Source organism: Puniceibacterium sediminis, assembly GCF_900188035.1.
Taxonomy (GTDB): domain Bacteria; phylum Pseudomonadota; class Alphaproteobacteria; order Rhodobacterales; family Rhodobacteraceae; genus Puniceibacterium; species Puniceibacterium sediminis.
This window is the reverse complement of record NZ_FZNN01000010.1, coordinates 57,672-164,608: the sequence shown is the minus strand read 5'-3', so window position 1 is coordinate 164,608 and position 106,937 is coordinate 57,672. Positions and strand designations below refer to the sequence as shown.

At 61.1% G+C, this 106,937-nt stretch carries 113 protein-coding genes, 1 other RNA gene and 1 pseudogene (1 of these 115 only partly in view); 69 read left to right on the top strand and 46 right to left on the bottom strand.

From position 1 onward, the window contains the following. The first annotated feature begins 199 nt into the window (after positions 1-199). From CHB75_RS21670 to CHB75_RS22095, 3 genes are all read left to right on the top strand, one after another. The gene (locus CHB75_RS21670) at positions 200-349 is read left to right on the top strand and encodes a hypothetical protein (protein WP_176439127.1); all 150 of its coding nucleotides are present in this window, start codon (positions 200-202) and stop codon (positions 347-349) included. A 368-nt stretch (positions 350-717) separates the two neighbouring features. Next, the gene (locus CHB75_RS22100) at positions 718-864 is read left to right on the top strand and encodes a hypothetical protein (protein WP_245840948.1); all 147 of its coding nucleotides are present in this window, start codon (positions 718-720) and stop codon (positions 862-864) included. Positions 865-876: 12 nt separating this feature from the next. Continuing rightward, positions 877-1,275 carry an ABC transporter substrate-binding protein gene (locus CHB75_RS22095; protein WP_245840946.1) on the top strand — a complete coding sequence of 133 codons (399 nt, stop codon included), beginning with the start codon at positions 877-879 and terminating at the stop codon, positions 1,273-1,275. 44 nt (positions 1,276-1,319) lie between these two features. Here CHB75_RS22095 and CHB75_RS22090 read toward each other — a convergent pair whose 3' ends face one another. Then, complete coding sequence (locus tag CHB75_RS22090; protein ID WP_245840945.1) at positions 1,320-1,583, bottom strand: hypothetical protein; 264 nt, start codon at positions 1,581-1,583, stop codon at positions 1,320-1,322. A gap of 185 nt (positions 1,584-1,768) precedes the next feature. Between CHB75_RS22090 and CHB75_RS22085 the strand changes: the two genes are divergently transcribed. From CHB75_RS22085 to CHB75_RS21860, 12 genes are all read left to right on the top strand, one after another. After that, positions 1,769-2,068 carry a periplasmic substrate-binding domain-containing protein gene (locus tag CHB75_RS22085; RefSeq protein WP_245840943.1) on the top strand — a complete coding sequence of 100 codons (300 nt, stop codon included), beginning with the start codon at positions 1,769-1,771 and terminating at the stop codon, positions 2,066-2,068. Between the two features lie 123 nt (positions 2,069-2,191). Next, on the top strand, positions 2,192-3,040 hold the full coding sequence (locus CHB75_RS12490) for an ABC transporter permease (protein WP_245840941.1): 849 nt from the start codon (positions 2,192-2,194) through the stop codon (positions 3,038-3,040). Positions 3,041-3,118: 78 nt separating this feature from the next. Further along, positions 3,119-3,574 carry a hypothetical protein gene (locus tag CHB75_RS22080; protein WP_245840939.1) on the top strand — a complete coding sequence of 152 codons (456 nt, stop codon included), beginning with the start codon at positions 3,119-3,121 and terminating at the stop codon, positions 3,572-3,574. Continuing rightward, entirely contained in the window at positions 3,565-3,780 is a 216-nt protein-coding gene (locus tag CHB75_RS22075) for a hypothetical protein (protein ID WP_141135106.1), read from the top strand. The genes CHB75_RS22080 and CHB75_RS22075 overlap by 10 nt, the downstream gene beginning before the upstream one ends. A gap of 164 nt (positions 3,781-3,944) precedes the next feature. Continuing rightward, positions 3,945-4,241, top strand: coding sequence for an ABC transporter ATP-binding protein (locus CHB75_RS22070; RefSeq protein ID WP_141135105.1), 297 nt, complete (start codon positions 3,945-3,947; stop codon positions 4,239-4,241). Position 4,242: 1 nt separating this feature from the next. Next, positions 4,243-5,214 (top strand): 2-hydroxyacid dehydrogenase, encoded by a 972-nt coding sequence (locus tag CHB75_RS12480; protein WP_089270927.1) that lies wholly within the window; start codon positions 4,243-4,245, stop codon positions 5,212-5,214. A gap of 1 nt (position 5,215) precedes the next feature. Next, complete coding sequence (locus CHB75_RS12475) at positions 5,216-6,247, top strand: DUF475 domain-containing protein (protein ID WP_089270925.1); 1,032 nt, start codon at positions 5,216-5,218, stop codon at positions 6,245-6,247. A 242-nt stretch (positions 6,248-6,489) separates the two neighbouring features. Next, entirely contained in the window at positions 6,490-7,392 is a 903-nt protein-coding gene (locus CHB75_RS12470; protein WP_089270923.1) for a 5-dehydro-4-deoxyglucarate dehydratase, read from the top strand. A 15-nt stretch (positions 7,393-7,407) separates the two neighbouring features. Further along, positions 7,408-8,430 carry a four-carbon acid sugar kinase family protein gene (locus CHB75_RS12465; RefSeq protein WP_089270921.1) on the top strand — a complete coding sequence of 341 codons (1,023 nt, stop codon included), beginning with the start codon at positions 7,408-7,410 and terminating at the stop codon, positions 8,428-8,430. A gap of 78 nt (positions 8,431-8,508) precedes the next feature. Continuing rightward, positions 8,509-8,817 (top strand): FadR/GntR family transcriptional regulator, encoded by a 309-nt coding sequence (locus CHB75_RS22490; protein WP_425439499.1) that lies wholly within the window; start codon positions 8,509-8,511, stop codon positions 8,815-8,817. 48 nt (positions 8,818-8,865) lie between these two features. Continuing rightward, a complete protein-coding gene (locus CHB75_RS22065) occupies positions 8,866-9,198 on the top strand; it encodes an FCD domain-containing protein (protein ID WP_245840937.1) in 333 nt (110 codons plus the stop codon). Positions 9,199-9,366: 168 nt separating this feature from the next. Next, positions 9,367-10,095 carry an exo-alpha-sialidase gene (locus tag CHB75_RS21860; protein ID WP_217898785.1) on the top strand — a complete coding sequence of 243 codons (729 nt, stop codon included), beginning with the start codon at positions 9,367-9,369 and terminating at the stop codon, positions 10,093-10,095. Positions 10,096-10,514: 419 nt separating this feature from the next. On the opposite strand, the gene CHB75_RS22060 is transcribed toward CHB75_RS21860, so the two are convergent. From CHB75_RS22060 to CHB75_RS22055, 4 genes are all read right to left on the bottom strand, one after another. After that, positions 10,515-10,778 carry a 4-hydroxythreonine-4-phosphate dehydrogenase PdxA gene (locus CHB75_RS22060; RefSeq protein ID WP_245840935.1) on the bottom strand — a complete coding sequence of 88 codons (264 nt, stop codon included), beginning with the start codon at positions 10,776-10,778 and terminating at the stop codon, positions 10,515-10,517. Beyond that, entirely contained in the window at positions 10,669-11,319 is a 651-nt protein-coding gene (locus CHB75_RS12450; protein ID WP_245840933.1) for a 4-hydroxythreonine-4-phosphate dehydrogenase PdxA, read from the bottom strand. The genes CHB75_RS22060 and CHB75_RS12450 overlap by 110 nt, the downstream gene beginning before the upstream one ends. A gap of 175 nt (positions 11,320-11,494) precedes the next feature. After that, positions 11,495-12,052 (bottom strand): dihydrodipicolinate synthase family protein, encoded by a 558-nt coding sequence (locus tag CHB75_RS12445; RefSeq protein ID WP_245840932.1) that lies wholly within the window; start codon positions 12,050-12,052, stop codon positions 11,495-11,497. Next, entirely contained in the window at positions 12,049-12,297 is a 249-nt protein-coding gene (locus CHB75_RS22055; RefSeq protein ID WP_245840930.1) for a hypothetical protein, read from the bottom strand. Before CHB75_RS22055 ends, CHB75_RS12445 begins: the two co-directional genes overlap by 4 nt. Here CHB75_RS22055 and CHB75_RS22360 point away from each other — a divergent pair. Both CHB75_RS22360 and CHB75_RS12440 read left to right on the top strand, forming a co-directional pair. Further along, positions 12,277-12,546, top strand: coding sequence for an iron-containing alcohol dehydrogenase (locus CHB75_RS22360; RefSeq protein WP_281253212.1), 270 nt, complete (start codon positions 12,277-12,279; stop codon positions 12,544-12,546). The genes CHB75_RS22055 and CHB75_RS22360 overlap by 21 nt on opposite strands. Then, positions 12,461-12,985: a dehydroquinate synthase/iron-containing alcohol dehydrogenase family protein gene (locus CHB75_RS12440; protein WP_281253211.1), complete on the top strand. Its 525-nt coding sequence runs from the start codon at positions 12,461-12,463 to the stop codon at positions 12,983-12,985. Before CHB75_RS22360 ends, CHB75_RS12440 begins: the two co-directional genes overlap by 86 nt. A 52-nt stretch (positions 12,986-13,037) precedes the next feature. Here CHB75_RS12440 and CHB75_RS12435 read toward each other — a convergent pair whose 3' ends face one another. Together CHB75_RS12435 and CHB75_RS12430 are read right to left on the bottom strand one after the other, a co-directional pair. Next, on the bottom strand, positions 13,038-13,880 hold the full coding sequence (locus CHB75_RS12435) for a sugar phosphate isomerase/epimerase family protein (protein WP_089270919.1): 843 nt from the start codon (positions 13,878-13,880) through the stop codon (positions 13,038-13,040). After that, on the bottom strand, positions 13,877-14,860 hold the full coding sequence (locus CHB75_RS12430) for a fatty acid desaturase (RefSeq protein ID WP_089270917.1): 984 nt from the start codon (positions 14,858-14,860) through the stop codon (positions 13,877-13,879). The genes CHB75_RS12435 and CHB75_RS12430 overlap by 4 nt, the downstream gene beginning before the upstream one ends. Positions 14,861-14,962: 102 nt before the next feature. Between CHB75_RS12430 and CHB75_RS12425 the strand changes: the two genes are divergently transcribed. After that, positions 14,963-15,862, top strand: coding sequence for a LysR substrate-binding domain-containing protein (locus CHB75_RS12425; protein WP_176439126.1), 900 nt, complete (start codon positions 14,963-14,965; stop codon positions 15,860-15,862). A gap of 65 nt (positions 15,863-15,927) precedes the next feature. Here CHB75_RS12425 and CHB75_RS12420 read toward each other — a convergent pair whose 3' ends face one another. From CHB75_RS12420 to CHB75_RS12395, 6 genes are all read right to left on the bottom strand, one after another. Further along, a complete protein-coding gene (locus CHB75_RS12420) occupies positions 15,928-16,836 on the bottom strand; it encodes an NAD(P)-dependent oxidoreductase (protein ID WP_089270913.1) in 909 nt (302 codons plus the stop codon). Then, complete coding sequence (locus CHB75_RS12415) at positions 16,833-18,458, bottom strand: ABC transporter ATP-binding protein (protein ID WP_089270911.1); 1,626 nt, start codon at positions 18,456-18,458, stop codon at positions 16,833-16,835. Before CHB75_RS12415 ends, CHB75_RS12420 begins: the two co-directional genes overlap by 4 nt. After that, positions 18,455-19,291, bottom strand: coding sequence for an ABC transporter permease (locus CHB75_RS12410; RefSeq protein ID WP_089270909.1), 837 nt, complete (start codon positions 19,289-19,291; stop codon positions 18,455-18,457). Before CHB75_RS12410 ends, CHB75_RS12415 begins: the two co-directional genes overlap by 4 nt. Beyond that, positions 19,288-20,265 carry an ABC transporter permease gene (locus CHB75_RS12405; RefSeq protein ID WP_089270907.1) on the bottom strand — a complete coding sequence of 326 codons (978 nt, stop codon included), beginning with the start codon at positions 20,263-20,265 and terminating at the stop codon, positions 19,288-19,290. The genes CHB75_RS12410 and CHB75_RS12405 overlap by 4 nt, the downstream gene beginning before the upstream one ends. Positions 20,266-20,367: 102 nt before the next feature. Then, complete coding sequence (locus CHB75_RS12400; RefSeq protein WP_089270905.1) at positions 20,368-21,915, bottom strand: ABC transporter substrate-binding protein; 1,548 nt, start codon at positions 21,913-21,915, stop codon at positions 20,368-20,370. A 55-nt stretch (positions 21,916-21,970) separates the two neighbouring features. Beyond that, the gene (locus CHB75_RS12395; RefSeq protein WP_089270903.1) at positions 21,971-22,738 is read right to left on the bottom strand and encodes a class II aldolase/adducin family protein; all 768 of its coding nucleotides are present in this window, start codon (positions 22,736-22,738) and stop codon (positions 21,971-21,973) included. 135 nt (positions 22,739-22,873) lie between these two features. On the opposite strand from CHB75_RS12395, the gene CHB75_RS12390 reads away from it, so the two are divergent. Genes CHB75_RS12390 through CHB75_RS12380 form a run of 3 tightly spaced genes read left to right on the top strand, consistent with a single transcriptional unit; the run spans position 22,874 to position 26,019 of the window. Next, positions 22,874-23,590, top strand: coding sequence for a GntR family transcriptional regulator (locus CHB75_RS12390; protein ID WP_245840929.1), 717 nt, complete (start codon positions 22,874-22,876; stop codon positions 23,588-23,590). Next, positions 23,587-24,621, top strand: coding sequence for a histone deacetylase family protein (locus CHB75_RS12385; RefSeq protein ID WP_089270901.1), 1,035 nt, complete (start codon positions 23,587-23,589; stop codon positions 24,619-24,621). The genes CHB75_RS12390 and CHB75_RS12385 overlap by 4 nt, the downstream gene beginning before the upstream one ends. Before the next feature lie 15 nt (positions 24,622-24,636). Beyond that, positions 24,637-26,019, top strand: a complete 1,383-nt coding sequence (locus tag CHB75_RS12380; RefSeq protein ID WP_089270899.1) for an aspartate aminotransferase family protein — start codon at positions 24,637-24,639, stop codon at positions 26,017-26,019. A gap of 83 nt (positions 26,020-26,102) precedes the next feature. Here the strand turns inward: CHB75_RS12380 and rhaI are convergent, their stop codons facing one another. Beyond that, positions 26,103-27,377: an L-rhamnose catabolism isomerase gene (gene rhaI / locus CHB75_RS12375; protein WP_089270897.1), complete on the bottom strand. Its 1,275-nt coding sequence runs from the start codon at positions 27,375-27,377 to the stop codon at positions 26,103-26,105. A 23-nt stretch (positions 27,378-27,400) separates the two neighbouring features. Next, positions 27,401-29,503: a bifunctional rhamnulose-1-phosphate aldolase/short-chain dehydrogenase gene (locus CHB75_RS12370; RefSeq protein WP_089270895.1), complete on the bottom strand. Its 2,103-nt coding sequence runs from the start codon at positions 29,501-29,503 to the stop codon at positions 27,401-27,403. A gap of 188 nt (positions 29,504-29,691) precedes the next feature. Here CHB75_RS12370 and CHB75_RS12365 point away from each other — a divergent pair, with 188 nt between their 5' ends. From CHB75_RS12365 to CHB75_RS12335, 7 genes are all read left to right on the top strand, one after another. Next, positions 29,692-30,495, top strand: coding sequence for a DeoR/GlpR family DNA-binding transcription regulator (locus CHB75_RS12365; protein ID WP_089270893.1), 804 nt, complete (start codon positions 29,692-29,694; stop codon positions 30,493-30,495). A 74-nt stretch (positions 30,496-30,569) separates the two neighbouring features. After that, on the top strand, positions 30,570-31,565 hold the full coding sequence (rhaS, locus tag CHB75_RS12360; RefSeq protein WP_089270891.1) for a rhamnose ABC transporter substrate-binding protein: 996 nt from the start codon (positions 30,570-30,572) through the stop codon (positions 31,563-31,565). Positions 31,566-31,622: 57 nt separating this feature from the next. Further along, entirely contained in the window at positions 31,623-33,170 is a 1,548-nt protein-coding gene (locus CHB75_RS12355) for a sugar ABC transporter ATP-binding protein (RefSeq protein WP_089270963.1), read from the top strand. Beyond that, entirely contained in the window at positions 33,167-34,150 is a 984-nt protein-coding gene (locus tag CHB75_RS12350; RefSeq protein ID WP_089270889.1) for an ABC transporter permease, read from the top strand. Before CHB75_RS12355 ends, CHB75_RS12350 begins: the two co-directional genes overlap by 4 nt. Continuing rightward, positions 34,147-35,151, top strand: coding sequence for an ABC transporter permease (locus tag CHB75_RS12345; RefSeq protein ID WP_089270887.1), 1,005 nt, complete (start codon positions 34,147-34,149; stop codon positions 35,149-35,151). The genes CHB75_RS12350 and CHB75_RS12345 overlap by 4 nt, the downstream gene beginning before the upstream one ends. After that, entirely contained in the window at positions 35,151-35,465 is a 315-nt protein-coding gene (rhaM, locus tag CHB75_RS12340; RefSeq protein WP_089270885.1) for an L-rhamnose mutarotase, read from the top strand. Before CHB75_RS12345 ends, rhaM begins: the two co-directional genes overlap by 1 nt. Beyond that, positions 35,462-36,832: an FGGY-family carbohydrate kinase gene (locus CHB75_RS12335; RefSeq protein ID WP_089270883.1), complete on the top strand. Its 1,371-nt coding sequence runs from the start codon at positions 35,462-35,464 to the stop codon at positions 36,830-36,832. Before rhaM ends, CHB75_RS12335 begins: the two co-directional genes overlap by 4 nt. On the opposite strand, the gene CHB75_RS12330 is transcribed toward CHB75_RS12335, so the two are convergent. Then, positions 36,825-37,274: a substrate-binding domain-containing protein gene (locus tag CHB75_RS12330; RefSeq protein ID WP_089270881.1), complete on the bottom strand. Its 450-nt coding sequence runs from the start codon at positions 37,272-37,274 to the stop codon at positions 36,825-36,827. The two genes, CHB75_RS12335 and CHB75_RS12330, sit on opposite strands and share 8 nt — an antisense overlap. Before the next feature lie 199 nt (positions 37,275-37,473). On the opposite strand from CHB75_RS12330, the gene CHB75_RS12325 reads away from it, so the two are divergent. Together CHB75_RS12325 and CHB75_RS22050 are read left to right on the top strand one after the other, a co-directional pair. After that, positions 37,474-37,974, top strand: coding sequence for a gluconokinase (locus tag CHB75_RS12325; RefSeq protein WP_217898784.1), 501 nt, complete (start codon positions 37,474-37,476; stop codon positions 37,972-37,974). Between the two features lie 368 nt (positions 37,975-38,342). Beyond that, positions 38,343-38,675, top strand: a pseudogene (locus CHB75_RS22050) (TRAP transporter large permease subunit); the annotation flags it as partial. A 340-nt stretch (positions 38,676-39,015) separates the two neighbouring features. On the opposite strand, the gene CHB75_RS12315 reads toward CHB75_RS22050, so the two are convergent. The 7 genes from CHB75_RS12315 to CHB75_RS12285 form a co-directional block, all read right to left on the bottom strand. Beyond that, positions 39,016-39,648, bottom strand: a complete 633-nt coding sequence (locus CHB75_RS12315) for a class I SAM-dependent methyltransferase (protein ID WP_089270877.1) — start codon at positions 39,646-39,648, stop codon at positions 39,016-39,018. A gap of 9 nt (positions 39,649-39,657) precedes the next feature. After that, the gene (gene pssA, locus CHB75_RS12310; RefSeq protein WP_089270875.1) at positions 39,658-40,404 is read right to left on the bottom strand and encodes a CDP-diacylglycerol--serine O-phosphatidyltransferase; all 747 of its coding nucleotides are present in this window, start codon (positions 40,402-40,404) and stop codon (positions 39,658-39,660) included. Positions 40,405-40,407: 3 nt separating this feature from the next. Continuing rightward, on the bottom strand, positions 40,408-41,100 hold the full coding sequence (locus CHB75_RS12305; protein ID WP_089270873.1) for a phosphatidylserine decarboxylase: 693 nt from the start codon (positions 41,098-41,100) through the stop codon (positions 40,408-40,410). 234 nt (positions 41,101-41,334) lie between these two features. Continuing rightward, positions 41,335-43,983, bottom strand: coding sequence for a methyl-accepting chemotaxis protein (locus tag CHB75_RS12300; protein ID WP_089270871.1), 2,649 nt, complete (start codon positions 43,981-43,983; stop codon positions 41,335-41,337). 75 nt (positions 43,984-44,058) lie between these two features. Next, positions 44,059-45,201, bottom strand: a complete 1,143-nt coding sequence (locus tag CHB75_RS12295) for an ABC transporter substrate-binding protein (protein ID WP_089270869.1) — start codon at positions 45,199-45,201, stop codon at positions 44,059-44,061. Positions 45,202-45,368: 167 nt separating this feature from the next. After that, positions 45,369-46,484, bottom strand: coding sequence for a THUMP domain-containing class I SAM-dependent RNA methyltransferase (locus CHB75_RS12290; RefSeq protein WP_089270867.1), 1,116 nt, complete (start codon positions 46,482-46,484; stop codon positions 45,369-45,371). 51 nt (positions 46,485-46,535) lie between these two features. Then, positions 46,536-47,720, bottom strand: a complete 1,185-nt coding sequence (locus CHB75_RS12285; RefSeq protein WP_089270865.1) for a cytochrome P450 — start codon at positions 47,718-47,720, stop codon at positions 46,536-46,538. A gap of 136 nt (positions 47,721-47,856) precedes the next feature. On the opposite strand from CHB75_RS12285, the gene CHB75_RS12280 reads away from it, so the two are divergent. The 4 genes from CHB75_RS12280 (at position 47,857) to CHB75_RS12265 (ending at position 51,689) form a co-directional block, all read left to right on the top strand. Further along, positions 47,857-48,660: a GntR family transcriptional regulator gene (locus CHB75_RS12280; RefSeq protein ID WP_089270863.1), complete on the top strand. Its 804-nt coding sequence runs from the start codon at positions 47,857-47,859 to the stop codon at positions 48,658-48,660. 117 nt (positions 48,661-48,777) lie between these two features. Next, the gene (locus CHB75_RS12275; RefSeq protein ID WP_089270861.1) at positions 48,778-49,821 is read left to right on the top strand and encodes a TRAP transporter substrate-binding protein; all 1,044 of its coding nucleotides are present in this window, start codon (positions 48,778-48,780) and stop codon (positions 49,819-49,821) included. Further along, positions 49,822-50,334 carry a TRAP transporter small permease gene (locus CHB75_RS12270; RefSeq protein ID WP_245840928.1) on the top strand — a complete coding sequence of 171 codons (513 nt, stop codon included), beginning with the start codon at positions 49,822-49,824 and terminating at the stop codon, positions 50,332-50,334. Continuing rightward, positions 50,334-51,689, top strand: a complete 1,356-nt coding sequence (locus CHB75_RS12265) for a TRAP transporter large permease (protein WP_089270859.1) — start codon at positions 50,334-50,336, stop codon at positions 51,687-51,689. Before CHB75_RS12270 ends, CHB75_RS12265 begins: the two co-directional genes overlap by 1 nt. Here CHB75_RS12265 and CHB75_RS12260 read toward each other — a convergent pair. The 5 genes from CHB75_RS12260 to bhcA all read right to left on the bottom strand — a co-directional run bounded on the left by CHB75_RS12260 (position 51,686) and on the right by bhcA (position 57,158). After that, positions 51,686-52,660 (bottom strand): type I glyceraldehyde-3-phosphate dehydrogenase, encoded by a 975-nt coding sequence (locus tag CHB75_RS12260; RefSeq protein ID WP_089270857.1) that lies wholly within the window; start codon positions 52,658-52,660, stop codon positions 51,686-51,688. The two genes, CHB75_RS12265 and CHB75_RS12260, sit on opposite strands and share 4 nt — an antisense overlap. Before the next feature lie 15 nt (positions 52,661-52,675). Beyond that, positions 52,676-53,641, bottom strand: a complete 966-nt coding sequence (gene bhcD, locus CHB75_RS12255; protein ID WP_089270855.1) for an iminosuccinate reductase BhcD — start codon at positions 53,639-53,641, stop codon at positions 52,676-52,678. 137 nt (positions 53,642-53,778) lie between these two features. Beyond that, positions 53,779-54,942, bottom strand: coding sequence for a 3-hydroxy-D-aspartate aldolase BhcC (gene bhcC, locus CHB75_RS12250; RefSeq protein ID WP_089270853.1), 1,164 nt, complete (start codon positions 54,940-54,942; stop codon positions 53,779-53,781). A 63-nt stretch (positions 54,943-55,005) separates the two neighbouring features. Next, positions 55,006-55,971, bottom strand: coding sequence for a beta-hydroxyaspartate dehydratase BhcB (gene bhcB, locus CHB75_RS12245; RefSeq protein ID WP_089270851.1), 966 nt, complete (start codon positions 55,969-55,971; stop codon positions 55,006-55,008). Further along, entirely contained in the window at positions 55,968-57,158 is a 1,191-nt protein-coding gene (gene bhcA / locus CHB75_RS12240; RefSeq protein ID WP_089270849.1) for an L-aspartate--glyoxylate aminotransferase BhcA, read from the bottom strand. Before bhcA ends, bhcB begins: the two co-directional genes overlap by 4 nt. A gap of 168 nt (positions 57,159-57,326) precedes the next feature. On the opposite strand from bhcA, the gene bhcR reads away from it, so the two are divergent. Continuing rightward, on the top strand, positions 57,327-58,163 hold the full coding sequence (bhcR, locus tag CHB75_RS12235) for an HTH-type transcriptional regulator BhcR (RefSeq protein ID WP_089270959.1): 837 nt from the start codon (positions 57,327-57,329) through the stop codon (positions 58,161-58,163). Here the strand turns inward: bhcR and CHB75_RS12230 are convergent. Next, complete coding sequence (locus CHB75_RS12230) at positions 58,155-58,607, bottom strand: GNAT family N-acetyltransferase (RefSeq protein ID WP_089270957.1); 453 nt, start codon at positions 58,605-58,607, stop codon at positions 58,155-58,157. The genes bhcR and CHB75_RS12230 overlap by 9 nt on opposite strands. 121 nt (positions 58,608-58,728) lie before the next feature. Beyond that, entirely contained in the window at positions 58,729-59,595 is an 867-nt protein-coding gene (gene metF / locus CHB75_RS12225) for a methylenetetrahydrofolate reductase [NAD(P)H] (RefSeq protein ID WP_089270847.1), read from the bottom strand. Between the two features lie 94 nt (positions 59,596-59,689). Between metF and CHB75_RS12220 the strand changes: the two genes are divergently transcribed. Next, complete coding sequence (locus tag CHB75_RS12220; RefSeq protein ID WP_089270845.1) at positions 59,690-60,595, top strand: LysR family transcriptional regulator; 906 nt, start codon at positions 59,690-59,692, stop codon at positions 60,593-60,595. Between the two features lie 69 nt (positions 60,596-60,664). On the opposite strand, the gene CHB75_RS12215 is transcribed toward CHB75_RS12220, so the two are convergent. Then, positions 60,665-60,871, bottom strand: coding sequence for a cold-shock protein (locus CHB75_RS12215; RefSeq protein WP_089270843.1), 207 nt, complete (start codon positions 60,869-60,871; stop codon positions 60,665-60,667). Positions 60,872-61,098: 227 nt separating this feature from the next. On the opposite strand from CHB75_RS12215, the gene CHB75_RS12210 reads away from it, so the two are divergent. Then, positions 61,099-61,419, top strand: a complete 321-nt coding sequence (locus tag CHB75_RS12210) for an ArsC/Spx/MgsR family protein (RefSeq protein WP_089270841.1) — start codon at positions 61,099-61,101, stop codon at positions 61,417-61,419. Position 61,420: 1 nt separating this feature from the next. After that, a complete protein-coding gene (locus CHB75_RS12205) occupies positions 61,421-61,789 on the top strand; it encodes a hypothetical protein (protein WP_089270839.1) in 369 nt (122 codons plus the stop codon). Between the two features lie 77 nt (positions 61,790-61,866). Here CHB75_RS12205 and CHB75_RS12200 read toward each other — a convergent pair whose 3' ends face one another. From CHB75_RS12200 to thrS, 5 genes are all read right to left on the bottom strand, one after another. Beyond that, positions 61,867-62,439 carry a DoxX family protein gene (locus CHB75_RS12200; RefSeq protein WP_089270837.1) on the bottom strand — a complete coding sequence of 191 codons (573 nt, stop codon included), beginning with the start codon at positions 62,437-62,439 and terminating at the stop codon, positions 61,867-61,869. Positions 62,440-62,452: 13 nt separating this feature from the next. Next, entirely contained in the window at positions 62,453-63,190 is a 738-nt protein-coding gene (locus CHB75_RS12195; protein WP_089270835.1) for an HvfC/BufC N-terminal domain-containing protein, read from the bottom strand. Beyond that, the gene (gene bufB / locus CHB75_RS12190; RefSeq protein ID WP_089270833.1) at positions 63,187-64,041 is read right to left on the bottom strand and encodes an MNIO family bufferin maturase; all 855 of its coding nucleotides are present in this window, start codon (positions 64,039-64,041) and stop codon (positions 63,187-63,189) included. Before bufB ends, CHB75_RS12195 begins: the two co-directional genes overlap by 4 nt. Before the next feature lie 103 nt (positions 64,042-64,144). Continuing rightward, positions 64,145-64,450: a BufA1 family periplasmic bufferin-type metallophore gene (locus tag CHB75_RS12185; RefSeq protein ID WP_089270831.1), complete on the bottom strand. Its 306-nt coding sequence runs from the start codon at positions 64,448-64,450 to the stop codon at positions 64,145-64,147. Positions 64,451-64,980: 530 nt separating this feature from the next. Continuing rightward, positions 64,981-66,930 carry a threonine--tRNA ligase gene (gene thrS, locus CHB75_RS12180; RefSeq protein ID WP_089270829.1) on the bottom strand — a complete coding sequence of 650 codons (1,950 nt, stop codon included), beginning with the start codon at positions 66,928-66,930 and terminating at the stop codon, positions 64,981-64,983. A 212-nt stretch (positions 66,931-67,142) separates the two neighbouring features. On the opposite strand from thrS, the gene CHB75_RS12175 reads away from it, so the two are divergent. From CHB75_RS12175 to rpmG, 6 genes are all read left to right on the top strand, one after another. Continuing rightward, positions 67,143-67,886 carry an alpha/beta fold hydrolase gene (locus CHB75_RS12175; protein ID WP_089270827.1) on the top strand — a complete coding sequence of 248 codons (744 nt, stop codon included), beginning with the start codon at positions 67,143-67,145 and terminating at the stop codon, positions 67,884-67,886. 63 nt (positions 67,887-67,949) lie between these two features. Beyond that, positions 67,950-68,375, top strand: coding sequence for a VOC family protein (locus tag CHB75_RS12170; RefSeq protein ID WP_089270825.1), 426 nt, complete (start codon positions 67,950-67,952; stop codon positions 68,373-68,375). Positions 68,376-68,551: 176 nt separating this feature from the next. After that, positions 68,552-69,160 (top strand): hypothetical protein, encoded by a 609-nt coding sequence (locus CHB75_RS12165; RefSeq protein WP_089270823.1) that lies wholly within the window; start codon positions 68,552-68,554, stop codon positions 69,158-69,160. 122 nt (positions 69,161-69,282) lie between these two features. Further along, positions 69,283-70,245 carry a nuclear transport factor 2 family protein gene (locus tag CHB75_RS12160; protein ID WP_089270821.1) on the top strand — a complete coding sequence of 321 codons (963 nt, stop codon included), beginning with the start codon at positions 69,283-69,285 and terminating at the stop codon, positions 70,243-70,245. A gap of 539 nt (positions 70,246-70,784) precedes the next feature. Continuing rightward, positions 70,785-71,230, top strand: an RNA gene (rnpB, locus tag CHB75_RS12155) — RNase P RNA component class A. Between the two features lie 100 nt (positions 71,231-71,330). Further along, a complete protein-coding gene (gene rpmG / locus CHB75_RS12150) occupies positions 71,331-71,498 on the top strand; it encodes a 50S ribosomal protein L33 (protein ID WP_089270819.1) in 168 nt (55 codons plus the stop codon). Positions 71,499-71,907: 409 nt separating this feature from the next. Here rpmG and CHB75_RS12145 read toward each other — a convergent pair whose 3' ends face one another. Together CHB75_RS12145 and CHB75_RS12140 are read right to left on the bottom strand one after the other, a co-directional pair. Further along, positions 71,908-72,648 carry a Bax inhibitor-1/YccA family protein gene (locus CHB75_RS12145; RefSeq protein ID WP_089270817.1) on the bottom strand — a complete coding sequence of 247 codons (741 nt, stop codon included), beginning with the start codon at positions 72,646-72,648 and terminating at the stop codon, positions 71,908-71,910. Positions 72,649-72,857: 209 nt separating this feature from the next. After that, positions 72,858-73,070, bottom strand: coding sequence for a DUF1127 domain-containing protein (locus tag CHB75_RS12140; protein ID WP_089270815.1), 213 nt, complete (start codon positions 73,068-73,070; stop codon positions 72,858-72,860). A 124-nt stretch (positions 73,071-73,194) separates the two neighbouring features. On the opposite strand from CHB75_RS12140, the gene CHB75_RS12135 reads away from it, so the two are divergent. Continuing rightward, a complete protein-coding gene (locus CHB75_RS12135) occupies positions 73,195-74,037 on the top strand; it encodes a LysR family transcriptional regulator (protein WP_089270813.1) in 843 nt (280 codons plus the stop codon). Between the two features lie 179 nt (positions 74,038-74,216). Here CHB75_RS12135 and CHB75_RS12130 read toward each other — a convergent pair whose 3' ends face one another. Continuing rightward, positions 74,217-75,179, bottom strand: coding sequence for an NADPH:quinone oxidoreductase family protein (locus tag CHB75_RS12130; protein WP_089270811.1), 963 nt, complete (start codon positions 75,177-75,179; stop codon positions 74,217-74,219). 297 nt (positions 75,180-75,476) lie between these two features. Here CHB75_RS12130 and CHB75_RS12125 point away from each other — a divergent pair, with 297 nt between their 5' ends. The 4 genes from CHB75_RS12125 to CHB75_RS12110 all read left to right on the top strand — a co-directional run bounded on the left by CHB75_RS12125 (position 75,477) and on the right by CHB75_RS12110 (position 78,598). After that, positions 75,477-75,848, top strand: coding sequence for a helix-turn-helix domain-containing protein (locus CHB75_RS12125; protein ID WP_089270809.1), 372 nt, complete (start codon positions 75,477-75,479; stop codon positions 75,846-75,848). Positions 75,849-75,900: 52 nt separating this feature from the next. Then, the gene (locus CHB75_RS12120) at positions 75,901-76,701 is read left to right on the top strand and encodes an inositol monophosphatase family protein (protein ID WP_089270807.1); all 801 of its coding nucleotides are present in this window, start codon (positions 75,901-75,903) and stop codon (positions 76,699-76,701) included. A 117-nt stretch (positions 76,702-76,818) separates the two neighbouring features. Next, entirely contained in the window at positions 76,819-78,159 is a 1,341-nt protein-coding gene (locus tag CHB75_RS12115) for an 8-oxoguanine deaminase (RefSeq protein ID WP_089270805.1), read from the top strand. A gap of 22 nt (positions 78,160-78,181) precedes the next feature. After that, a complete protein-coding gene (locus tag CHB75_RS12110; RefSeq protein WP_245840927.1) occupies positions 78,182-78,598 on the top strand; it encodes a CAP domain-containing protein in 417 nt (138 codons plus the stop codon). A 53-nt stretch (positions 78,599-78,651) separates the two neighbouring features. Here the strand turns inward: CHB75_RS12110 and guaD are convergent, their stop codons facing one another. Next, on the bottom strand, positions 78,652-79,947 hold the full coding sequence (guaD, locus tag CHB75_RS12105) for a guanine deaminase (RefSeq protein WP_089270804.1): 1,296 nt from the start codon (positions 79,945-79,947) through the stop codon (positions 78,652-78,654). Positions 79,948-80,083: 136 nt separating this feature from the next. Here guaD and mgtE point away from each other — a divergent pair, with 136 nt between their 5' ends. The 5 genes from mgtE to CHB75_RS12080 all read left to right on the top strand — a co-directional run bounded on the left by mgtE (position 80,084) and on the right by CHB75_RS12080 (position 85,678). Next, entirely contained in the window at positions 80,084-81,475 is a 1,392-nt protein-coding gene (mgtE, locus tag CHB75_RS12100; RefSeq protein WP_089270803.1) for a magnesium transporter, read from the top strand. Then, positions 81,472-82,035 carry a 5-formyltetrahydrofolate cyclo-ligase gene (locus CHB75_RS12095; protein ID WP_089270802.1) on the top strand — a complete coding sequence of 188 codons (564 nt, stop codon included), beginning with the start codon at positions 81,472-81,474 and terminating at the stop codon, positions 82,033-82,035. Before mgtE ends, CHB75_RS12095 begins: the two co-directional genes overlap by 4 nt. 93 nt (positions 82,036-82,128) lie before the next feature. Then, positions 82,129-82,941: a TIGR00282 family metallophosphoesterase gene (locus CHB75_RS12090; protein WP_089270801.1), complete on the top strand. Its 813-nt coding sequence runs from the start codon at positions 82,129-82,131 to the stop codon at positions 82,939-82,941. Further along, positions 82,938-83,903, top strand: coding sequence for a DMT family transporter (locus tag CHB75_RS12085; RefSeq protein WP_089270800.1), 966 nt, complete (start codon positions 82,938-82,940; stop codon positions 83,901-83,903). The genes CHB75_RS12090 and CHB75_RS12085 overlap by 4 nt, the downstream gene beginning before the upstream one ends. Then, positions 83,885-85,678 (top strand): SLC13 family permease, encoded by a 1,794-nt coding sequence (locus CHB75_RS12080; protein WP_089270799.1) that lies wholly within the window; start codon positions 83,885-83,887, stop codon positions 85,676-85,678. The genes CHB75_RS12085 and CHB75_RS12080 overlap by 19 nt, the downstream gene beginning before the upstream one ends. On the opposite strand, the gene CHB75_RS12075 is transcribed toward CHB75_RS12080, so the two are convergent. Then, positions 85,669-86,403 carry a glutamine amidotransferase gene (locus CHB75_RS12075; RefSeq protein ID WP_089270798.1) on the bottom strand — a complete coding sequence of 245 codons (735 nt, stop codon included), beginning with the start codon at positions 86,401-86,403 and terminating at the stop codon, positions 85,669-85,671. The genes CHB75_RS12080 and CHB75_RS12075 overlap by 10 nt on opposite strands. Positions 86,404-86,519: 116 nt before the next feature. Here CHB75_RS12075 and CHB75_RS12070 point away from each other — a divergent pair, with 116 nt between their 5' ends. From CHB75_RS12070 to CHB75_RS12015, 13 genes are all read left to right on the top strand, one after another. Next, positions 86,520-87,260, top strand: a complete 741-nt coding sequence (locus CHB75_RS12070; protein WP_089270797.1) for a YebC/PmpR family DNA-binding transcriptional regulator — start codon at positions 86,520-86,522, stop codon at positions 87,258-87,260. A 76-nt stretch (positions 87,261-87,336) separates the two neighbouring features. Beyond that, on the top strand, positions 87,337-87,468 hold the full coding sequence (locus tag CHB75_RS22355; RefSeq protein ID WP_281253210.1) for a hypothetical protein: 132 nt from the start codon (positions 87,337-87,339) through the stop codon (positions 87,466-87,468). A 25-nt stretch (positions 87,469-87,493) separates the two neighbouring features. Continuing rightward, a complete protein-coding gene (locus CHB75_RS12065; RefSeq protein ID WP_089270796.1) occupies positions 87,494-89,797 on the top strand; it encodes a tetratricopeptide repeat protein in 2,304 nt (767 codons plus the stop codon). Between the two features lie 55 nt (positions 89,798-89,852). Next, complete coding sequence (locus CHB75_RS12060) at positions 89,853-90,452, top strand: LysE/ArgO family amino acid transporter (RefSeq protein WP_245840926.1); 600 nt, start codon at positions 89,853-89,855, stop codon at positions 90,450-90,452. Between the two features lie 80 nt (positions 90,453-90,532). Further along, the gene (locus CHB75_RS12055) at positions 90,533-91,459 is read left to right on the top strand and encodes a DMT family transporter (RefSeq protein WP_245840925.1); all 927 of its coding nucleotides are present in this window, start codon (positions 90,533-90,535) and stop codon (positions 91,457-91,459) included. Between the two features lie 154 nt (positions 91,460-91,613). Beyond that, a complete protein-coding gene (gene betI, locus CHB75_RS12050) occupies positions 91,614-92,189 on the top strand; it encodes a choline-binding transcriptional repressor BetI (protein WP_089270794.1) in 576 nt (191 codons plus the stop codon). Continuing rightward, the gene (gene betC, locus CHB75_RS12045; protein ID WP_089270793.1) at positions 92,186-93,691 is read left to right on the top strand and encodes a choline-sulfatase; all 1,506 of its coding nucleotides are present in this window, start codon (positions 92,186-92,188) and stop codon (positions 93,689-93,691) included. Before betI ends, betC begins: the two co-directional genes overlap by 4 nt. 55 nt (positions 93,692-93,746) lie before the next feature. Further along, entirely contained in the window at positions 93,747-95,204 is a 1,458-nt protein-coding gene (gene betB / locus CHB75_RS12040) for a betaine-aldehyde dehydrogenase (RefSeq protein ID WP_089270792.1), read from the top strand. Then, positions 95,201-95,464 carry a DUF6552 family protein gene (locus tag CHB75_RS12035; RefSeq protein WP_245840924.1) on the top strand — a complete coding sequence of 88 codons (264 nt, stop codon included), beginning with the start codon at positions 95,201-95,203 and terminating at the stop codon, positions 95,462-95,464. Before betB ends, CHB75_RS12035 begins: the two co-directional genes overlap by 4 nt. Positions 95,465-95,483: 19 nt before the next feature. After that, positions 95,484-97,124 (top strand): choline dehydrogenase, encoded by a 1,641-nt coding sequence (gene betA / locus CHB75_RS12030; protein WP_089270950.1) that lies wholly within the window; start codon positions 95,484-95,486, stop codon positions 97,122-97,124. A gap of 54 nt (positions 97,125-97,178) precedes the next feature. Beyond that, entirely contained in the window at positions 97,179-97,835 is a 657-nt protein-coding gene (locus tag CHB75_RS12025) for a thermonuclease family protein (RefSeq protein ID WP_089270791.1), read from the top strand. A gap of 261 nt (positions 97,836-98,096) precedes the next feature. Beyond that, positions 98,097-98,366 carry a DksA/TraR family C4-type zinc finger protein gene (locus CHB75_RS12020; protein ID WP_089270790.1) on the top strand — a complete coding sequence of 90 codons (270 nt, stop codon included), beginning with the start codon at positions 98,097-98,099 and terminating at the stop codon, positions 98,364-98,366. A 131-nt stretch (positions 98,367-98,497) separates the two neighbouring features. Further along, positions 98,498-98,758, top strand: a complete 261-nt coding sequence (locus CHB75_RS12015) for a hypothetical protein (protein ID WP_089270789.1) — start codon at positions 98,498-98,500, stop codon at positions 98,756-98,758. A gap of 124 nt (positions 98,759-98,882) precedes the next feature. Here the strand turns inward: CHB75_RS12015 and CHB75_RS12010 are convergent, their stop codons facing one another. From CHB75_RS12010 to CHB75_RS11990, 5 genes are all read right to left on the bottom strand, one after another. Further along, positions 98,883-100,703, bottom strand: a complete 1,821-nt coding sequence (locus tag CHB75_RS12010; protein WP_089270788.1) for a M3 family oligoendopeptidase — start codon at positions 100,701-100,703, stop codon at positions 98,883-98,885. An 88-nt stretch (positions 100,704-100,791) separates the two neighbouring features. After that, a complete protein-coding gene (locus CHB75_RS12005; protein ID WP_089270787.1) occupies positions 100,792-102,384 on the bottom strand; it encodes an ATP-dependent DNA ligase in 1,593 nt (530 codons plus the stop codon). Beyond that, positions 102,381-103,397, bottom strand: a complete 1,017-nt coding sequence (locus tag CHB75_RS12000) for a ligase-associated DNA damage response exonuclease (protein ID WP_089270786.1) — start codon at positions 103,395-103,397, stop codon at positions 102,381-102,383. The genes CHB75_RS12005 and CHB75_RS12000 overlap by 4 nt, the downstream gene beginning before the upstream one ends. Positions 103,398-103,547: 150 nt before the next feature. After that, positions 103,548-104,519: an alpha/beta fold hydrolase gene (locus tag CHB75_RS11995; RefSeq protein WP_089270785.1), complete on the bottom strand. Its 972-nt coding sequence runs from the start codon at positions 104,517-104,519 to the stop codon at positions 103,548-103,550. 12 nt (positions 104,520-104,531) lie between these two features. After that, complete coding sequence (locus CHB75_RS11990) at positions 104,532-104,822, bottom strand: SCP2 sterol-binding domain-containing protein (protein WP_089270784.1); 291 nt, start codon at positions 104,820-104,822, stop codon at positions 104,532-104,534. 88 nt (positions 104,823-104,910) lie between these two features. Here CHB75_RS11990 and CHB75_RS11985 point away from each other — a divergent pair, with 88 nt between their 5' ends. Both CHB75_RS11985 and CHB75_RS11980 read left to right on the top strand, forming a co-directional pair. After that, positions 104,911-105,465: a tetratricopeptide repeat protein gene (locus tag CHB75_RS11985; RefSeq protein ID WP_089270948.1), complete on the top strand. Its 555-nt coding sequence runs from the start codon at positions 104,911-104,913 to the stop codon at positions 105,463-105,465. Positions 105,466-105,517: 52 nt separating this feature from the next. Then, on the top strand, positions 105,518-106,937 hold the beginning of the coding sequence (locus CHB75_RS11980; RefSeq protein ID WP_089270783.1) for a helicase-related protein. Its footprint extends 1,604 nt past the window's final position; the window shows 1,420 of its 3,024 coding nt (coding positions 1-1,420); the start codon lies at positions 105,518-105,520; its stop codon lies off the right edge, out of view.

The window sequence follows — 106,937 nt, the reverse complement described above, 5'->3', positions numbered from 1 at the left end:
CCAACTCTTACTCAACTGCGCGAGCGAAGCTTGCGATCACTGTATTGCAGCTCTGACGGCGTGCGTTGTCGTGGCGCTCCCGTGACGAACTTGTCTCACAATGCCTCCTTCCAGGCCTGAGAAATGATCGCACCATCAAACCATGCGATCAAACACCTAGAAGTGGCGCCGCTTTTCCGGCCCGGTATCGGAGTGTGTCATGCAAGAGCGCCGGGCGCTGGTGGCTTTCGGCAGTGCGCCGGACGGTGTGATCGTGCGCTTGGTGGCCGGAGACGTCCATCCCTTTTTCGTCGGCTTACACTTGTCGCGCTCGCCGGATGGCTGGCTTTTGCCGAGCTTCCGCGCGTGACCACCTGGGTCGGGGCATCGTCCATTTTTGCCGCCATCGTCTTGATGACGGCAAGTGCCCGCCGGTCGCGGGTGCCGTCAATTGGATGATACCAGAGGAGGGCTGACTGATACCGAAATTGGATCAAACAGCGTTTATTCGCTATAGATCGGCATTAAAAACCACATCACACTGCTTTTTGATCCGCAGGATCCGGAGGAGACGCATCGGATCAAAGCGACCTTCGGCAAAGGGTGGTGGCCGCCGGGGACACTTATATACCAAGTATGTTTTTTGGATTAAATACAACGAACTACTGAAATGACCTGCTATGTGGGGTTGCCCTGTTTGCCTATGTGGGACCAGCTGTTGCTGCCGATACCGACGTCATGATAGCACTCAATGAGGAGCTTGAGGTGGTCGAACCCTGCATGGCGTCGCAATCCAACATCGGTCGCGTAGTACTTGAGAATATCTCGGAAACCCTCACTGAGGTGAACAGTGAAAACGGTGAACTGATGCCGCACCTGGCCTAAAGCTGGGAAGACGTGGGCGATGGCACATGGCGGTTCCACCTGCGCGATGGGGTGTCATTCTCTGACTTCTCCACGTTGGATGCGGGCGATATCGTTCACACCATCGAACGCGCGCTGTCGCGCTACCTGACCTGCGAGATCGGCGCCAAGTATTTCGGCGGAATGACCCTCACGCCGACGGTGGTGCATGACCTGACCATCGATATCAAATCCCAACCGGCCCAACCGAACCTGCCGCTGCTGATGCCCACCCTGACGGTGGTGCCTGCCGAAACCCCGATCGAATTAACCCGCGAACCCGTCGGCACGGGCCCTTGTGTCTTGTCAGAATGGAATGTGGGCCAGTCGATTGTCCTAGATCACCGTGACGATTACTGGGGCGCACAGCCCGCTGTCACCAAGGCGACCTAGCTGCTCGGCTCGGACGATGCCACCAATCCGAAGACGGACTTTTCCTATCCCAACTCGGAAACCACGACCTGCGCAACGACAGCAGTCTCGTTCCGCTGAATGACGTGCGGGTCCGTCGCGCCCTGAACATGGCCGTTGACCGCGAAGCCTTCCTTGGGACGCTGATCCCCGCGGATGCGCAGATCGCCACGCACATGACCGTGCCGTCGACACTGGGGGCAGGTGTCGCACTGGAAGTTCCAGCATAAGATCCTGACGGTTCCAAGGCGCTGCTGGAAGAGGCAAAAGCCGACGGCGTAGCCGTTCATACCGAGATCCTGCTTTTGGGCCCTCTTGGTAACTTTCCGAACGTGACCGAAGTCATGGAGGCCCTGCAGCAGATCCTGGGCGATGCAGGATTCAACACCAAGTTGTAGATGGTCGAAGTGGCGAGTGGATCAAATATCACTCCAAGCCTTTCGCGGCGGACGACACCCCGGCGCTTGTCGCGGCGATGCACGATAACAATCGCGGCGATCCGATGTTTTCGATGTATTTCAAATACGCCTGCGATGGCCTTCAGTCGGGCATCTGTGATGAGGAATTGGACGCCGACATCGCAGCCGCCACAGGTACGGCGGGTGACCTACGGGGCGCTGCCTGGGAAAAGGCCTTGGCCCGTGCCCATGACATCTCGGCTGATGTTCTGCTGTTCCACCTGGTTGGCGTCAGACGCGTCTCGAAACGGCTCGACTTTAAGCCGACCATTGCGACGAACTCGGAACTGCAGCTGTCGCAGATCAAGTTCAAGTAACGCATACGGGGCGGCGGACACACCGCCGCCCCGAGCACGTCCCAGAGGGCCCCCGCCATGAGGACATTCCTTGCCAAACGCGCCGTATCCAGCGCCATTTAGCTGTTCCAGCTGGTCATCGCCGTGTTCTTCCTGGCGCGCCTGACCGGTGATCCGACCGACCTGTACCTGCCGGTCGATGCCTCGGTTGAGGCGCGCGAGAATTTCCGCCAGATCCATAGTTTGAACGACCCGCTGATTGTGCAGTTTGGTGATTACATGGTCGACCTCGTGCAGCTTGATTTCGGTGACTCCATCCGCCGTGCGCGGCACGCACTAGAAGTCGTGACCGAGGCATTCGTCTGGACACTGCAACTGGCCGCGATCACCATGATCGGCGTGACTTTCGCAGCAATCACTCTTGGGTCTCTGGCTGCGTTCCGCGTCGGCGGACCGTTCGACCGGGTGGCGACGTTCTTTTCGCTCATCGGTGCTTCGGCCCCGGATTTCTGGGTCGCCATCGTCACCATCGTGGTCTTTGTCGTCGGCTTCGGATGGTTGCCTACCTCTGGCACCGGCACTGTCTGGCACTGGATCCTGCCGGTTTCGGTGCTGTTCATCCGCCCCTTCGGCCTGATCCTTCAGGTCGTGCGCGGATCGACGATCAACGCTCTGTCGTCGGCTTTTGTGAAAACCGCGCGCGCCAAGGGCGTCGCCCCACGCGCCACTATCTTTGTACATGCTCTGCGCAACGCGATGCTGCCTGTCATCACCGTGATCGGAGATCAGGCCGCCGGGATGCTGAACGGTGCAGTGGTGGTCGAAACGATCTTTGGCTTTCCCGGCGTCGGCAAACTGATGATCGATTCGATGCTGCAGCGTGAGTTTGCTGTTGTGCTGGCCTCGATCATGGTCACGGCCTTCGCCATCTTCCTCATGAACATCCTGATCGACCTGGCCTATGCCGTGCTCAATCCGCGGATCCGGTATTGAAATGACCATGGCAGAACAGCGCATTCACTCCCCCGACAAGCCCGAAACCGGGCGCCCACGGGGAACATTGAAACTGCTTTGGGCGGACAAACCGCGACCGTTGCCGCCGTGTTCCTTCTGATCATCGTTCTCTGTGCCGTCTTCGGGCCAATGCTGCTGGAACAGGAGTCGAGCCGTCAGAACCTGCGCGGGCGCAACGCGCCGCCCTTTGATCTGGCCAGGGGGTGGCTGCTGGTTCTAGGCGGCGATCAGTTGGGCCGACCGCTGCTGGCGGTGATCGTGCTCTACATGCTTGACCGATCGGTCGGGAACATCATCCTTGTCCTCGCGATCACCGGCATCCCGGCGTGCCTGCGGACAACCCGCGCCGAGGTGCTCCAGGTCCGCGACCTGTCTGTCACCTTTCACACTGCGCGCGGCCCGGTTCAGGCCGTCAAAAACGTCAGCTGGTCGATCAACAAGGGCGAAGTGCTTGCCATCCTTGGGGAATCCGGGTCTGGAAATCCGTCTCGGCGTCGGCCGTCATGGATCTGATCGTCTGCCCCCCAGGCGAGATCACCACCGGGCAGATATTCTATCGCGGCAAGGATCTGCTGACGATGGGGCGGGCGGAGCGGCGGCACATCAATGGCAAGAAGATCGCGATGATCTTTCAGGATCCACTGAGCCACCTGAACCCGGCCTACAAGGTCGGCTGGCAGATCGAAGAGCAATGGGCATCCACGGCACCACCCGCGTAGAGGCGCGGGCTGAAACTCTGCGGCTGCTTGCCAAGGTTGGCATTCCCTAACCGGCGGCAGCGGCGCACAAATACCCGCATCAGTTTTCGGGCGGGCAGCGTCAGCGCACCGCCATCGCCCGCACCCTTGCGCTCGAACCCCGGATCATTGTCTGTGACGAGGCAGTGTCGGCGCTGGACGTACAGGTTCAAGCGCAGGTCATCGACCTTTTGGATCGGCTCAAGGGGGAATTCGGGCTGAGTTACATCTTTATCGCCCACGATCTGCCGGTCGTGCGCGATTTTGCTGACCGGGTTGTCGTCATGCAGTCGGGGCGTATTGTAGAACAGGGCGCAACACGCCAGATATTCGAAGCCCCCCGCGAGGCTTATACCAATGGGCTGCTCGCGGGCTCACTCGAACCCGATCCCCAAGTACAGGCCCGCCGCCGCGAGGCAAGGCTGGCCCAGGAGTTTCTTTGATATGACCAGACCCGATGTGATGATGCTTTGCTCGCAGCGACCCGATGCGATGCAACAGTTGGAGGAGAGATACACGCTCCACCGCTATGACCTTGCCGAAGACAAAGATGCTTTCGTCGCCGAATTCGGTCCCAGATGTCGTGCTATCGCAACCAATGGTCATGCACCTGTCACCCGCCCGATCGTCGAGGCGATGCCCGATCTGCGGTTGGTGTCCTGCTCTTCGGCGGGGTTCGACGGCTTTGATGTTGCGGCGATGGCCGAACACGGTGTCACGCTTACCAACACCTCTCAGGCCTTGTGCGACGATGTTGCCGACACCGCGATCATGCTGCTGCTTGCCGCCCGGCGGGGCCTTGTACCAGCCGAAGCCTACGTGCGTTCCGGCGACTGGGCTCGTAAAGGGGCGTTTCCTCTCCAGCGTTCGCTGAAGGGCGGCAAGCTGGGCATCGTCGGCATGGGCACCATCGGTCAGGCCATAGCCGAACGTGCCAAGGCGATGGGCCAGCAGGTTACCTACTGGAATCGGCGTCCCAAGGATCTGCACTGGGATTATCAGTCAGATCTGATCCAGCTGGCCCGCGATAGTGACGCGCTGGTGGTCATCGTCGCTGGCGGAGAGAGTACCCGGAGCCTGATCGACACAAAGGTCATGGAGGCGCTTGGTCCCACCGGCCTTCTTATCAACGTTGCCCGTGGATCAGTCGTGGATGAGGAGGCGCTGATTGCCTGTCTGTCGGACGGGCGGTTGGGATCGGCGGCGCTTGATGTCTATGCCTCTGAACCCGATGCCGACCCGCGCTTGACGTCGTTGCCCAATGTCACGCTTTATCCGCACCATGCCTCTGGCACGGTCGAGACGCGTGACGCGATGGCTCAACTTCTGGTTGATAACCTTGGTGCGTTTTTCGCTGGTCAACCGCTGCTGAGTCCGGTGGATCTGACTGGTTACCTACCGACGGTACAGGCCTGACATGCTGAAATATTTTGGATGGGCCTACGGTGTAACTGTGGTCGGGCTGGCGTTGGCCTTCTGGGTGGGCTGGGCCTATACCAGCACGCTTTCGGGCGCGCTCGGGTTCCTTATGATAGGCGCTATCCTCGCGGTGCTGGAAATCTCGCTCTCATTCGACAACGCCATCGTCAACGCCAACAAACTGGACAAGATGACACCGGTATGGCGCCATCGGTTCCTCACCTGGGGCATCGTGATCGCGGTCTTCGGAATGCGCATCCTGTTCCCGCTTCTGGTGGTCGTGGTGGCGGCACATATCAATCCTGTTGAGGCTATCCGCCTTGCCGCGACGCAACCCGCCCGCTACGCCGAGATCATCAACGATGCGCATCTTTCCATCGCCGCCTTTGGCGGGGCCTTTCTGATGATGGTTTCGCTCAGCTGGTTCGTCGATGCCGAGAAAGAGATCGACTGGATAAAGGGTCTGGAAAAGGCCATGCGCAAATGCGGCGCCTTTCGCGGGATCGAGATTGCCATTGTGCTATTGCTGGTTCTCATCTTCTCGATGATCCTGCCCGATGCTGAGACGGGCACCTTCCTCTTCGCCGCCGTCTTTGGCATCGTCACCTTCCTCGCGGTCGAGATACTGGGCCATGTCCTCGACAGTTCCGCCACCACGGGCCAAGTGGCGCGTGGCGGTCTGGGTGCGTTCCTCTATCTGGAGGTCCTCGACGCTTCGTTCAGCTTTGACGGTGTCATCGGGGCTTTTGCGCTGACACAGAACCTGTTCCTGATCGCCATCGGGTTGGGCATCGGCGCGATGTACGTGCGTTCCATGACCATCATGCTGGTAGAACGCAAAACGCTGGCCGAGTTCCGATACCTTGAGCACGGGGCTTTCTGGTCGATCCTGATCCTGTCGCTGATCATGTTCGCGCAGACCCTTTTCCACGTGCCAGAGGTCATCACCGGACTGCTGGGCGCGGGATTCATCGGGTTGTCGCTGATGTCCTCGCTGCGCCACAATCGCCAATGCAGAGCAGCGGAGTGAGGCAGTGGGGCACATGCCATGCTGCGGACTGCTTGCGGGTGCCAGATCAGGCAACGGCCAGTGTCAAAACCGTAACCCCACCCGGCAGAGGCCGCAAATCCACCGCCCAATGCCTGCATGATCTAATTCTAGGAGGTGGCAAGACTGCCGCCTCCCTGATCTCGCCCATGCCGGTGCCGTCACCGGCCAGCCCCTTATCATCTGCGGCGGTGTCTCTCTGACCCGTCCCCAAGGAGACGAGCATGCTCGACAACCAAGACCTTCAGGCCCGGATCCGCACAGGCCTGCTGTCCTTCCCTGTCACCCCTTTTGACGATGCGGGGGATTTCGCCGCCGATGCCTTCGGCGCGCATCTCGAATGGCTCTCGGACTACCCCGTTGCGGGGCTGATTGTGGCGGGCGGCACGGGCGAGCTTTTCTCGCTTAGCCCTTCCGAAGTCTTCGAAGTCGTGCGCGCCGCCAAAGCCGCACAGCCCGGCCAGCCGATCATTTCGGGGTGCGGATACGGCACCCGTATGGCCTGCGAAATGGCCCGGGGGATCGAGGCAGCGGGCGGCGACGGTATTCTCCTACTGCCGCACTACCTGATAGGGGCGCCTCAGGACGGGATCGAGGCGCATGTCCGAGCCGTCTGCGAGTCCACGAAAATGGCTGTCATCGTCTACAACCGCGGGCAAACCCGCGTCAGTGCCGAGACCCTGATGCGCCTTGCCGACGATTGCCCGAACCTGATCGGCTTCAAGGACGGCACCGGCGACATCGAAACTGTGCGCCGCGTCACGCTGACCCTGGGTGAGCGGCTAAGCTATATTGGCGGAATGCCCACGCATGAGCTTTTTGCACAGGCATATCGTGGGGCAGGGATGCCGACCTATTCGTCGGCCGTCTTCAACTTTGTGCCCGGCACAGCGCTGGAATTTCATCGGGCGTTCAGTGTGGGTGATGACGCCACTTGCGAAATACTGCTCAAGAATTTCTACTATCCTTTTGCAAAGATCCGTGATCGTAAGACAGGCTACGCTGTCTCGGCGATCAAGGCCGGCGTAAGGTTGCGCGGCTTCGCGGCTGGCCCAGTGCGGACACCGCTGATGGATCTGACCGGCGAAGAGGTTGAGATGATGCAAGACCTGATGCGCGGCCGTTGATAAGGAGGAGAGCCGATGACCCGGGTGCTGATTCTCGCCGGTGACCTGACAGGTGCGCTCGACAGTGCAGCAGCATTTGCCGCGCGCGGGTCGGTCGTGCGTGTCGGGACAGGGCCGGGGCATCTTGCGCAGGCTTTGGCTGACCCGTCGGTGGCGGTCGTCTCGGTCGCGACGTCGACGCGCGAAATGGACAGCGCGTCGGCAGTTCGTGTCATCCGCGCCATGAGCGAAGCGATACAACGTTTCGACGGGTTGCTGTTTATGAAGGTCGACAGTCGTCTCAAGGGCAACATTGCGTCTGAACTGGCTGACCTGTCCGAACTCCGTCCCGGTCCCGTGCTGGCGTGCCCGGCCATTCCAAGGCTGGGCCGGGTGGTCATCGAAGGTGCTGTCACCGGCGTCGGAGTTGATGCTCCGATCCCCATCGCGCCAAAGCTTGGCAAGGATGCGACCATCATCGATGCCGAAAGCGATGCGGATCTGGACGCGGCACTGCCTGCGAACCTCGGCGGGATTCTCTACCTGGGTGCTGCGGGTCTCGCTGAGGCGCTGGCCCGCCGCCTTGTACCAAGCCCTGTCGCCCGTCCCGCCATTGCGCTGGAGTCGCCGCTTCTTATGGCAATTGGATCGCGCAATCCCATCACCCTCGAACAGGTCGCCGCGCTTGATCTGCCGCCCGTCTGCGCTCCGGGTGGCCGTGTCCCGACACTCGACAAGCGTCAGGTTCAACTGATCCAGATCACTCAAGGGACGGTGAAGGGGCACGCTCCTGAAGTCGGCAGCGTCTTTGCGCGCAGACTGGCGTTGGAAATGCGGCGCTCCATGCCTTCGACCCTCTTTGTCTGCGGTGGCGAGACGGCGGCCGCGCTGCTGCACCGGTTGGACATTGGCCTGCTGGATCACTTGGGTGAGGTGCTGTCCGGCGTCCCCATTGCGCGCTGCCCTGACAGTGGCCTGACCGTGATCACCAAGTCCGGCGGGTTCGGCGACGCGTCTCTGCTGAAACGACTGGTCAACATATTTGCAAAGCCCGGTTAAAGCGGCATTTCACGGTAGTACCATTTTCAAAGGGGAGACGCGCCATGAAAGAGGAAAAGGCCAGGCCGCGCACGTCGCTTGCCGACCGCGTCTATCATACCCTGCTCACCCGTATCTCGAACGGGGAACATTCGACGAACCAGAAACTGCCCCCCCGAAAATGCCCCGTCCCGGGAACTAGGTGTTTCACGTCCGGTTCTGCGCGCCGCTCTTTACCGACCGCGCGAAGAAGGTCTGATCTTTTCGCGTCAAGGGGTCGGCAGTTATGTGCGCATTCCCGTGAATGCACCCGTCGGCTTTGCTTGGGTTGAAACTCTGGCTGACATACAACGGTGCTACGAATTCGCGGAAACTTTTGAGACAAAAGCGGCACGTCTGGCCGCGTAACGGCACAATGCAATCGCCCTTGCCGAAATTGCCAAGGCGCTGGACCTGATGCGCGATGCGGCCGGATCGATGACCCACCGCGAGGATGCGGATTTCGCCTTTCACCTTGCGATCACCAAGGCGGCCAATAACCAGTATTTTGAAGCGACCCTTCGTGCCCTGCGGGAACATATCTATGTCGGCATGAAGCTGCACGGACAGTCTTTAATGAGCGATGGAGCCAAAGGCTTGCAGGGCTTATTCAATGAACACTGCGCCATCCACGCCGCCATCGCGGCGCGCGATCCGGAAAAGTCATCGGCGCTGATGTTGGCCCATCTCGAGCATTCGCGCGACAGGCTGTTCGGCGGTGGGTTTATTGATCTGCGGATGCCGGAATAGCAACTGCATTACAGGATGACAAATTGTTTGATCAATTTAACGGGCTTGGCATAACTTTCCTGACGATAAGGGGGTAATTGCATGCGCGTTGATGAGATCGAACAAGCCATGACAGGGCGGTTGCCCGAAGTTTAGGCGGGACGGACAGAAGCCTACCTGCCGTCGCCAATGATCCAGAACCACGCCGCCTTTCTGCACGAATGCGAAGATGGGGTGATCAACTGTGCCTGGTTCGGCGGTTCGCTTGAAGGCAAGTCTGACATTGCCATCCGTGCATCTGTGTTTCTCCCGGGGGGCGGGGAATGGGGGGCTGTGGCGACACTTAGCCATGACCCGGATCACTCGGAACAGAATCCGGTTCTGTCCGCTGCACCCGATGGCAGGCTTTTGCTTTTGCACACCTCGCAGCCTGCCGGAAATCAGGACGAATGGCGTATCCGCATGGCCAAAGTGAACCGCGATGGCACCAAACTATCGGCAGAGGCGGGAAAATATCTCGACCTGTCCCGTGGATGCTTTATCCGCGCACCGTTACAGGTTCTGGGCGATGCTCGATGGCTCTTGCCTATCTTTCGCTGCGTGCAGCGCCCCAGTCAGAAATGGACGGGAAGCCAGAACGTCGCGGCCATCGGAGGGTCAAAAGGCTACGGTAATATATGGGCTTATGAAGAGATTTCGGGGTGCGTCGGGTCGGTTCACATGTGCCCGGTCGCGCTGGATGGATCGCTGGCCGCTTTTTACCGCCGTCGTCAGGCAGATCACGTCCACCGCTCTGAAAGCGTTGATGGCGGTTTGATCTGGACTGCGCGCGCAGCGACGGATGTGCCCAACAACAATTCATCAGTTGCGGCGATCCGTCTCGCGAGTGGCGAGATCGCGATGATATGTACCCTGTGAATGCCGCGATGTCCGACGCCCGCCGCGCGTCCCTTTATGATGAGTTGGGCGAGGACGACACTCGGCCAGACGCCGATCCAGCGGGAGGGGGCTTGCCTGTCTGGGGCGTGCTGCGCGCTCCTGTCGCACTATGTCTGTCGGCGGATGGCGGCAGAACTTTTCCAGAGCGGTTTCTGATCGAAGACGGAGTCGGCGCCTGTCTCAGCAATAACTCGGTTGACGGGCAAAACCGTGAACTTTCATATCCTTGGCTGATCGAAGCGCGGGATGGCTGTCTTCACCTTGCCTACACCTACCACCGCCGCGCGATCAAACATGTCCGGCTCGATACCGGTTGGCGAGGCAGGCTGGAAAAGTTGGAAAACCTATGCCGGTTGTTCGGACGCAATGCTTCGCCCGGACGGATGCGGCGATCCCGCTCAAAACCGCTCGGCGCGCAACTTCCCGGCATAAACCAGCGAGGACAGTATGTTGACGTGGTTCGCCCGACCCATACCCGCGATATCGAAGGCTGTGCCATGATCCACCGAAGAACGGTCGATCGGCAAGCCGAGCGAGACAGTCACAGCGGTATCAAACGCGATCAGCTTGTTCGGAATATGCCCTTGATCGTGATACTGGGCCACGACCAGATCGAAATCCCCACGGTTGGCCCGATAGTAATCCGTATCCGCCGATTGCACCGACTCCGTCTATCCCTTCGGCCGGGGCCATTTTTGCGCCCGGGAGGACCTGTAGGTCATCCTCACGTCCGAACAGCCCGTTTTCCCCGCAGTGTAGGCGTGATTCCGGCCACGGCGATACGCGGGTTTGCCACACCCATGCGCTGGAACGGCCGATGGCCGACGTGGATCGTCTCGGCCACCCTCTGGGGCGTGGCGTGGGTGAGGCGTCCTTCAGGGAAACATGTGTTGAGACATGGATGACGTTCAGCGTATCGGAGTCCAGCAGCATCCAGGATGCGAAACATCCCGTCAGATGTGCGAGCATCCCCGTGTGCCCGTCATAATGGTGTCCGGCAGAATTCAGCGCTTCCTTGTTGATCGGGGCGGTTACGATCCCCGCGGCCTTTCCGCCCGTAGACATCTTCAGCGCAGTGTCGATAAAGCGGAAACAGCCCTCGCCGCAGGCGTCGGACAGCACACCGAACCGGCCAGGAAGCCCGTCGACCGGTACGTGCACAACCCGAAGGGCACCCGGCCCATCGCCCAGTGTCAAATCCACGCCTGCGGCTGCTATCGCGCGCGCCAGGGTGTCGGCATCGCCGATCACCGCGTAGCCGGAGCGGGCCTCGGGCGGAAGCGAGGCTATGGCCTTGACTGTGACCTCAGCCCCGACACCTCACGGATCCCCCATGGTGAGGACAATGAGTTTGCTTTTCATGGCTTTATCCTTGGTTTCAGGTCAGGCTGTGTTTTTCCAGGATGGCGGCATCCTGTGCGGCATCGGGCATCAGTGCAGGCTGACGTGACAGGCCAACAGATGGATCCATCATGTAAAGCGCGCGTTTCACCATGGCAGGGGGGAACCCCAGTGCATAAAGATCCTTGCGCAACCCGGCGAATACCAACTGGGCTACATCGGCGACGGCAGTATCGCCTTTGTTTAAACCATCCATGATCGCGGCAAGCACCTGAGGTGCAACGTTGCCCAACCCCGAGATCACACCGGCGCAGCCCTGTTGCAGACTCCAGTGGACCAGATGATCCGGGGCGCAGTAGACCACAGATCCGCCGACCTCTTCGGCGACCCTGAGATACTCTGATACCGTTTCAGTCGAACCGCCAGAATCCTTGATGCCTGCGATGTTGAGGTGTTGGGCCAGTACACGGGCGGTTTCAGGGTCGATGTGGTTCTGAGTGCGCGCCGGGCAGCCCGCGTTGACGATCACCTTCACCTGGCCTGCGACCTCGTGCACCACCTCCTCAGGCAGTTGGATCTTTTCCCCATGTGTCACGCGGAAAAGTCCCCGTTGGTCCCTTCGCACATGATGTTGTTTCCAGCGGCGACTTGCCAACGAACCTGCGCACGAATGGCAGCGTAGTTCATGGTCTCGTCTTCGTTGAACCAAGTGACGACGGCGACATAGGCGGATCGGGTCATCGAGCAGTTCGGCACTGGGGCCGCGCGGATCTGATCATTGGCTTCGGCGGCGGTTCGGCCTTGGATCTGGCCAAGCTTGTGGCCGTGATGGTCGGGCATGATTTGCCTCTGTCCGAGATCAGCGGCCCACACCGTGCACCGCCGCACGGCGTCGGTCTGGTGCAGTTCCCCACCACCGCAGGCACCGGCTCCGAGGTCGCCACGCGGGCGTTGATCACCGATCCCGTAAGCCGGTCAAAGATTGCATACCGAAAGCCGTCACATGCTTTCCGATCTGGTGATCATCGACGCCTACGCCCTACAGGGGATCGAACTGGTCGGGCGCTATCTGAAACGCGCTGTGGATGACGGCGCGGATACCGAGGCGCGGGCCGGGCTTTCGCTTGTGGCCTTCTATGGCGGGATCTGTTTGGGGCCGGTGTTCACCACTGCCGATCATGCCATCGCCTATCCGCTGGGCACACGTCACAAGCTGCCGCACGGGATCGCGAACGCGCTGATCTTTCCACATGTTCTGGCGGTGAATGCCGGGGCGACGGCGTCCAAGACCGCTCAGGTCTGTGCGGCGCTTGGGTTCCAGTCGGGTGACCAGGAAACGATTCTATCGGGCGCGCGCAGTTTTTGTGAAGCCTTGGGCCTCGACATGCGGCTGCGCGCCCATAATGTGCCCGAGGATGATCTGGTGCACATGGCGCAGGATGCCCACGCCATACGCCGTCTGCTTGACTGGAATCCGGTGGATCTATCGGTCGAGGATATCGAAGAAATCTACCGCGCTGCTTACTGAGACCTGCTTGGACGCTGGCAGGGATCAGGTACGGTGCGCAGCGGCCAGCAATTTAACTGTCACCGCCAAGCTCGGCCCAAATTTCTTCGGCCACGCTCTTCAGCACCAATGCTTCGTCCCAGCGGTTCGACATCTCGCGCCCGTCCGGGCCGGTCATCGCATATTCCGGTGGCCCAAGTTCGCATAGGAACACCATATCACCAGTCTGATTGCGGGTGCGCCAGTCGGCAAAGCCTTCTTCCCAGAGCGAATGGAACAGCGCGACCCACGGCGCATGCTGGGGAAAGTCAATCTGCAGCTGGATCTGCTGACGGCCTGAAACGCGGCCCTGAAAACTATCAGATCGCGCCAGACAGCGCGACAGTAATCCACGCTCCCACGCCGCTAGCGGCAGTTTGAATTCACGGTCTACAAGGTAGTGCGAAAGATCCGCCGCCAGCCGCATTTCTGGGATGGCATCCAGCAGCGAGAGGGTGGAAAAGAGGTCGTTGGTGATGCAGTTTCGATGGGTTTCGAACTGCACCGGCATGCCGATCTGGTCAGACATCTCGATCCACTTGCGGATCACCGGGATCGCTCCTTCGACCGTCAGGGGAAAGACCTGGCCGACCACGTTGACGTAGGGCGATCCGAAATCCTTGGCCATGATCAGCGTTTCGCGAAGCGACTCGACCGACCGGGGAAAGGCCACGATCAGTGGTGTCAGACCCTCACGCTCCAGATACGGGCGGACCTCATGCGCGATGGCTACATCCGCAGCGCCAAGGTCGATGGCAAGTCCGGCATAACCCGCATCCGCCACCATCCCCGCCACGCGGTCCAGCGGCAATTTCTCCCCGGTGGCGTCGTGAGGCTGCATTGACCAGAGCGACTGAAAGACGCGTAGCCGCCTCATGCCGCTTCGACCCGGGTGGTCCGACCATCGCCGCGCGGTACGATCCAGACCTCATCATATGGGTATTCATCTTCGGAACGTGCGCTCAGCTTGCGGATCACCTCGATCTGGAACTCGAACCAACCCATCTGATGTGGCTTTGCCCCGGATTCGCGCATCGCGGCGTCCAGTTGCCACAGCTGCCAGAAGGGCACGCTGGGAAAAGTGTGGTGCGCCGTGTGATAGGGCATCTGCCAGCAAAGCCAGCGCATCAGCGCATTGGTGCGTGTCGAGCGGGTGTTTTCAAGGATGTCGTCCTTGTGGCTTAACCCCAGATGCTCAATCGTGTTCTGCAGCTGGTGCACCGGCTTCATCACCACCATCGGCGCGAGCCACAGCATCACCGCCGCCCAACTGCCCGTCCACAAGGATATGACAGCGATCAGCGCATAAAGGGCCGCGTGAATGCGCGCCTCGCGGATCACCAGCGCATTTTCTGAGGGGCGGATATAGGGTTCGATCACCACGCCGCGGCAGAACCGGAGGATCCGTGTCACCCGTGTCTGCCAGTAGGTCAGCCCCCAGAACCACAGCAGGTAAGACTGTAGAGTATAGGGTTCGCGGATCAGTTCGCCGTCCTTTTCCCAGTTCTGCGTGTGCTGGTGATGCGCCCAGTGCTGGATCTTGTCGAAGTCGCGCGGATAGATCAGCAGGAACCCGAATATCCGCCCGAAAAGCACGTTGATGCCCTTGGTTGCGAAGACCGTGCCGTGGCTCAGCTCGTGTTGGCCCGCGTAAAGGAAATTGATCAGCACCCCGTGTGCCATGAATAACGGCACCGCCCAAAAACTGCCCCATGTGGCCCAAAGCAGGCTCCCCGTGATGGCAATCGCACCCAGATGGCTGCTCAGTTGCAGCGTACCGCGCAAATCCGAACGCTGCATCAGGGTGCGGAGGCGATCAGGCGCGATCAGACGACGACGGGAGAAGGCAGCATCCATGAGAATCCTCGCAGTAGGGGTTTCGGGCAGGGTGCGCGTCAAATAAAGTGATGTAAAATGCGAATATCTCATCGCTTTGATGAGGCAGGTTTCAGGAACATCATGCCCACGCTGCCCAGACATGTCCCGCTTAACGCATTGCAAGGCTTTGAGGCCGCAGCGCGTCACCTCAATATGCGCCGTGCGGGCGAAGAGTTGCACATCACCCAAAGCGCGATCAGCCATCAGGTCCGCGCGATTGAGGCAGCCCTTGGCCAGCCATTGTTCGAGGCGAACCGGCGCAAACTGGTCCTAACTGCGCAGGGCAAGCGTCTGCACGACACGGTGCGCCGGGCGTTGGACGATATCGCCGCGACAACCCTGCAACTGGGCGAGGATGCATTTTCCGCCAGCCTTTCCGTTGCGGCCCCTCGGGCCTTTGCCGCGCAATGGCTGGTGCCGCGCTTGCCGAGGTTCCTCGATCTTTTCCCGGACCTGACCCTGAAGCTGAGCAGCCTTCCTGCGGAGATCGCAACGGGGCTGCCACGGGTCGATGCGGCGGTCGTGTTCAATCAGGTCGACTTTCCGGGGATGCAGGTCGAAACACTGGTCGCTCTTGAGATGTTTCCGGTCTGTGCGCCGTCCCTGACGGCGGGGGTGGACACAATGTCCCCGGGCCATCTGCGTAATGTGACCCTCATTCACGAGGATGGCGGGACAATCTGGGCGCGCTGGTTTGCCGCCATGGGGGCCGAGCAGGTCTCGGCGCGCCGCCACGTCTATGCGTCCAACACGCAGGATGCCCTGGCTCTGGCGCGGGGTGGGGCGGGGTTTGCGATCGACGATGGTTTCTTGGGTGGCGGCTCTGTTGCCACGGGGGCTTTGGTCCGTCCCTTTGGGGCAAGCGCCTTTCCCTTTGGCCAATATGCGCTTGTCACCCAGCCGCACGACCGTTTGTCCCCAGCGACGCTGGCCTTTCGCGACTGGCTGCGCCGAGAGATTTCGGGTGGAGGGCAAGTCTGAATTTTAGGCACGTAAAGCAAGAGAGATCAGCCCCAGACCAAGGCTGGCTTTGTTCCGGGGCAGGTTCAGCCCATAGCGGAGAGATGTTTCACCACATTGGCCGCGACCGCAGTTGGTTCTGCCTCACTTGCCGTGTGAGGGGTCACAAAAATCTTGGGGTGCGACCAGAACGGATGACCCGGGAGCAAAGGTTCGGGTGCAAACACGTCCAAAGATGCCCCAGAAAGCTGCCCTGAATCCAGAGCGGCGAGCAGGGCAGCATCATCCAGTTGTCGACCACGACCCAGATGGATAAACGCGGCCCCGTTGGGCAGGGCGCTGAACAGGTCCGCATCGAAGAGGCCCTTGGTCGCGGGTGTCATCGGCAGCACGTTCACCAGAATATCCGTGCGCGCAAGAAAATCCGAACGATCCGCATCCACGAAATGCACCATTCCGGCCTCTGGCTCTGCTGGCATGCTGCGCGACAGGGTGGCCACGGAATATCCCAAGGCCGCCGCACCGCGTGCCACTGCGCGGCCCATGAAGCCAAAGCCCATCACACCGACGCGGACCTTTGCAGGAGAGCGGCCCGAGTTCGGACGGTTCCAGATTTCGTGCGTCTGGTCCTCCAAGTATTGCCGCATCTTGCGGTGATGCCAAATGATGTGAAACGCGGCAAAGCCTGCCATCTGCGCCGCCTGATCCGGATCCTCGACCCGGAACACCGGCACGTCCTTGGGCCGCGACGGGCAGGCCATGATCGCATCCATACCGGCAGCGATGGAAAAGATGCCGCGCAGGTTGGGGTAGGGGGTAAAGGCGTCCTTTGGCGGTGCCCAGCTCAGTACGAAATCAACAGATTCAGGGTTTGTCACCTCTTCGGGTGTCAAAAGCGTGATCTGGGGCGCAACGTCGGCAAATACGGCACCATATAAATCGCGCAGGTCCAGAACCCGGCAGGCCAGAACGCCGGTCCACTGCTTCTGGCTCATGCGATGGCGTCCTCTTTATCGACGGCCCATCCGGCCCCGGGAACCGCAGCCAGCAATTCACGGGTGTAGGCCTCTTTCGGGGCGTGAAACACCTCGCGCACCGGGCCGACTTCGACCAGTCGCCCGTGTTGCATCACAGCAATACGGTCACAGACCTGCGCTGCGACGCGAAGATCATGGGTGATGAACAGGATCGACAGACCCATCTTGCGCCGCAGATCCGCCAGTAATTCCAGAACCTGCGCCTGAATTGACACATCCAGCGCCGAGACAGCCTCGTCTGCGATAATCAGTTCGGGGTCCATCGCCAGGGCACGGGCAATGCCGATGCGCTGCCGTTGCCCGCCAGAGAATTCGTGCGGGAACCGCGTCGCGGCATCCGCGCCCAACCCGACAATCTCGAGTAGTTCTAGCGCTCGTTTATGTGCCTGCCTTTTCGGTACGCCCTTGGCGATCGGCCCGTCGGAAAGTGAGCGCACGATGCGGTGGCGGGGATTGAGCGAGGCATAGGGGTCCTGAAACACCATCTGCACGCGATGCCGCTGCTTGCGCAATTCACGTTCGTCCAGTGCGGCAAGGTCTACGCCGCCGATCAGGACCTTACCCGAATCCGGCGTCACCAGACGCACAACCGCCCGGCCAAGAGTGGATTTCCCGGACCCGGATTCACCGACCAACCCCAGGACTTCGCCCTTGGCGATGGTGAGCGAGACGTCATTCACCGCGCGCACTTCGCGTGCTGCACGAAAGGGACCGCCGCCAGTGCGATAGATCTTGTTCAGGTGCTGAATTTCAAGCGCGGGGGCTGTGTTGACGGTCGCCAGATCCGGCACGGTTCCAGTTGGGATCGCGTCCAGCAGGGCGCGGGTGTATTCATGCTGCGGCGCCTCAAGTACGCGCTTGGCCACACCCGCCTCAACAATGCGGCCATGGCGCATGACGATCACCCTGTCGGCAATCTCGGCCACGACGCCAAAGTCATGGGTGATGAACATCACTGCCATGCCGTGCTTGTCACGAAGAGCAAGGATCAGTCGCAGGATCTGTGCCTGGGTGGTCACATCCAGCGCCGTTGTCGGCTCGTCCGCAATCAGGATTTCCGGCTCAAGTGCCAGTGCCATGGCGATCATGGCACGCTGCCGCTGCCCGCCGGAGAGTTGAAAGGGATAGGCGCGGATGATCTTTTCCGGGTCGGGCAGGCCGACCTCCTTGACCAACGCCAGCGCGCGGGCGCGGCGTTCGGATTTACTGTACAGGTTGTGGGCGGCAAAGACCTCGGAAATCTGGTCGCCGATCCGCATCAGCGGATTAAGCGCCGTCATCGGCTCCTGAAAGATCATGCCGATCCGCGCGCCGCGCAGCGCCTGTTTCTGTACTTCGCTCAGGGTCAGCACGTCGGTGCCGTCAAACACCGCCCGCCCGTTGCCCACGGTCACGCCGTCCGGCAGCAGACCCATCAGCGCATTGGCGGTCATGGATTTGCCCGACCCGCTTTCGCCGACGACACACAGGACTTCGCCCTTGTTTAGGTCAAAGCTGACCTCCTCGACAGCGTGCGGCCGGTCCGCGCCTGCAGGTAGGTCAATGGTGAGCTGCTCAATCGAAAGGATGGGATCGCTCATGTGCGGCCCTTCTTCAGGTGCGGGTTGAAGGCGTCGTTCAGCCCTTCGCCGATCAGGTTCAGCGCAAGCACGGTCAGCAGGATCGCAAGGCCCGGAAAAAACGACAGCCACCAGGCCGAACGGATCACAGTCCGCGCCGCGCCGATCATGTAGCCCCATGACATGATGTTGGGATCGCCCAGTCCAAGGAACGACAGCGAGGATTCCAGCAGGATCGCGGTCGCCACCATAAGCGACGCCATGACGATGATCGGCGAAACCGCGTTGGGCAGCACCTCACTGACCAGAATGCGGATGTTGGACAGCCCCGCCAGATGCGCCGCCTCGACAAATTCGCGGCGTTTGAGCGACATGACCTCTGCCCGTACGAGTCTTGCCACGGGGGGCCAACTGACGATTGCGATGGCAAGGGTGATCGATCCCAGCGTGGGCTGCAGGATCGCGACTAGCACGATGGCGAGGGCAAAGTTCGGGATGGTCTGGAAAAACTCGGTGAAACGCATGGCACCTTCGTCCACGTAACCGCCATAAAAGCCCGCCAGCGCGCCCAAGGGGACGCCGATAAGCAGGGCCATCACAGTGGACACGAGGCCGACGAGGAGTGACACCCGCGCACCATGCACGAGGCCCGCAGCGACGTTGCGCCCCAGCGTGTCCGTGCCCAAAGGCAGCGCTTCGTTCGTGAAGGGAACAAGGAAGGGACGCTGCACCATCTTCCAGGGGCCACCGGGATAGATGACGGGGGCGAGAATGGCGATGGTGACAACGGCGAGCAGGATGATCAGCCCGATCACGGCGCCGCGGTTGGTCGCAAAGCGTTTCCAGAAACTCATGTCTTGGCTCCGATCCGCGGGTCGACGATGCGGTAGACGATGTCGGTCAGGATGTTGAACACGATCACCATGGCGGCGGACACGAGGAACACCCCGAGGATCGTGTTGTAGTCGCGCGCCTCAAGGCTTTCGAACATCAGACGTCCGATGCCGGGCCAGGCAAAGACCGTTTCGGTCAGGACCGCGCCGCCGATCAACTGGCCCGCTTGCAGACCGGCCAGCGTGACGACCGGCAGCAGCGCGTTGCGCAGGATATGGCGGCGGCGGATGACGGGGCCGGACAGGCCCTTGGCCCGCGCGGTTTTCACAAAATCCATCTGGCTGACCTCAAGCATCGAGGCGCGCGTCATGCGCATGTAGACGGCCATGAAAAACAGCCCCAGCGTCATCGCCGGCAGGATCAGATGTTGCAGGATGTCCCATGCGCGGGCAAGGCCGGTGTAGCCGCTGCCAACGGTCTCATAGCCAAAACCAGGCAGCCAGCCCAGCTGGACCGAGAACACCAGAACCGCCATCAAAGCGGCCCAGTAGAGAGGCGTGGCGTAGAACAGCAGCGCCAGCGTGGTCAGCAGGCTGTCGGATGCCTTGCCCACCCGTGCGGCGGCGGCAACACCGAAGGCGATGCCAAGCGAAAGCGAGATGATGAAGGACGACAGCGTGAGCAGTAGGGTCGCGGGCAGGCGGCTCGCGATCAGGTCGTAGACCGGCATGCCCTGACGAAAGGAATACCCAAGGTCCAGCGTCAGAACGTTCTTCACGTAGGACCAGAGCTGGACGCAAAGCGGCTGATCCAGACCAAAGCGTTCACGCAGCTGGGCGATGAACAGCGGATCCGCAGCACCGGCCTCACCGGCCAGAACCGCGGCGGGGTCGCCGGGGGCAGCATGGATCAGAAAAAAGTTCAGAACGGCAATGGTCAGCAGCGTAATCGCAGCCTTGATAAGCCGTCCGAGGATGGTGGTTAGCAGGGACATCTGTTGGGGGAATCCTCAATGACGTCAGGCGTTTAGCGTACGATATTCTATCGTCGCATGAAGGGTAGGGCACCAGGAGATCCGGTGCCCTGCAAGGATCGCTTACTGTTTGATCCAAGCGTCGCGCAGGCCGTCCGATATACCGGTGCCGGTGGTCACGAGGTCCTGCACATTGCAGTTGTAGATTGTCGGAAACTCGATTTCGAGCAGCCATGCGACAGGCACATCATCGACGATTTCCTTCTGGATCTGGGCATAGATCTCTGTCCGTTCATCCGGATTGGGCGACACGGCGGCTGTGTGCCATTTCGCGTCAAGTTCGGGGTTCCTGTAGCCCTCGACGTTGTTCCACGGGCTGCCCTTTTCGATCTGGGATTCCACATAGTTACGTGACACGCCCAGTGCGGGATCGCCGTACTGGTAAAGATAGGTGAAGGCCATGTCATAGTCCCATTGGGCGACCTTTTCGTTCCATCCGGCGACGTCGGTCGCGTCGATCTGGACCTCGATGCCGACTTCGGACAGGTTCTGACGTACTGCTTCGGCCCACCGCTGCCAGGTTTCGCCATAGGGCAAGGGCAGCAGCCGGATCGGGGTGCCGTCATATTCCATCTCTGCCAGCAGGGCCTTGGCCTTGTCCGGATCGTAGTTGTACTGGGTTACGTCATCCGAGTAGAAGTTGGTCTTGGACGAGACGGGGCCGGTGGCCACCTTGCCAAAGCCGTTCCAGACAACATCGCGAACGAATTCGCGGTCCATGGCGTACATGATCGCCTGACGAAAACGCACATCGGCCATCGCGCCTTCGCGGTTGTTCAGCCACATCCAGGAGTGGGGGGCAAAGAATTCCCATCCCTTGCCGGTCGAACAGACGTTTTCCATCTCGGTCAGGCGCGGCACGTCCCAGTTTTCTACAGAACCGCCGGGCAGGACGTCGACTTCGCCCGTTTCGAACGCTACGGCGCGCGACGCGGCATCGGGGATCACACGGTAGTAGACTTCGTCCAAATAGGGCTTGCCTTCAAGGTAATAGTCTTCGTTCTTCACCAGATGGATGAAGCTGCCCTTTTCCCAGGATTCGAACTTGAAGGGGCCGGTGCCGATGGGGGTGGCGTTCATTTCGTTGTTGGCGAAATCGGTGCCTTCATAGATATGCTTGGGGATCATCGGCATGGTGCCGCCCTCGAAAATGCCGATGAAGGGGCCAAAGGGTTCCCTGAGCTTGAACACGACGGTCAGATCATCCGGCGCCTCGATGCTGGCAACATAGGCGAGGGAAGAGCGCAGGCGCGCATGCGTTTCCCGCAGGAAGACATCAGCCGAAAACACCACATCCGCCGAAGTGAAGGGTTCGCCGTCATGCCATTTGACGCCTTCCTGCAACTGGAAGGTGTAGGTAAGGCCGTCCTCGGAAATGTCCCAGGACTTGGCCAGGCTCGGCTGCGGCTCAAGGTCGGTGTTGTAGCGCAAAAGGCTTTCGTAGATGTCGCCGGCGACTTGCTGGGTCGGGCCGTTCTGCACGAGGCCAAGCATCAGGCTGGGCGGCTCCGGCTGCACGACGATGTCAATCCGTCCGCCAACGTCCTGCGCCAGCAGCGGCTGGGCCATGCCCGCAGCAATCAGAAAGGTAGTCGTTTTCAAGAAGTTCATTAGTTTTCCCCGTCGTGGATCATTGGTTTTCTAAATTGCCCCGGTTGATCCGGGGTCAGTCTGCGTACTCAGGTGCTGCACGGTCAAGACGGCGCAACATAGCGGCCCATTCGGGATCGCGCCCCTTGGTGTAGATGCTTTCATAGGCCTTTTCGTACTGGCGGGCAGTATGTTCGGCCACCTCATCGGACAGCACGACCGGCGTCAGCCCCATGCCAAGCGCGGCAATCTGCGCCTGACAGGACCGTTCCAGGTTCATCACTACCGCGACCGCTTCGCCGACTGACCGGCCAAGCACCAGAACGCCGTGGTTGCGCAGGAACATGACATTCCTTGCGCCCAGATCGGCGACGATGCGTTCGCGCTCGGCCAGATCCAGCGCGATGCCTTCGTAATCGTGAAAGGCGATGCGGTCGTAGAATTGCGCCGACCATTGATTGAGCGGCAAAAGTCCTTCTTTGACCGAAGACGTCGCGACACCGGCCACTGTATGGGTGTGCAGAACGCAGGTCGCGTCATGCCGGGCCATATGAACGGCAGAGTGGATGGTGAACCCGGCGGCGTTCACGCCTGCGCCATAGGGGTCATCGATCACCGCGCCTGTTTCGTCCACAGTGACAAGGTTGCTCGCCGTTACCTCATCAAAGCGCAGGCCGTAGGGGTTCAGCAGAAACCGCTTTTCGCCGTCGGGGCCATCGGGCAGGCGGGCGGAAATGTGGGTGTAGATGCTGTCGTCCATCCCTTCGAGCGCGATAAGGCGATAGGCCGCGGCAAGGTCACGGCGAAGGTCGGAGACGGGCAGGTCGGTCGTGCCATCCGGCATGAAATCTTCCTTGGTCCGGTTGCGATTGGCTCCAGCATTGCGGTTCCCCGCATCAAGTCAAGGAAATTGTCGACAATCGACATTGGCGCGGTTAGGCTTTGCTTCGAGGTGCTTTCAATATGGACGTCCGCAACCGTGTTTAATCCCCAGAACCCCACAACTCCGCAGACCTCGGGGTTTCAGCCGCTCAATCGCGACGGCCTTGTGGACCGCGTGGCGAATCTTTTGGCCGAAGCGATCATGGCCGGGCGAATCCTGCCCGGCGCGCGACTGTCAGAATCGACCATCGCCCGTGACATGGGCGTCTCGCGCGCGCCGGTGAGAGAGGCCGCACGGCTGCTGGAAAGCTCTGGTCTGGTCGAATATCACACCAACCGCGGTTTTTTTGTGCAAACCGTCTCGGCGTCGGCTTTGGATGACCTCTACGAATTCCGCATCGTCATTGAACGTGCCGCCGTGGCGCGGCTGGTGGCACAAGGGGCCGAGTCGACACTGCCACTGCTGCGCGCTCAGGTCAAAGAACTGTACCGCGTCGCAGAGGCAGGGGAAGACATGTTGTGTCAGGTCGAGGCGGACATGCAGTTCCACCGGTTGATCTGCCAGGGGTCCGGGAACCCGCGCTTTCTGACAGTCTTTGACCAGATCGCCAATGAAACAAAGCTGGGCCTGATCGTGATCGGGCGGCTATATGACGATCCGCAACGGATGGCCGAAACCCACGAACCGATTATCGACGCCATCGCGGCAGGTGACAGCGATGCGGCAGTAGAAGCCATTGATTATCACATCGGAACGGCGCGGACGCTTGTCTGCCAGCAGTTCCGCCTGCTGGAGGACAAGACTGCCCGATGAAATGTTATTACGCAAAAGAGACCGAGGCCCACGACCCGCAGTTCCGTCTGACCAACGGTGCCCTTATGCGCAACGCCGAACAGGCCGAGCGTGCAACACTGCTAATCGAAGGGCTGAACCAGCTGGGCCTTTACACCGAAGAGCCTCCCGAGGCACCGCGCGCCTGTCTTGAGGCGGTGCATACGCCCCAGCTTTTGGCGTTTCTGGAGAGCGCTTGGGAGGAATGGCAGAAACTGCCCGGTGCGGGTGCCGAAGTGGTGCCGAATGCCTTCGCCCAAAAGTCTTGGGCGACATACCCCGACAGCATCGTCGGGCGCGCGGGCTGGCATTTGGGCGATACATCTGCGCCGATAGGTCCGCATAGCTGGACCGCCACCCGCCGCGCTGCTGATTGTGCCGTGGCTGCGGCAGATGCCGTGCTTGACGGAGAGCGTGCAGCCTATGCGCTGACCCGGCCCCCCGGCCACCATTCAGATGCCGAAACATGTGCCGGGCATTGCCTGATGAACGTGAGCGCCATAGCGGCCGAGCGGCTGCGCAACAAACACGACCGGGTTGCGATTTTGGATATCGACGTGCACCATGGCAATGGTACGCAGTGGATCTTCTACGACCGCGAAGATGTGCTGTTCATCTCGGTACACACCGATCCGCACCGCTATTATCCGTTCTTTGCTGGGCATGCACATGAGACGGGGCGCGGGGCGGGCGAAGGGTTCAACGTGAACCTGCCGCTACCCCCCACGACCGGAGACGATAACTGGTGTGCGACGATTTCAGACGCGCTTGCGGGGATCCGCGCATTCGATCCCGGCGCGCTTGTGATCAGTCTGGGGCTTGATGCGCACGAGAACGATCCGCTAAAGGGCATGAAGGTCACTTTTGACGGGTTCCGTCAGGCAGGCGCCCTGATCGCCGCTGCGGATCTGCCCACAGTCCTTGTTCAGGAGGGCGGCTATCTGTCGCCCGACCTCACCACCTCGCTTGCCTCCTTCCTCGGGGGATTTCTCGGCCGCGATGCGCGCGCCTGACTTTCGGAGAGACTTATGAACGACCTGTCCAACTCGCTCGCCGCCGCAGACATCGCGCACAGCGTGCATCCCTATACCAACATGCGCCTGCACGAAAAGCAGGGGCCGATGATCATGGCACGAGGCGATGGTGTGCGCGTCTACGACGATCACGGCAAGGAATATATCGAAGGTCTGGCCGGGCTCTGGTCCGTCGCCGTGGGCTTTTCGGAACCGCGTCTGCGGGACGCCGCCGTGCGCCAGATGGACCTGCTGCCCTATTACCACAGCTTTGCGCACAAGGCGCATGAACCGGCGATCCGGCTGGGTGAAAAGCTGGCCGAAATGGCACCCGAGGGCATGAACCGCGTGTTCTTTACCAACTCGGGGTCCGAGGCGAACGACACCGTCATCAAGATGCTGTGGTTCATGAACAACGGCCTGGGCCGCCCCGAGAAGAAGAAATTCTTGGCACGCAACAAAGGCTATCACGGGATCACCATCGCGTCCGGTTCCCTGACCGGCCTTCCGGCGAACCACAAGGATTTCGACCTGCCTGCAATTCCGGTCACGCACCTGACCTGCCCGCACTTCTGGCGCTGGGGTGAGGAGGGCGAAACCGAGTCCGAGTTCACCGCTCGTCTGCTGAAAGAGGCCGAGGATGTGATCCTTGCCGAAGGTCCCGAAACCATCGCCGGCTTCATCGGCGAGCCGGTGATGGGTGCAGGTGGTGTCATGACCCCGCCCGAAGGCTACTGGCCCGGGATCGAGGCGCTGTGCCACAAGTACGACATCATCCTGATCTCGGATGAGGTGATCAACGGGTTTGGTCGACTGGGCACCACCTTCGGCTGTGAAAAATACGGCTTTACCCCGGACATTCTTGTGACGTCCAAGCAACTGACCTCGTCCTACATGCCGCTGGCCGCGATCATCATGAACGACAAGGTCTACAACGCGATTGCCGATAATTCGGAAAAGCTGGGCACCTTTGGTCACGGCTTTACCGGGTCGGGTCATCCGGTGGCCTGTGCCGTGGGTCTCGAAAACCTTGCGATCATCGAAGAGCGCGACCTGATCGGCAATGCAGCCCGTCTTGAGGAGCAGTTCCAGGGTGGGTTGCGTAAATTTGCTGACCATCCATTGGTGGGCGAAGTGCGCGGCGTCGGCCTGATCGCCGGTCTGGAACTGGTGGCGGACAAGGCGAGTAAACGCAGCTTTACCCCGGCGGGCAAGGTGTCGGCCCAGGCTGCAAAGTTCGCCGCACAAGAGGGTCTGATCTGCCGCAACGTCTACGAAACACTTGCCCTGTGTCCGCCGCTGATCGTGACAGAGGATGATATCGATCAGATCATCGAACGGATGGGTCGTGCGCTGGATCTGACCTGGGAATGGGTGCAGGCCGAAGGGCTGAGCTGATCTTTTTCGGTTAAAAATTTGAAAGGCGCGTCACCCGATGGGCGGCGCGCCTTTTTTCTGGCGGGGCCGAGGCCTGCGGTGGATCAGACGATGCCGCCGCCCGACCCAGTAACCGCGGGACGTAGCGTCGCCACTTTCGCGCGATAGCCTGACTGCCGGTAGGCAACGACGGGATCAATCGCCGCGCCCTTGTCCAGTCGCGCCATGGCCAAAATCGGCTCCACATCCGTCCGGAATGCACGTTTCAGCGTGGCAGAGGCCATCAGCGCGTCGTTGCTATCCTGATACCCGACCAGAGCCACACGATCCACCAGCAGCGCTTGCGCATAGGCGCGCTGCACCTCCATCGCACTGGACATCAGGCTTTCGATCGGGTCGGTGACATTATGGCTTTGATCCAGCATATGGGCGGGGTCAAACCCGGCTACGTCTGTCGCATCCACCAGTTCGTTAAACACAAGGAACAGCCGGTAGGGGTCGATAGAACCTGTATCCAGATCATCATCGCCATACTTTGAATCGTTGAAGTGAAAGCCGCCGAGTTTTCCGAACTGGATCAGGCGGGCGACGATCATTTCGATATTCACATTCGGCGCATGATGGCCAAGATCCACCAGACAGAAGGCCCGATCGCCCAACTCCTTGGCGATCAGGTAGTTGGTACCCCAGTCCTGCACGATGGTGGAATAGAAGGCCGGTTCGTACATCTTGTGTTCGGTGAATAGGCGCCAGTCGTCGGGCAGCCCGGAATAGATAGACCGCGCGCTGTCGAGGTAGCGTTCGAACTGTCTGGTAAAGTTACTCTGCCCGGGAAAGTTCGATCCGTCCCCAACCCAGATGGTCAGGGCCTTTGATCCAATTTTCTGGCCCAACTCGATACAGGCTAGGTTATGATCGACCGCCTGTGCCCGCGTCGCCGCATCGGTGTGCGAAAGTGATCCGAACTTGTAACTTTTGGCCTGATCGTTCTGGTCCTGAAACGTATTGGAGTTCATCGCATCAAAGGTGAGGCCCACCTCTTCGCCCTTGGCCAGCAGATCGCCGGGAGCCGCATTGTCCCACGGGATATGCAGCGACACAGATGGCGTCGCCCCGGTCAACCGGTGGATCACACCGCAATCGTCGAGCTTGTCAAAGATATGGCGCGGCTCACCTGCGCCGGGGAAACGGGCAAACCGGGTGCCGCCTGTGCCCACGCCCCAGGACGGCACGGCAACGCCATAACCCGCGACCTTTGCCTTTATCGCGTCAATACTGATCCCGCGCCGGTCCAAGTGTTCGCCGAGCGCGTCGTAATCTGCGCGCAGGTCTTTCATCGCCGCTTCGTTCGCGGCCTCAATGGCATTGGTGTCTATCATTGTCCCCTCCCTCGGGCCGCTGTTCAGCGCGTAAAGGCCTGCACGTTGCCGGCGTCCACGTTGATGATATTGCCCGTCGATTTGGACGACAGATCCGAAGCAAAGAAATAGCAGGCCTCGGCAATATCCTCAGGCAGGACCGACCGTTTCAGGAGTGAGCGTTCGCGGTACATCTCTTCCAGTCCGCCCTTGTCGGTGCCATAGGTCGCTGCGCGCTGGTCGAGCCATTCGCCGGACCAGATCTTGGATCCACGCAGCACCGCGTCAGGGTTGACCACGTTGACCCGGATCCCGTGGGGCGCGCCTTCCAGCGCAAGGCAGCGGGCGAGGTGGATTTCCGACGCTTTAGCGGTGCAATATGCGGCGGCCCCGGGCGAAGCAGCGAGGCCGTTCTTTGAGGCGACAAAGACCATCGAGCCGCCGATGCCCTGTGCCATGAGCACCTTGAATGCCTCGCGTGCCACAAGGAAATACCCTGTCGACAGGATCGACATGTTCTTGTTCCACAGCTCCAGAGAAGTATCTTCGACCTTGGCCGATGACGCGATCCCGGCGTTTGAGACGACGATGTCCACGCCGCCGAATTCCACTGCCATGTCAGCATAGGCTGCAATCACGGCTTCCTCCGAGGTCACGTTCATTTCGACCGTGCGGACAACGTCCTTGCCGAATTTCCCGGCCAGGGTCTGCGCGGTCTCGGCCAGCGACGCCTTGTCGATATCGGCCAGCACCACGCAGGCACCTTCGGACAGATAGCGCACCGCCGTCGCAGCCCCGATGCCGCCTGCACCGCCAGTGACGATGGCGACCCGACCGGCAAGCGCCTTGGGCTGGGGCATCCGTTGCAGCTTGGCCTCTTCCAGAAGCCAGTATTCGATGTCAAAGGCCTCTTGTTCCGGCAGGCCCTGATAATTGCTCACCGCATCCGATCCGCGCATCACGTTGATCGCATTAACGTAGAATTCCCCTGAAATCCGGGCCGTAGCCTTGTCCTTGGCAAAAGTTATCATGCCGACACCGGGGACAAGGTAGACCACCGCATTGGGGTCGCGGATCGCAGGGCTGTCAGCGTTTTTGCAGCGCTCGTAATAGGCAGTGTAGTCGGCACGGTATGCCTCGATCATATCGGTCAGACCGGTAAGGGTGGCGTCGATATCAGGATTCGCCGGGTCGAAATCGACGACCAGCGGGCGTATCTTGGTCCGAAGAAAATGGTCAGGGCAGGAGGTGCCGAGCGCAGCAAGGCGCGGCATGTCGTTTGCGCCCACGAATTGCAGCACGGCATCCTGATCGTCGAAATGACCAACCTTGTGGCTGTCGCCAGAGATCATGCCGCGAATGGCGGGCATCAGGGCGGCGGCCACGCGGCGGCGTTCAGCAGAGGGAAGGGCAGTATGTCTTTCACCACCAAAGGCCGGAATATCGGCGGTCTGCTCTTCGAACCAGGCGATGGCGTGGTTGATCGTCTCAAGCGTGGTCGCATAGCAAACTTCGGCATCGTCATCCCAGCAGAACAACCCGTGGCTTTCCAGCACGACTCCCTTCGCGTCAGGGTTCTTGAGGCAGAAATCCTCGAGCCACAGGCCGAGTTCATAACCGGGCTTTTTCCAGGGCAGCCAGCCGATGGAGCCGCCAAAGATCTGCTGTGTCAGTTCTTTGGAATTTGATGCTGCGGCGATAGCGATAATCGCGTCGGGGTGGACGTGGTCGACGTGTTTCTTTGGCACATAGGCGTGCAGCGGCGTGTCGATCGACGCGGCACGTGGGTTCAGGTTGAACGTGCAGTGAGGCAGGTAGGCCACCATCTCGTCTTCGAATGCAACACCTCGGTACAGGCCCTTCAGCGCGTTCAGTTTTTCCATGTAAAGCGTTGAAAATCCGGCTTTGTCCATCGTGCCGATATCCCCGCCGGATCCCTTGACCCAGAGCACCTCGGCCATCGCGCCGGTCAAAGGGTCAGTTTCCATCACCTTGGCCGATGTATTGCCGCCGCCGTAGTTGGTTACCCTCTTATCAGAGCCGAGCAGGTTCGAGCGGTAGAGCAGCTTGTCGGATTCGCTGAGCGAGTTCGCGTGGGTTTCATCCCACAGGTTTTCGATCCGGGACCCCGAAACAGTCTTGAGCATGGATTTTCCTCCCCAAGGGGCAAGAGGCGCCCCGTGCCGTTTGCCCGCAAATTTGCGCATTCATGGCACCATGTCAATCAAGTTCAGTCATAAACGATCATTATTCAGGTGCAGAAAGACGTTTTGCGATTAAATTTGATTGACAGTGATTGTTTTACTAAGGCATCGTGCCGCAACGGGAGGACGTCATGCACGAAAACGAACGCCACAGGATCATACTGTCAGCCATTCAGGCCAAGCCGTTTGTCACGGTCGCCGAAATGGTGGAATTGACGGAATCCTCTGAGGCGACGATCCGGCGTGACATTGCCACCCTGCATATGGGCAAGAAATTGCGCCGGGTGCGCGGCGGGGCGGAATCCAACGCGCCGCCTGCTTTTGTGGGCCTCGCCGGGCGGCCGTTTTCGGTGAATCAGGGTAGCCACGCCCGTCAGAAACAGGCGATCGCCCGCGCGGCCGTGGCCCTGTGCAAGGATGGTGAATCGATCATCATCAACGGCGGGACGACCACCTTTCAGATGGTGCACCCGTTGGCCAACCGACGTTGTCAGGTCTTCACCAACTCCTTCCCGATTGCGGAGCATCTGCTCAAGCATTCCAAGAACACGGTCGTGCTGTCGGGCGGGACGATCTACCGCGAACAGAATATCATCCTGTCGCCCTTTGAAAATGACGTGACGCGCAACTTCTATGCCCGGCGCATGTTCATGGGCTGTCAGGGCATCGCACCCCTGGGGATCATGGAGGCGGATCCGCTGGTCATCCAGGCCGAACAGAAGCTGATCGGGCAGGCGGACGAGCTGGTGATTCTGGCCGACAGTTCCAAGTTCGACCTGCGGTCGAGCCTGATCCTCTGTGCGCTGGAAAAGGTCGATACGATCATCACGGACGAGCGGGTCGAGGATCGCCATGCAGCGATGCTGGATGCGGCAGATGTGAAACTGATCGTTGCGCCCACGGGCGTTGACGCATCAGCAGAGGAGGCGGGCTAGCCCGCAGGAGGAGCGGCGGATGCGGGACAACGCGCGGCGCCGGGGACATTTTGTCAAACTTTGGGAGGAAGATCATGACAATTACCAGAAGACTTGCCATCGGCGTATCGCTTGCCGCGACACTGCTTGGCACCACGGCCATGGCGCAGGAACCGGTGCGGATCGCGATACTGGCGAAATCGCTTGGCAACGGCTTCTTTGAGGCCGCCGCGCGCGGTGCCGAAGAGGCGGCCAAGGAGCTTGGCAATACCGAGATCATCTACACCGGCCCGACGGACACGACTGCCGAAGGCCAGATCGAAGTGATCAACAGCCTGATCGCGCAGCGCGTCGATGCCATCGCGATTTCCGCCAATGACCCCGATGCTGTCGTTCCGGCCCTGCAAAAAGCGATGGAGCGCGGGATCACGGTTATATCGTGGGATTCCGGTGTTGCAGCGGCAGGGCGCGAGATGCACCTTGCTCCGTCCTCGGACGAATTGATCGGCAAGACCATCATCAAGCTGGCCGCCGATCACCTGCCCGAAGGTGGCAAGGTGGCGGTACTCTCCGCGACATCGACATCGACCAACCAGAACACCTGGATTGCCGAGATGGATAAGGTGATGGGCGACTATCCTAACATCGAAGTGGTCGCGACCGTCTATGGCGACGATCTGGCTGACAAGTCGTACCGCGAGGCGCAGGGCCTCATGCAGTCGCATCCCGACCTTAACGCGATCATTGCACCAACCTCGGTGGGCATCGTTGCCGCCGCGCAGGCCGTGGCGGATGCGGGCATGATCGGTAAGGTCAATGTGACCGGTCTGGGTCTGCCGTCCGAAATGGCCGGCGCGATCGAATCCGGTGCCTCGCAGTCGTTCGCGATCTGGAACCCGGTCGACCTTGGCTATACCACCGCGATGATCGCCCACGCCCTGGCGTTGGACGAAGCGACGGCAGAGCCGGGTGCCACCATCAAGACCGGCCGGATGGGCAGCGTCACGCTGGATGACACCAACAGCGCAGCGATGTCCGTGCCGTTCACCTATGACAAAAGCAATATTGAAGAGTTCAAGAGCATCTTCTGATTGCCAGCGGGCCTGCTGTCACGGCGGGCCCGCACTACGTTTCCCATCGGGGGCCACATGACCTATTCCAGTGAGATTGCAGAGCCGGTGACGGTGGCTGTACCTGCGCGTGCCGTGCTGCGGCTGTCGGGGATCACCAAGACCTTTCCAGGTGTGCGCGCCCTTTCGGGGGTCGAACTGGCGCTTTATCCGGGTCAGGTTACGGCTCTGGTTGGCGAAAACGGCGCCGGGAAATCGACACTCGTGAAAATCCTGACCGGTATTTACCAGCCCGACGAGGGGCGGATCGAGGTCGACGAAAGTGAAACCCGCTTTCCCACCGCCACCGCCGCCTCAGACGCGGGTATTACAGCAATTCATCAGGAAACCGTGTTGTTCGATGATCTATGTGTGGCCGAAAACATCTTTCTTGGGCATGCTCCGCGCGGCCGGTTCGGGCTGATTGACTGGACCCGGATGTACGGTGACGCCGCCGAATTACTGAACCGCATCGGTGCCCGGCTGGATCCGCGTACGCCCCTGCGCGACCTTGGCATCGCGAGCAAGCATCTGGTCGCCATCGCCCGGGCGTTGTCGATAAAGGCGCGCGTGGTAGTCATGGACGAACCCACCGCCGCCCTGTCCCAGACCGAGATCGAGGAGCTTTACGAGCTGGTCGACCGGCTCAAGGCTGAGGGCAAGGCCATCCTCTTCATCTCGCACAAGTTCGACGAGATCTTTCGCATTGCCGACCGATATACCGTGTTTCGGGATGGCGAGATGGTGGATGCCGGCATGATCGCGGATGTCACCGAAAGTCAGTTGGTGGAAAAAATGGTGGGCCGCTCAGTCGATACGATCTTTCCCGAGCGTGTTTCTTGCGTCGGTGACGAGATCTTGACCGTCGCAGGATACGCCCATCCAACCGAGTTCGCGGATATCAATTTCAAACTGCACCGGGGCGAAATCCTGGGGTTTTACGGTCTGATCGGCGCGGGACGGTCCGAATTCATGCAGGCGCTGTTCGGCGTGACGCGGCCATCAAAGGGTGCGGTACGGATCGACGGAAAGATCGCGGTGATCCGATCCCCGGCCGAGGCTGTGGCCAAAGGCATCGTTTATGTGCCTGAGGATCGTGGCAAGCAGGGCGCGATCACTGCGATGCCAATCTTTCAGAATGTCACTCTGCCGTCCTTGCCGAGCACGTCGAAAAACGGGTTTCTCAACCTGGCCGAGGAATTCGCCCTGGCGCGGACCTATACCGAACGGCTTGAATTGCGCGCAGCGGCGCTTGATCGGAACGTGGGCGAATTGTCAGGCGGCAACCAGCAGAAGGTGGTTATCGCGAAGTGGCTCGCGACCAAGCCAAAGGTCATTATTCTGGACGAGCCGACCAAGGGCATCGACGTTGGGTCAAAGGCTGCCGTGCATGCCTTCATGGCTGAACTGGCGGCCGAAGGGCTGTCGGTAATCATGGTCAGCTCGGAAATCCCCGAGATCATGGGCATGTCCGACCGCGTCATCGTCATGCGCGAAGGCCGCATCGCTGCGGAATTCGACCGCGAGGGGCTCACCCCCGAAAAACTGGTCCGTGCGGCGGCCGGTTACAAGGAGACAGCAGCATGATCCTGAGGTTCCTCAAATCCCGTGAGGCGATCCTGCTCGGCGCGGTTCTGGCGCTGCTGGTTATTGTGGAAAGCCGGTTCTCCGGCTTTGCTGCTCCGGGGAATCTGGCGGCGGTGTTCAACGACACATCGATCCTGATCATTCTGGCACTGGGGCAGACCCTGGTGATCCTTACACGCTGCATTGACCTGTCGGTGGCGTCCAATCTGGCGCTGACGGGTATGGTCACGGCAATGCTGAATGCAGCCTTTCCGGGGATCCCGGTCGTGGTGCTGATCGCGCTGGCTGTGGGGCTGGGGACGTTGCTTGGTGCCTTCAACGGCATTCTGGTGTGGAAACTGGACATCCCGCCAATCGTCGTCACGCTGGGGACGCTCACGATCTATCGCGGCACGGTCTTTCTGTTGTCAGACGGGTCCTGGGTGAACAGCCATGAGATGAGCGCAGCCTACAAGGCCTTTCCGCGTGCCGTCCTGTTTAGTCTGCCGGTGCTGTCCTGGATCGCCTTGGCGGTTGTTGCGGGCTTTGCCGTTGCCGTGACGCGCACACCGCTGGGTCGTGCCTTTTATGCCGTCGGGGGCAATCCCCATGCGGCGGTCTATACTGGCATCGACGTGGGCCGGACCCGGTTTGCGGCCTTCACCATATCGGGCGCATTGGCGGGGCTGTGCGGTTATCTCTGGGTGTCGCGCTATGCTGTGGCCTATGTGGACGTGGCGGGCGGGTTCGAACTCGACGTCGTGGCGGCCTGCGTTATCGGCGGCATCTCCATTGCGGGGGGCATGGGCACTGTGGGCGGCGCAGTGTTGGGGGCGCTGTTTCTTGGCGTGATCAAGAACGCACTGCCGGTGGCGGGCATCTCGCCCTTCTGGCAGTTGGCAATCTCAGGCGCGGCGATCATCATCGCGGTCGCCTTTAACGCGCGAAGCTCGCGCCAGCCGGGCCACATCATCCTGAAATCAGCGGAGCGCACGGCATGAGCCTTACCGACACGCCCACCGCGCGCCGCATCCCCGACCGTCTCAGCGGGCAGGGCGCGCGCATTCTACGCAGCTGGGAGCTGCTTCTCTTTATCATCGCGGTGCTGATCTTTGTCGGCAATACTCAGGCAAGTCCCTACTTTCTGGATGCCTGGAATCTCTCTGACGCCACCTTCAACTTCACCGAAAAGGCGATGGTGGCCTTTGCCATGGCGCTGCTGATCATCTCGGGCGAGATCGACCTGAGCGTTGCGGGTATCATCGCTCTCTCCTCTACCGCGATGGGCTGGGCGTTGCAGTTCGGCGTCGGCACACCGGTCCTGATCACCATCGGGCTATCGGTCGGACTGCTGTGCGGTGCGTTCAACGGCGCGTTGGTCACGCGGCTCGGCCTGCCGTCCATCGTCGTCACCATCGGCACGATGAGCCTGTTCCGGGGGATCAGCTACATCGTTCTGGGGGATCAGGCATTCAACGGCTATCCCACCGATTTCGCTTGGCTGGGGCGCGGTTACGTTTTCTGGGTGATCTCTTTCGAACTGGTGCTTTTCACAGTTTTCGCGGTGATTTACGGCGTGATCCTGCATTTCACGAACTTTGGACGCCACATTTTTGTCATTGGCAACAACCCCACCGCTGCCACCTTCAGCGGGATCAGGGTAGACAGGGTCAAGATGATCCTCTTCCTGCTCACCGGCCTGATGTCCGGCGTCGCCGCAGTCTGCCTGACGGCACGGTTGGGGTCCACGCGGCCCTCTATCGCCTCGGCCTGGGAATTGGAGATCGTGACAATGGTCGTGCTGGGTGGCGTGTCGATCTTGGGTGGGGCGGGCAGTATTCTTGGCGTGGTGATCGCGGCGCTTGTGATGGGGATGGTGACCTTTGGCCTGGGGCTTTTGAACGTGCCCGGGATCGTCATGTCGATCTTTATCGGTGCCCTTCTGATCGGGGTGATTGCCCTGCCGCGTCTGATCCGGCTGGTGCGGACAGGAAAAGCCTGATGGAGAAATACGCCTTTCGCATGACCCTGTTGCCGGGCCGGGCTGCCGAATACCGCAGGCGTCATGACGCAATCTGGCCCGAACTTACCCAGCTTTTGCATGAGGTGGGGATCACCGATTATTCGATCCACCTCGACCCCGAAACCAACGCCCTTTTCGGTGTGCTCTGGCGGCGCGATGATCACACGATGAATAATCTGCCCGCCCATGCAGTGATGCAGCGGTGGTGGGTCCATATGGCCGATCTGATGGAGGTCAATCCGGACAATTCCCCGAAAGTCGTCGAACTGGAGACGGTGTTTCACCTGCCATGACCGCCCCCCGCCATATCGCAGTGATCGACGTCGGCAAGACCAACGCCAAGCTGGCCTTGGTCGACGCGGCTACGTTGAACGAGATTGCTGTCGTCACCCGTCCGAACGGTGTCCTGCCCGGGCCGCCTTGGCCGCATTTCGATCTGGAGGGGCACTGGGCCTTTTTCATTGAGGCCCTGCGCGATTTTCATGCCCTTCACGGCATCGACGCCATTTCAGTTACAACGCACGGCGCGGCGGCGGTTCTGCTGGATGCCGGGGGTGGGCTGGCTGCGCCGATGCTGGACTATGAGCACGACGGTCCGGATACGCTTGCCGCAGAATACGACGCATTGCGTCCGGACTTTGCCCTGACCGGCTCGCCGCGGCTTGGTGGTGGGCTGAATCTGGGGGCTCAACTGCACTGGATGCTGCACAAGGATCCGGGCTTGGATGCGCGACTGGCCCATGTGGTGACCTATCCGCAATATTGGGGCTTCAAGCTGACCGGAGTTCTGGCCAGCGATGTGACTTCGCTTGGCTGCCACACCGACCTGTGGGAGCCATACAGCGGTCAGCAATCGGCGCTGGTGGCAGCGCTGAACCTGAGCGGGCGGGTGGCGCCCCCACGACCCGCCTCTGATGTGCTGGGACCGGTGACACAGGAGATCGTGACCCTGACGGGGTTGAACCCGGGCACACCTGCCGCCTGCGGGATCCATGACAGCAACGCTTCGCTCTATCCGCATGTACTGGGCCGCGCGGCACCTTTTTCGGTTGTATCGACCGGCACCTGGGTCATCGCCATGTCGGTGGGTGGGGCACCTGTGACGCTCGATCCATCGCGGGACACGCTGGTCAATGTGAGCGGCACCGGCATGCCAGTCCCTTCCGCCCGGTTCATGGGCGGGCGGGAGTATGAACTGATCCGGGATGGGTCGGACACCAGTGCCAGCGATATCGACATGCAGCAGGTACTCGATCGCCGGGTCATGCTGCTGCCCGGGATCGAACAGGGGTCCGGCCCATTCCGGGGCGTCGTCGGCGGCTGGACCGTGGCACCCGAGAATGAGGGGCAGAAGATGGTGGCGCTTGGATATTACCTCGCGCTGATGACACAAACCTGTCTGGAGCTGACCGGCGCGCGGGGCCCGGTGATTGTCGAAGGGCCTTTCGCCCGAAACCGCTGGTATTTGCAGATGCTCGCGGCCCTGCGCCCGGACGGGGTCGAGGCCATGCAATCTGCCACAGGAACCAGCAGCGGCGCGGCACTTCTGTTCGCAAGGCAACACATGGTCCAGCCCGGGATACCCATCGTATGCAATGCGCCGGAAGGGTTGAAACGTTATGCAGATCAATGGATTGCGCAGGTGAAGCGCGCTACCTGAGTGCCAGATTTGCCGACTGGTGCTGCGTCGCACCATCAACTCGGCAGGCGCCTTGCTGTTCAACCGGGCCAGCAGCATTCCGGCATCCCTGATGCCCCATACGATAACGGTAGGTTCGCATACTGGTTGTCCATGGTTCGGCACAGGTCATCATCTCAAGATCGTTGAAACCGCCATGCCGCAAACGGTCCGGGATCGACAGGCCCAGACGACGCGTTTCGTCAGAAGACCACAGGCTATCATTGTTGCACAGGATGGCATCGGTTTCCGGTGCACGCGCCATCACTTCGGTGCAAAGTCGTGCGCCGAGGGTTAGGTTGGACAGATCCATGATCGTCAGTGCCCGATTTTCGCTGAACACACCTGCGGTGACCGCCGCTGATCGATAGCCCTGAAACCGCCGCTGCGATCGGGGTGCTATCCGCGTATCGAGAAAGGCAATCCCGTGGTAATGATCACGCGATAACGTTGCTGCGCCGTGACGCCAGCGTCGGCGCGAAGGGGCGCGGCGTCGGTCACTCTAGCCCAAAGCTGGTTTGCGGTGGTGATGTCTGTAAAAGCTATCCTTGACGCATGACAGCGCGGCCAAGCTGTGATAGCGCTATCATCAAGTGGAGCAAGGCAATGATCGGGAGGAAACAGTGCGACATCTGCTGGTTATGGGGGTCTGTGGAACGGGGAAATCCACCGTTGCAAAGGCGCTTTCCGAAAGGCTCGGCGCTGCCTTCGTAGAAGCGGATGCCTTTCATTCGACCGAGGCGGTCGCGCGCATGGCGTCGGGCCTTCCGCTGACGGATGAACATCGCTGGGGCTGGCTGGACAGAATAGCAGAGGCTGCAGCTGCGCAACCGGGCGGGGCGGTCACCGCATGTTCTGCACTCAAGCAGGTATATCGAACACGCCTGCGTGCCACGCTGCGGGATATGGGAATCATATTTCTTCATGGCAGCAAGACATTGCTGACAGAACGCATGGCGGCGCGGAGCGATCATTTCATGCCGATCAGCCTGCTGGAAAGCCAGTTCGCCGATCTCGAAGCGCCGAGTGGCCCGGGTGTTCTGGCCATAGACGTGGCGTTGCCGCGCGACGTTGTCGTTGGCCAGGCCTGTGACTTTGCAAACGCCTTTTCGGGCACGGAATAGAAGACATCGACCGTCATCATGGGATGAAAAGGGACATTTCGCCATTCCCTTAACCCTGGCCGCTACGGTCGCGGCCAGGGTATATGCGTAGGGCATTACTCTGGAGTTCCGATGGGCGGGTCCGGCGGGACGGCCCAATTTCCTGCTGTAGAAGGAATGGGCGTAACGCGTCAAGGTTAAGTCCACCGACGAGATAGTGATCTACCTGCTGCTGGTGGAATCCATTGTGGCGTAGAAGGAAACCAAGGATGCTAGTGCCGCCGTGATTATGGGGGCCACGGGACCGATAAGCCCCTCTTCTAGGGTCGCTACAAGAATGAAGCTTGCTAGGCTGCACGTTTCTTTTTTTCGCCATGCCTCTGGTATTGATGGCCACCGGCATCTCGCTGGCTTTTGTCACACTGATCTTTACTGTTGGATGTTCGGCCCGATGGCCGTGCTGATGGCAGCGATCCTGGACTGGGCGGGAATCTCAGGGACCTGTTTGACGCAATGAGGCTGGCTGGTGGCCTCCTGCGCGGTGGCGTGGCACTCCAGACGAACATCGTCGCGGTGGTGCTGGCCGCCATGTCCGGCATCATCGGCGTAGAGATCATACTGCTTGGCCTCATCGTACTACCGCGATGTTGCGGCTGTGGTACAACCAGCGTCTTGCCTTTGGCGTGGTTTGTGCAGGCGGCGCGCTCGGCACGATGCTGCCGCTATAGATTATGCCGATCATCCTGGACCTAGGCTACGGTCCCGTTTGGTGTACTGTTCTGCATGAACATGCAGGTGAGCTTTCTCTCGCCTCCGCTTCGAGCCTGCGGCTTTCTATCTCAAATCCGTCGCTCCACCCGAGATATCGCTGGCGAGATCTTCAGGTCGCGGCTGCCATTCAACGGCCCGTAGAGCCTGGCGTGGGCAGCTTAGATCGCATTTTCGGGGATATTCGGGTGCGAAGGCTGAGCCTATTGGAACGCAAAAGGAGAAGGTCGCGGGCTTCTTCTATTTAGTTTCGATAGGCTAGGGGGGCGTGGCCAGCTTCGCACAATGGTCGGCTCAGGATACGATAGGCGCCGTTTTCTCCAGCACCAGAAACGTCATCACACCCATTGGGGGCAGCGACTTCCGCTCCAACACCTTCAACGCCGGATTTCCCAGCACCGTCGAGATGCAGAAGTCGGAGTGCCAGCCCAGAAGCTCCGAAAATGGCGCGCTCAGCTTTTCGACGATACCGAGGATGCCCTTGTCGCTGGCAAAATGGTTGGTGATCACGATCTTGCCGCCGGGTTTGCACACCCGCGCCATTTCGGCCACCACCCTCTCGGGCTCGGGCACGACGGATACAATATGCATTGCCGTGACCACATCGAAGTGATTGTCGGGAAAGTCCAGCGACCGGGCGTCCATCTGCAGCAGTTGCTGCACATGAGTCAGACCTTCCTGACTGACACGGACACGCGCCTTTTTCAGCATGTCGGTGCTGAAGTCGATACCGGTAAGCTTGATGTCTCTGCGGTAAAACTGCAATGCGAGCCCGGTACCGACCCCAACCTCAAGCACGCTCTCGACTGGCTGGCTGTTGATGTACCCAACAGTTGCGCGGCGCCCGACCTGCGTGATCGCGCCAAATGTGCGGTCATAGAAGGGTGCCCAGCGGGCATAAGAGGATTTGACTGCGTCGATGTCCATTCCGTGTCCTTACCCGCGCTTGGCGGCCATGCCGGGAAGCAGCGCCCAAAGAACCGTGGCCGCATAGCCAATGCTCAGCAAGGCCAGCGTCGCCCAGAGATACGTCAGCAAGGCCGCGATCAGAAGAACGAAGCCCAGAATGACGAATTTCGCATTGCTCCGCGAAATGGCGATTTTCTTGAAAGAATAGGTTGGAATATTGCTGATCATCAGCAATCCGACGGCAACTACATAACCTGCCATGATCTCGACCGGCAGGCGGGGCATTTCGGGAAACAGGAAAGAAACGAACATCGGCAGCATCACCAGAAAGGCACCGGCGGGCGACGGCACACCAACGAAATAGCCTTTGTTCGCGGCTTCGTCACCGTCCTTGCTGGTCACGTTGAACCGGGCAAGGCGCAGCACGCAGCAGATGGTATAGATCAGAACTGCCATCCAGCCGGCACCGCGCCAGTCCTGCAAGGCCCAAACATGCAGGATCAGAGCGGGCGCTACACCAAAGTTCAGGAAATCTGCCAGTGAATCAAGCTCGGCACCGATCTTGGACTCACTTTTGAGAAGCCGGGCCAGCCGACCGTCCATCCCGTCCAACACTGCGGCCAGCAGGATCAGCCGCACCGCCCGGTCGAAATCTGCCTGAAATCCAAACCGGATGGCTGTCAGCCCGGCGCAGATCGCGGCGATGGTCATCAGGTTGGGCAGAAGCTGCACCAATTGCAGATCACCCTTCTGGCCGGGGAAATCTTCCCTCATGGCTTAGCCCGTACGACCGTCGCGGGGCGGCTCGTCCGACGAGAGATCGGCAAGCACAGTTTCGCCAGCAACCATGGTCTGGCCGATGCTGACCATCGGGGTCACGCCGTCCGGCAGGTAGACATCTACTCGCGATCCGAAGCGGATCAGGCCAAAACGGCCACCGGTCGCGATCTCCGTGCCGGGCGTGACAAAGCAGACGATCCGCCGAGCAACCAGGCCCGCGATCTGCACCACGGCAATCTGGCGGCCGTCAGCGATATTGATACAGAGGCTGTTACGCTCATTGTCTACGCTGGCCTTGTCGAGCGAGGCATTCAGGAATTTCCCGGGCCGGTAGGCGATTGCGCTGATACGTCCGGCAATTGGCGCACGGTTCACGTGGCAGTTGAACACGTTCATGAAAACGCTCACCCGGGTCAGCGGCGCATCGGGCATGCCTAGCTCTGCGGGAGGTACGGCCGGTTCGATAAGTGAAACGATGCCGTCTGCAGGGCTAATGATCAGTCCGGCGCGTGTCGGCGTCGTGCGCTGTGGGTCCCGGAAGAAATAATAGCACCAGACGGTCAATCCAACGCCGATCCATCCCAGTGGGTCCCAGATCAGAAACAGAACCAGACTGATCCCTGCGAATATAGCCACAAACCGTCGCCCTTCGGGGTGCATAGGTTTGATAAAGGTGTCTCGCATCTTCATAACAGCATGTCGCCTGTTGCCAAAACTGGTCGCTTCCTACCCCGATCTGGCCTGTAGGTACAACGCGATTATGGTATTGGACGTCAATATCCGGCGATGCAATGCTTTGTTGTGTGATGAAGCGCCGGGCCGCTGGACTTTCAACTGCCCGGCGATGAACCCGGATGCCACTCTTTCATGCCGTACCACTTTTCGATTCCGTCCCGCCCCGACGTATCGGCACGCGCCCGCTTGTCACGCGGAGCGTGCCATATATTCCTCTTCCTCAGGGCTCCAATGTTCGGAGGGGCTGCCAGAGGACGTGGGAGCACGGTGGGAAGGTTTTTCCGTCCCTGTCAGTTTGAAGCCCGAAATTGCGTCGGCCAGATTACTTGCTTCGGAATTCAGCGTCATGCTCGCTGCGCTTGTTTGTTCGAACATTGCGGCATTCTGCTGGGTCACCTGGTCCAACTCGTTCACGGCGGTATTGACCTCGGAAATTCCGACTGCCTGATGCTTTGCTGAATCCGCGATTTCTGATGCCTGCTGTGACGCTTCGATCACCGCGCCAGAAATCCGATCCAGCGCCAGTTCCGTCTTGCCAACAAGGGAAACGCCTTGATCGACCTGAACTGTACTTTCGGAAATCAAGCTGTTGATCTCCTTTGCAGCATTCGAAGATCTCTGCGCAAGCCCACGGACCTCGGATGCAACCACCGCAAAACCGCGTCCTGCTTCGCCGGCACGAGCGGCCTCGACCCCTGCGTTCAGGGCGAGAAGGTTGGTCTGGAAGGCGATATCGTCAATCACGCCGATAATCTTGCTGATCTTGATCGCCGAATCTTCGATCAGGCGCATCGCAGCGACGGTTGCCTGGACAATATTCTTGCCTTCCTGCGCGCTGGTGCTCGCCACTTCTACGACCTGAAGGGCGCTTTCGGCGCGCTCGGCTGAACTGTGCACCGAAGTGGTCATTTCGGCGAGAGCCGCGGCCGTCTCGGCCAGGGTTGCGGCAGCATGTTCAGTACGGCGCGCAAGATCGTCCGAAGCCATGGAGATTTCCGAACTCGAGTCGTTTACCGAGGCGGCGCTGGTGGCGATCCGCTCGACAGCTGAATGCAGGGTGGTCGTCGCCTGATTGAAATCTTTGCGAAGACGTTCGTAATCGCCCGGAAAAACCTGTGTGATCTGAACCGACAGGTCACCTTCGGCCAGCCGGTTCATACCTTCGGCAAGCGAGGACACGATCATTTCCTGTTCCTGCTGACGGTGATTGCGTTCCGTCTCCTCTAACGCCTGCATCTGCTGTTTTTCGACCAAACCATCGCGAAACACCAGCAAGGCGCGTGCCATCCGACCGATTTCGCCGCCATTATTCTCAAACGGGACTTCCTGGTCCAATGCCCCCGAGGCGAGAGTTTCTGTTGTACGTGTCAGCCGCTGCAAAGGGCGAACGACTGACAGATAGGTGATCATCATCGCACCGATGAACACGGCCAGGGATATCCAGCCGATATTTTGCAATAGTACCTTCGCGGCTTCGGCCTCATTTAGTACGGCAAGGCTGTCCGTCTTAATGCGCTCTCTGGTCTGTCGGCCGGATTCATTGGCGCTTTCCCCAACAAGGCGAACACTAGTAGCCGTTTTCTTTCGCGCAATTTCCGCCGCAGCCATTGCATTGTTAATTTTCATTCTTGAATTATAAAGGCCCGTTTCAGGGTCGGCAAATGCAAGAAGCGCTGTGATTTCTGCCGCCAGATTTTCCGGAGCACCAGAGGCCATTTCCGTCAACCTGGTTGCCTTCTGTGCAAAATCGGAAAAAAGAATTTTTGCAAGTTCGGGGTTTTCTTCTGCAGTGAGTTCAAGGGCTGTGTTGATATAGCTCCAAATCGCGCTGTCAAGTTGCGACAGTTCTTTGATGTGCGCCACGGGACCATCAATTAGGCCTTGTATGGCAGATGCGTTATCTTCTGTGGCCGTGCTGCTTTCAATCGCTAGCGTGAAAATCAAATCGTCTACTTCGGTCGAAATGATTGACCCAAGTTCGCGCTGCGTCGCAAGGATATTGTCGCGCTGGCCCTTGATTACAAAGGCGGAACTGTTGAGAACTTTTTCGAATATTTTATAGCTTTCTTCGATAGACGCCGTATCCAAATCACCAAAAGATGCGGATTTTGCTTCGCTTACAGTGGCTTTGAGGTCGTCGAAAGCGGCCTGCGCCATATCCTTCAGGATTGTTATGAGCGCACCGTCGGCTGTTTGTGTCAGGGCAAGAGAAACACCGGAAAGCAGGTTTACATTCGCGCTGATACGGTAGCGATTTTGCAAAGCAGAAACCACATCGTTCACCAGATAGCTCAGCGTGGTGTCGACAGAAGCTACAGTTTCTTCACCTCCCAAAATGAGATCGAAAAAAGCATTGTCCCTCGCTTCTGAGAGGTGAATATCTGCCTTGGTGGCAGTTTCTCGCATGGCAAGGATCTGTTCGCTTTGAATATCCGCGTTTGAAAAATTTGCAGCGCGCGCCTCCGCTAGGCCTGTGAAGTTTTGCTCCATCTCGCCGATCTGTTGCATCAGGATCGCAGCTAGGTCGTTATTAAATCCGGTAGTGGCCTTCTGCATATCCAGTGTATGCAGTTTGACTGTAGAGATTGTCTCTCTGAGCCGGTCCTGATCGGAGGCAAGCAGGACGTCCACCAGTTCTGATTTTAATTGATCTGCGTCGCGCACAAATTCCGCGCCGCGTGTCAATTCGCTTATGCGCTGGTTCGCCATGATATTAAGGTTGCTGACTGTCTGTTGAAAGACAGAATTCGAAACGTAAATCGAAAAACCGATCAGCCCGCCCATTGCGAGTAGAACGACTGTGATTTTAAGGGCAATACTGCCAAGAACTGATTTCATCACGCTGGCTTTCACGAATTACATTGCATGGTACGCCGTCGACCCACTTTTGCGGATCGACGGAGATGGGTTGGATCAGAGGGGCTCGAACGTGCCATCCGCTTTGATGCGTGTCAGAAACACGCTGTCCATGCCCTGATTGTCACCGGGACCAAAGCTCATTTCGGCGCCGCCGAAATCGACCGTTCCGAGATCGGCCATCGCGGTGAGAAACTGTTCGCGCGAGACATTTGCTCCGGTACGGGTCAATGCCTCAATCGCGAGGCGACCCACAAGGTAACCTTCGAGCGAGACAAAGCCCGGCTCTGCGGCGGGATCAACGGCGCTGAGGGCGGCCTGATAAGCGGCAACCACTGGAACCGATGCATCCCACGGGAAGGGCACAACCTGCGAGATAATCACGCCTTCACCATCCGGACCCAATTCCTGGGCAAGCGCTTTGGAACCGACAAAGGAGATGTTGACGAATTCCGGGTTGAACTTGAGCTTGCGCGAAAGCTTGATGAATTCGGCGATAGGCTTGTAAGCGCCAACCATGACGACTGCCTCAGGCTCGGCCTTGCGGATTTCGAGCAGGGCAGATTTTACCGCGACTGTGTTGCGTGTGTAGGTGCCTGTCGCGGCAAGTGTCATGCCACGGCGCGCCAATGCCTCGGTCACCCCGTCGAGGCCGACCCGGCCAAAGCCGTCGTCTTGATAGAGGATTGCGACCTTTGTGAAGCCTTCGTTGTCGACCAGATGTTTGATCCACTCTTCGGTTTCAGCGGCATAGGTGGCGCGTACGTTCAGAATGTTCTTCAGGTTCCCGTCGCGCAGGAATCCGGCGCCAGTGAAGGGGCCGATAAAGGGCATATTGCCAGCCGTGGCGATTGGTTGGGTCGCGGCAGATGTCGGTGTACCAACCGCGCCGATCAGGCCCAGATGCCCATCTCCGGCAATGATGGTCTGCACTTCGGTGACCGAGCGGTCAGGTTCGTAACCATCATCCACGCTATCAAGTGTCAGCATGCGGCCATTTACGCCCCCGGCGCGGTTCGCCTCTTCAAAGGCGGCGCGGATTCCCTGCTGCATTCCCAGGCCAAGCGCGCCGGCAGGTCCTTCCATAGCCGCGACCTGCGCGAATTTTACGCCGTCGCTGGTAACGCCCTGAGCCGCAAAGCTTGCGCCCGCCAGCGTCAGTGCCGCAGCCGTACTGATCGTAAGTGTTCTGAGTGACATTTTCGTTCAATCCTCGATTCGTGACTATGAGGCATGGTTGCCCCAAAGAGTGACGAATCCCTTTAATGGCGAAGGGATTTTCCCAAAACTTGAATTGTATTCGTTGAAATCAGGGGGGCGCGGGGCTGAATCCGGGAAAAGGGATCACTTCCCGCAAAATTTCGTTGTCAGCGCAGCGCGCCAGTCTGAAGCAGATGGATCCGCAGACCGCCGTGGGATACCGGGGCCATGGGGGGGGCAAAGGGCAGGGCCGAGGCCTTGGCGAGGCCCAGATCCGTTGTGACCATGCCGACCCGCCAGCCCGAAAACCGCTCCAGAAGCGTCTTGCCCAAGGCGCCATAGACCGCAAACAGCAGCTTTTTTTCGCCAATGCGGGTGCCGTAGGGCGGGTTCACCATGACAAGACCCGGGGGACCTTCGGGGCGGATCAGGTCACTGACCGCAGCATGGCGGAAGGTTGTGATATCGCCTACACCGGCACGTTCGGCATTGGCGGTGCTCATCCGGATTGCGCCAGTGTCGCGGTCGCTACCGTAGTAGTGGCAGGTCGTGGTGACAGGCGGGGCGGCGCGACGCATCTGCTGCCAGAGGTCGGCATCGAAACTGGCGAATTGGTCAAAGGCAAAACTGCGCGAGCGGCCCGGATTTAGCCCCTTGGCGATCTCGGCCGCCTCGATCACGAAGGTGCCTGATCCGCACATGGGATCGACCAGTGGTTCATCCCCGGTATAGCCGCATTGGCGCAGGAACAGTGAGGCCAGCGTTTCGCGCATAGGCGCCTTGCCCACGGCCTCTTTGTGGCCGCGTTTGTGCAAAGGCTCGCCCGAAGTATCGAGAGAGAAGGTGCAGAGGTCATCCTCGATCCGGGCCATCAGGCGCAGAGGGGCATCGGCGGCGATGGTGGCGCCAAGGCTTTCCTTCAGCGCGGTTTCGATCCGCTGGGTCGCAGCGCCGGCGTGATAGATACGCGAGGCCTTGCAGGTGACATCGACGCGGATGGGCACGTCCGGGCGCAGGGTGTCAGCCCAGGGGAATTTGCGGGCACGCTTGTCCAGCTGCGCCAGATGCATGACCCGGATGGACCCGATACGGGCAAGCACGCGGGACGCCCCGCGCAGGGTCAGGTTGGCGCGCCAGACGTCGGGCCAACCGCCTGTCAGCGTGACGCCGCCGGGGGTGACGGTCGCACCGGTGAAACCCTTTTCCAGCGCCTCGGCGCAGAGCAGGGATTCGAGGCCCGGGGGGGCGACGAGGAAAATCTCGAATGAGGCGTCAGTGTTCATGACGCCTGCCTTATCCGCAAAGTCGGGCGTCTTCGAGAGAAATCCTGCGGATCAGTTCAGGATAACCGGCATCGAGGTCGGGCCGCGAAAGCCAAAGCCACGCCAAAGCACCTTTTGCGGGTCGACCAGCCGCATGTTCGGGAAGCGTTCGAACAGCAGGGGCAGCATGACCACACCGACGGCGCGGCGGGCGACATGGGTGCCCTGACAGAAATGCGGCCCGTTGCCAAAGGCCTGATGGGGGTTCTTGTCACGATAGACGATGAAATCCTCGCCGTTTTCGTACAGCGATTCATCCCGGTTGGCTGAGGCCTGAATGGTCATGACCGTGTCGCCCTTGGGGATCCTGCACCCGCGGATTTCGGTATCTTCGGTCACCAGTCGCGAAGAGGCCTGTATCGGGGCGATCCAGCGAACGCCCTCTTCGAACGCCTTGGTCCAATCGTCGTTCTTGCGGACCTCGGCAAGCTGGTCGGGGTTGGTGAGCAGCCCGTATAGGATGGTACAAAGCGCATCGCGGGGTTCGTTGATGCCGCCGCCGATGGCGATCTTGATGTTGGCATAGATCTGGGTTTTGGGGATCGGATCGTCGGCGTTGATCATCACCGAGAGGGCGGAACTGTTCGGCTCGGCTTTGTGTCGCTCGCCGAGCCTGTCGAACAGGGCGTCCATCTCGGCGTTGGCCTTGTCGGTCTTCTCAAACGGTTCCGGGCGCCAGCCGAAATTGCCCGCGCCGTCGATCAGCACCTGCGACCAGCGGATCATCTCTTCGTCCGTCGCCTCTTCGGTGCCAAGCAACACGGCAAGACCACGGGCCGCGTAGGGCGCGGCGAGCAGGCTGAACAGGTCTACAGGTTCGTTGCGGGGCAGGCGATCAAGATAGGCCTCTGCAATCTCGCGGTATTTCGGCATCCATTCGTTCTGGATGACTTTGGGGTTGAAGGCGGGCGCCATCGCGTCGCGTTCGCGTTTGTGCGCGGCACCATCCTTGCGCATCAGGGTGTGGGCCAGAAAGGCGCGCTTCATCGGGGTGTTGGGATCGTCCGAGCTGAACAGTTCGGGGTTGTCCTTGACGTATTTTGTGTCCTCGGCCCGGGTCAGCAGGGTGCGGCCAACAGATTGGACCCGCAAAACCGGTGCCTCGGCGCGCAGGCGGCGGTAGATGGGATAGGGGTCTTCGTCCAGTTGCCGGATCGTGATTTCAGTGTCGAGCGGGGCAAGAGAATTGTCGGTCACGGCGGATATCCCTGTGAATCTGGTCTGCGGAAGGGTAGGTCGGCTTTGAAAAATTGTCGACAAAAATCACCGTGGTGATGAGGCGGCCGTCGCAATTTGGCTGTCAGGGGAAATTTCATGTGACAGCGGCGGCGTTATGTATACAAATATCCATACCGAGCCCCTGCAGGAGTCGTCAGCTTTGGCCGAAGCCGAGAAGAAGATCAGCTTTCAACGCGCCCTGATGGGGCTGCGAGAGCGGATTCTGACCGGAGGTCTGGCCATGGGCGACCGGGTGTCCGAAGTCGCCTTGGCCCGGGAACTGGGGGTTTCACGTACGCCGGTGCGCGAGGCCATGTCCGAACTGGTCGAACAGGGCCTGCTGGAACGCATGCCGACAGGGGGATGCATGGTGCGCAGCCTGACGCGCGCTGATGTGGTGGACGGGATCGAACTGCGCGGCACGATCGAGGGGCTGGCCTGCCGTCTTGCCGCCGAACGCGGTGCGCCAGAGGCCGGGATCGTGGCCTGCGAGGGCATCCTGGGGCGGATCGATGCGGCGCTGGGTGTGTCGGAGCAGGAGACGGATTTTGAACGCTACATGGAGCTGAACGAACAGTTCCATCAGTGCGTTGCCGGTCTGAGCGGCAGTGGCGTGGTGCAAAAGGAACTGGAGCGCGTCGGGGCAATGCCGATGGCGGGGCCAAGCGCCTTTCTGCAAGGACAGGCGCTGTTCCCACATACGCTGCGTTCGCTGGTCGTGGCACAGGATCATCACCGGTCTATTCTGGACGCGATCCGCAGGCGCGAAGGCGCGCGGGCGGCGGCGCTGGCGGTGGAACATGCCCGGCTTGCCCTGCGTAATCTGGATTTCTTTCTGGGTGAGGGGGCGCGACACGCGCGGCGCATCCCCGGGATATCACTTGTGGCCGGGACGACGGTGCAGGAGAATGATCTTTGAGTTAAGTGCGAAACGTGTCGCCGGGGGGAGCCGGGCGGTGGGCGAGAGGTCTGGAAGGGCCTGAAGACAAATACAATAGTGCCCGCAGAGACGGGCATTTTCCAAGGGAGGACGACCATGAAAAGACGGACATTGTTCACGGGCCTGGCCGGTACGGCGCTGGGGCTGTCACTGGCGGGTGCTGCCGCTGCACAGGAATACACATTCCGCCTGCACCATCTGCTGGGCGCACGCGCCCCGGCGCAGACCGAAATGCTGGAGCCATGGGCCCGGCAGGTCGAAGAGAATTCCGGCGGGCAGGTCAAGATCGAGATCTTTCCGGCCATGACGCTGGGCGGGCGGCCGCCCGAGCTGGTACAGCAGGCACGCGACGGAGTTGTGGACCTGATCTGGACAGTGAACGGCTATACGCCCGGCCTGTTCCCGCGCACCGAGGTGATGGAATTGCCGACGGTGTTCAAGAACGACCCGAAGGCCGCGAACCTGGCGCTGTTCGACATGTTCGAAAGTGACCTCAAGGACGACTACAAGGGCCTTGAGGTGATGTTCCTGCATGTCCACGCGGGTCAGGCGATCCAGATGGTCGACAAGGAAGTTCGCACGCCAGCCGATCTGGCCGGGACCAAGCTGCGCATTCCGACCCGCACAGGGGCCTGGGTGATCGAGGCGCTGGGCGCGTCGCCCATCGGTATGCCGGTGCCGGAACTGCCGCCCGCCCTGCAGAAAAAGGTGGTGGACGGGGCACTTATCCCGTTCGAGATCATTCCGCCGCTCGCGATTCAGGATCAGACCCAGTACCAGATCGAACTTTTCGACGAAGAACGTCTGGGCACCACGACCTTTCAGGTTTCGATGAACGGGGATCGCTGGGCCGGGCTGCCGGATGATATCAAGAAGGCGTTCAAGGATGCCTCGGGGCGTGATTGGTGGGGCCATGTGGGCGAGGTCTGGCGGGGGACCGATGATTTCGGGATCAAGCTGGCGACGGATGCGGGTAACACTCACATCATCCTGACCGAAGAGGAAACCCAGGCCTTCCGTGATGCGATGGCGCCGGTTGTCGACCACTGGGTTGCGGACGTTTCGGGTAGCGGGATCGACGGTGCCGCGCTGGTCGAAAAGGCGCGCAAGTTGGTCGCGGACAACGCGAGCAGCAAGTAAGTGACTGATATTGCAAACAAGAGCCGCACCGGTTGGACCGGTGCGGCTGTCTGGCTGATCACCCTGTGGGCGCTGCTGGGCGGTGCGCTGTTGCTGTCGGTGGTGTTGATGAACGTTGCCTCGATCCTGGGGGCGATTGTGGGCAATGCCGTGCCGGGTGACTTTGAACTGACCGAGATCGGTGTCGCGGTCGCGGTCTTTGCCTTTCTGCCCTACACGCAGGTGACGGATGCCAATGTGACGGCGGATATCTTCACCTCGGGTGCGGGGCCGCGCATGGTGGCCTTTCTCAAGCTGCTGGGCGCGCTGATTGCGCTTGGCTTTGCGCTGCTGCTGCTGTGGCGGATGTATGCCGGGATGGGGGATCAGCGCGACTATGGCTATACCACCACGATCCTGCAGCTTCCTGTCTGGCTGGCGTTCATTCCAATCCTGATCTCATTGGCATTGCTGGCGCTGGCCGCAGTTGTGTCGTTGCGCGATCACACGGACATATTGCGAGGCAAAGCCTGATGGACCCGATCACACTGGGCTTTTCGGCGCTGATCATACTGGTCGCGCTGATCGCCGTCCGCATCCCCATCGGCTATGCGATGATCCTAGTCGGCGGCGTCGGCGTGGCGTTTCTGAACGGGCCTGCGTTGCTGTTCAACCAGTTGAAAACGCTCGCCTATGGGCAGTTTTCAATCTACGATCTGTCGGTCGTGCCGATGTTCATCCTGATGGGGGCACTTGCGTCCAAGGCGGGGCTGAGCACGGCGCTGTTTCGCTGCGCCAATGCCTGGATGGGCCAGATGCGGGGCGGCACGGCGATGGCGGCGATTGCGGCCTGCGCCGGGTTCGGGGCGGTCTGCGGATCGTCGCTTGCCACCGCATCGACCATGGGGCGCGTCGCCTTGCCTGAACTCAAACGCTACGGCTATTCCGGGGCGCTTGCGACCGGTACACTGGCAGCGGGCGGGGTGCTGGGCATTCTGATCCCGCCTTCGGTCGTGCTGATCATCTATGCGATCATCGTCGAGGCGAATATCGTCACGATGTTTGCGGCGGCCCTGCTGCCGGGTCTGCTGGCGGTGCTGCTTTTTATCCTGACAATCGCGATCTACGTCTGGATCCGGCCTGAAGCCGGGCCGCGTGGCGATGGCATTGACGCCCGCGAATTCCGCGAGGCGACGCTGGGCGTGATCCCGGTGGTGCTGATATTCGGCATCGTGCTGGGCGGCATCTACGGGGGCTTTTACAATCCGACGCCCGCCGCTTCGATCGGGGTTGCGCTGGTCTGGCTATATGGGGCGCTGCGCGGGCGGATCAAACTGCCCGAACTGATCGACAGCATCAAGGAAACCGCCGGCACCACAGGCATGATCTATCTGATCCTGCTGGGTGCTGAACTGATGAAGATATTCATGTCCCGTGCCGGGCTGCCGCAGGCGACGGCGGAATGGATCATCCAGTCAGGCTATGCGCCGATGACGGTGATGGTTCTGCTGCTTATTGCCTTGATTTTGCTGGGATGTCTGATGGACAGCCTGTCGATGATCCTGCTGGTGATCCCGTTTTTCTGGCCGGTTCTGATCGACCTGAATGGCGGGATATATCAGGGGGCGGAGGGTGCCGGGTTCGGGATGAGCACCGAAGACCTGAAGGTCTGGTTCGGTATTCTGGCTTTGATCGTTGTCGAACTGGGGCTGATCACGCCGCCGGTGGGGATGAACGTCTTTGTCATTTCGGCACTGGCCAAGGACACGCCGATGATCGAGACCTTCAAGGGTGTCATGCCGTTTTTCGGGGCCGAGATCGTGCGGGTCGTGGTGTTGTTGGCGTTCCCGGGGTTTGTGCTGTGGTTGCCAAGGCTGTTGGCGGGTTAGCGCGCCGCCATCAGCCGCGCCATGTCGATCATGCGCGCGGAAAAGCCCCATTCGTTGTCGTACCAGCCAAAGATCCGCACCTGATGGCCATTCTGGATGACCTCGGGCAGGGCGATGACCAGCGATTCAGGCCGGGCGCGCAGATCGGTTGAAACCGTGGCATCCTTGGTGATGCCAAGGACGTCAGAGGCTTGCGTTATACCTTCAAGGTGGTCTGTAAGTGACTGATCAGGAATGGTTTTCAGGGTTACGACAAGGTCGACGGCCGAAACGCTGATCACCGGAACACGCACGGCAGCACCGGTCACGCGACCGGCGATTTCGGGCAGGACGCGATCAATGAGGCGGGTGGCGCTGGTGGTGGTGGGCACCATGGACACGGCACCGGCCCGGCTGCGGGCAAAATCGCCGCGCGGGGCGTCGACCATGGGCTGGCTGCCGGTGTAGCAGTGGATCGTGGTCATGTGTCCCTGCTGGATGCCACAGGTGTCGTGCAGGACGCGCAGCAGCGGGGCGAGCGCATTGGTGGTGCAGGACGCGTTCGAGACGATGCGGGCATCGCCAAGCTGATCTTCGTTCGCGCCCAGCACGATGGTTTGTTCGGCCTCGTCACAGGGGCCGGAAATCAGGACGTTTTTCGCGCCCGCCGTCAATCCGCGCTGCGCATGGGCGCGGGTGTTGATGGTGCCGGTACACTCCATCAGGACGTCGATGCCCGACAGATCGAGCTCTGACAGATCCCTTTTCTGGGTGAAGGGGATGAACAGGTCGTCAACGGCCAGCGCGCCGTCACCCGCGAGGATCGTACCGGGATAGGGTCCGAAGACCGAGTCATAGCGGAACAGATAGGCGCAGGTTTCAAGCGGGGCGATGTCGTTGATCAGGGCGATCTCGATATCGGGATGCGACGCCAGGAGTTGGCGCAGGATCGTGCGACCGATCCTGCCGAAACCGTTCAGTGCCACCCGCATGTCATTGCCTTTGCTTCAGAAATCGACGTCCAGGGCGACGCCTTTCTGCTGCGCAAGTTCCACTACTTTGGCGGCGACTGCAAGGTCTTGCAGGCCGACGCCGGTGCCGTCGAACAGGGTGATTTCATCGGCGCTGCTGCGGCCCGGGTGGGTGCCGTTGATCACGGCGCCGATTTCGGTGATGTCGGATTGGGCGATGAGACCTGCGGCCACGGCATGTTGTGCCTCACCGATGCTGATGCTTTGGGCAATTTCGTCGGTAAAGACGGTGGCGCGTTTCAGAAGGGTGGCCTCAACCTCTTGTTTTCCCTTGGTATCTGTGCCCATGCAGGCGATGTGCGTGCCGGGGGTGACATGGGCGTCCAGCAGGGTCGGGGCAAAGCTTGAGGTGATCGAAATGATCACATCGGCGTCGCGGCCAAGGGTTTCAAGACTGACTTCTTCGAACGGCAGACCCAGTTCGGCGGCGCAATCGGCAAGGCGCGACAGCATTTCCGGGTGGTAGTTCCAGCCGATGACCTTTTTGAAATTGCGTTGTTTTACAGCGGCCTGCATCTGAAAGACCGACTGGTGACCGGCGCCGATCATACCGAGGACTTCCGAATCCTGGCGCGCCAGATGCTTGATCGATACGGCTGAGGCGGCGGCGGTGCGCAGGGCGGTGAGCAGGTTGCCCCCGACAATGGCCGAGCATTTTCCGGTGTCAGCGTCGAACAGAAAGATCGTCGACTGGTGATTTGTCAGACCTTTTTCGGCGTTGCCGGGCCAGTAACCGCCTGATTTTAAACCCAGAACAAGGCTCTCGCGGTCGAACCCGGATTTGAAGCCATAAAGCGCGTCGGCATGGCCGATGGCTTCGCGGATGACCGGGAAATTATAGGCGGACTTGCGCGCCATGGCGGCAAAGGTTGCCTCGACCGCGTCAAATGCGGCCTCTGGGGTCATCAGGTCGGCGATCTTGGATTCGGGGACGATCAGCATGTTTTTGGTCTTTCTCTGGGGCAGCGAAGGGCCGGAAAGGGCGTATGGAAGGCGTATGGAAACCGTATGGTTCGCGTATGGCTGGCGTATGGTTTCGCGATCGGCCCCCCGGTGTGTTGGACGGGGGGCCGGGCGCGTCAGTAGGCCTTGCCGCGGGCCGAGACGGGCCAGAGGGTTTCGACCTTGCCGTTGCGCACACCGACGTACCAGTCGTGCACGTTGCAGGTCGGGTCGCAGTGGCCGGGGACAAGGCGCAGGGTGTCGTTGACCTTGAGCACGCCGTCCGGGTCGGCAACCACGCCGTGTTCGTCCGAGCATTTGACATATTTGACGTCTGTTCGACCAAAGACAGTCGGCAGGCCGGAATCGACCGACTGTGCCTTGAGGCCGGCATCGACGATGGCCTTGTCGGGTTTGGCGTGGCTCATCACGCTGGTCAGGATGAACAGGGCGTTTTTCCATTCGCCCTCGTCAATGCGCTTGCCGTCCTTGTCATGGATGCGGCCATAATCGGCGTCCATGAAGGCGTAAGATCCGCACTGGAGTTCGTTGAACACGCCCGAGGCGGATTCAAAGTAATAGGACCCGGTGCCGCCACCGCCGACGATGTCGCATTCCAGGCCCTGGGATTTGAGCGCGTCGATGGCGTCAGCGACCATGAGTATGGCGATCTCGGTCTTGGCCTTGCGGTCGTCATAGGAGTCCAGATGCTGCATCGCGCCCTGATAGGCCTGAAGCCCGGAAAACCTGAGCCCCTCTGCGGCGTCGATGGCCTGGGCCAGTTCGACGACCTGCGGGGTGGAGGTTACGCCGCAGCGCCCGGCGCCGCAGTCGATTTCCACAAGGCATTCGATCTGGGTGCCGTGTTTGACGGCGGCGGCGGAGAGGTTCGGGATATTGGCCATGTCATCGACGCAGCAGATGGTGCGCGCGCCAAGCAGCGGCAGGCGGGCAAGGCGGTCGATCTTGGCCGGTTGGGTGACCTGATTGGAGACCAGCACGTCCTTGATGCCGCCGCGCACGAAAACTTCGGCCTCGGAGACCTTCTGGCAGCAGACGCCGCAGGACCCGCCGAGCCGTTCCTGAAGCTTGGCCACATCGACGGATTTGTGCATCTTGCCGTGCACCCGGTGGCGCATGCCGTGGGATTTTGCGTAATCGCCCATCTTGGCGATGTTGTATTCCAGCGCGTCGAGATCAAGGATCAGGCAGGGTGTCTGGATTTCGGATTCGTCCATGCCGGGCAGGGCCGGGATGTCATAGCCGACTTCAAATTCGGTAAAATCTGCAGTGTCTTTCATGGTCTCATCTCCCGTTGAGAACGTTGATGGATTGCTGCGCAATGACTGCACAGCCTGCGGGCGTCATTTGATCCAGGGCAGCGTGTCGAGATCGACGTTGCCGCCGGTCAGGATCACGCCGACGCGTTTGCCGCGGAACACTTCGGGGTTCTTCAGGATCGTCGCCAATGGCACGGCCGAGGAGGCTTCGATCACGATCTTCATGCGCTTCCAGGTGAGTTTCATCGCCTCGATGATCTCATCCTCGGATGCGGTCAGGATGTCGGTCACATGGTGGCTGACGAAATGCCAGGTGTTTTCCTTGAGCGGAACCTTGAGCCCGTCGGCCACGGTTTCGGGCGCGTCATCGGCAATGATGTGTCCGGCCTTGAAGCTGCGATACGCATCGTCGGCCTGTTCCGGTTCGGCGGCGTAGATTTTGACATCGGGGGCGAGGGTCGAGAGCGTGAGGCAGGTGCCCGAGATCATGCCGCCGCCGCCGATGGGGGCGATGACGGCATCAAGGCCGCCTGTCTGTTCCATCAGTTCCCTGGAACAGGTGCCTTGGCCCGCGATGACACGCGGGTCGTTGTAGGGATGCACGAAATCCGCACCGGTGGCGGCGTGAACCTTGGCAAAGACGGCCTCTCGGCTGGTGGTCGAGGGTTCGCATTCGGTGATCATGCCGCCATAGCCGCGCACGGCATCCTTTTTCGCCTGCGGGGCGGTGCGGGGCATGACGACATGGCAGGGGATGCCACGACGGCCCGCCGCATAAGACAGCGAAAGGGCATGGTTGCCGGAACTGTGCGTCGCCACGCCCCGGGCCGCCATTTCATCCGACAGGCCGAAGACGGCATTTGATGCGCCACGGACCTTGAAGGCGCCGGCCTTCTGGAAGTTTTCGCATTTGAAGAACAGCTCGGCGCCGGTGAGGTCGTTGAGGTAGGACGAGGTCAGGACCGGGGTGCGATGGATGTAGGGTTTGATCCGTTCGTGTGCGGCCAGCATATCGTCGTAGGTGGGCAGATGGGATGGATGATCCTTCATGCGGCTTGCTCCTTCTGGATTTTGCCTCCCTTGCGGTAGATTTCCTGCGCCGCGGCAACACCCGAGCCCAGCGTAACAGGCAGACCCAGATCGACCATAACCATTTCTGCGGTGGCGATGCCCGACAGGGCCATGGCGTCGGTCAGCATGCCAAGGTGGCCGATGCGGAACACCTTGCCCGCAACATCGCCAAGGCCGGTGCCGAATGCCATGCCGTATTGAAGCGAGGCGCGTTCAACGATTGTCGAGGCGTTGAAACCTTCGGGTGTGCAGATCGCGGTCACGGTGTTGGAATAGAGATCGGGCGAGACGGCGCAGGGCGTCATGCCCCAGGCGCGGACGGCGGCGCGCACACCATCGGCGATGCGGGCGTGACGGGCAAAGACATTGTCGAGCCCTTCGGCCAGCAGCATTTCGGTCGTGTGCTTCAACCCGTTCAGCAAGCCAACCGAGGGCGTGTAGGGATAGGCGTTGGCGGCATATCCGTTGCGCATGTCGTCAATGCTCCAGAACGTCCGGGGCAGGGTGGCGGTTTTGCTGGCGGCGATGGCCTTGGGTGAAAAACAGGTGATGGCGAGTCCGGCGGGCAGCATGAAGCCCTTCTGGCTGCCGGTCACGGCAACATCGACGCCCCAGTTGTCAAATTCGAAATTCATCGACCCGATCGAGCTCACCCCATCGACCATCAGCAGCGCGCCGTGTCCGGCGGCATCCATGGCGCGGCGCAGTCCGGCGACGTCCGACACAACGCCGGTGGCGGTTTCGTTGTGGGTGGCGAGGACGGCCTTGATGCGACCATCGGGGTCGGCGCGCAGGATTTCCTCGAACTTCGGCACGGGCAGGCCTTCGCCCCAGGGGACATCGACCTGAATAACGTTGAGGCCGAAGCGATGGCACATGTCGATCCACTTGTGGGAGAACATGCCGTTGCGCGCGGCAAGAATCGTGTCACCGGGGTTCAGGGTGTTGGTCAGCGATGCCTCCCAACCGCCGGTGCCGGAGGCGGGGAAGATGAACAGCTCGCCCTCGGTGGTTTTCAGCACCTTGCGGCAGCCGTCGATGGCCGGGTGCAGGATCGTCGCGAAAAGAGGCGAGCGGTGGTCTATGGTGGGCATGTCGCAGGCTTTGCGGACGGACTCGGGGATGTTGGTCGGGCCGGGAATGAAGACTGGGTTCTGAATGCTCATGGCGTGTTCTCCTCGCTGTTGGGTCAACTTTAAGGTTTGCCTGTTTCGCGGGCAATTTTTTTGAAATTGTTTTTCATTTTTTGGATTCAATGGAAAATATACATTGAATCAGTGCGTTGCATTTTTCATAATGCGCAGGAGTTTTTCAGAAATATTCAGGAGGCGGCTGTGACAGGTGATTCAGAGGAAGATTTCACAGCGCGGGGCCGGGGGCGGCCGCGTTCCTGGCATGACAAATCCGAGCAGAACACCATCAAGTCGCTTGACCGCGCGATGGAGGTGCTGGAACGGCTGAGCGAGATGAAGGGCGCGACCCTGTCGCAGATTTCGGGCGACCTTGGCCAGTCTCCGGCCAGCGTTTACAGGGTGCTGTTCACGTTAGAGGCGCGTGGGATCGTGGATTTCGACAGTGGGCCGCAGACATGGCACATCGGCGCCGGGGCGTTTCTGATCGGGTCGCGATTCCTGCGCCGCACGTCGCTGCTTGAACGGGCGCTTCCGGTGTTGCGGTCGCTGATGGATGCGACCGGGGAAACCGCGAACCTTGGTATCGAACAATCGGGTCAGGTGTTGTTTCTGAGCCAGGTCGAGACGATGGCGACGATCCGCGCGTTCTTTCCGCCGGGGACGATGTCGCCGATGCATGCGTCGGGGATTGGCAAGGCACTGCTGGCACAGCGCGGCGCGGGGCAGGTGGCGCGGATTCTGGATGCGCATGGGCTCGAGCGGTTCACGGAGTTCACCCATGTGACTCGCGATGCGCTGCTGGCGGATCTGGCAGAGACGCGGGCGCGGGGCTATTCGATCGACGGTGAGGAAAAGAACATTGGCATGCGGTGTGTCGCGGCACCGATCTTTGACGTGCATGGTGTGGCGGTGGCGGGGATTTCGGTGTCCGGCCCGTCAAGCCGTGTCGTGCCCGACGCGATCCCGGGCCTTGGCGCACAGGTCATCGCAGCCGCCGCAGAAATCACGCATGGCATCGGCGGGCGGGTGTCAGGGTAGGCGCAGGTCCTTGCGGAAATAGACACGGTCAAAGCCGTCCTCGGTGCGCCGGTCCGTCTGGACATAGCCGAGATGGGGATAGATCCGCAGGTTGTCGGTCATCAGGGCGTTCGTGTAGAGCGTGATGGCTGTCATCCCGGTCTGGCGGGCCTGCGTTTCGCAGAAGGCCATCAGCGCCTTGCCGATGCCCTGTCCGACGGCCGCGCGGCTGACCGCAATGTTTTCAAGAAACATCGTGTCGCCCGCAGGATAGAACACCACAAAACCGACCGGCCCTGTTCCAGTGGGATCGGCCACATGCACCCAGCCCTCGGCAATCTGGGCGGCATAATCCGCCGCCATCGGCGCGGGTTTGCGCCCGATCACGGGGATATAGGGCGCATAAGCCGCCACCGCGATGGCGCGGATCGCCGTCAGATCATCGGGGGTGGCGGGGCGTATCATGGTGCTGAGGGTGCCGCGCGACGGCGCCCGCGACAAGGGTGGAACCGACGAGCCGGGACAAAATTCTTTTGAAGAATTTTGGCAAGAATTTTCAGAAAATTCTTGGTCCCGGGCCCCGGTGTCAGGCGACGTTTTCGAGCTTTACGTCCGGTGCCACGCCCAGTGCGAAGCAGACGTCGCGGGTGAGTTCCGGGCGGTTGAGGGTGTAAAAGTGCAGCTTGTCCACACCGCCCTCGATCAGATCCGAGCAGAGTTCGGTGCAGACTGCGGTTGCCAGCAGATCCTCGCGGCCGTCACGGGTGGCTGTGTCGAAGGCGTCGATCACCCAGGCGGGGATTTGCGTGCCGCAGGATTCGGCAAAGCGGCGCGCACCTTTCCAGTTCTCGATCGGGAAGATGCCCGGAACGATCGGCTTGTCGATACCGGCTTTGACGCAGGCATCGCGGAAGCGGAAGAACGTCTCGGCCTCAAAAAAGAACTGGGTCAGCGCCTCGTCCGCGCCGGCATCGAGCTTGCGCTTGAGGTATTCGACATCCGCCGTGGCGGTGGGCGCCTCGGGGTGTTTGTCGGGGTAGGCACCGACGCGGATGGTGAAATCACCCGCATCTTTCAGCGCTTCGATCAGTTCGACCGAGCTGTTGAAGCCATCGGGGTGGGGCGCGAAGCCGTTGGCGCCTTTGGGCGGGTCGCCGCGCAGGGCGACGATGTCGGTGACACCGGCGGCGGCGAAATCGCGGGCGATCTGCAGGGTTTCTTCGCGGGTGGCATCGACGCAGGTGAGGTGCGCTGCGGTGCGCAGGCCGGAATGCTTGTGCAGGGTCGAGACCACGTCGCGGGTCAGATCACGCGTCGTGCCGCCCGCGCCATAGGTCACCGAAACGAACCGCGGCGCCAGCGGGGCCAGAACCTGAACGGTGTCCCAGAGGCGGAATGTGGCTTCGATGTTCTTGGGCGGGAAGAACTCAAAAGAAATCTCGGGGCGTGTCATGGCGGGTGTCCTTGTGCGTTTCCCGGCTTGTCGCATATCGCGCTATGTGAGACAAACTCATAATTTTCATCAACAACATGAGGCGGACGTCAGGGTGCATATTGAATTCAGACATCTGCGCACGATCAAGGCGATCTACGAGGCCGGTGGTGTGGCGAAGGCTGCGGATCAGCTGAACATAACACAAAGTGCGCTTAGCCACCAGATCAAGGGGCTTGAGGATCAGGCGGGGGTCGAGCTTTTTGTGCGGCGATCCAAGCCGATGACGCTGTCGGCGGCGGGGATGCGTCTGCTGCGGTTGGCCGAACAGGTGCTGCCGCAGGTCGAGGCATTGCAGGATGAATTCAGCGGGCTGCGGGCCGGGTCCACGGGCCGGATGCACATCGCGATCGAGTGTCACGCCTGTTTTGAGTGGCTGTTCCCGGTGCTTGAATCCTTTCGCAAGAGCTGGCCGGATGTGGATGTGGATATCAGGCCCGGTCTGGCCTTTGATGCGCTGCCCGCGCTGCTGAAGGAAGAGGTGGATCTGGTGGTGTCGTCCGATCCCGAGAATATTCCCGGCATCACCTTTACCGAGCTTTTCGACTATAATCCGGTGTTTGTTGCCGCCTCGACCCATCCGCTGGCGCAGAAACCCTATGTCGAGGCGCAGGATTTCCGTGGTCAGACCCTGATCACCTATCCGGTGGAACGCTCACGATTGGATGTGTTCAGTCAGCTGCTGACACCGGCCAAAGTGGAACCGGCCGCGATCCGTCAGGTCGAGTTGACGGCGGTCATTCTGTTGCTGGTCGCCAGCAATCGCGGTGTTGCGGTGCTGCCCGACTGGGTGGTGCGCGAGGTCAAGTACAATTCGGACTACGTCACCCGCCCGCTGACAAAGGCAGGTATCACCCGGCGGCTGTATGCCGCCACGCGCAGCGCGGACGTCGACAAACCCTTTGTGCGCGACCTGATCGGATTTGCCCGCACCGAAGCGGTCAAGCTTCAGTCGGTTTAGGTACTCACTGGCGCGATCAACTGGCCGGTCCCGGGACAGGTCCGGCCAACCGGTGCAGGGTTCGCGCGGTCAGAGCAGGGTCAGATCCGAGGCCATTTGTCGTCCGTCACGGCCTTCGCGCATTTCAAAGCCGACTTTCTGATCGTCGGCCAGGCCGGTAAGGCCCGAGCGTTCTACTGCGGAGATATGCACAAACACATCCTTGCCGCCATCATCGGGTGCAATGAACCCGTATCCTTTGGTGGTATTGAACCATTTCACGGTGCCTGTCGGCATGTCCCGTGTCTCCTTTATGTCTTGCTTTTCCCTGAAAATGCCAGGGGTTCGGCGCGGCCCTTTCGGGTCTGGCAGACGGCACGCGGGGGACGCTTTGTACCGCTCCGGAGTTGACCCTGGGGGCCACGTACTGAAAAGGATTGCACGGGATATGTAAAAAGCAAGCAAAACAGGGTCGCATTGCAGGTCCTGGGCGATTATTTGAAACGGATGATACAGGAGCGGGCATGATCCTATACGGGTTGAAGACATGTGATACCTGCCGCAAGGCACAGAAGGTGCTGGATGGGGCGGAATATGTGGATGTACGCACAGATGGCGTGCCGCAGGATGTGCTGGAGCGCGCCTTGCGGGTCTTCGGTGATGCAGTGGTCAACACGCGGTCGACCACATGGCGCGGGCTGGACGAGCAGGAACGCGCGCGCCCGGCGCTGGAGTTGTTGCGGGAACATCCGACGCTGATGAAGCGTCCGCTGATCACCGAGGGTGACGAAATGTGGTTGGGCTGGGGCAAGGATGTCCAGGCCGCCCTGCAGGAAAGGACCTGAGATGCGCAGCGCTGCACTGACATTGGGGATCATCGCCGGGGTGATCGGGATGTTCGTCGGCTTTTTCGGCTATGGCTATACGGAGCTGGCGCGCAACTTTGCCGAGGTCGAGGCGACATTCGGCATGTTCGACAATCCGGATGTCGTGCGGGTGGCGTCGGTCCTGTCACCGATGCTGGCAATTGCGGGCGGAGCCATGGCGATGTCGCGGGCCCTGTGGGGCGGTGTGCTTTTGCTGCTGTCGGCTGCGGGGACGTATGTCGCATTCGGGTTCAATGTCTTCACCATGTTCCCGATCGCCTTTGCGGGTCTTGGTGGTTTTCTCGCGCTTGCGGCGGGCAAGCCGGATGAACCAAAGGCGCATTTCTGAACACAGGATCGGGCTATTTTCTGTCACGATGATTGAGCAAACGACGCGCGGGGGGATGCCCTTGCGCGTCGTTGCATTCAGGTGGGTGTCGCGTGGCCCAGAATCTGACGGCTCAGGATGCGGTCAAGCGACAGGGCGCCGCCGCCACGGATCACAAGGATTGCCAGCAGGAAGACCCAGAAGGCGCGCTGATCCAGGATCAGACTGTCGGGGGCCCTGTCGAACCAGGCACCAAGCGTGCCGTCATGTGCGATGCCGCCGTGGCCGTACAGATCGGTCAGGCTTTGCACCACCACAAAGCCGATCATGCCAAGGCTTGCCAGCCGGGTAAACAACCCCACCACGATCAGCAGCGGCAACAGGAATTCCGCCCACATGCCCGCCGTCACCACGGCCCAGTGAAACAGGCTAAGCTGTGAGGCGTCATAGCCCACGGCCTCGAGCGCGCGGGGAAAGATCTGGGCATAGGCATTGGACGAAGCGCGCAGGAAGCCGAACACCCCGTCACCCAGTTTTGTAAGAGCGGAGTTCCAGAAATACACCAGCAGCGTTGCCGCAAAGATCAGCCGGGCCAGCAGCGGGATCAGCGCGGAAAAACTGCGCTCGATCCCGTCGAAAAGGGTGCTGTGGAGGGTGATGAGGCGGTCCATGAAATCGTGCCTTTCAAATGTGGATCTGTGTGATGGCGTGGCTGGACAGCAAAAGCCCCAGAATGGCGCCAAGGTCGATATCTTCGCCCGCTGCCTGTAGTGCCGCGCCAAGTGGTTGCTGCGCATTGATCGCCTGCACAAAGGCATAGGCACCGGGGCCGAGCAGGTGGGGCACGGGGTCGAATTCGGCGCGCAGGATCAGGGTGTCCTGGGCAAGGGGCCGTGGTTTGCGCGCACCGGGACGCATGTTGTAGGCCCAGATGTCGAAGGCCGGAAAGGGTGATCGCAGGATCCGCACCGACGGGGCGAGCGTCAGGCGCGCCGACATCAGAACCTCCTGCGAAAGGTTCTGCAGGATCGTGGCATCGGCGGGGGTGCTGTCGGCGGCGTGATAGGACAGGCGCATGGCGCGTTCGATCCGCGCGACATCCCCCAGATAGGGCAGATGCGCCAGTGGTGCGAGGGATTCGAGGAACTGTGGGAAGCCCGCGCCATACTGCAGCATGATCGGTGTGTCGGGCGGCGCGCTGCGCAGATACATCCCGGCGATGTTGTGAAAGTTCTCGGTCCCGATCAGTTTTGCAATGGCTGGGTAGGCGGTTTCCAAGGCGTCGCGCAGGGACACGGCGACGTTGTTGCGATAGACGCCGTAGCGCCGCCCTGCGGGACGGCCTGCGCCATCGGTCAGCCCGGTGGGGATGGGGGCGGCGGCGTCCAGAAGGGCGGCGTGAAAGGCGGTCTGATCCGTCATGCGGGGACGCTCAGCCGGGACAGGGCGATGTTGGCGCGGCGTGCCTCGGCCGCAAGAACCGGCCAGTCGGGCACATCGGTGTCCCATTCAACCAGCGTCGGGCGGGGGCCCGATCGGGCAAGGGTGTAATCCAGCAGTTCCCACACCGGGTCGATGACTTCGCGCCCGTGGCTGTCGATCAGCAGGGGGGCGCCGTGGTCATCGTGATCCTCGTCATGGCCGCCAAGGTGGATCTCGCCCACGGCATCGAGCGGATAGGCGTCGATATAGCTCTGCGGCGAATAACTCAGGTTGGTGGCGGAAACGAAGACGTTGTTCACATCAAGCAGCATGCCACAGCCGGTGCGGCGCGTGACGGCGTGCAGGAAATCGGTTTCGGTCATGGTCGAGTCGGCAAAGGCGAGATAGCTGGAGGGGTTTTCCAGCAGCATCCGGCGGCCTAGCACCTCTTGCACCTGATCGATATGATCGCAGACGCGCGACAGGGTGGCGTCGGTATAGGGCAGCGGCAGCAGATCGTTGAAGAAGTGGCTGTCGTGGGTGGACCAGGCCAGGTGTTCGGAAAAGCTCGCCGGGTTCAGCCAATCGCAGAGGTGTTTCAGGCGGGCGAGGTGGTCGGTGTCAAGCGGACCTTCGCCGCCGATGGACAAGCCGACGCCGTGCACGGAGATCGGAAAGCGTTCCGCCAGATGCCGGAGTTGGGCAATCGGGCGGCCACCGTCGCCCATATAGTTTTCGGCATGGATTTCGAGCCATTGAACCGGGTCAGGTTCCCCCATGATCGCGGCGAAATGCTGCGCCTTGTATCCGACACCCGGGGCTGCGGGCAGGGAATTGGTTTCGTCGAACATGGTATCTCCCTTGGCTGAGGAGGTTTGCGAAAAGCTGCGCGATGAATGCATTCTGCGCGTGCGGGTAGGGTGCGCAGTCATCGCGCACCCTGAGTGCGGGGCATCAGCCCATCGGCAGGTCGCGATCCAGTGCTTCGAGCGAGCCCATGCGCGCGGTTCCGTCGGCCATGGCGGGCAGTTCCATTTCGGTGCAGGTGCCTGCGTCGACCAGCGTCCAGGCATTGCCCTGATAGTCGACCTTTGACGTACCGGCGCAGGTGGTGCCGGGGCCGGCGGCGCAGCCGTTTTCACCGGCCAGCGCGACGCCAAAGCATTTTTCCTGCCCCTCGGCCGAAGCGGTGGTGCTGTAGGCGGCGAATGTGGCGGCGACGGCGCCGATGATGGCGGCGGATTTCATGGAATTGGACATGTGTGTTTCCCTCTGAAGTGTTCAGTCTGTCGCCGTGTGTCTTCCCGGCGATGTCACTAGGGTGCCTTGTGACCTTGCGTTGAGAAACTCACAGGGCTGTGCATCACGGGGGCGTCATGGCCTGTCAGGGGGATGTGAGGCCGATCCGCAGTGCAAGCCGCTGGTATGTCCGGGAAAATGACCTTGCGGCAGATCTGCGGTGTGCGGTTCTGAAAGGTTCCAGTGGTGGAATGTTACAGGATTAGGCCTTGATCCCTTGGCATAGCGGCTATGCGCAGGGCGCTGCGTGATGTCTGTAACATTTGGCGAGTGCAGCTGTGGCGCGCGTCAGCTGCAATTTTGAGACTGACAGGAAATCGGCGAAGTTTGACCTGCCCGGAAACAAGCCGCAGGCACCGAGCAGCGCCAACCCCTCCCCAGGGCGGGTATCTGGAATGGCGCGCCGCCTTATGGGGGCACGGCGCCTGTGGGAGTGAAATGAGCGCCGTATACGGGCGCTCATTTCAAGAGTTCAAAGCTGTCGATAGCTGTTAAGCCAGCAGATCCGGCGGCGTTGCTTCGGTGGCCAGAGCCGCCACGGTTTCATCCAGCGCCACGACGGAGGTGTTCTTTTCCCCCAGACGGCGCAGGGTGAGGGTGCGTTCCTCGACCTCGCGCGCGCCGACGGCGAGGATCACGGGGACCTTGCCGACGGAGTGTTCGCGGACCTTGTAGTTGATCTTTTCGTTGCGGGTATCTGCTTCGGCCCGCACACCGGCCTTTTGCAGGGTCGCGACGACTTCGTTCACATAGTCATCCGCATCCGAGACGATGGAGGCGACGACCACCTGACGCGGGGCGAGCCAGAACGGCAGCTTGCCGGCGTGTTCCTCGATCAGGATGCCGATGAAGCGTTCGAACGATCCAAGCACAGCGCGGTGCAGCATGATCGGGCGGTGCTTGGATCCATCCGCGCCGATGTAGTTTGCATCCAGCCGTTCGGGCAGGTTGGGGTCAACCTGTAGCGTGCCGCACTGCCAGTCACGCCCGATGGCGTCGGTGAGGACGAATTCCAGCTTGGGGCCGTAGAACGCGCCTTCGCCGGGGTTGAGTTCATAGTCATACCCGGCGGCCTTGCAGGCGTTGCCAAGGGCGGATTCGGCGCGGTCCCAGCTTTCCTCGGTGCCGATACGCTTTTCCGGGCGATCCGACAGCTTGATCCGCCAGTCGGTGAAACCCAGTTCGGCATAGATGCCCGACAGGAATTCGATGAACTTCTTGGTTTCCGCCTCGATCTGATCTTCGGTGCAGAAGATATGCGCGTCATCCTGAGTGAAGCCGCGCACCCGCATGATGCCGTGCAGCGCGCCCGAGGGTTCGTACCGGTTGCACGATCCGAATTCGGCCATGCGCAGCGGCAGGTCGCGATAGGATTTCAGGCCGTGGTTGTAGACCTGCACATGGCAGGGGCAGTTCATCGGCTTGAGCGCATTGACGGTCTTTTCGCGGGCGTGTTCCTCGTCAACCTCGACGATGAACATATGCTCCTGATAACTGTCCCAGTGGCCCGAGGCCTCCCACAGCTTGCGATTCACCACTTGGGGTGTGTTCACCTCGACATAGCCGTCGCGGGTCTGCTGGCGGCGCATGTAGTCCTGAAGGGTGGTGTAGATCTTCCATCCGTTGGGGTGCCAGAAGATCTGACCGGGGGCCTCTTCCTGCATGTGGAACAGGCCCATCTCGCGGCCCAGCTTGCGGTGGTCACGTTTGGCGGCCTCTTCCAGCATGTGCAGGTGCTTTTTCAGGTCTTCCTTGTTCTGGAAGGCGACGCCGTAGATCCGCTGGAGCATCTGGCGTTTGCTATCGCCGCGCCAGTAGGCACCGGCGACCGACATGAGTTTGAAGCTGTCGCCCGGAACCTGACCGGTGTGCTGCAGGTGTGGGCCACGGCAGAGGTCCTGCCAGTCGCCGTGCCAGTACATGCGCAGGGGTTCATTGCCGGGAATGGAGTCGATCAGCTCGACCTTGTAGGGCTCACCGCGGTCTTCGTAATATTTGATCGCAACTTCGCGGTCCCAGACCTCGGTCCGGACGGGATCGCGTTTGTTGATGATATCACGCATCTTCTTTTCGATGGCACCAAGGTCTTCGGGGGTGAAGGGTTCGGCGCGGTCGAAATCGTAGTACCAGCCGTTATCGATCACCGGGCCGATGGTCACCTTGACGTCCGGCCACAGCTCTTGCACCGCGCGGGCCATGATGTGGGCCAGGTCGTGGCGGATCAGTTCCAGCGCGGGGGCTGCATCTGCCAGAGTGTTGATCGCGACGGATGAATCGGCTTCGATCGGCCATTGCAGGTCCCAGTGGGCGCCGTTCACGGTGGCCGAGATTGCCTTTTTCGACAGGGATTTGGAGATGCTTTCAGCGACGGCGGCCGGGGTTACACCAGCGTCGTATTCGCGTGCATTGCCGTCGGGAAAGGTGAGGGAGATCTGGGCCATCTGAGGCTCCTCGTCGGTTTGGCGCCTACGGGACGCCCGGTTGCGGGTTATGATGAGCGCCCTAAGTGGCAAAGCGACCGGAGGCTGTCAAGCAATGGCGTGTTCCGGCGGGCCGATTGGGGCGCGGGGGGCGAAGTTTTTTCACCAGAGGGTCACGCGGGTCTGGCCTTGGGCAGCCCTGCTTGCCATGCTGCGCCCAAAAGGAAGTTACCATGGCGGATGTCCAATATATCGACAGTGCGGCGGGGCGGCGTCTGGCCTATGCCTATACCCCCGGCAGCGGGCCGGTCGTGGTGTTCCTGTCGGGCTACAAATCCGACATGGAGGGCACGAAGGCGGTGCACCTTGAGGCCTGGGCCAAAACACAGGGTCGCGCGTTTCTGCGGCTGGATTATTCAGGCCACGGCAAGTCAGGCGGCGTGTTCGAGGATGGCTGCATCGGTGACTGGGCCGAAGATGCGTTGGCAGTGATCAACGCGGTGACGACGGGACCGCTGGTTCTGGTCGGATCCTCCATGGGGGGCTGGATCGGTTGCCTGCTGGTGCTGCGGCTGGACCGGGTCACAGGCTTTGTCGGCATCGCCGCCGCGCCGGATTTCACCGAAGACGGGTTCTGGGCCGGGTTCACCCCCGATCAGCGCGCCACCATCCTCAGCGATGGCGCGGTGTCGCTGCCGTCGGATTACGGTGATCCCTATGTGATCACCCGGCGGCTGATTGAGGATGGTCGCCAGCATCTGGTCCTGCGTGCCCCGCTGGCGATGCCCTTTGCGGTGCGGCTGCTACAGGGGACCGAGGATACCGCCGTCACGCGGGAAACTGCGCTGCGTCTGCTGGATCATATCCAGTCGGATGATTTGCGCCTGACGTTCGTGAAGGGGGTGGATCACCGGTTTTCCGATCCTGCCTGTCTGGCGATGATAGAACAGGCGGTGACAGAGGTTTCCGGCGGCTGAACTTGGGTCCGTTGAATACATACGAATTCCCGCAGCGGGGATAAACAAAGGGGACTGTCCGGGATGGAACAACGCATCAGTCTGATCACTCTTGGGGTGCGCGATATCGCGCGGGAAGCGGCCTTCTACGACGCGCTGGGCTGGGAGCGGGCCGAGGCGCCCGAGGGCATCGTGGTCTATGATCTGATAGGGCAGGCGCTGGGCCTTTACCCGCTGGAGGATCTGGCGCGCGACATGGGTGTTGCGCCTGAGCGGTTGGGCACGGGGGCCGCGACCTACAGCCATAATCTGCGCACCCGGGAAGAGGTGGCCCCGCTGCTTGATCGGGCCAAGGTGGCGGGGGCCGAGATCCTGAAGCCCGCGCATGACGTGTTCTGGGGCGGGCATATCGGTTATTTCGCGGATCCGGAGGGGCATATCTGGGAAGTGGCCTGGAACCCGGGCGCGCCTCTGGCTGGGGACGGTCGATTCCGTTGGGCGGGATACTGAGCCTACATGACCTCCTCCGCTCTCACGCATCTGCCTTCATCTGCGCAACTATATCCGGGGGGAGGTCGCCTCGGGCGCACGGGGACAGCGCCCCGAGATGGCGGCTTTCAGGCGGTCAGGCCATCCCGGTCTCGCGCCGTTTCGGTAGCCCCCCGCGCATGAGACGCCCCCGGTCCATGTGGAGCCTTGAAACCCTTGGCCGCGTCCGCCTGTCCCGGCATTTCTGGATGCGCGAGTTTCTTTGTTCTGAGATTGCCAACTTCCACGGGCTTCAGAACATTCCCGACGATCCGGATCTGGCCATCGAACGGGGCCGGGCGTTCTGCGAGACGCTGCTGGACCCGCTTGAGGAAACATTTGGGCGGATCTTCGTGCGTTCCGGCTATCGTTCGGCTGCGCTCAACCGGTTCGGCAATGAGAATGGACTGAACTGTGCGCGCAACGACTATCCGCTGGAATGCCATATCTGGGATGTGCCGACGGTGCCGGTGGCGGGGGCCAGCATCGTGATCCCGTGGTTCGCCGACCGCTATGCGCAGGGGCGTGACTGGCGCGATCTGGCCTGGTGGCTGCATGACCATCTGGATTTTTCCGAAATCTGGGTGTTCCCGAAACTCTGCGCCTTCAACCTCAGCTGGCGACCGGAACCGCGGCGACGGATCGATGCCTATGTGGCGCCCAAGGGCACACTGCTGCGCGCCGGGGATGCACCGGCAGAGACGCCAGAGCAGCGTCAGGCCAGATATGCGGATTTCCCGGAATTTCGCGGGCGGGCCAATGTCTGAGGTCGGATTCTCACAGCGTCTTCCGGCCCCTCTTAACCTTTAATCAACCTTAATAAGTGCCGATGGCGGGCGGGGCTGTAGACGACACTCCGGCGATTTCGGCTTTGATCAAAGGGCGGCCAGTGCAAGGCTTCAATAAAAAATTCCGGGATTTCCCCGATTACGTTCTCGGCATTTCAGAGGAAATCTGGGAGGGGCGCGGCCTAGGCGCGCGGCTGAACGACTACTGCCATACCGATATTATCCAGCGCAGCGCCTCTGGTATCAGCTTTGGCATAACGGCCGCTTCGGCTGCGGCCATGTCACAGCAGTTCGCATTTCCTGACCGTCGGCTGCTGGGCGAAGATGTGATCTGGTCGGGCACGGACAAGGTTGGCATGCTGGGGTCGCACCGCGGGCTGGTGATGGCGCGGTACGGTGGGAATGGGCGGTACGACGCGCCCGCAGGGCAGCAAGTGTGCTACCGTGAGATTGCCGATATCTATGCCAAGGCCAATCAGGTCAGCGATATCTGGCGCGTCTCCGACACTGCGGCGATCACTGCTCAGCTTGGAACCAATCCCAAGGACTGGGCGCAGGGGCGGCTCTCGGAGCTTGATCCCGAGACGCAACCGTTCCGTCCGGAGGTGGATGTGATCGGCCCCTACACCGGAGGTGGAAACAAGAATCAATGGGGCGCGGCGTTCAGCGATCTGCTTGGGCAGGTGATGGCGGGCGATCTTTCGGTCATTTCTGACCAGTATGACCGTGCCTGCCATCTTGAATATCCGGGGGCCGTGACCGGTCACGGCTGGGCTGCGGCCGAGACGTTCTGGCTGGGCCTGCGGGCCTCGTTTCCGTCTGCGACCTTCGAGGTGCACCACCAGATCGGGTTGGAGGATCCCCTGATGCCACCACGTGCCGCGCTGCGCTGGTCGCTGAACGGGGTGCATGATGGCTGGGGCAGTTTTGGCCAACCCACAGGTGCGTTGGTGCATGTCATGGGGATGAGCCATGCTGAATTCGGTCCTTGGGGGTTGCGGCGGGAGTGGACCCTGCTGGACGAGGTGGCGATCTGGACACAGATCCTGCAACATCAGGGCTAGTGCGCACTGGGGATTGCCAAGGCAGGTATGACCTGGCTCCGAAGGACCCCGAGCGGCGATTGTAGCGGGGTTCTGTGACAGCACGCTCCATCGGCGGGACTCCTGGTCGATTTGGCGCAATACCTGGACCAACCCGGGAACAGGAGCGCCGAACATGATCCCTGACCATTTGAGGCGACGCCGACTGCATGTCGCGCACAGGGGCTTGTTCAGGGGCGGGGCGAGGTCTGGAATATGGCGATGCAGTTGGCCGAGAGTCTGAGCCCGCATAAATTTCTGTGTCAGGCGCGGGCGATGTAACGGCGGCGCGACCAGCAGTCGTGAGGCCGCCGCCTTGGGCGCCGGTTATGACGTGGCGCTTAGAGCGGCGTGATGCGCCAGGTAGGCTTTGAACACCGTCGGCGAGCGTATCTGGAATGGGAAGACGAACAGTCTCTTAATCCTTCTCGTCTTTGCAGATAGGCAAATCTGCCCCGGTCGGGTCTGGGTGGGACTGGGGGATTGACCGCAGATACCATGGAGCCTAAGGCCTGTCTTGCGCGGAGGGCTGGATGGCCGCGAGAGGGCCTAGGCCCTTTCGAGGAAAGTCCGGACTCCATGAAGTAACGGTGCCGGGTAACGCCCGGGCAGGGCAACCTGACGGATAGCGCCACAGAAAACAAACTGCCCGTCGCACCCAAGGTGCGCCAATGGTCCTACCAGAGGTACACCAAGGGAGACTGCGGCGGGTGAGGGTGAAACGGTGGGGTAAGAGCCCACCGGGGGACTGGCAACAGGACCCGCATGGCAAGCCCCACCGGGAGCAATGCCGAATAGGGACCCCGCGCGGGATTGATCCTTTCGGGGATATCACTGCAGGGCCACTTCAGCCCAGGGGTCCGGGTTGGCAGCTTGAGCCACGCAGCAATGCGTGGCCTAGAGGAATGGTCATCTACGGCAGGGCAACCTGTCGAGACAAAATCCGGCTTATAGGCTCTCCGCGCAAACTATTCTTGGCCCGGGCGGTTGACTCGGGCACCGCCATAGGTAAAAGGCGGGTTCTATGATTTCACGGGCCGCGAAAGGCCTGTTGCAGGAGACAGACCATGGCGAAGCCGACAACAATCAAGATCCGCCTGAATTCGACAGCAGGCAGCGGCCACTTCTACGTGACCAAGAAAAATGCCCGCACCATGACCGAAAAAATGTCGGTCAAAAAGTACGACCCGGTTGTGCGCAAGCATGTGGAATACAAGGAAGGCAAGATCAAATAAGATCGCCCTTCCGCACTCGGGTTAACCGAGGGACAGCAAAGCGCCGCACCGGGGAAATCCCGTGCGGCGTTTTCGCGTTTTGAGGCATGCGGAAAATCGGCACGAGGTCGGTGCGCACAGGGTGCTGCGCGGCGGTCGGGGTGAGCGTTATTGTCGGCTGCATCTTTACCGGGAACGGTTTGTGCGGCGCAGGGAACGCTTTGCCAGCGCAGCAGCTCTGCCAGTGATCAAGGTCGCATGGCGCGCTACCTCATCTGCCAATAAGCTGCTCTGATAGCTGACAGCACGTCAGGACGTCTCAGAGGCGTCCACCACTATCCGGGGACTCGGCCAGGTCCCCATGTCAGACGCAAAAAAGGCTGGTCCGAAGACCAGCCTTTTGTCGTTTTGTCGGCAATGTTTCCTGCGGTTATTCGCGGTTGCCCAGCAGTTGCAGCAGGAACATGAACATGTTGATGAAGTCGAGGTACAGGCGCAGCGCACCCATGATCGCCGACTTGCCGAGCCATTCGCTGTCAGCATGGCGGGCGTGTTCAATGTACTCGTTCTTGATCGACTGCGTGTCATAGGCGGTGAGGCCTGCGAATATCAGCACACCCAGGATCGAGATCGCGAACATGATTGCGGGCGAACCCAGGAAGATGTTGATCACCGACGCCACGATCAGGCCGATAACACCCATCATCAGGAAGGTGCCCATGCCGGACAGGTTCTTTTGGGTGGTATAGCCGAACAGTGACAGACCCGCGAAGGAGATCGAGGTCACGAGGAAGACCTGCGCGATCGAGAAGCCGGTAAAGGCCACGAAGATCCATGCCAGCGACAGGCCCATCACAGCGGCGAAGGCGTAGAAAAAGGCCTGAGCAGCTGCGGCCGAGAGCTTGTTGATCATCGCGCTGAAGGCAAAGACCATGATCAGCGGTGCGAACATCGCGATCCAGCCGAGGATATTCGGCTGCAGCGTCATCGGGTCACGGAAGATGCCCAGCAGTTCCGGGCTTGTGCCCACGGCCCATGCAACGAGGAACGTCAGCAACATGCCGACGGACATCGTGCCATAGACCTTGTTCATGTGAGTCCGAAGACCCTGATCAATCTGGGCGCGGGCACCAGATGCCGTGGACGTCCTGATTGTGTTGAATTCAGCCATTGAAGCCTCCGAAAGTGAACATTTCTGCCGGGAACCCGGCGTATGTTCACAATATCGGTAATCGGGGGCATTAATTCAAGGTTTATGCGGGCATTGACGCCAATAACATAGCTTTCTTGTCATGAAGCGCGCGCCGAGGCCCTTACGGGCCTGACTTGCACCGCTAAACTGCGGATTACGCCAGTTTTCGCGAATTCAACATGATGGCTCTAGGCGTGCCAATTGTCCGGGGCATCCCAGACGGGGCGGCGGGCTTCGCACAGGGCTTCGTGCCTGGTGAGGCCAAGATCATTCAGGGCGTGGTCATCAAGACGCGCCAGTGCCCGGCGCTGATTGTAGAGGGAGCCGAACGCCAGAAGAGTGGAGATCAGGCTGCGCGCGGGGCGCGTCTGCATGCAGGAGAGTGTTGCGGTTTGGGTCATCGGAGTTCCCTTCAGTTTTAGTGATGTGTTTCGGGTCTGATATGTTGTTGCTTGATGTATATATTTTTCCAGTGGTATATGTGAAACGAATGTTATTGAGATGTGTCATCAAGGAATGTGATGAATGCGAAATCTGGACATCACCACTCTGCGCTCTTTTCTGGCCGTGGCGCAGTCCGGGGGCGTGACCCGCGCCGCCGGTTTTCTGAACCTCACCCAGTCGGCGGTGTCGATGCAGCTCAAGCGGTTGGAAGAGATGCTGGATGTGAGCCTGCTGGACCGGTCGGGGCGGGGGGTGGCGCTGACGGCGGCGGGCGAACAATTACTGACATATGCGCAGCGCATGGTGGATCTGAACGACGAGATCTATGTGAAGCTGACCGACAAGGTGTTCGAGGGCGAGATATATTTCGGCGTGCCGGAGGATGTTCTGTATCCGGTGGTGCCAAGGGTGCTGCAGAAGTTCAACGCGACCTTTCCGCGGATGCAGGTGCATCTCAAGACGTCGAATACGATCCAGCTGCTGCAGGAGTATGCGCGCGGCGAGGTCGACATCATTCTGACAACAGAAGAGGAAAGCCACGGCGAGACCCTGCAGGAAAAGCCGCTGCGCTGGCATGGAGCCCCGGGGGGGACCGCCTGGCGGCAGCGGCCCCTGCCATATGCGCAAACCCGGGTCTGCGCCTTTCGATCATCCGTGATCCGGCGGCTGGATGCGGCACAGATCCCGTGGTTTCAGGTTATCGAGTCGGACAGCGACCGCAGCATCGAGGCAACGGTCAGTGCCGATTTGGGGGTTGTCGCCCTTCTGGAGGGGCACGCGCCACCGCAGCTGGCAGCGATCGACGTGGGTGACGCACTGCCGGATCTGGGAACGATGAAGATCAATCTGCATGCCGGCGGCGCCAAGGGCGAACCCCTGCGCGCCTTGTCGGACATGGTCCGGCAGGGGTTTGCGGCACTTTAGGTCCGGTTGCCTGATCCCAAGGGGCACGCCCCCTGCGGGGCCGTGCGCTGCCTGTCTCATCCGCGCAGGGGCGCGGCTTCGGCGCCAGTTGCGCCATGACGCATCGGGCGGGCGTTCTGAAGTGTGGCGGGGTCAGGACGCCTTTGGCGGGAATATTTTGAAACAAATGAAACCGCGTGTCAGGACAGGGTGATCACGACCTTGCCGGTGGATTTGCGGCTGCGCAGGAGTTCCAGGCCATCGGCAGCCTGCTCAAGCGCCAGGATATGGCTGACGTGGGGTTTGATCCTGCCTTGGGAATACCAGCCCATCAGGGTGGATAGGCTTTCGGTCAGCACATCGGGGCGGAAGTGCAGATAGCCGCCCCAATAGAGCCCAAGGACCGAGATATTTTTGACCAGCAGGTGGTTGGCCTTGATCTGCGGGACCTCGCCGCTGGCGAAACCGATGGTCAGTATCCGTGCCTCGGGACGGCAGGAACGGAAGGCGGCGGTGAACTGATCGCCACCGACGGGATCATAGACCACATCGGCGCCGCCAAGATCCTTCATCACGGCACGGATGTCGTCGGTCTGCGCATCAATCAGAACGTCTGCGCCTGCGGCCTTTGCTGCGTCCAGCTTGTCGCTGCCCCGCGCGCAGGCGACGACACGGGCGCCCATGAGTTTGCCGATTTCGACGGCAGTCAGGCCCACACCACCGGCCGCGCCCAGAACAAGCAGTGTTTCGCCCGGCAGAAGGCGGGCGCGGTGGGAGAGGGCCAGATGGCTGGTGCCGTAGGCGACCTGAAAGGCGGCCGCATGGGTGAACGGCATGGCATCCGGCAGATGCACGGCGCGCGAGACGTCAAAGCAGCCATATTCGGCAAGGCCGCCCTTTCCGCCGAAGACGGCGACCCGGTCGCCGGGGGCGAACCCGGTGACATCCGGACCTACAGCGTCAATTGTGCCGGCGACTTCCATGCCCAGAACGAAGGGCAGGGGCGGCGTTTCCTGATAGGTTCCGGCCGCCATCAGCAGGTCCGCGAAGTTCAGACCGCAGGCCTCTACCTTTACGCGAATCTCTCCGATGTCGGGTTCAGGCACCGAAATGTCGCTAAGTGAGGGGGCAGTATCATGTGATGTAGCAACAAAGGCGCGCATTTCCGGATCCTGTGGTGGTTTCGGTCAGTAGGGCGCGATTTCTGACTTCTGTCAAATGCTTAGCAAGTATCCAGACAATTGTTTGCATGGATACATCAACCGTTCCTTTCGCGTATGAGATGCATTTGATCGATCAAATACAGTTTGTGGGTATCAATTTTCTTGCGCAGCCAAACTTTAAAGTTGTAGTTTCGCCCATGCTGTAGGGGTGCACAGCGAAATGAGCGGTGGTGTTGCCAGCATTTGTTCTCTGGCTGCATCCGGTTGATTGAATTAGTAGCTAAAGGAAGTACACCGATGACGCACCCTGTAGATGTTCATGTCGGAAAACGCATTCGCCATCGCCGTTGGCTTGTTGGCATGACACAGCAGCAGCTGGCTGAGCGTGTCGGAATCAAGTTCCAGCAGATCCAGAAGTACGAAACCGGTGCGAACCGGGTCAGCGCTTCGAGGCTTTGGGACATCGCTGATGCACTTGAAGTGCCGGTGAGCTTTTTCTTTGAAGGTCTGGCGACCGAAGATGCAGGTGAGCCCGTACACGACGGCGTACCCGCGGATCTTCTGGGCGACAAGGAAGCACTTGATCTGGTGCGTTCCTATTATGCCATTCCGGAAAACCAGCGGCGTCGTCTATTCGAACTCGCGCGGGTCCTGTCGGACGTCGCTTGAGCCTGCCCCCGACCTGCGGTAGCTGAGAATTGGCACGCCGCAGGAGGGTCGCATGATAGAGATATCGCACGCGGATCAGGAACAGATTGTACTAACCGCCCACGCGCTGGCAGATGCCGCGCGGCGGGTCGTTTTGCCTTATTTCCGCAGTCCGGGGTTGATTTCCGACAACAAGCTGGCGGGCGGGTTTGATCCGGTGACTGCGGCCGATCGTGCAGCAGAGCAAGCGATGCGTGATATTCTGGGCCGGGAGCGCCCAGCTGACGGAATTCTGGGCGAAGAATTGGGTGCGACCGAGGGAACGACTGGTCTTACCTGGGTGCTGGATCCGATTGACGGCACCCGCGGGTTCATCAGTGGCACCCCGACCTGGGGCGTGCTGATAGCTTTGTCGGAGGAGGCCGGGCCGCGCTACGGCATCATCGATCAGCCCTATATCGGTGAGCGTTTTGAGGGTGGTTTCGGCATTGCGCATTACGCCGGTCCAATGGGGGGCGGCGCGCTGGCGGTCCGCGATACAGAAGCGCTTGCCGAGGCGGTGCTGTACACAACCTTTCCTGAGGTGGGTACGCTGGACGAGCGCGCGGCTTTTGAACGGGTGTCCGCCGCAGTCAAGCTGACCAGATACGGCATGGATTGTTACGCCTATGCACTGCTTGCGGCAGGTCAGGTTGATCTGGTGATCGAGGCGGGGTTGAACCCGTATGACATCCATGCGCCCATCGCGGTGATCGAGGCAGCGGGCGGAATTGTCACCGACTGGCAGGGCGGACCGGCCCATCCGGGCGGGCAGATCATTGCCGCTGCGAACGCAGGACTGCACGCGCTTGCGCTGGAACGACTTCGGGGCTGACAAATTGGGCATAACGGGGTAGGTAGGCGGGCCGGATGAGTCCTTGTGACCCTTTTCTGTTATCCGGACGCAGACTTCACACCGAAAAGGGCGCTAGTTGTTGTGTGGAGTCCGCCCATGTCCGAAATCCTGATCCGAAACGCACGCAAGATCCTGACGATGGACGATGCGCATAGCGAATACGAAGGCTGCGATATTCTGCTGCGCGGTGGAGTGATCGCCGCCGTAGGCCCGGATCTGCACAGCACGGGTGAGGTGATTGAGGCCTCGGGATGCCTTGTGACCCCGGGTCTGGTGAATACCCATCATCACCTTTTCCAGAGCCTGACGCGCGCCGTACCCGGTGGGCAGGATGCGTTGCTGTTCGGCTGGCTGAGGACGCTTTATCCGATCTGGGCGCGCTTTGGCCCCGAAGAAATGCGGATGTCCGCGCTGACCGGGCTGGCCGAACTGGCGTTGTCGGGCTGCACGATGACTTCGGATCATCTGTATCTCTTTCCCAACGGTTCACGGCTTGAGGATACGATCGAGGCCGCTGTCGAGATCGGGATGCGGTTTCATCCCACGCGCGGCGCGATGAGCATCGGCGAATCTTCCGGCGGCCTGCCGCCTGATGCTTTGGTGGAAGCCGAGGCGGCGATCCTTGAAGACTGCATCCGGGTGATCGACGCCTTTCACGATCCGAACCCCGGCGCGATGGTGCGGGTCGGTGTCGCGCCCTGTTCGCCGTTTTCGGTGAGCCGGGAATTGATGCGGGACGCGGCGTTGCTGGCGCGGGACAAGGGCGTTCGGTTGCATACGCATCTGGCCGAAAACGACGAAGATATCGCCTATTCTCTGGCGCAGTTCGGCTGCCGACCCGGGGAGTATGCCGAGCAGCTGGGATGGACAGGCGACGATGTCTGGCACGCGCATTGCGTCAAGCTGGATGCTGGGGAAATTGACCTGTTTGCCAGAACCCGGACCGGCGTGGCGCATTGCCCCTGTTCCAACTGCCGGTTGGGCAGCGGTATCGCGCCGGTGCGTGCGATGCGTGACGCCGGTGTGCGGGTGGGCCTGGGCGTGGACGGATCGGCCAGTAATGACACCGGGTCGCTGGTGGGCGAGGCGCGTCAGGCGCTGTTGCTGCAACGGGTGGCGAATGGGGCCGATGCCATGTCCGCGCGCGAAGCCCTGTGGATTGCCACGCGGGGCGGTGCCGAGGTATTGGGACGCGACGACTGTGGGCAGATCGCGGTGGGCAAGCGGGCCGATCTGGCGCTGTGGGATATGGGCGGGATCGAGGCTGCGGGAAACTGGGACGCCGGGGCGCTGCTGTTGGCGGGGCCGACAAAGGTGCGGCATCTGATCGTTGAGGGGCGACAGATCGTGCGGGACGGGCGGATGACGACTGTCGATCTGGAGAAGGTTGTTACGCTGCAAAACCGTCTGGCGCGCAGGCTTGCGGAGGGGATGTAACCGGAGAATGAAAAAGCGGTTCTTGTCCATTCTGATCCTGATGATGGCCGGTTCGGTGACGGCAGAGCCTGTTCCCGGGGCTGCGCAGGCCCTTAACTCTTTGCGCGCGCAGCAGGGCCTGCCGCCGCTTGCGATTTCGGAAAAGCTCCAGCTCGCGGCTGAAAGACATGCACAGGATATGGCGCGGCGGGGGTATTTTTCGCACATCGGGGCGAACGGGTCGGATATAGCGGCGCGGGCGCGTGCGGTGGGCTTTCGATATTGCAGCTTGGCTGAGAATATCGCCAAGGGGCAAAGATCGCTTGAGGCTGTCATGGCTGGCTGGAACGGGTCGCCCGGGCATCGGCGCAACATGCTGAAACGCGATGTGCAGGTGTTCGGACTCGCCCGGGCCGCGGGGAATATCTGGGTGATGGAGTTGGGGCGCGAAGGCTGCTGATCCCGTTTAACTTAGAAGAAAAGCAACGCTGTTTCAGGTGGTTGCGTTTTTTATCAGGCCTGTTCGCAGGCACGGCCACCGATCCACACGGCCTTTATCGCGCGGTCATCCCCCATCATGATCGTCGGAAAAAGCGCCTCCCAGATATCAGTGGCCTGTGCGGCGCGCTGCTCGATGGCGGGGGTCGAGGCGAGGTCGAGGGCGATGATATCCGCCTCTTTCCCGGGGGCAAGTGTACCGACATGCTGATCGATCCGAAGGGCCTGTGCCGATCCCGCGGTCGCGAGCCAGATCAGCTGGGACGGATGCAGCGGAGTGCCGCGCAACTGTGCGATTTCATAGGCGGCAGCCATAGTGCGCAGCATCGAAAACGATGATCCGCCGCCGGTATCAGTCGCGAGGCCCACGCGCTGACCCGCCGCGACCATGCCTGCCATGTCGAATAACCCCGATCCGATAAAGGTGTTTGACGTGGGGCAGTGGATCAGCGCCGCGCCAACTTCGGCCAGGCGGTCTATTTCGCGCGGTTCAAGGTGGATGGCGTGGCCGTATAGCCCGCCAGCCCCCAGAAGACCGTGCATTTCATAGGTATCGAGGTAGTCGCGGGCCGTTGGGTAGAGCGATTTGACCCAGGCGATTTCATCGGTTTGTTCCGACAGGTGGGTCTGCATCAAAAGGTCCGGATATTCGGCCCAGAGCGCCCCAAGCGCAGAAAGCTGGTCCGGCGTGGAGGTGGGCGAAAAGCGGGGGGTGATGACATAGGACAGGCGGTCCTGCCCATGCCAGCGGTCGATCAGCGCCTTGCTGTCGTCATAGGCGGATTGCGCGGTGTCCAGCAGGCCGTCGGGCGCGTTGCGGTCCATGCAGGTCTTGCCCGCCAGCACCCGCTGCCCGCGCGCCTGCGCCGCCGTCATCAGCGCATCGACGCTGCCGGGGTGGATGGTGCAATAGCTGCAAACTGTGGTGGTGCCGTTCGCGGTGGTGAGGTCAAGGTAACGGCCCGCGATCTCTGCCGCGTAGGCCGGGTCTGCAAAGCGCATCTCTTCGGGAAAGGTATAGCTGTTCAGCCAGTCGATCAGGCGTTTGCCCCAGCTCGCGATGATCGCGGTCTGCGGGTAATGCACATGGGCATCGATGAAACCGGCGCAAAGCAGGGCGTCGCCGTGGTTTTCAATCCGCGCCGCTGGGTAGGCTGCACGCAATGCAGCACCGTCGCCGGTTTCGAGGATCCGTCCGTCGCGGATCAGCACGCCGCCGTGTGTGACGTGGCGTGCCGCCCCCGGGCCTTGATCAAAGGGCGAGCCATCGAATGTGAGCGTCTGTCCCAGAAGGAGCGTGTCATGCGACATGGAGGTTCCTGTTAATAGCGCGGAGGCCATACTAATCGGGCCGCTGTCAAAGGTAAATCGCATCGCGGGTCTGTCGCATGTCAGATCTATCTTCTAAGGTCGGCGGGAACAGGCAGGCAGAAGAAAAGGGGCAGAAATGAGCGACGATACAGAGGTACTGGCCCCCGAGACCGAACGCGACGACGATGCCTATACGCTGGAACGCAAGGCGGTCGCCGCGATCCTGTACGCGGTCGATATCAATGACCGCGAAAAGCTGATCGAGCTGATGGAGCCGCTGCACGCGGCCGACATCGCCGACATGCTCGAACAGATCAACGCCTTTGACCGGATGCGTCTGATCAAGCTTTACGGCAAGGAATTCGACGGCGAAATCCTGACCGAGCTTGATGAATCCATCCGCGAAGAGGTGATCGGCCTGCTGACACCCGAGGTGCTGGCCGACGCGGTTCGCGAACTTGACAGCGATGACGTTGTCGACCTGATCGAGGATCTGGAACAGCCGCAGCAGGACGCCATCCTTGAGGCGCTTGAGGACAGCGATCGCGTCGCGGTGCAGCAGTCGATGACCTATCCGGAATACTCAGCCGGTCGTCTGATGCAGCGCGAGGTGGTGATGGCCCCCGAGCACTGGAACGTCGGCGAGGCGATTGATTTCCTGCGCGATAGCGACAATCTGCCGGATCATTTCTATCACATCGTTCTGGTCGATCCGCGGCTGCGCCCGGTGGGCAACGTGGCCCTGGGCAAACTGATGGCGGCGCGGCGCGAGGTCATGCTGACCTCGCTGATGGAAGAGACGTTCCACGTGATCCCGGTGACGCGTTATGATGGCGACGTGGCCTATGCCTTCAACCAGTACCACCTGATTTCCGCGCCCGTCGTGGATGAAAATGACCGGTTGATCGGTGTCATCACTATCGACGATGCCATGGCCGTTCTGGACGAAGAACACGAAGAGGACATCCTGCGTCTGGCGGGTGTCGGCGAAAGCAGCCTGTCGGATTCGGTGTTCGAGACGACAAAACAGCGCTTTCCCTGGCTGGCGGTCAATCTGGTGACGGCGGTGATGGCGTCGCTGGTGATTGCGCAGTTCGAGGATGCGATCACCACGGTGGTGGCGTTGGCGGTGCTGATGCCGATCGTGGCGTCGATGGGGGGCAATGCTGGCACGCAGTCGCTGACCGTGGCGGTTCGGGCGCTGGCGACCAAGGATTTGACCGGCGCCAACGTGTTTCGTGTGATCCGCCGCGAGGTGATGGTGGGGCTGATCAACGGCCTTGCCTTTGCGCTGGTGATGGGGATCGTCGGGATCGTCTGGTTCGGTTCTCCGGCGCTTGGCTATGTGATCGCAAGCGCCATGGTGATCAACATGGTGGTTGCGGGGCTGGCGGGGACGGTGATCCCGGTGGTGCTTGAAAAGGTCGGGGTGGACCCGGCGCTCGCCTCTGGCGCGTTTGTGACGACAGTGACGGATGTGGTTGGTTTTTTTGCGTTCCTTGGCCTTGCCGTGCTGGTGCTGTTATGAGCCTTGCCGAGCAAAAGGCGGCGGCGCGCAAGGCGGCTTTTGCCCGGCGCAAGGTGGCGCATGGGGCGGACCGGGGAAACAGTTCCTCGGCGCTATCTAGCGTCCTTGCTGGGTATCGTGGGGTGCCTGTTGCGGGGTTCCTGCCGATCCGAACGGAAATCGACCCGCGCCCGGCGATGGAGGAGGCATCCGCCCATGGACCCGTCGCCGTGCCGGTGATCATTGGTCCGGACCAGCCGCTGAAATTTTCGCTGTGGGAGCCGGGCTGCGCCCTGCGCGAAGGGCCCTTTGGCGCGATGGTGCCTGCGGTGGACCGTTTCATTGAACCCGAGATCCTGATCGTGCCGCTGGTTGCCTTTACCCGCGCAGGCGGGCGGCTGGGTTATGGCGGTGGGTTCTATGATCGCACTCTTGAACTGCTGCGCAGCAAGCGCCCGACGCTGGCCATCGGTTTTGCCTACGCCGCACAAGAGGCGGACGATCTGCCGCTTGAACCCACAGACCAGCCGCTTGATCTGATCGTGACCGAAAACGAGGTGATCGCCCCGAATAGTGCCTGATCTTGATTTGCCGTCAATCGGCAAGGATAGCGGCTGTAGGTTCATGACAAATAGCGCTTTGCTTTCTGCGTTGCAGAGAATACCCATCCCCGCATGAGAACGCTTTTTTTGGGTGATGTGATGGGCCGCGCCGGGCGCGCCGCCATCCGTGACAACCTTCCCCGGCTGCGCGCCGAGTGGAAGCTTGATTTCGTAGTGGTCAATGGCGAAAACGCTTCGTCCGGGGCCGGGCTTACGGGCGAACATGCCAAGGTGATCCTTGATGCCGGTGCCGATTGCGTGACGCTGGGCGATCATGCCTTTGATCAGAAGGACATGATGAGCTTTATCGAGTCCGAGTCGCGTATCATCCGGCCGCTCAACTTTGCCAAGCAGGCGCCGGGGCGGGGGCACCGGCTGTTTTCGGATGCGCGTGGGCGCAAGATTCTGGTGTTGCAGGTGCTGGGTCAGGTGTTCATGAAGCGCGCCTTCGATGATCCGTTTTCGGCTGTCGATGCGGTTCTGCGCGCGCACCCGTTGGGTGGACAGGCGCAGATGATCCTTGTGGATGTGCACTGCGAAGCGACCAGCGAAAAGATGGGCATGGGGCATTTCTGCGATGGGCGGGCCAGCCTTGTTGTCGGCACCCACACCCATGTGCCAACCGCAGATGCGCAGATCATGCCCGGTGGCACGGCGTTTCTGTCCGATGCGGGCATGTGCGGGGATTACAATTCGGTCATCGGCATGGACAAGGCCGAACCGATGCGCCGGTTTGTCACCGGGATGGGCAAGACCCGGTTCCAGCCTGCCCTTGGCGAGGCGACGCTGAGCGGCGTCTATGTCGAAACCGATGACCGCACCGGCAAGGCGACCAAAATCTGCATGGTGCGACAGGGCGGGCGGTTGGAGCAGGCCGGTCCATGACACGTCTTGTGCTGCCGCTGCTGGGTCTGGTGGTCATCGGCGCAGCCTGGGGCGGCACCCAGCCGCTGGGCAAGATCGCGGTCAGCGAAGGATACCGGCATTTCGGGCTGCTGTTCTGGCAGACCCTGATCGGCACGGTCGTGCTGGGCGGGATCTGTTTTCTGCGGGGGCAGCGTCTGCCGCTTGGTCCGGCGTATCTGCGGCTTTACCTGATCCTTGCGCTGGTCGGCAGTGTCCTGCCGGGGATCGCAAGTTATTCGGCGGCGGTGCATCTGCCGGCAGGCGTGTTGTCGATCCTGCTCAGTTCCATCCCGCTGCTGGCCTTTCCGATGGCGATTGCATTGGGAAATGACCAGTTCCGTTACCGGCGGCTGATCGGGCTTGGCCTTGGGTTGTCTGGTGTCGCGCTGCTGGTGTTGCCCGAAAGCAGCCTGCCTGATCCGGCACAGTCCGTCTGGATCCCGGTGGCGCTGATATCTTCGGCTTTCTATGCGTTTGAGAGCAACTTTGTCGCCCGATGGGGCACCATGGACCTTGGACCGTTCCGGGTGATTTGGGGGGCATCTCTGGTGGGGATGTGCCTGACACTGCCATTGGCGCTGATTTCAGGGCAGTTCATTGACCCGCGCGGGACGTGGGGCGCGCCGGATTACGCGCTTGTCGCATCGTCCCTGCTGCATGTCGGGGCCTATTCGGGCTACGTCTGGCTGGTCGGCGCGGCGGGATCGGTCTTTGCTGTGCAGGTAAGCTATTTCGTCACACTTTTCGGTGTCATATGGGCGATGCTGTTTCTGGGCGAGGCCTATTCGGCGTTTTTTTGGGCGGCTCTGGCGGTCATGCTTGGGGGGCTTGCTTTGGTCCAGCCGCGCCCGCGTGCACCGCTTGTGAATGCCGCGCCGCTAAGTCAGAATGTGCGCGTCCGGGGACAGGGAAGACAGCCAAAATGCAATTCATCGAGCTGAGCCAGAACACTCAGGCCATTGTCACGATTGCCGTCGTGGCGGGTATGTTCGCGCTGTTCGTGCGCGAGGCCTATCCGACCGAGGTGGTGGCGATCGGTGGCAGTGCGCTGCTGTTGGCTCTGGGCGTTCTGTCCTACGACGATGCGCTGAGCGTGCTGTCCAATCCGGCGCCTTGGACAATCATGGCGATGTTCATCGTCATGGGCGCGCTGGTGCGAACCGGGGCGCTGGATGCCTTTACCACCATAGCACAGTCGCAGGTCCAGAAACGCCCCAGATCGGCGATGATGGGGATCTTTGCCTTTGTGCTGATCGCATCGGCCTTTCTGAACAACACGCCGGTTGTGGTTGTGATGCTTCCCATATTTGTTCAGCTCGCCCGGGTTTTGGGCGTGGCGCCATCCAAGTTATTGATTCCGCTAAGCTATGCGGCAATCCTGGGGGGCACCACGACCCTGATTGGTACATCGACAAACCTGCTTGTCGACGGGGTGGCGCGTACGCATGGTCTGGCGCCTTTCACGATATTCGAGGTGACGCCACTGGCGCTGATCCTCGTCGCGGGTGGCATGGGGTATCTGGCGTTGGTGGGCCGTTTCCTGCTGCCCGACCGGACAAGCATGGCGGGCATGTTGACGGATCGCAGCCGGATGAAGTTTTTCACCGAGGCCGTCATTCCCCCGGACAGCAATCTGGTGGGACGCGACGTTCTGGGGGTGCAACTGTTCAAGCGCGAAGGCGTGCGTCTGATTGACGTGGTGCGGGGCGACGATTCTCTTCGGCGCAATCTGAGTGCCGTGGCGCTGCAGGTTGGTGACCGCGTGGTCCTGCGGACCCAGATGACCGAACTGCTGAGCTTGCAGAGCAACCCCCAGCTCAAGCGCGTCAATCAGGTTTCAGCCGTGGAAACCACGACTGTTGAGGTTCTGATCACACCGGGATGCAAGATGGTGGGGCGCAGCCTTGGCGCGCTGCGGCTGCGGCGTCGGTTCGGGGTCTATCCGCTGGCTGTGCATCGGCGCAATCAGAACATCGGCCGACAGCTTGACGATCTGGTGGTGCGCGTGGGCGATACGCTGCTGCTGGAAGGGGCACCGGGGGACATCAAGCGGCTGGCCGAGGAAATGGCTCTGGTCGATGTTTCGCAGCCCTCGGCACGGGCCTACCGCAGGGGCCATGCGCCCATCGCCATCGGTGCCCTGATCGGGATCGTGACGCTGTCGACCTTCAACGTCGCACCCATTCTGCTGCTGGCGGTCGTCGCCGTCGCCATCGTGCTGCTGACCCGCTGCATCGACGCGGATGAGGCGTTCTCGTTCGTCGAGGGCCAGTTGCTCGCCCTGATCTTTGCCATGTTGGCGATCGGTGCAGCGCTTGAATCCTCGGGGGCGGTCGAACTGATCGTACGCGGGATTGCGCCCTATCTTGCTGAGTTGCCGCATATTCTGATCGTGGCGGCGGTGTTCATGCTGACCTCTACCCTGACCGAGATGGTCAGCAACAATGCCGTGGCCGTGGTGGTGACGCCCATTGCGATCAGTCTGGGGGCCGCGCTGGGGATTGACCCGCGGCCGCTGGTTGTTGCGGTCATGGTGGCAGCCTCTTGCAGCTTTGCGACGCCAATCGGCTATCAGACCAACACCATGGTCTATGGCCCCGGCGGATACCGGTTCAGCGATTTCCTGCGTGTCGGTATTCCGATGAACATCGTGATCGGTGTGCTCGCTTCGATCGCCATACCGATGCTGTGGCCGCTGGAACTGGTTCAGCCGTAGCGGGCGACAAAGTTCTGCAGGATGCGTTCTGGAATGGTCACGTCGCTGGTGTGGCACATTTCGATCACCTCCTCGGCTGTTTCTGGCTGGAAATAACCACGATTGCGGTAGATCAGGACGCGTTCGGCAAAGACATCGGCGTCTGCTTCGGGGTGGAACTGGGTCGCGTAAACATTTGATCCATAACGGATCATCTGGAACGGGCAGGGGTCTGACTGCAGCAGGTGGACGCAGCCTGGGGGCAGGTCCTGAACGGCCTCCTTGTGACCGACAAAGGCGTCGAAGCTGTCAGGCAGGCCGTTCAGCAGGGGGTCGATATGGCCGTCGGGCGTCATGTGGCAGGTGACAGCGCCGACTTTTTCGCCATAGCGCGCCTTGCTGACCTCTGCGCCCAGATGATGGGCAAGGATTCCTATGCCATAACAACAGCCCAGGAAGGGAATGTCCTGCGCAGTAATCTGCGGCATCAGCGACAGGATCTGCGCCTCGGCGTGCGCTTCGGTCGGGTCCTTGAGGTTCGGTGCGTCACTGACGCAGCCCGGCCCACCGCCGACAATCACGCCGGAATAACTGTGCAGGTTGATATCTGCGGGCAGGGATTCGGATTCCAGCCGGATGCGGTGGGTCTGTTCTGCGCGCAGGTTTCCCTTGTCCAGGAAGGCGGCGAATTCGGCGTCGGAGGCATCGGCCTCGGGGCGCAGTTGGAGGATCAGGAACGGGCGCATTCCAGCGCGTTTAGCGGAATTCCGGGCACAGGACCAGTGCGGACGGGCTTGCTAGTCGCCCACGCTCTGCACTATAAGGCCGGGCGAAATTCAGGCATTGTCAAAGGGGCACGACCATGGCGGGGCATTCCAAATGGGCCAACATCCAGCACCGCAAGGGGCGTCAGGACGCCGTCCGGGCGAAGCTGTTCTCGAAACTCTCGAAAGAGATTACCGTGGCGGCCAAGATGGGCGAGCCAGATCCCGAGAAAAACCCGCGTCTGCGGCTTGCGGTGAAAGAGGCGAAATCGGTCTCTGTCCCCAAGGATGTCATTGATCGCGCTATCAAAAAAGCCATTGGTGGCGATGCGGAAAACTATGACGAAATCCGGTATGAGGGCTATGGACCCAACGGTGTTGCGGTGATTGTCGAGGCGATGACCGACAACCGCAACCGCACCGCATCCAACGTGCGATCCACCTTTTCCAAGAACGGCGGCAACCTGGGCGAGACCAATTCCGTTGCCTTCATGTTCGAGAAAAAAGGCGAAATCACCTATCCCGCCAAGGTCGGGGATGCTGACACGGTGATGATGGCCGCGATCGAAGCCGGGGCCGAGGATGTGGAATCCTCGGAAGAGGGCCACATCATCTGGTGTGCGGATACGGATCTGAACGAGGTCGCCACCGCGCTTGAGACGGCATTGGGCGAGTCCGATTCGACCAAGCTCGTCTGGCGCCCCGGCACCACGACCGAATTGGATCTGGACGGCATGCAGACCCTGATGAAGCTGGTTGAGGCGCTGGAAGATGACGACGACGTGCAGCGCGTCACCACCAACTTTGAAGCCAGCGACGAGGTCATGGCACAGCTTTGATCGACGCTAAAACCGCGTATGGAAACCGTATGGCAAGCGTATGGTTTCCGTATGGCTGGCGTATGGCGGCGCGTGGATGTCACAGAAAACAAAGGCCGGTCGCTGGATCGGCCTTTTTGCCGTCTGGGGTGGCGGGATGAACCCCGCCCTACGGGTGGCCGCCGGGCTATGCATCCCGGGGATGATGTGCTTTGTTAATTTCCATTAAGGGACAGTTTGGTTTGTGAGGGTGCGTGACGGATTTCATTTCGACGCTTTTCAGCAATTGGCAGAATTGGGACGCCGGTCAGTGGTCGCTGGTGGTGGCCATCATCGCGCTTGGGATCACAGGAATCGAAAAGTTCTTTGGTGGGTTTTCGAAACTGCTGGGGGTCCTGCGGCCACGAAAGCCCGAACCGGTGCCATTCTATACAGTGGAAGACCCGTCCAAACCTGACCCCAAACCGCAACACGCCTTTCCCAAGATAACGCCCCCGGCGCGAGAGCGTGCTTTGGTCGGGCGTAAGGACGAGATGGAAAAGCTGCGCAGCATTCTGGCGTCGCGGCAGGGCGTCGAGATTGTTGCCAGCAAGGGCGCAGTGCTGAAGGCCGAAGGCGGGCGGGGCAAGACGACGCTGGCACGGGAATATGCCGAGGTGTTCGGCCCCGGTTACGATGGCGGTGCCTGGCTGGATGCGCGCGAACAGATGACGCTGTTGACGGATCTGGCGGTGCTGGGGCATGCGGCCTTTGACATGCCGGTGCCGGAACCTGTGACCATGGCGCATGGCAAGGCGGTCATCGCGCGTATCCACAACAGCGGCGCGCGCTGGCTGCTGGTCTATGACAACATCGACGATTTCACCGAGGTCAAGGCGCTGGTGGCCCATGGGGATAACATCGACGTGATTATCACCACGCGGCTGGCGCCAGGGTGGGACGGGTTTGGCAAGATCGACCTTGGGGTGCTGGGATTTGCCGATGCCAGCGGCGGGGCGGTGGACCTGCTGTTGCAGGAGGCGCGGATGCAGCGTGCCCCGCCTGCGGAGCGGGACGTGGCGCGGGACGTGGCCGAACAGTTGGGCGGTCTGCCGCTGGCGCTGGTCATGGCGGGGACGCTGGTGCGTGAGGATGGGATAACCCTGACCACATTGCGGGACGAGGTGGCGCAGGTGCTGACCCGGGTGCCAGAGGGGCAGGATTACGACGATTCCGTCGCGGGTGCGGTACTGCTCAGCTATGGCCGCCTGTCCGACGGCGCGCAGGCGCTGGTGGATTGCTGTGCCTGGCTGGCCCCGGTCGGGATTGATCCGCAGATGTTCACGCAGGCGGTAGAGAGTCCCAAATGGGCAGAGTATCGGGATAATGTGCCCGGCAATCTGTTGGCGGTGATCGAGGATGCGACGGCGCTGAACGCCGCCTTTGTCGCGGCGCGGCGCTGGTCGGTTCTGACTGGCAAGGGGCTGTTCGAGATGCACCGCCTGGCCCAGGCCGTTCTGCGGGCCGAGCAAGAGGTGCAGGGCCGCGGATTTGCCTGTGCCAAAGGCGCGGCGGCGGTGCTGGCGACGATTTATCCGAAGCCTCCGAGCGTAGTCAAAAACTGGCCGCACTGTCGTGCGCTGACTCCGCATGTGCAGGCGCTTTGGCTGGCCGCCGGGGACAACTGGAATGGGCCCTGGGGACAGCCGGGCTGGGCGGACATGGGTTATGTCCTGAACCAGACGGCAATCTTTCTTTCCCGCCAAGAGGATCATACCGGATCGATTGCGCTCTACCGCGCGTCCTTGCAGTTGGTAGAATCCCGGTTGGGCGAAGAGCATCGCGTGATTCCGAACGGGTTGGGCAATCTGGCGCACCAGCTTGCCGAAGTGGGAGAATTCAATGAGGCGCAGGAGCTGATCACGCGGGCGGTGGCATTGGACGAGGCGCATCGTTCGGGTACGGGGCGGTCGAAGCTTGCGGAGCGATATTTTCAGCAAGCCAATATTGCGCTGAGGGTGATGGAGGCGCGCGAAGGGGCGGCTAGGTTCGAGGCAGAAGCGGTGGCCGAGGCAGCGCTTGATGAAGCCGACGCTCTGTACACAGAGTTGTTCGGTGCGCAGAGTGCCAGAATGGCACTTGTCTGGAACCAGCGTGGTTATCTGCGAAATCTGCAAGAGCGCAACGAAGATGCATGGCGCGCCTATGGACAAGCACTGGACATCATCCGGGCCTTGCCGGATGTAGATACGCGGGAACTGGCACTACTTGCAATGAATGTGGGAGCAACGGCGGTGGAAACCGGCCGGGCCGAGGCTGCGGAGGCGCCATTGCGCGAGGCCTATGTTTTTGCCGTGAAAGAATTCGGCGACATCCCGCAACATGGATTCTTTGTGCAATCCACTCTTTGCCTCATCGGCTGCTTGCTTGTTCTGGCGCGCAAGGGGGATGACCCGGAGCGGCGGCGGGCCGAGGCGCGGGAGATCTGCGCGTTGCGCGGACTTGTCTATGACGACAGGGTGCGCGATGCCGAAAAATATCCGCTGGACCCGCTCGACGGGTTTGACGCGGTCGGCTGATCCGGGCAGGGGTGGCGCAGGCTGCGGCACATGCCGCGTCGCCGGGGGGAATCGCGTGGAATTTGAATCGGGCATTGCGGGTTTCGGGTTGGGGTTCAGCCTGATCCTTGCGATTGGGGCGCAGAATGCCTTTGTGCTGCGGCAGGGGCTGGTGCGGGCGCATGTGTTTGCCGTCTGCCTGACCTGTGCGGTTTCGGATGCGGTGCTGATTGCCGCCGGGGTGGCGGGGTTTGGGGCGCTGACGACGGCGGTGCCGGGGCTGGAATGGGGAATGCGGCTGTTCGGGGCGGCGTTCCTGCTGTGGTACGGGGCGTGGTCGCTGATCGCGGCCTGGCGCGGGGGCGAAGTGCTGCGTGCCGCTGGCGGGGCGCAGTCGCTGCGTTCGGCGCTGGTGACCTGCCTTGCGCTGACATGGCTGAACCCGCATGTGTATCTGGATACCGTGGTGCTGCTGGGGGCTGTGGCGGCGCAATATGACGACCGGCTGGCCTTTGCGCTGGGGGCGATGACGGCGTCCTTTGTGTTCTTCTTTACCCTTGGCTATGGCGCGCGGCTGCTGTCGCCGGTGCTGGCGCGGCCCGGTGCCTGGCGTGTGCTGGATGCGCTGATCGGTGTGCTGATGTGGGTGATCGCGGTGTCGCTTCTGGTGGGCTGACGGCGGTTGATTTCGCTTGCAGCTGGTCGGCCATGGGGGCAGGTCTGCAGGGATTGCGATTTCAAAGGCATGGCTGCGATATGACCTCAACATCCGGGATGGACGCCCCCCGCGCATCGGGCAAAGGGCCGCTTGTCGGTATTCTGTGGATGGTGGCGACGGGGCTGTGCTTTGTCGGGGTGACGGCGCTGGTCAAGACGTTGCACGGGCGGGTCCCGGCGGCGGAAAGCGCGTTCCTGCGATACCTGATGGGGCTGGTGTTCCTGATCCCGGTCTGGCGACAATTGGCAGCGGTGCGTCTGACCCCGCGGCAGTGGCAGCTGTTCACCCTGCGCGGCGCGCTGCATGCGCTGGGGGTGCTTTTGTGGTTCTTTGCCATGTCGCGGCTGCCTTTGGCCGAGGTGACGGCGATGGGGTACCTTACCCCGGTGGGTGTAACGATCCTTGCGGTTGTCGTGCTGCGAGAGCGGCTGGCGTTCCGGCGGATCCTGGCGATCTGTGCGGCGCTGGGGGGCGCGATGCTGATCCTGCGGCCGGGGTTTCGCGAGCTGGACCCGGGGCATTTTGCCATGCTGGGGACGGCGGTGTTTTATTCCGGGTCGTACCTCACGGCCAAGATCCTGTCGGATGAGTTGTCGGCGGCGGTGATCGTGGCGATGCTGTCGGTCCTGGTGACCATCGCGCTGGCGCCATTTGCCTATGTGCAGTGGGTGCATCCGAGTCTGGGCGATCTGGGCATCCTGTTCGGCGTGGCCTGCTGTGCGACGGCGGGGCATTACACCATGACGCTGGCCTTTGCCGCCGCACCGGTGACGGTGACGCAGCCGGTGACATTCCTTCAGCTGGTGTGGTCGGTGCTGCTGGGGCTCGCGTTCTTTGCCGAGCCGATTGACCCGTGGGTGATTGCCGGGGGCTGTGTGATTCTGGCCTCGGTCAGTTTCATCACCTGGCGCGAGGCGCGGTTGAAGCGCCGGATCACGCCGCCGTCGCCGGCCACAAAGGTCTGAGCGGACTTCTGATCAAAGTATATCGAGGGTTGTGATCTGGGGCGGGGGCGCTGCCCCCGTCGCCCGTTGGGCGGGTCCGTGTCCCTGCGGGCGGTGTTTTTATTGACTGACCAGTCAATCAAAGGCATGTTGACCCCGATCAAGGGGAATCGTCATGCCGAAGATCGGAATGGAGCCGCAGCGCCGTGCGGCGCTGGTGCAGGCCACGATCGGTGAGATCGGGGCGGCCGGGTCGCTGCAGGTGACCGTGGGCCAGATTGCGCGCCGTGCGGGCGTATCCAGCGCGCTGGCGCATCACTATTTCGGCGGCAAGGCGCAGATCCTGTCGGCGGCGATGCGGCATATCCTGTCGGAGTACTCCGCCGAGGTGCGTGCGGCGCTGGCGGCGGCAAAGACACCCCAAGACCGGCTGCGCGCCATCATCGCTGCGAATTTCGCGGAAAGCTGTTTCGAGGCGGATGTGATTTCGGCCTGGCTGAATTTTTACGTGCTGGCGCAGCGTGACCCTGAGGCGGGACGGCTGTTGCGGATCTATCAGGGGCGGCTGCGGTCGAACCTGACACATGCGTTGCGGGTGCACATGGCGCGTCCCGAGCCTGCGGCAGAGGTGCTGGGCGCGCTGATTGACGGAATGTATCTGCGCGCAGCACTTGGCGGTGCGGGATTTGAACAGGGCGCGGCAGAGCAGGTCATGGCCTGTGCTGACGCGCTGATCAGGGGGCAAACATGACTCAGAACATATTGATCGTGATGGTGGATCAGCTGAACGGGACGCTGTTCCCCGATGGTCCGGCGGATTGGCTGCATGCCCCGAACCTCAAGGCGCTGGCGGCGCGGTCCACGCGGTTCCGCAACGCCTATACCGCATCGCCACTGTGCGCGCCGGGGCGGGCGGCGTTCATGTCGGGGCAGTTGCCCAGCGGCACGCGGGTCTATGACAATGCGGCGGAATTCGCATCCAGCATCCCGACCTATGCGCATCATCTGCGCCGGGCGGGGTATCAGACCTGCCTGTCGGGCAAGATGCATTTTGTCGGGCCGGATCAGCTGCATGGGTTCGAACAGCGGTTGACCACCGACATCTATCCCGCCGATTTCGGCTGGACGCCGGATTATCGCAAACCCGGTGAGCGGATCGACTGGTGGTATCACAACATGGGGTCGGTCACCGGTGCGGGGATCGCCGAGACCAGCAACCAGATGGAATATGACGACGAAGTCGCGTTTCTGGCGCAACAGAAGCTCTATGACCTGGCGCGCGGCGCGGATGCGCGGCCCTGGTGTCTGACGGTCAGCTTTACCCATCCGCATGACCCCTATGTGGCGCGGCGCAAGTATTGGGACCTGTACGAGGATTGCGAGCATCTGTTGCCCGAGGTCCCGGCGATGGATTACGCCGATCACGACCCCCATGCGAAGCGGATATTCGATGCCAATGACTGGCGGTCCTATGACATCACCGAGGATCACATCCGCCGGGCGCGGCGGGCGTATTTCGCCAATATCTCGTACCTCGATGACAAGATCGGTGAGGTGCTGGATGTGCTGGAACGCACCCGGCAAGAGGCCACGGTGGTCTTTGTCAGCGACCATGGCGATATGCTGGGCGAGCGCGGGCTGTGGTACAAGATGTCGTTCCTGGAAGGGTCCGCCCGGGTGCCGATGATGATCGCCGCGCCGCAGATGGCGCCCGGTCTGGTGACAGAGCCGGTGAGCAATATTGACGTCTGTCCGACGCTTTGTGCGCTGGCGGGGGTCAGCATGGACGAGGTCATGCCCTGGACCAGCGGTGAGAGCCTGATGCCACTGGGGCAGGGTGTCACGCGGCAAAGCCCGGTGGCGATGGAATATGCCGCCGAGGCATCCTATTCGCCGATGGTCGCGCTGCGGCAGGGGCGGTGGAAATACACCAACTGTGCGCTGGACCCCGAGCAGCTGTTTGATCTGGAGGCTGATCCGCATGAGTTGCGCAATCTGGCCGAAGACATCGGCCATGCCGAGGTGCTGGAACGGTTCCGCATCATGGCCGCCGCGCGCTGGGATCTTGAGGCGTTTGATTCCGAGGTGCGCGAAAGTCAGGCGCGCCGCTGGGTGGTCTATGAGGCGCTGCGCGAGGGGGGATATTACCCCTGGGATTACCAGCCGCTGCAAAAGGCCAGCGAACGCTTCATGCGCAACCACATGGACCTGAATGATCTTGAGGGGACCAAGCGGTTCCCGAGGGGCGAATAAACCGCCCGGATCGTCTATACCTGTTTTTGACATACAAACTCTCGCCGGAGGCGACATGACCTATCCAACCCAACCCACCGCCAGCCATTTCATCGACGGCGCCTATGTCGAGGACACAACCGGCGAGGTGATCGAGGTGATCTATCCCGCCACCGGCGAGGTGATCGCGCGTGTGCATGCGGCGACGCCTGCGGTGATCGAACAGGCCATCACATCGGCGCTGCGCGCGCAAAAGATCTGGTCAAAGATGAGCGGGACAGAGCGGGGCCGTGTGCTGCGCCGTGCCGCCGATATCATCCGCGAGCGCAATCACGATCTGTCGGTGCTGGAGACCTACGACACCGGCAAGCCGTATCAGGAAACATCGGTGGCGGATGCGACCTCGGCGGCGGATGCGTTGGAGTATTTCGGCGGGCTGGCGGGGTCGCTGACCGGCGAGCATATCCAGCTGGGCGAGGATTGGGTTTATACCCGGCGCGAACCGCTGGGCCTGTGTGTGGGGATCGGCGCGTGGAATTATCCGACGCAGATCGCCTGCTGGAAGGGGGCGCCTGCGCTGGCTTGCGGCAATGCGATGATTTTCAAGCCATCCGAGATGACGCCGCTGTGCGCGCTGAAAGTGGCCGAAATTCTGGTCGAGGCGGGGGCACCTGCGGGCATCTACAACGTGGTGCAGGGCATGGGCGCCGTGGGGACGTCGCTGGTGACGGACCCGCGTGTGAACAAGGTGTCGCTGACCGGATCGGTGCCGACCGGCAAGAAGGTCTATGCGGCGGCGGCGGCAGGCATCAAGCATGTGACGATGGAGCTGGGCGGCAAGTCGCCGCTGGTGATCTTTGACGATGCGGACCTTGAGGATGCCGTGGGTGGCGCGATCATGGGGAATTTCTATTCCTCGGGGCAGGTCTGTTCCAACGGCACGCGGGTCTTTGTGCAAAAGGGCATCCGCGAGGCGTTTGTCGCGCGGCTGGCCGAACGTCTGGGCAATGCGGTGATCGGTGATCCGATGGACCCGGAGACGAGCTTTGGCCCGCTGGTATCGGCGCGGCAGTTGGAGATCGTGCAGGGGTATATTGCCAAGGGGATTGCGGAAGGTGCGACGCTGGTCTGCGGCGGAGAGCGCTTGAACCTGCCGGGGTTCTGGTTGACGCCAGCCATCTTTGACAATGTGACGGATGACATGGCCATCGCGCGCGAAGAGATCTTCGGCCCGGTGCTGGCTGTGCTGGAGTTCGAGGATGAGGACGAGGTGATCGCCCGGGCCAATGACACCGAATTCGGGCTGGCGGCGGGGGTGTTCACCAATGACCTGAAGCGCGCCCACCGGGTGATTGCGCAGCTTGAGGCGGGCACCTGTTTCATCAATTCCTACAACGATGCGCCGGTCGAGGCACCGTTTGGCGGGGTCAAGAATTCAGGCGTGGGACGCGAGAATTCAAAGGCCGCGATCGAGCATTATTCGCAAGTAAAGACCGTCTATGTGCGCATGGGCAAGGTGGAGGCACCGTTTTGAAAAAGGTTGATCCGCTGTTGATTGCGCCAACGATCAAGACCCCGATGAAGCCGGTGGATATCGTCAAATGGATCGCCACGGCGGTGCAGCTTGTCGGTTATGGTCTGACCGGGATGAATGTGGTGCCGTGGAACGTCTTTGCGTTTTTCATCGGGATCTTCCTGTGGTTCGCCGTGGGCGTCATGTGGAAGGACAAGGCGATCATGGTCGTTCATGTGGGTGCCTTCATTTCCCTTTTCATCGGATATCTGAATGCCTGAGACACCCGGGAGCGCGACCATGGAAGCGGATTATGTGATTGTCGGGGCCGGGTCGGCGGGCTGTGCCATGGCCTATCGGCTGGCAGAGGCCGGGAAATCCGTGATCGTCATCGAACACGGCGGATCGGACGCCGGGCCGTTCATCAACATGCCCGGCGCGCTGAGCTATCCGATGAACATGAAGAGGTATGACTGGGGCTATGAGTCCGAGCCTGAGCCGCATCTGGGGGGGCGCGCCCTTGCCTGTCCGCGGGGCAAGGTTCTGGGTGGGTCATCCAGCATCAACGGCATGGTTTACGTGCGCGGCCATGCGATGGATTACGATCACTGGCGCGAGTCCGGGGCCGCAGGCTGGGGCTATAGCGATGTGCTTCCCTATTTCCGGCGGATGGAGCATTGGCACGGTGGCACGTCGGGTTGGCGCGGTACTGACGGGCCGCTGCATGTGTCGCGTGGCAAGCGGGACAATCCGCTGATGCAGGCCTTTGTGCAGGCCGGGGTGCAGGCGGGATACGAGGCGACCGAAGATTACAACGGCGAGAAACAGGAAGGTTTCGGCCCGATGGAGGCGACGATCCACAAGGGTGAACGCTGGTCTGCGGCCAAGGCCTATCTGCGCCCCGCGCAGAAGCTGGGTGCCCGTATCGTGCGGGCGCTGGCGCAAAAGGTCGTCATGCAGGACGGGCGCGCGGTGGGTGTGTCTGTTGTGCGGGGCGGCAAGGATGAGGTCATCACGGCGCGCCGCGAGGTGATGTTGGCGGCGTCATCGCTCAATTCGCCCAAGCTGCTGATGCTGTCGGGGATCGGCCCGGCGGCGCATCTGGCCGGGCATGGGATCGAGGTCGTGGCCGACCGGCCCGGCGTGGGGCAGAACCTGCAGGACCATCTGGAGCTGTATATCCAGATGGCGGCGACGCAGCCCGTGACGCTGTTCAAATACTGGAACCTGCTGGGCAAGGCCTATGTCGGTGCCCGCTGGCTGCTGCGCAAGGATGGGCCGGGGGCATCGAACCAGTTCGAATCCGCCGCCTTTATCCGATCCGCCGCCGGTGTGCCCTATCCCGATATCCAGTATCATTTCCTGCCGCTGGCCGTGCGTTATGACGGCAAGGTCGCCGCACAAGGGCATGGCTTTCAGGCGCATGTCGGCCCGATGCGGTCGAAATCGCGTGGGGCTGTGACGCTGCGGTCCGCCGATCCGGCGGATGATCCAGTGATCCGCTTCAACTACATGAGCCATCCCGACGACTGGAAAGAGTTCCGCAACTGCATACGGCTGACGCGCGAGATCTTTGGTCAGGAGGCCTTTGCGCCCTATGCCGGGGAAGAAATCCAGCCGGGCAGGGATGTGCAGAGCGATGCCGAACTGGATGCCTTTATCATGGAGCATGCCGAGAGCGCCTATCATCCCTGCGGCACCTGCCGGATGGGGGCGGCGGATGATCCCGATGCGGTGGTTGATCCGCAGGGCCGGGTGATCGGGGTCGAGGGCCTGCGTGTGGCGGATTCATCGATCTTTCCGCGCATCACCAACGGCAACCTGAACGGGCCTTCGATCATGGTGGGCGAAAAGATCGCCGATCACGTGCTGGAGCGGCAGCTTCCCGGTGCGAATGACGCGCCCTGGATCAGCCCGCGGTGGGAAACCGCGCAGCGTTAAGAGTAGCTGCGGAATCGGATTGATATCGGGGCGTGATGTCCCGATATTCATCTGATGTTAAGAATTTGTTCGATATTTGTTCTGTGTGCTTTGGCGCTGCCTGTACTGGCGGGGCCAGAGGGGTTTGTCCACGTCGTCGATGGCGATACCTTTGATGTTGGCGGTGTGCGGGTGCGGCTGCATGCGGTGGATGCACCAGAGGTTGATCAGATGTGCGGCGGGCAGGGCGCGCCGGCCTGGGCCTGTGGCGCATGGGTCAGCGATGAGGTGCGCAGACGGTATCAGGGGGCCTGGGCGCTGTGTGAACAGACGGATCTGGACCGCTATGGCAGGGTTGTGGCGCGCTGCGCCGTGGACGGGCTGGATATGGGGGCGGCACTGGTCGCGGAGGGGTTGGTTTTTGCCTATCGCGACTATGGCTGGGACTATGACCTTGCCGAAAAGAGTGCTGCGGTGGCCGGGGTCGGACTGCATGGGACAGGTGTGCAATTGCCTGCGGCCTATCGAAGGGCGTCCCGCCCCAAGCCGCAGCAGCCTGTGGAGGCGGGCTGTGTGATCAAGGGCAATCTGTCGCGTGATGGCAGCCGGATCTATCACATGCCCGGTCAGGCAAATTATGATGACGCCCGGATCAGCGAATCCAAGGGTGAGCACTGGTTCTGTTCGGAATCCGAAGCGGTCCGGGCAGGCTGGCGCAAGGCGCGGCGCTGATCCGGGCAGGTCTGAGGGCCCGATTCATCCCCGTTTCATCGGTGGGCGCTGTTATAATTGCGTGACGGGGCAACCGGCACCGACGACAGGGTAAACACGGGCGTTTCGAGCAGCGTGTCGCGCTTATTTCTGATGAATTAGCTGCGGGTGATGCAACGGAAACGGTCGTGCCGCGTTGTCATCGCGCGGTGTCGCCGTTGGGCGGAGCGGCTAGGCAGAGCGCCGATGCACACTATATGTTGCACTAAAGGAGGACGTGTCATGGCAGGTGGCTGGTCGCGCGACGGCGCGGTGAACGAACAGATCGAGGCGTCGATTGCGGACGAATTGGCGCGTCTCAAGGCCCGGCGCGGGCCGGTGGGCGAGAGTGCCCTGGTCTGCGTGGAGTGCGAAGAACCGATCCCCGAGGCGCGACGGCTGGCGATCCCGGGGGTGAAGCTGTGCATTGAGTGCCAGCAGGAGCGGGACAGTAGTTTCAAGGCGCGTGGCGGGATCAATCGGCGCGGGTCGAAGGACAGCCAGCTCAAGTGACTTCGGCGGCTGTTCGCCCAGACGAGGGATTTGCCAGAGGGTGGATGTGATGTTTTCTGCGTGGACTTGATATTCATAAATGTGAATATATCTACAGGGCTTCACTCAGGAACCATCAAAGGACGACGACGTTGAAAAGTAATCTAGCGCTTACCGCCATTCTGACCTTTCTGGCAGCCCCCGTTCTTGCCGATCACGCCAATCCCTGGGCGGGCGAAGGCGACACGGTTCTGAGCAAGAACCACGAAGCCAACCAGCAAAAAAGTGTCGGTACGCCGGGCGAAGGCGAGATGCGGGGTGCGATGGTGCAAAAAGCACGTGGCAAGCTCGAAGGCTTTGCCGGTTCTGGCGGAGCAGGCAAAAGCCGCGGGGGCAAGGGCGGCCGCAAGTAAAAACATGATCTGGCGGAGCCATGTTTGAGTGGCTCCGCCTGTTTGCAGGGCTGCTGTGTCAGTGACCGGTTACCTTGTGTGCAAAGCGGAACCGGGCTTGAATGTCCGGTTCCACAGTGGCGGTTCAGTCCTCCATCGCTTCCAGCTCATCAATGAAGCCCGAGATCATCGACAGGCCCTTGTCCCAGAACTTGGGGTCGGTGGCATCGAGACCGAAGGGGGCCAGAAGCGCCTTGTGGTGCTTGGAGCCCCCGGCCTTGAGCATGTCGAAGTATTTCTCTTGGAAGCCCTCGGGCTGTTCCTGATAGACGGCGTAAAGCGCGTTCACGAGGCCGTCACCAAAGGCATAGGCGTAGACGTAGAAGGGCGAGTGGACGAAGTGGGGGATGTAGGCCCAGAACGTCTCGTATCCTTCCATGTATTCAAAGGCTTCGCCAAGGGATTCCGCCTGCACCGACATCCAGAGGAGGTTGATATCTTCGGGCGTCAATTCGCCGTTGCGACGGGCGGCGTGGAGTTTGCATTCGAAATCGTAGAACGCGATCTGGCGCACGACCGTGTTGATCATATCCTCGACCTTGCCGGCCAGCAGGATCTTGCGCTCTGCCTGCGTCTTGGCGTTGTCGAGCATCCGGCGGAAGGTCAGCATTTCACCAAAGACGGACGCGGTTTCGGCCAGTGTAAGCGGGGTGGAGGAGAGCATTTCGCCCTGACCGGCGGCCAGCACCTGATGCACGCCATGGCCAAGTTCATGCGCGAGGGTCATCACGTCGCGCGGTTTGCCAAGGTAGTTGAGCATCACATAGGGGTGCACGTCGGTCACGGTGGGGTGGGCGAAGGCTCCGGGGGCCTTGCCCGGCTTCACACCGGCGTCGATCCAGCCCTTGTCAAAGAACGGCTCGGCAATTTCAGCCATACGGGGATCGAAATCGCCATAGGCGTTCATCACCATGGCGCGGGCATCGGGCCAGCTGACGGTTTTCGGGTCTTCCATCGGCAGGGGGGCGTTGCGGTCCCAGACCTGCATCACGTCAAGGCCAAGCCATTTGCGTTTCAGGTTGTAATAGCGGTGCGACAGCTTGGGGTAGGCGGCGACAACGGCGTCGCGCAGCGCCTCGACCACTTCGGGTTCGACATCGTTGGAGAGGTGGCGACCGGTCTGCGCGGTGGGCATGCCGCGCCAGCGGTCCATGATTTCCTTTTCCTTGGACTGCGTGTTGTGCACGCGGGCAAAGGTGCGGATGTTGCGGCCAAAGACGCGGGCCAACTCCTCGGCTGCGGCCTGACGTTTGGCGCGGTCGGGATCGGTGAGGAAATTCAGCGTGGCCTCGATCGAGAGGGCATCGCCGTCGATATCAAATTCCAGCCCGGCGATGGTTTCATCGAAAAGCCGTTCCCAGGCATCACCGACGACGCCCAGATCGTGCAGGAACTTTTCCATCTCATCGGACAGTTGGTAGGGCTTCATCGCGCGGATGCGATCAAACGCCGGTTTGTAACGGGCGAGGTCGCTGTTGGCGGCAAAGAAACCGTCCAGCACGGAATCGTCCAGCCGGTTCAGTTCGAGCGTAAAGAACACCAGCGGCGTGGTGTAGTTGGTGATCTTTTCCTGCGTGTCGGACAGGAATTTGGTGCGGCTGCTGTCGGTGGTCAGCTGGTAATAGCGCAGACCGGCAAAGGACATGATGCGCCCGGCGATATTTTCGATCTTTTCGTGCCGGTGGACGGCGTTCAGGAAGCCGTCGGCGTCAAGATCGCCCAGCTTGCCCTGATAGTCGGCGGCAAAGTTGGCGCAGGCCTGTTCCAGCCAGTCAAGATCGCGCTTCAGTTCCGGGGCATCGGGGCTGGCATAGAGGTCCGTCAGGTCCCATTCGGGCAGATCGCCGAATTCGGCGCTGCCGCCGGAGGTTTGAGCATCGAAAACGGGCTGGGGGGCAAAACGCATGGGAACCTCTTTTATGTGCTGTCCAAGACATATGGTCTGATACCTGCCTTGCGCAACCCGAAGGAGGGTTATGCAGGTGGGAAAGGTATCATTGAAAGGCGTTCAGAATGCCCTTGAGGTCGTCCAATGTGTTGGCCTCTTGCGCCGGTTTGTCGTGCCGCCAGCGGGACATGCGCGGAAAGCGCAGCGCGACGCCGGATTTGTGGCGGGGGCTTTCGTGGATGCCCTCGAACGCGATTTCAAACACATGTTCGGGGCGGACCTGACGCACGGGGCCGAAGCGCTGGAGCGTGTTCTTGCGCACCCAGGCGGTGATCTGGTTGAATTCGGCGTCGGTGAGGCCGCTGTAGGCCTTGGTGAACGGGACAAGGTCGTTGCCCTGCCAGACGGCAAAAGTGAAGTCGGTAAACAGGTTGGCACGTCGTCCGTGACCCTGCTGCGCATAGATCATCACGGCGTCGATGGTCAGCGGATCAAGCTTCCATTTCCACCAGTCGCCCTTTTTGCGCCCGGCAAGGTAGGGGCTGTCGAGGCGTTTGATCATCAGGCCTTCGGCCCTATTTTCGCGGGCATCGGCGCGGATCTGGGCAAGGCTTTGCCAGTCCGGAAAGGGGATCGCGGGGGAGGTGCGCAAAGGGGCGTCGGGCGGGAGATCGGTGAGCAGAGCGTCAAGGCGGGCGCGGCGGGTGGCAAGGGGAAGCTGGCGCAGGTCTTTGCCGTTTTCTTCGAGCAGGTCATAGGCCAGCAGGATCACCGGCGCGTCCTTGAGCAGCTTTATCGGCACCGTCTTGCGACCGATGCGTTTTTGCAGCGTGTTGAAGGACATCGGCGCTGCGCCGTCCCAGGTGACGATTTCGCCGTCCAGAACGGTGCCATCGGGCAGGTGGTCCAGCGCCCGGGCCAGTTCGGGGAAGCGGTCTGTGATCAGCTCTTCTCCGCGTGACCAGACATGGTGTTCGCCGCCGCGCAGGATCAGCTGGCCGCGGATGCCGTCCCACTTCCACTCTGCCTGCCAATTCTTTGGACTGCCAAGGTTTTCCGGGTCGTCGTCTATCTGGTAGGAGAGGTAAAAGGGATAGGGCCGACTGAGGTCCGCGGCCTTGTCTTCGGCCTCGATCAATGCGTGATAGCTGGTTGTGTCGGGCGTCCAGCCGCCCATGAGCCGATGCGCGAGGTTTGGTTCGTCCTGACCGGTGGCCTGCGCAAGGGCGCGGGTCATGAGTTTCTGGCTGACACCGATACGGAAGCCGCCGGTTATCAGCTTGTTGAACAGAAAGCGTTCGGTGGTGTCGAGCTGGTCCCAGGCGGCAAGAATGTGGGTTTTGCGTGTGTCCGGATCAACCTTGTAAATGTCCTGCAAGGTATTGATCCAGTGAGACAAAGGCATGTCCGTCATCTGATCTGGAGCAGGCAGAACCAAGGCAATGGTTTCCGCCAGATCACCGACGATGGGGTAGGATTCCTCAAGCAGCCAAAGCGGAATTCCGGCCTTTTCCGCCGCCCATTCCCGCAGCTGGGTCGTGGTGACGGCCCGTTTGGGGCGACGACCCGAGAAAAGCGCGATGGTCCAGAGCTTGTCGGCGTCCGGGGCCTGCGTGAAGTAATCCGCCAAAGCCTTTGTTTTCAGGCTGGTTTTTGTGGTCTGGTCGATGGCTGTGAACAGCGCGGCAAAATCTTTCATGCCGCAGCCTCTGTGCCGGTTTCATCCTCGGTGCCGCCGAATTCGGTCGGAATGATCTGCGCGGCCCATCCCATTTCATTCAGTGCACGCGCGAAGATATCGGTGTAACCATGTGTGGCATATATGTTTTCCGCGCCTGTTGCGGTGATCGCGCTAAGCAATCCATCCCAGTCGGCATGGTCGGAAAGCACGAACCCACGGTCGGCGGCGCGGCGTCGGCGCACGCCACGCAGGCCCATCCATCCCGAGGCCAACGCTGTGGAACTTGGTCCCAGTTTGCGGGCCCAGGGCGTGCCAAGGGCGGCGGGTGGCGCGATGACCAGAGCGCCGGGGCGATCCTTGATCCTGAGATCGGGTTCAATCTGCTGGGTATGCGGCAGCTGATAGCCTTGGGCGCGCAGCACGGCATTGGTCGCCTCGACCGCGCCATGGGTCAGGAGCGGGCCGATATCGGGGTTCAGCAGTGTCATCAGGCGCTGCGCCTTGCCCAGTGAATAAGCGCCGAGGATCGATGTCTTGCCGTCGGCTGCATTGGCGGCCCACCAGGCGTTCAGATCGCGCGCGACGTCGGCCTGATCGGGCCATTTGAACACCGGCAGGCCAAAGGTGCATTCGGTGATGAAGCTGTGGCAGGGCACCGGTTCAAACGGTTCCGATAGGCCGTCGGGGGTGATCTTGTAATCACCGGAAACCACCCAGACCTCGCCCCCGACCGCGACGCGGATCTGGGCGGAACCGGGGATGTGGCCGGCCGGGAGGAAAGACACATCAGCATCGCCAATGCGGCGGGTTTCGCCGTAACGCAGGGTGTCGATGGTGATGTCGCCGAGCCGATGCCGGATGACCGGAGCGGCCTGCCGGGTGGACAGGTAGTGGTTGTGTCCGCGGCGGGCATGATCGGCGTGGCCATGCGTGATCAGCGCGCGGTCGACCGGGCGCCAGGGGTCAATGTGAAAACCGCCTGCGGGGCAGAATATGCCCCGGTCGGTGAAGGTAAGAACCGGATCGCGCATGGGAAGGGATATAGGTGCGGTCGCTGGCTCTGCCAGTCGGAGGGCGCGGATTGCGGCGCGTTGGGGTGAAATCCGTTGGAAACGTGCGGTGTCAGGTGGCTGTGCCCGCCGGACGGGACGTTCAAGCCGTCAGCGGTCAATCGACAGGTTCTAGGCCGATTGCGCCTTATGGGATTTGTTCGGCGCAGTTTCCAGCAGCGCGAGGATCTTTGGCATGACGCGGGCGCGTATTGCGGGGCCCTCCATCAGCACCTCGTGTTCGCCGCCCTCGACGATTTCAAGCGTGCCTTGCGGCCAGCGGGCCATCCGGTCGTGGATGCGGGGCACATCGACGATCCGTTCGTTTGTACCGACCAGAGTGAGGCAGGGCAGATCGGGCGAGGGGCGGCGGTTCAGCACGCGACATTCCTGTAGCGCCTGATGCAGCCAGCGCATGGATGGACCGCCTAGTGCCAGCTGCGGGTTCGCGGCCAGCTGGCCACGCATATAGGCATACATCTCGGCGTCGCTGGTCAGCAGATTGCCCTTGAACGGTTCGCTGGTCACATAGCTGGTCGGTTTGGTGCCGGGGGCGTAGACGTGCCCCAGCCCGATCCGTCCGCAGCCCCAGCCAAGCGCCCAGGCGGCCGGGCGGATCGGTGGTGCGATGCGAATCCCCCACATCGGCCCGGTAAAGACGCAGGAGGCAACCGGCAGACCGTCCATCACGGCACGCAACCCGATACAGCCGCCCATGGAATGTGCGATGAGGTGCATTCGGCGTGGCAGGTTCAGTGCCCCGGCGGCGGTGATCATGGCGGCGACGTCGCGCTGGTAGTCGATGAAGTACGTCACATGGCCGACATTCGCATCGCCCAGCAGCCGGTCGGCCAGACCCTGACCGCGCCAGTCGATGGTCAGGATGTCATAGCCCGCGCGCGAAAAATCGACTGCGGTGCGGCCATATTTTTCAACATATTCCGTGCGTCCGGGGAACAGCAGTATGGTTCCCCGTGACGTGCCTACGGAGGGATAGTGGGCCACCCGGAGGCGGACACCATCGTCTGCGTGAACCCAGAACGCGGCTGCCCCTGCCGGGCCTTCGGCCAGATCGTTGCGGAAAGGGGCAGGGGTCAGATCCATGCGGGCGGCCTTTTAACCCAGGACCGAGGCGAGTTTCATCGCCTGGCCCATGTCGCCGTCAATGGCGAGCTTGCCGGACATGAAGGCGTTTGTGGGGTTCAGTTCGCCATCGAAAATCGCGCGGAAGGTGTCGGCATCGGCACTGAGTGTGACGTCTGCGTCATCATCCCCGGGGTGGGCGCCGGTGGAATCGAGCATGAAGGTGCCTTCGCCGGTAATGTCGAATTTTGCCGTGCCGTCGAATTCCTGTCCGGACATCTTTTCGTTCAGGCCCTTGATCGCTTCGCTGACGTAATCACTCATCTGTGCTCTCCCTCATTTCCTGCATTCTGGCGGGTGGTATTTTACACTTCCCGCGCTAATCTATTCCAAAGTTATGAGCATGGTGCAGATGAAATACAAATCTACCGTAACGGCATTTGTTGTCCTCGTCAGTTTTTCCCTGCCGCTGGTGGCGTTTGCCCAAGGAACAGAGCGCAGCGATGCCTTGCTCCGCGATCTTGCGCAGGCAGACGAGGCGGGGGCGGCCCGTCTGGAAAAGGAGATTCGTCTGGAGTGGTCCAAGAGCGGATCAGCGGCGATGGATCTGTTGCTCAAGCGGGGAAATGACGCGCTTGAAATCAATGACATCCCCACGGCGATCGATCATTTCACCGCGCTGACCGATCATGCACCGGATTTTGCCGAAGGCTGGCACGGGCTGGCGATGGCGTATTATCAGTCCGACAGGCTGGGGCTGACGGTGGATGCGCTGGAACATACGCTGGCGTTGAACCCAAAGCACTTTGGCGCGCTGCGTGGTCTGGGCGCGCTATTCGACGAACTTGAACAGCCTGCCCTTGCCTATGATGCCTATTCGCGGGTACTTGAGATCCGACCGCATGACACGGATGTCGAAGCGGCAATGAAGCGGCTGGAAAATCAGGTGCGGGGCACCGAACTGTAATCAGCGACAGGCAAGACGCTTTTCGTCAGCAGCAGAGTTAGAAGGGCGGTTCATGGTCGAACGCGCGCGGGTCGCGGCCATCCTGGGCCCGACCAACACTGGCAAAACCCATTATGCCATCGAACGTATGCTGGGCCATCGCACCGGCATGATCGGCCTGCCGCTGCGCCTTTTGGCGCGCGAGGTCTATGACAAGGTCGTGGCTGTGCGTGGCCCCGGTGTCGTGGCGCTTGTGACCGGCGAGGAACGTATCGTACCGCCCCGCGCCGCCTATTGGATCTGCACGGTCGAGGCTATGCCCGAGGGCATGGGCTGCGATTTCGTCGGCATCGACGAGATCCAGCTTTGTGCCGATCCAGAGCGTGGGCATGTGTTTACCGACCGTCTGCTGCGGATGCGGGGCCAGCATGAAACCCTGTTCATGGGGTCCGATACGATGCGCGGGCCGATTGCGGCGCTGGTGCCGGGGTGCGAATACATGCGCCGCGAACGGATGAGCCAGCTGAGCTATACCGAGTCCAAGAAAATTTCGCGGCTGCCCGCGCGCAGCGCCATCGTCGGGTTTTCGGTCGATAACGTCTATGCCATCGCCGAATTGCTGCGCCGCCAGAAAGGTGGCGCTGCGGTGGTCATGGGAGCGCTCAGCCCGCGCACGCGCAATGCGCAGGTCGAGTTGTACCAGAATGGAGATGTGGATTTCCTTGTGGCGACCGATGCCATCGGCATGGGTCTGAACCTTGATATCGACCATGTGGCGTTTTCATCGCTGACCAAATTTGACGGGCGGCGGATGCGCGATTTGCAACCCAATGAGCTGGCGCAGATCGCGGGGCGGGCCGGGCGCGGCATGTCCAACGGAACCTTTGGTGTGACCGGAGAGGCAAGTCCGATACCCGAGGATTGGGTCGAGGCAATCTGCAACCACCAGTTCACGCCGCTGCGCAAACTCAAATGGCGCAATGCCGACCTGAGTTTCGGCAGCATCGACAGGCTGGTGCAGTCGCTGGAAAAACCGCCCACGGATGAACGTCTGATCAAGGCGCGCGATGCCGACGACCTCATGGCGCTGAAATCACTTTCGCAGGTGGCCGAGGTTGCGGCGCGCGCCTCTGACCCGGCCTCTGTGAAGTTGCTGTGGGATGTCTGCCGTATCCCGGATTTTCGTGGTATAAGTCATGCGGAACATGCGGGCCTGCTGGAGGTTATATTCAGCCACCTGCACCAGCGTGGCGGGGTGCCGGACGACTTTATCGCGGGGCAGGTCAAACGGATCGACAGGGTCGATGGCGACATTGACACATTGTCGAAACGATTGGCCTTTATCCGCACATGGACCTATGTCGCACAACGCAAGGGGTGGGTGCGTGACGAAATGCATTGGCGCGACGCGACTCGCGCTGTAGAAGATCGGGTGTCGGACGCCTTGCATGAGCGGCTGACGCAAAGATTTGTTGATCGGCGGACAAGTGTTT

What these genes read in the sequence shown, in the direction of transcription:
- CHB75_RS21670 (WP_176439127.1), top strand. Translation starts at nt 200, where the DNA reads ATGCAAGAGCGCCGGGCGCTGGTGGCTTTCGGCAGTGCGCCGGACGGT.
- CHB75_RS22100 (WP_245840948.1), top strand. Translation starts at nt 718, where the DNA reads ATGATAGCACTCAATGAGGAGCTTGAGGTGGTCGAACCCTGCATGGCG.
- CHB75_RS22090 (WP_245840945.1), bottom strand. Translation starts at nt 1,583, where the DNA reads ATGAACGGCTACGCCGTCGGCTTTTGCCTCTTCCAGCAGCGCCTTGGA.
- CHB75_RS22085 (WP_245840943.1), top strand. Translation starts at nt 1,769, where the DNA reads ATGCACGATAACAATCGCGGCGATCCGATGTTTTCGATGTATTTCAAA.
- CHB75_RS22075 (WP_141135106.1), top strand. Translation starts at nt 3,565, where the DNA reads ATGGATCTGATCGTCTGCCCCCCAGGCGAGATCACCACCGGGCAGATA.
- CHB75_RS12480 (WP_089270927.1), top strand. Translation starts at nt 4,243, where the DNA reads ATGACCAGACCCGATGTGATGATGCTTTGCTCGCAGCGACCCGATGCG.
- CHB75_RS12475 (WP_089270925.1), top strand. Translation starts at nt 5,216, where the DNA reads ATGCTGAAATATTTTGGATGGGCCTACGGTGTAACTGTGGTCGGGCTG.
- CHB75_RS12470 (WP_089270923.1), top strand. Translation starts at nt 6,490, where the DNA reads ATGCTCGACAACCAAGACCTTCAGGCCCGGATCCGCACAGGCCTGCTG.
- CHB75_RS12465 (WP_089270921.1), top strand. Translation starts at nt 7,408, where the DNA reads ATGACCCGGGTGCTGATTCTCGCCGGTGACCTGACAGGTGCGCTCGAC.
- CHB75_RS22065 (WP_245840937.1), top strand. Translation starts at nt 8,866, where the DNA reads ATGCGCGATGCGGCCGGATCGATGACCCACCGCGAGGATGCGGATTTC.
- CHB75_RS21860 (WP_217898785.1), top strand. Translation starts at nt 9,367, where the DNA reads ATGATCCAGAACCACGCCGCCTTTCTGCACGAATGCGAAGATGGGGTG.
- CHB75_RS22055 (WP_245840930.1), bottom strand. Translation starts at nt 12,297, where the DNA reads ATGCCCGACCATCACGGCCACAAGCTTGGCCAGATCCAAGGCCGAACC.
- CHB75_RS12440 (WP_281253211.1), top strand. Translation starts at nt 12,461, where the DNA reads ATGCTTTCCGATCTGGTGATCATCGACGCCTACGCCCTACAGGGGATC.
- CHB75_RS12435 (WP_089270919.1), bottom strand. Translation starts at nt 13,880, where the DNA reads ATGAGGCGGCTACGCGTCTTTCAGTCGCTCTGGTCAATGCAGCCTCAC.
- CHB75_RS12430 (WP_089270917.1), bottom strand. Translation starts at nt 14,860, where the DNA reads ATGGATGCTGCCTTCTCCCGTCGTCGTCTGATCGCGCCTGATCGCCTC.
- CHB75_RS12425 (WP_176439126.1), top strand. Translation starts at nt 14,963, where the DNA reads ATGCCCACGCTGCCCAGACATGTCCCGCTTAACGCATTGCAAGGCTTT.
- CHB75_RS12420 (WP_089270913.1), bottom strand. Translation starts at nt 16,836, where the DNA reads ATGAGCCAGAAGCAGTGGACCGGCGTTCTGGCCTGCCGGGTTCTGGAC.
- CHB75_RS12415 (WP_089270911.1), bottom strand. Translation starts at nt 18,458, where the DNA reads ATGAGCGATCCCATCCTTTCGATTGAGCAGCTCACCATTGACCTACCT.
- CHB75_RS12410 (WP_089270909.1), bottom strand. Translation starts at nt 19,291, where the DNA reads ATGAGTTTCTGGAAACGCTTTGCGACCAACCGCGGCGCCGTGATCGGG.
- CHB75_RS12405 (WP_089270907.1), bottom strand. Translation starts at nt 20,265, where the DNA reads ATGTCCCTGCTAACCACCATCCTCGGACGGCTTATCAAGGCTGCGATT.
- CHB75_RS12400 (WP_089270905.1), bottom strand. Translation starts at nt 21,915, where the DNA reads ATGAACTTCTTGAAAACGACTACCTTTCTGATTGCTGCGGGCATGGCC.
- CHB75_RS12395 (WP_089270903.1), bottom strand. Translation starts at nt 22,738, where the DNA reads ATGCCGGATGGCACGACCGACCTGCCCGTCTCCGACCTTCGCCGTGAC.
- CHB75_RS12385 (WP_089270901.1), top strand. Translation starts at nt 23,587, where the DNA reads ATGAAATGTTATTACGCAAAAGAGACCGAGGCCCACGACCCGCAGTTC.
- CHB75_RS12380 (WP_089270899.1), top strand. Translation starts at nt 24,637, where the DNA reads ATGAACGACCTGTCCAACTCGCTCGCCGCCGCAGACATCGCGCACAGC.
- rhaI (WP_089270897.1), bottom strand. Translation starts at nt 27,377, where the DNA reads ATGATAGACACCAATGCCATTGAGGCCGCGAACGAAGCGGCGATGAAA.
- CHB75_RS12370 (WP_089270895.1), bottom strand. Translation starts at nt 29,503, where the DNA reads ATGCTCAAGACTGTTTCGGGGTCCCGGATCGAAAACCTGTGGGATGAA.
- CHB75_RS12365 (WP_089270893.1), top strand. Translation starts at nt 29,692, where the DNA reads ATGCACGAAAACGAACGCCACAGGATCATACTGTCAGCCATTCAGGCC.
- rhaS (WP_089270891.1), top strand. Translation starts at nt 30,570, where the DNA reads ATGACAATTACCAGAAGACTTGCCATCGGCGTATCGCTTGCCGCGACA.
- CHB75_RS12355 (WP_089270963.1), top strand. Translation starts at nt 31,623, where the DNA reads ATGACCTATTCCAGTGAGATTGCAGAGCCGGTGACGGTGGCTGTACCT.
- CHB75_RS12350 (WP_089270889.1), top strand. Translation starts at nt 33,167, where the DNA reads ATGATCCTGAGGTTCCTCAAATCCCGTGAGGCGATCCTGCTCGGCGCG.
- CHB75_RS12345 (WP_089270887.1), top strand. Translation starts at nt 34,147, where the DNA reads ATGAGCCTTACCGACACGCCCACCGCGCGCCGCATCCCCGACCGTCTC.
- rhaM (WP_089270885.1), top strand. Translation starts at nt 35,151, where the DNA reads ATGGAGAAATACGCCTTTCGCATGACCCTGTTGCCGGGCCGGGCTGCC.
- CHB75_RS12335 (WP_089270883.1), top strand. Translation starts at nt 35,462, where the DNA reads ATGACCGCCCCCCGCCATATCGCAGTGATCGACGTCGGCAAGACCAAC.
- CHB75_RS12315 (WP_089270877.1), bottom strand. Translation starts at nt 39,648, where the DNA reads ATGGACATCGACGCAGTCAAATCCTCTTATGCCCGCTGGGCACCCTTC.
- pssA (WP_089270875.1), bottom strand. Translation starts at nt 40,404, where the DNA reads ATGAGGGAAGATTTCCCCGGCCAGAAGGGTGATCTGCAATTGGTGCAG.
- CHB75_RS12305 (WP_089270873.1), bottom strand. Translation starts at nt 41,100, where the DNA reads ATGAAGATGCGAGACACCTTTATCAAACCTATGCACCCCGAAGGGCGA.
- CHB75_RS12300 (WP_089270871.1), bottom strand. Translation starts at nt 43,983, where the DNA reads ATGAAATCAGTTCTTGGCAGTATTGCCCTTAAAATCACAGTCGTTCTA.
- CHB75_RS12295 (WP_089270869.1), bottom strand. Translation starts at nt 45,201, where the DNA reads ATGTCACTCAGAACACTTACGATCAGTACGGCTGCGGCACTGACGCTG.
- CHB75_RS12290 (WP_089270867.1), bottom strand. Translation starts at nt 46,484, where the DNA reads ATGAACACTGACGCCTCATTCGAGATTTTCCTCGTCGCCCCCCCGGGC.
- CHB75_RS12280 (WP_089270863.1), top strand. Translation starts at nt 47,857, where the DNA reads ATGTATACAAATATCCATACCGAGCCCCTGCAGGAGTCGTCAGCTTTG.
- CHB75_RS12275 (WP_089270861.1), top strand. Translation starts at nt 48,778, where the DNA reads ATGAAAAGACGGACATTGTTCACGGGCCTGGCCGGTACGGCGCTGGGG.
- CHB75_RS12265 (WP_089270859.1), top strand. Translation starts at nt 50,334, where the DNA reads ATGGACCCGATCACACTGGGCTTTTCGGCGCTGATCATACTGGTCGCG.
- CHB75_RS12260 (WP_089270857.1), bottom strand. Translation starts at nt 52,660, where the DNA reads ATGCGGGTGGCACTGAACGGTTTCGGCAGGATCGGTCGCACGATCCTG.
- bhcD (WP_089270855.1), bottom strand. Translation starts at nt 53,641, where the DNA reads ATGCTGATCGTCCCCGAATCCAAGATCGCCGACCTGATGACCCCAGAG.
- bhcC (WP_089270853.1), bottom strand. Translation starts at nt 54,942, where the DNA reads ATGAAAGACACTGCAGATTTTACCGAATTTGAAGTCGGCTATGACATC.
- bhcB (WP_089270851.1), bottom strand. Translation starts at nt 55,971, where the DNA reads ATGAAGGATCATCCATCCCATCTGCCCACCTACGACGATATGCTGGCC.
- bhcA (WP_089270849.1), bottom strand. Translation starts at nt 57,158, where the DNA reads ATGAGCATTCAGAACCCAGTCTTCATTCCCGGCCCGACCAACATCCCC.
- CHB75_RS12230 (WP_089270957.1), bottom strand. Translation starts at nt 58,607, where the DNA reads ATGATACGCCCCGCCACCCCCGATGATCTGACGGCGATCCGCGCCATC.
- metF (WP_089270847.1), bottom strand. Translation starts at nt 59,595, where the DNA reads ATGACACGCCCCGAGATTTCTTTTGAGTTCTTCCCGCCCAAGAACATC.
- CHB75_RS12215 (WP_089270843.1), bottom strand. Translation starts at nt 60,871, where the DNA reads ATGCCGACAGGCACCGTGAAATGGTTCAATACCACCAAAGGATACGGG.
- CHB75_RS12210 (WP_089270841.1), top strand. Translation starts at nt 61,099, where the DNA reads ATGATCCTATACGGGTTGAAGACATGTGATACCTGCCGCAAGGCACAG.
- CHB75_RS12205 (WP_089270839.1), top strand. Translation starts at nt 61,421, where the DNA reads ATGCGCAGCGCTGCACTGACATTGGGGATCATCGCCGGGGTGATCGGG.
- CHB75_RS12200 (WP_089270837.1), bottom strand. Translation starts at nt 62,439, where the DNA reads ATGGACCGCCTCATCACCCTCCACAGCACCCTTTTCGACGGGATCGAG.
- CHB75_RS12195 (WP_089270835.1), bottom strand. Translation starts at nt 63,190, where the DNA reads ATGACGGATCAGACCGCCTTTCACGCCGCCCTTCTGGACGCCGCCGCC.
- bufB (WP_089270833.1), bottom strand. Translation starts at nt 64,041, where the DNA reads ATGTTCGACGAAACCAATTCCCTGCCCGCAGCCCCGGGTGTCGGATAC.
- CHB75_RS12185 (WP_089270831.1), bottom strand. Translation starts at nt 64,450, where the DNA reads ATGTCCAATTCCATGAAATCCGCCGCCATCATCGGCGCCGTCGCCGCC.
- thrS (WP_089270829.1), bottom strand. Translation starts at nt 66,930, where the DNA reads ATGGCCCAGATCTCCCTCACCTTTCCCGACGGCAATGCACGCGAATAC.
- CHB75_RS12175 (WP_089270827.1), top strand. Translation starts at nt 67,143, where the DNA reads ATGGCGGATGTCCAATATATCGACAGTGCGGCGGGGCGGCGTCTGGCC.
- CHB75_RS12170 (WP_089270825.1), top strand. Translation starts at nt 67,950, where the DNA reads ATGGAACAACGCATCAGTCTGATCACTCTTGGGGTGCGCGATATCGCG.
- CHB75_RS12165 (WP_089270823.1), top strand. Translation starts at nt 68,552, where the DNA reads ATGTGGAGCCTTGAAACCCTTGGCCGCGTCCGCCTGTCCCGGCATTTC.
- rpmG (WP_089270819.1), top strand. Translation starts at nt 71,331, where the DNA reads ATGGCGAAGCCGACAACAATCAAGATCCGCCTGAATTCGACAGCAGGC.
- CHB75_RS12145 (WP_089270817.1), bottom strand. Translation starts at nt 72,648, where the DNA reads ATGGCTGAATTCAACACAATCAGGACGTCCACGGCATCTGGTGCCCGC.
- CHB75_RS12140 (WP_089270815.1), bottom strand. Translation starts at nt 73,070, where the DNA reads ATGACCCAAACCGCAACACTCTCCTGCATGCAGACGCGCCCCGCGCGC.
- CHB75_RS12135 (WP_089270813.1), top strand. Translation starts at nt 73,195, where the DNA reads ATGCGAAATCTGGACATCACCACTCTGCGCTCTTTTCTGGCCGTGGCG.
- CHB75_RS12130 (WP_089270811.1), bottom strand. Translation starts at nt 75,179, where the DNA reads ATGCGCGCCTTTGTTGCTACATCACATGATACTGCCCCCTCACTTAGC.
- CHB75_RS12125 (WP_089270809.1), top strand. Translation starts at nt 75,477, where the DNA reads ATGACGCACCCTGTAGATGTTCATGTCGGAAAACGCATTCGCCATCGC.
- CHB75_RS12120 (WP_089270807.1), top strand. Translation starts at nt 75,901, where the DNA reads ATGATAGAGATATCGCACGCGGATCAGGAACAGATTGTACTAACCGCC.
- CHB75_RS12115 (WP_089270805.1), top strand. Translation starts at nt 76,819, where the DNA reads ATGTCCGAAATCCTGATCCGAAACGCACGCAAGATCCTGACGATGGAC.
- guaD (WP_089270804.1), bottom strand. Translation starts at nt 79,947, where the DNA reads ATGTCGCATGACACGCTCCTTCTGGGACAGACGCTCACATTCGATGGC.
- mgtE (WP_089270803.1), top strand. Translation starts at nt 80,084, where the DNA reads ATGAGCGACGATACAGAGGTACTGGCCCCCGAGACCGAACGCGACGAC.
- CHB75_RS12095 (WP_089270802.1), top strand. Translation starts at nt 81,472, where the DNA reads ATGAGCCTTGCCGAGCAAAAGGCGGCGGCGCGCAAGGCGGCTTTTGCC.
- CHB75_RS12090 (WP_089270801.1), top strand. Translation starts at nt 82,129, where the DNA reads ATGAGAACGCTTTTTTTGGGTGATGTGATGGGCCGCGCCGGGCGCGCC.
- CHB75_RS12085 (WP_089270800.1), top strand. Translation starts at nt 82,938, where the DNA reads ATGACACGTCTTGTGCTGCCGCTGCTGGGTCTGGTGGTCATCGGCGCA.
- CHB75_RS12080 (WP_089270799.1), top strand. Translation starts at nt 83,885, where the DNA reads ATGCAATTCATCGAGCTGAGCCAGAACACTCAGGCCATTGTCACGATT.
- CHB75_RS12075 (WP_089270798.1), bottom strand. Translation starts at nt 86,403, where the DNA reads ATGCGCCCGTTCCTGATCCTCCAACTGCGCCCCGAGGCCGATGCCTCC.
- CHB75_RS12070 (WP_089270797.1), top strand. Translation starts at nt 86,520, where the DNA reads ATGGCGGGGCATTCCAAATGGGCCAACATCCAGCACCGCAAGGGGCGT.
- CHB75_RS22355 (WP_281253210.1), top strand. Translation starts at nt 87,337, where the DNA reads ATGTCACAGAAAACAAAGGCCGGTCGCTGGATCGGCCTTTTTGCCGTC.
- CHB75_RS12055 (WP_245840925.1), top strand. Translation starts at nt 90,533, where the DNA reads ATGACCTCAACATCCGGGATGGACGCCCCCCGCGCATCGGGCAAAGGG.
- betI (WP_089270794.1), top strand. Translation starts at nt 91,614, where the DNA reads ATGCCGAAGATCGGAATGGAGCCGCAGCGCCGTGCGGCGCTGGTGCAG.
- betC (WP_089270793.1), top strand. Translation starts at nt 92,186, where the DNA reads ATGACTCAGAACATATTGATCGTGATGGTGGATCAGCTGAACGGGACG.
- betB (WP_089270792.1), top strand. Translation starts at nt 93,747, where the DNA reads ATGACCTATCCAACCCAACCCACCGCCAGCCATTTCATCGACGGCGCC.
- betA (WP_089270950.1), top strand. Translation starts at nt 95,484, where the DNA reads ATGGAAGCGGATTATGTGATTGTCGGGGCCGGGTCGGCGGGCTGTGCC.
- CHB75_RS12025 (WP_089270791.1), top strand. Translation starts at nt 97,179, where the DNA reads ATGTTAAGAATTTGTTCGATATTTGTTCTGTGTGCTTTGGCGCTGCCT.
- CHB75_RS12020 (WP_089270790.1), top strand. Translation starts at nt 98,097, where the DNA reads ATGGCAGGTGGCTGGTCGCGCGACGGCGCGGTGAACGAACAGATCGAG.
- CHB75_RS12010 (WP_089270788.1), bottom strand. Translation starts at nt 100,703, where the DNA reads ATGCGTTTTGCCCCCCAGCCCGTTTTCGATGCTCAAACCTCCGGCGGC.
- CHB75_RS12005 (WP_089270787.1), bottom strand. Translation starts at nt 102,384, where the DNA reads ATGAAAGATTTTGCCGCGCTGTTCACAGCCATCGACCAGACCACAAAA.
- CHB75_RS12000 (WP_089270786.1), bottom strand. Translation starts at nt 103,397, where the DNA reads ATGCGCGATCCGGTTCTTACCTTCACCGACCGGGGCATATTCTGCCCC.
- CHB75_RS11995 (WP_089270785.1), bottom strand. Translation starts at nt 104,519, where the DNA reads ATGGATCTGACCCCTGCCCCTTTCCGCAACGATCTGGCCGAAGGCCCG.
- CHB75_RS11990 (WP_089270784.1), bottom strand. Translation starts at nt 104,822, where the DNA reads ATGAGTGATTACGTCAGCGAAGCGATCAAGGGCCTGAACGAAAAGATG.
- CHB75_RS11985 (WP_089270948.1), top strand. Translation starts at nt 104,911, where the DNA reads ATGAAATACAAATCTACCGTAACGGCATTTGTTGTCCTCGTCAGTTTT.